The organism is Novosphingobium terrae, from assembly GCF_017163935.1.
Classification (GTDB): Bacteria; Pseudomonadota; Alphaproteobacteria; order Sphingomonadales; family Sphingomonadaceae; genus Novosphingobium; species Novosphingobium terrae.
Window position 1 is genome coordinate 979,796 of record NZ_JABVZR010000002.1, and the last position, 115,343, is coordinate 1,095,138.

Sequence of the window (115,343 nt, forward strand, 5' to 3'; positions counted from 1 at the left end):
CGTTTTGGCCCGTATATTGCTGTCCAGCATCAAGAATTGGAGCGGATTGTATGTGAAGATGGTGTTGTCGACGCCAAGCCGATCTTCAGCCTGCTTATCGGCACGAAAGTTACCATCGATCGATGTATTGTTATTAACGTCATACCGGCCATTCAGGGCTGCGCCGTAAGTCTGGGTATTTTCGCTCGTGAGGCTGAAGTCGTTGCGTGCCTGCCCATAAGCAAGAAGCTCCAGCTTGTGCCGGCTCCAATTGGAAACAAGCTGTATGTCACCTCTTGCAATCGCATAGCCATCGCCCTTCTTGTTACTGGGCGTGCCAAGCGTGTTGTCCGTGTATGCTGTTTCCACGTTTAGCCGCGGATAGAGAAAGAAGCTGCCCAGGCGACCGCCAACAGGAGTGAAGTCTGACTGACTACGGGTCAGAACATCATCGGCGGTCGGATCGGGACTGACAGGTTGGTAAGGCTCGGCAATTTGCGCAAAAGCAGGTGGCGCCAGAGCTATGACAGCTGCAGCACTCACTACGCCCATCGACAGGTGGTACTTAGATCTCTGCAGTGTCACCCCTTGCGCCCCTTTTCCACTTTAGAGGGCAGCCTGCCCTTGTGATCTGCGTTTCGCCCTGATGGACCTCATTCACGCCATCCCAATGACCGCCATATCAGTCTGGTCGATGATAAGGCGCGATGTCAGTTCACGTAATAACCGGCAAACTTCTTGTGATAGCTGTATATATCCTCGGGTCCGGTGCTGGCGAATTTGCTGACATCGACGCGCGACAAGGCAAGGCCCCGCACCCGAGCGCCAGCGTTCAAAAGCAGTTGTATTGCAGCATCGACGGCTTTGCGCGAAGTCGCGCGCCAGCGCGTCACGATCAGCACAGAATCCGCCGTGACCGCCAGGTCACGGGTCTCGGCCAGTGCGAGCACTGGCGCGGTATCGAGCAGGATCACGTCAAAATGAGCCCGCAGATCTTCAAGCATGCGATCAATATTGGCGCGGGTCATGATATCATGACCCGCATCAGCTGCGATCGTGGTACCAAGCACTGACAAGTTCGTGAACCGATCCTGGACGATTGCTTCGGTGATCGACACTTTTCCCGCAAAATAGTCGAGCAAACCACGAGAATCTGGGGGAAGAAGCGCGTCGCTTGCGGAGCGGCGCCGAATGTCGCAATCAACCAGAACCGTACGGATTTCTGAACCCACAAAGGTTCGCGCAAGACAGATCGACGTCGTCGATTTGCCCTCGCGTGGCAGCGCAGAGGTAATCGCAACAACACGCGGGCCTGAGTTGCTGCGAAGCATCAGGATAGCACGCAAGCTCCGGAATGCTTCGGCAAACGCCGAATTGGGATGGTCGATGATGTAGTCCTGCGGCGACTGAGGCACGCGCACATTGCCCAGGGTCGACTTGAGTTCAGGCACAGAGCCGGCGTAGCGGACCCGCAGCCGACGCTCGACATCGGCTTTGGTGCTCACCCCGCTATCAAGATATTCGGCAAAGAATACACCCGCGATGCCCAAACCTACCCCTGCAAGGAGTGCGCTCAACACCGCGAGCGGAATATTTGGCGAAGTCGGCACAGTGGGGACAGGAGACAGAGCGCTGATGCGAGCATCAGGAGAGTTGAGCCCTTTGCGCGAAATGATCTCATTCGAACGATTGAGATAGGCTGCGTAAATCGCACTGGCGCCTTCGGCCTTGCGCTGAAGCTCGAGCAATTCGATCTGCGAAACGCTGTTGGATGCGAGCTTGCCACTGGCAGCCGCCTGGCTCTGTGTCAGCGAAGCCAGACGCGATTCAGCGATCTGGGCTTCACCGTTCAGGCTTGAAACGATGCGCTGCAGTTCACGGCTGATCTGCGTCCGGATATCAGCCAATTCCTTTTGGGTGCGAATAACTTCCGGATAGAGTTCGCCATAATGCGCTGAAAGGTCGGCGAGGCGACGGCTCGCTTCCGCTTCTTTGCTTCGCAGTTCAGAAATCGTCGGCGATTGCAGTGCAGTCTGCAGATTTTGGCCATCACTTTGCCCGGCCAATGCGCGCGCGGAATTGAGGCGGCCCCGCTTCTCGGCATAATCTGCCCGTGCCTTGGCGATTTCCTCGTTGAGCGAAGAAACTTCCTGCTCCGCCATGGTCGCGCCTTCAGCGCTCATAAGCCCATGCTCGACTTTGTAGCGCTGTACAGCTGCATCCGCGGACACCGCATCCTTGCGCAGCTCATCAAGCTTGCTCTGCAAGAAAGCCCCCGTGGCATCAGAAGCGTGATTCTTCTCGTCGAGTCCTGCTGCAATATACTGGCGGACATATTCATTCGCGATCCGCGAAGCGAGCACCGGATCCTTGGATTTTGCCGCGACGGTAATCACGAAGGTCAAGCCGGTCCGCTGGATCAGCATGTGCTTGAGCAGCGTCTCCGCGAGCGGATTTTTGCTCGGGATCGCGTGATTGTAATCCATTGATTGGGTGGTGCGATATTCCGGATACTGCTCGAGATGCAGCGCTTGAGCAACGCGGCCGGCCATCGTCGTCGAAGTGAGGATCTGGACCTCGGTGTCCACCTCGTCATTGGCAGGCCGTGCATCTGGAGCCGCTGCGATATTGCGGTTGCTGGTAATCACATCTGTCTTGCGCGGCTCGATGACGATCGAGGCTTCAGCGGTATAACGCGGATGCACCAACACCAGATAAAGGCCAAGCAGGATTGCCGCAGCGCACAATGGGGCTATGAACCACCACAGGCGTCGCTGGAAGATCGCGACAATCGCTGTAGGATCCGGAAAGGTCGACCCGCTGCCAGAATCATGCTGGGAAGATTGCTCGGCACCGTCAATCGATTGTGAAACCACAATATTAACCTTTTCTAGCGCCATGTAGCTGGCTGTAGATGGGCCGTGATGACACCACCCAACCCCACTAAAGGTCTTTGCAGTCCGCTGCCGTTAAGGCAATTGATTTATGAGTTTCTCAAAGGCGCATTGTTCAAAAACGGTACAACGAGGACTGCGATGCAACATCTCAATGAGAGCAATAAAATTACTTTTGACGGCACAGTCGGCTATCTCGTCCACGACCTGAACGATGCTGCCGTAGCACGCAGAGTCGATCTCCTTACCCAGGGAGGCGCAAAAGTCCGGATCGGCGGCTTCAGGCGCCGCCCAGCTCCAGACAAAATCGGTGCCGCAAATCCCATCGTAGATCTCGGCGTCACAAAAGACATGCGTCTTGGCCAGCGCATACTCGCGATCATCCGAAACATCGCACGCTCAAAACAAGCACGACACGTCACCCAAAACGCCGACGTCATTATCGCGCGCATTGGCCTCCTGACCAATTCAACGAGAGAGCCAAACCTCCTCGAAGGAAACCTCGGCTCGGTTCATTGACCAACATCCCCCCCTGCCCCGCAGGCAAACTTCGCTTGACCGTTACGACGATTAAACTTTGCATATAACAGGAGTTGGATTTTCCCGGCTCAGTGAATTTGCAGCATCAACTGCCCGAGAGAAAGTCTCGGTACAAACTACGAACCGCCTCTGCCGGCCATCAGTGGCACCTCCACGTTCCCCAACTCTTGGCGCGCCTGACCCAAGCTCTCACCGACAAGGAGGTAGGCCAACAAAGGCTCAATCGCGACCAGCAGCAAATCATCGACATCCCAATACGGCAGATGCCCGAAACCCGGGAAAGTCGCATTGTCAGAGAGAAGAGGTCGGCCCAACGTTCAAGGTAAACGCGCGATCGTAGAAAACAACGGCCAGCGCATGCTCAATCTACTTCAGAACTCTTCCTGAAAACCGGCCTGGAATTTCGCTTGAGCAGCGCCAGAGACGGCGTCAAAAAGAAAAGAATTTCAACAGTATCTGGCTGCCAAATTCCCAACGCGACACTCTCCGTCAAAATACGAGAGACATAATACACGAAGATCGCAACCCCCAAAGCCTCAATTTCATCTCCCGTTGCCAAGGCCCGAACGACGCGCTTTCCAATGAGTGTCGCCATTGTCGTAGCGACCACAAAGAGCCCGACCATTCCCCCCTCAACGCGAATTTCACGCATAGTGTTATGGAAGTTAATCCCCGACTTGCCGGGAATATCATACATTTCCCACAGTCCTTCAGCTGTCGGATTGCCAACAGTCCAGAATGCGTCATAACCTATGCCAAAAATCGGATTGTCCTTGATAATCTTGTCGGCCGTCGCCCAGAAATAGAGACGGCCACTGAGCGCAGGAGTTTTATGAAAGGTCTGCAAAATGAGACCCGTTACACTGTCCTGTATTTCCTTCCCAAAAAAAAGGAAGATAATTGCCATACTCACAAAGACAAAAAACATTAAAAATTGAACGGAACGCCCAGACCTCCCTGCTATCAGGACAATAAAAAATACTGCCGTGGCAAATCCCAGCGCAATTATTGATCCGCTAGCCCGCGCAATAACAACAGCGTATGCACTCACCAGATAGAGGCCCGCGAAGCTTGCAAACGCCAACAAGCGTATATTAATTGACTGCTTCCGATCCCACCCCCAAATGAGCAAGCAAAGAGCAGTAATTCCGGTCAGCGCCGAGGTGTGGCCGAATATATTTTTCCCACCCCCGAGTCCGGCAAATGCCGTCTCACCCTGAGCCTCCCAAAAGACACGACCGCCAAAAATAAGGGAAAAAATTGTGTATGTGGCATAGGCTAACGCCAATCCCGTCACTGCTGCTCGACGATCTGGAGCAGCAACGATTGAAATCACCAGAACAAACGTACAAAACAGTTCAGCATCAGAGTACAAGGTTTTCCAAGGATATATCGACCACGTTGAAGACAGGAGATAATATAACGGAAGAGCGAAAATCAGCGCATTGCGTCGGAGAGCTGTAACACTCTTGCCAATATGTGCAATCACCCAAGAACTAGAGACCAAAAGAAAACCAACAATCCAAAGTCGGCTACCCATCGAGGCAAATAAGAGTTGAACCTGACATAGGTAGATCAAAAAAAACGACTGCCAAGCCTGCGACACATTAAATCGAGCAGCAGGCTCAGGCAACCTGGAGGTGTAATCACCCACCTCACTTACCGTTGAATAATGCTGATTATCCACGCTCAATTCGCACCTTCAACGTTAAGCATTTCATCGCAGATTGACGCAACATAATTGTCGAGACTGCAATGAGCAACGATCCATTCGCGGTTGGCCCTCCCCCAAGCGGAAAGAACAATCGCGTCACTGTCGTTGACCGCTTCGATTGCGCGCACCATCCCATCTGCATCGCCGGGCGGGACACGTAAACGCGGATCGATTTGCATCATATATTCAGCTATTCCGACTGTTTCAGTCGCAATCACCGGGCAGCCACAAGCCATAGCCTCGATCGCTCCGGTCACCCCGGCAGCATAATCGACTTCATTTAACGGAACGATTACAGCTTTCGCGCTGCCATAATAATTTCTGAGCGCATCATAGCTAACGCGCGGCATTGCCACAACGTTAGGCAATTGCCCCCTAGCATCGTTCGCGCTAGTTATGCCTGTTCCAAAAAACCCATGCCCAAAAATGCGCATGACGTGATTTGGCAAGCTAAAGAATGCCTCTTTCACGACATCATAGTCACGATTTTCTGCGCCGCATGCAACAAAATCGACGTCATCTAACCGCACGACAAGCTCAGGATTGAAAAAACGGTCATCAACCCAATTATAAAGTGCTCGAACACGTTCGTGCGGAAAGCCCGACAGAGCCACCATCAAGCTGGCCTGCGCCTCCGAAACAGTTATGACCCGATGAAAAACGCCGGCCCCTATCAGGCGAAAGATCTTTGCGCGCCGCCGCGTTATACGGTGCGCAAGGCAAACGAGGCGGCCTTTCCAACCGCGCAACCGGAGCAGCAGCGCCAGCGGCAGGCCGACGTCTTCACCTGTAACGTAAATCGCTTCATATCGGTGAGCAATGAGCGCTGCGTGAACAGCGGCTCCTAGATTTGGACGGCCTGCAAATAGCCAGTTGAACCACGCTCCATGGATTTGGGCACCCGTGGTGAAAGAGATGCAATCTCCCTCTGTAGCCCGGGCTATTTCCACAAACTCAATGCGTGGCTCGTCCTTTCCGATCGTGCCAGCCATATAGCCGCTGAAATCGCCGCGCCCGACCACGACTGCACATTTGATCTGTCTTTTCGTCGTCATAGATCACACGTAGCCATTGGCATCAGAACCTTTGATCGATCCGCTAACCACGGGGATAACTTGCACTATCGGAAGTCATCGGAGCTTCAGCTGCGAGGCGCCGCCAACAGCGGGATGATAGAGCACCATTTTCCGCATTGCAACGTAAACACGGGCGTACCAAGTGCCGAGATGGCACAGGGTCCGCCCGGAGATTGTGAAAAAAATCCCGTGGCAGGCGCAAAATGATGCTAACTACCCTCGAATTTGACGCAATGCACAAATGTGCTGAGCAACTGCAGCACAGGAGGAGCAACGATGCCAGCCAACTCCGTTCATAACGAAGTTTATGCTTCGACTGCAAAAAATGCACGGCTTGCTGGGGCGCCTTTCCTTCGCCGCGCGAGCGGCAGAAGTGGTGGCCTCCTCACCTCTGACAACAATGCGCAACAGGGAATTTGCGCGCAGGGTATGGTAAATTGGTGACTATGGAAACTGCCCTCCCTCCTCGCGTATCGATAGTTATCGCTAACTATAACGGCGAGCGGTATCTTGCTGCAGCAGTTAAATCGGCGCTGCAACAGTCGATATCGGACATAGAAATCCTGATTGCCGACGACCTTTCAAACGACGGCAGTCCAGCCATCGCTTTGGCATTGGCGGCCAATGATCCACGCGTTCACTTCATCGCATCAACCCGCAACAGTGGCCCTGCAGGAGCACGAAACCGTGCAATCGCCCAGGCCCGAGGCGATTGGATTGCCATTTTTGACAATGACGATTTGATGCACCCCCTGCGGATCGAGACCCTGATTGAAGCCGCAGATCGGTATTGCGCGGATATTGTAAGCGACGACCTGCTGGTGTTTGACAATCAGCTTGGATCTGAAGCCAAACGCTTTTTAGAACATCCTGAGGCCGATGGCCCGTTCGAACTCACACCACTTCGCTATTTTTCTCAAACTGTAATGTACGGGAAAAAGCCAAATCTGGGCTTTCTCAAACCGATCATTCGCCACAGCGCACTAAAAGCCGCCCGCCTTCGCTATGACGAGCGATTGCGTATCGCCGAGGATGACGACTTGATCATTCGCGCACTGGCTGCCGGGTTGCGGTACTGGGTTATTCCAACACTTACTTATTTTTATCGTAAGCATGCCCAATCGATATCACATCGAACTTCTATTGCCGATTTGGAGGCCATGGTAGCAGCTTCGAGCCGAATTGACCGACTATTCCCGAGCGCAGATGCCGCTACCCGGCGAGCGATTGCGCAACGCAGCGCCGCCACTCAAGATGCCGCAGCCTTCGAGCATTTTCTCGATGCGGCGAGGAAGCGTGATGCGCTGACCGCGGTTCGTGTTCTATGGACTCGCAAATCAGCAGCACAACTTCTGCGCTTGCCACTTGCGGCAAGGTTCAGGCGCCTCAAACCTCGCCCTCAACTGTCAACCAAGCAATTTGGACGACATGTACTGATAGTCAGCCGGCAGCGCATTGTAGGAAGAACCAACGGAAGTTCAACCTATCTTCTTGATATTGCTAGTGCAATCCGTGAAGCTGGAATGTTACCCCACCTATTGCAACCTTCCCCCTCGATCACGGGTCGACGCCCGATATTACGACTTGGCAATGATCTCTCCATCTTCGAGACTCACCGAATACGCGGTGTCTGGAAGTGGGGTTCATTTGTCGTGTCGCGTGACTTTCGTGTTTGGAAAGATGCCTCACAAGCTATTATTGCGCGCATCGCCAAACGGTTTGGCATCCGACTGTCACTTCCGGACACCCCCTATCCTCACACGATAACTGTCCCCTGGAATGACGACGATAGATTGTTCGTTGCACAGCAAGGCCGTCAACACGCCGATGCCATTCTAATCGACTATGTCTTCCAAGCCGAAGCAATTCCTATGCTGATGCGGCCCGAAGCACAGAGTGCGATCGTCATGCATGATCTGTTCGTCCAGCGCGCCAACAGCTTTGGTAGCGCTGCAAATCGCGATTCCGTCGATATTATCGATGAAAATCAGGAAGCCAGGCTTATGAGCCGAGCCGACGCGGTGGTCGCGATCCAATCCCAGGAGGCCGAGTGGGTTGCAAGGCACGTGCCGACAGTCAGTGTTTTTACCGCTCCGATGGCTGCTCATCCAGTACCCGTTGCGCAGCCTGGTGACGATCGCACGGTTTTGTTTGTAGGAAGCAACACTTCACCGAACGTGATTGCAATCGAATGGATCCTCGAATCGCTCTGGGAACGTGTACGCTCAGCCATTCCGGATGCTCAGTTGATTATCGCCGGCTCAGTCTCCGCGGCATTCTCAAGCGTGACGACACCGGGAATCAAGTTCTGCGGCGTGGTCCCTGATCTGGAACCTCTCTATCGTCAGGCCGGGGTTGTGATTTCACCTCTGACTGTCGGTTCGGGACTGAAGATCAAGCTAATCGACGCAATCGCACGGGGTAAGGCAATAGTCGCCACGTCCGTGACACTTCAGGGCGTGGAAGCCGAGATTGGTTCGTCGGTGATTTGTACAAATGACGATGCCACCTTTGCCAACGCCATCATAACCTTGCTAAAAGATCCAGCGGAACGTTTAAAGCGTGCCGAATTGGCACTTGAGGTAGCAAGAACTGACTTTTCACCTCAACGCTGTTATGGTGCGGTAACCGACTGGCTCGCGGGCTCACCCAAACTCAATGAGCCGCTTTCGTAGTTAACGGCTTCATGCTAATCTGCCGGGCGGCAGCTATTGGCGATTTGGATGATTGGAAACGAAGATGGCCAAAGACGTCATTGTATTAGAATTCAATGAATTGACCCCTTCTGTGGTCGATCGCCTCATCGCATTGGGCAAGCTGCCCAATTTTGCCAAGCTTCGCAGTCAGTCGATTGTAGCTATAACCGATGCAGAGGAAGCGCCACCTGCGCTGGAGCCCTGGATTCAGTGGGTGACCGTTCACACAGGCCTTTCCTATGCAGAGCATAAGGTGTTTGATCTTGGCGACGGCCCCAGGCTGAAAGAGCCTCGAATTTGGGACATGGTGTCGGACGCTGGTCGGAAGGCTTGGATTTGCGGCAGCATGAATGCAGCGGTCCAAGGCGGCTCGTTCAATGGCATGGTCCTTCCGGATCCGTGGGCCACCGACATCAAGCCGCAACCGGCAGGGCTCTTCGATCCCTATCTCGATGTGGTACGCACTTATGTGCAGGAATACACAACGAACCGCCCAGGCGTCAGCAAAAGCAAGATGCTTCGCTTCATGCGCTTCATGGCAGGAAACGGCTTGTCCTCTCGCACGATGCTTGAGACGATACGCCAGCTTGTTGGCGAACTGAGCAAGCCGATCCATTGGCGCCGCGCAACAATCCTCGATCGTTTGCAGTGGGATATCTTTCGCAGATTCTATCGCACCGAACGCCCTGCACTATCGACATTTTTTCTGAACAGCACCGCGCATTTTCAACATTATTTCTGGCGCAATTTCGAGCCTCAGGCGTTTTCTGTCAATTCGGATGCTGAGACGCAGAAAAAATATGCAGAGGCGATCCCTTACGGCTACCAGAAGATGGATGAGATCATCGGCGAAGCCAGGGCACTTGCAGGGCCTGAGACGAGCATTGTGCTTTGCACAGCATTGAGCCAACAGCCGATGCTTGACCATGAAGATATTGGCGGCAAGCAGATCTTCAAAATGCACAACCAGGATAAGCTCTTCGCTTTTGCCGGGGTCCCCGAAGGCTATACCTATGCCCCTGTCATGGCAGAGCAATTTCATCTCATCTACGACACTGAAGCGGAAGCACAAAAAGCAGTCGAGAGACTTCGTGGCGTCAAGCTGCCCGACGGCACGTCGGTGATGATGGCTCGTTGCGAGGGCTCCAGGGTGTTTTCGGGCTGCGATCTCGTGACCCATCCCGCGGCAAGCGCGAAGATCACATCCACTGCGTCAAATGAAACGCCTGCGTTTGACGCAATGTTTTATCCGGTAGAGGCCGTCAGAAGCGGTATGCATCATGCCGATGGAATGCTTTGGATTTGCACTCCTGAGCATATGCATACCGTCGTAGAGAGGCGCGTGTCACTGCGGGAAATCGCACCAACCCTGCTTACGCTCGCAGATATTCCCGTAGGCAACAGTTTCGCCCTCCCGCCTATGCCTGAGCTCGAATGGGTCAATCCTGCCATCTCCCAAGCAGCCTGAAATCCGGTTTTTTCGGAAGGATTGTCAGTATTTTCTGCCGCCTAGAGATAAACCCGAAGGCATCCGGATGAGCCAAACCATCCCGGATCGCCTTCGGCTCTTGGAAAGAGAGCGAGTGTTTTACGAAACTAGCAAGTAATTGTTATAATGTGAAATCTCTCGCCAACTGTCTTCAGCTAGCTCAGGGCATGAAACGGGGTAATTCGATTGTCAGCTGAACAGCCTTTCACGCCGGAAAGCCACTTGCCAATCAACTGGCGCCTAGCTGCGAACGGGGTTTCGCCTGGCGATGAAATGCAAGCAATCTTCGGCCAGTTCTCATCGAAGGGAGCAATGTCATCGGCAGTTGAACAAGAGGTCGAGATCCCAACCGCGCAAATTGCAGAAAAATTCCAAATTCTTGCAAGTTCACTACAGGTTCGCCGCCCCTCCCCCCGGCCATGGAAAATTGCATTAGCAACGGCTATTCTCACGGCCGCCATGCTTATTTCAGCAATATTCTGGTATAAGCATCAGGAAAACAATATAAAACCTCTAGGAACGCCCCTTGTACATGTTAACAACAATCACAAAATCAGTCATATGTGTCAAACCAATGGTGCCTTAGACGTCAGTTGCACTGCAATTAAAAGCCCGGGCGGCAACCAGGGTCAACACTCTACAAAAAATGAACTCCCTTTCCCAGATTCTCTATCATCACCTCTTGATATGAGGAAGAGAGCGACAACGCCGCTATCCCTGGACATCAATGATAATCTGGCCTCCGGCTCGAAATGCGCTGGCGCAACCAATAGGAACTCTTTCCATTGCAAATCCAATGCAATTCTGGTCGCTGATCATGAATTAAGCGATGCTTACGCAACAGCAATTCACGAGAACGTATCAAGAGAGGTTCTTGCTAGTTACTCTCAGCGCTGGTCGGATCTGCGCGAGCATGCAAGCGAAGATCCTGCGGGCACGATTGAGGCCTACAAAACTATGGCAGCCGAACTCAGAGCACGCACGACGCCAATAGGTCAACATTGAGATGAACATTCAATCAAATTCGCACAGCCTTGATTTTTCAGAAATCGACAAGCCAATTCCGCGCGATGCGAATACCGACGGTCGCTTAATCTATGCGATAGGTGATATACATGGATGCTACAGCCAGTTAAAATCTCTCCTGAAGATTGTTACTAACGATGCCACGCAGCGCGCCAATGGCAGGACCCCTCTTTTAATATTCTGCGGTGATTATATTGATCGAGGCCCCCACTCATCTCAAGTGATCGACTCGCTTTGCTGGTTGAAGCGCCACCGCCCCTTTGATCTGCACTTCCTAAAGGGAAACCATGAGGCGATCCTGCTGCGTTACCTATACAATCCAAGCGATTCCTTATCCTGGATCCGCTTTGGAGGTCGAGAAACCCTGTCTTCTTATGGCGTTCGCCCCCCGGACGTGAACGCCCCGCTTATTGACCACGTCAGAGCGCGAGACGATTTGATGACACAGCTTCCCGTCTCTCACCTGCTATTTCTTGAAAACCTCGAGCTATCTGTAACGATTGGTGACTATACATTTGTGCATGCTGGCATCAAACCGGGGGTCCCGCTTGATAAGCAAGTCGAATCTGACGTTCTCTGGATCAGAGAGGAATTTCTTAATTATAATAGCCAACACGAAAAAATAATTGTTCATGGACATACTTGGTTTGACGAATATCCAGTCATTGAGCCGAATCGGATCGGTATTGACACAGGCACTTATGAAACAGGTGTACTTTCAGCTCTCCGCCTTGAAGACGGAGAGATTGAGGTATTGCATGCACGTTGAGGAAAATGGAAATTCAATTGTTAAATCTCATAAAAATCTCGGATTTTCCATTTCAATTGCACCTTTAGCGGCAGTCGCATAATCCTCTTCGAAGGAATTAAGGATCGCAAATATGTTCCAACGAATAAAGTGCCTGCTGGGATTTCACCTTTCACCACATCCATATTATCGTTGGAAACAGGATGGGCTAGAAGTCGGAAGCTGCCTGGCATGTCGAAAATTGGTGGGCCGGATGGGGCGAGGTGAACGTTGGCGGCGGCTGTAAATGTTGCGGACACCTCATTCGGCTTCAAGGCAGCACCTCGTTTTCTGGCGATTGCCTCCCTTTATTGAATTGGTTATGCTCAGGTGATGCACAAAAAGTTTGATCAGAAGGCCTGGTTGATGGCTCTAGGAGCCCTCCTAACCGTGGCGTCGGCTGGTTCAGCTCTCGCAGATGGCTGCCGCGACAATCGCGGTCGGCTTATTTACTGCCCTGATTCGAACACCGAAAATGAGCCTTGCATTGACAAACGAGGTTTCGAAGTTTCCTGCGGCTTGCCCGGGGCCAATCGCAAAAACTCGATGCCCCACAAAGTTGAGCGCACCTCTACTTTAGAACGAATGTCAACGAATGTTACGAAACGCAACGTAGTAGCAAGCGTTCGCACGCCGATCGAACCTGAAGCACTTCAAAGCACTGCCAAACGCAGAGCATCGGCTAAGAACAAGAACTCAAAATCTGCGGAAACCAATAAATTATCTTCCCAGTAAATGCCAGATCAGGCGTTTTATAAAACGAAGGTAAAGGCCACCCCTTCCGCCTCTAAATATCAAACAGCGCTTCAAAGAAACTTTATAAACTTAGCCTTATATTTTTCTCTTAAATCATATCAAGCAAAGCGCTGTCGCTATACCAATCGCGCTCGACGATGCACCTCTCTCGATCACGCTTCACGTCCTCCAGATAGGCAAAGCAGAAGCGCCGGCCTTTAAGTCACTGAAACATCGGGCACACTAAGACCTGATCCGGCCGCAATGCATAAATCCTCAAGCGTGACCTCAATCAAATCCCGACGCATGGTGACCAAAGCCCATGTGAAAATGGTCCTTATGTTCACTGCCCAAAGGCATGTTTTCAAAGTACCTTGCTGGCACAAAGGGCGGGAATCCGATCAAAAATAATTCCCGCCAAGGATGGCGAAATATGCTAGCCCCTTGTTAACTTTGATATAGGACGCGAGCCCGTTCGACCGCAGTGGTAGCTTGAGGAATAACAATGTCGATCAAAACCATTCCTGAAGATGTTGAAACTGCTGCCGCGGAAATTGATCCGGGCGAATCTGAAAGTTTCTCCCACCGAGCCATGGGCGGTGCCCTTATGCTTGGATCCGCTCAAGCAGTGAAGTTTGCCTGCCAGCTCGCCTCAACAGTGATCCTATCGCGCTTACTTGCCCCGACAGATTTTGGCTTATTTGCAATGTTGATGCCGCTTGTCTGGTTCGTGATGATGATTCAGGATTTTGGATTATCCAATGCCGTTATCACTGTTCCGGATGTATCCAAATCGCATGAGACAACACTTTTTCTGATCAATATCGGCCTATCGGTCTTTCTTGCAGGAACATTAGCTGCTGCATCGCCGCTAATAGGGGTATTTTACGGGACAACAGCTGTTGTAAATCTGGCAGTGGTACTCTCAGGAACCATCGTTCTTTCCGGACTTTCGACTTTGCAATTTGCCATCCTTACGCGCGACCTACGGTTCGGAGCGATGACAATCGCAGAGATCGGTGGCGCAGTTGGAGGCCTCCTAGCCTCGATCATTGTGGCCATCATGCACCCCAGTTCCTGGGCGCTCGTTGCATCAGTGATCGGCAATATGTCAGTAGGGCTCATCTGCGGCTGGGGTGCTACACGTTGGACGCCCGGACGCCCCGCGAGGCTTTCGGAGGTCAAGCATCTACTTGCATTTGGCGGCGGGATAGCGAGCGCAAATATCTCCAATTACATTGCTCGTAATGCTGATAATATCCTGATTGGCAGGTATCTGGGGGCCCAGCCCCTTGGTTTTTACGATCGAGCCTATAAGCTCCTTCTATTCCCGTTGATGCAAATTGTAAGTCCGTTGTCACGTACAGTCGTGCCCATTCTTTCTCGCCTGGCGAACGATGGACCGCGCTATAAGGCAGCATATCGACGAGCCTCCAACCAAATTATGCTCATTGCCATACCCGGAATGGCAGTTCTCGTGGTGATGGCCGATGAGTTAATTCCGCTTGCTATGGGGAGGCAATGGTCAAGTGTCGTCCCTATCTTCCGCTGGCTTGGTCTGGCAGGGATGTATATGCCGCTAAGTCAAACTCTTCCTTGGCTCCTGGTTAGTCAACAACGCACACGCGAACTCTCTACTGTTATGGCAATGCACACGGCGGTATGCGTTATTGCATTCGTTGTCGGATTACAGTTTCAGGTCACCGGCGTCGCAGCATCTTTCGCGCTTACCGATCTTTTTGTTGGATTGCCTTTGATGATCCTATACGTTGGTCGATCTGGTCCAATCTCAGCGTGGGATCTCGTCAAACTGGCCGCTCCACATGTGATTTCCGCCAGTTTGACCGTCATAGGGTTGCTTGTGTTTCGTCATTTCGTTTCGCTTCCCAATCTTCCAAAATTAATCGCAGCCGGGTTCTTTGGTTATGCAATTGCCTGGACTGTATTGGCCCTCCTCCCTGGCGGGCGCGAGACCATCAACCAATTCATAGCACTGGTCAGTCGCGCAACCGGAGGACGCTTGGCTTGGCTGAGCGTTGCATCTTGATCAGAGTCAATTTGACGGGCCGCTTTCGTAGTTAACGGCTTCATGCTAATCTGCCGGGCGGCAGCTATTGGCGATTTGGATGATTGGAAACGAAGATGGCCAAAGACGTCATTGTATTAGAATTCAATGAATTGACCCCTTCTGTGGTCGATCGCCTCATCGCATTGGGCAAGCTGCCCAATTTTGCCAAGCTTCGCAGTCAGTCGATTGTAGCTATAACCGATGCAGAGGAAGCGCCACCTGCGCTGGAGCCCTGGATTCAGTGGGTGACCGTTCACACAGGCCTTTCCTATGCAGAGCATAAGGTGTTTGATCTTGGCGACGGCCCCAGGCTGAAAGAGCCTCGAATTTGGGACATGGTGTCGGACGCTGGTCGGAAGGCTTGGATTTGCGGCAGCATGAATGCAGCGGTCCAAGGCGGCTCGTTCAATGGCATGGTCCTTCCGGATCCGTGGGCCACCGACATCAAGCCGCAACCGGCAGGGCTCTTCGATCCCTATCTCGATGTGGTACGCACTTATGTGCAGGAATACACAACGAACCGCCCAGGCGTCAGCAAAAGCAAGATGCTTCGCTTCATGCGCTTCATGGCAGGAAACGGCTTGTCCTCTCGCACGATGCTTGAGACGATACGCCAGCTTGTTGGCGAACTGAGCAAGCCGATCCATTGGCGCCGCGCAACAATCCTCGATCGTTTGCAGTGGGATATCTTTCGCAGATTCTATCGCACCGAACGCCCTGCACTATCGACATTTTTTCTGAACAGCACCGCGCATTTTCAACATTATTTCTGGCGCAATTTCGAGCCTCAGGCGTTTTCTGTCAATTCGGATGCTGAGACGCAGAAAAAATATGCAGAGGCGATCCCTTACGGCTACCAGAAGATGGATGAGATCATCGGCGAAGCCAGGGCACTTGCAGGGCCTGAGACGAGCATTGTGCTTTGCACAGCATTGAGCCAACAGCCGATGCTTGACCATGAAGATATTGGCGGCAAGCAGATCTTCAAAATGCACAACCAGGATAAGCTCTTCGCTTTTGCCGGGGTCCCCGAAGGCTATACCTATGCCCCTGTCATGGCAGAGCAATTTCATCTCATCTACGACACTGAAGCGGAAGCACAAAAAGCAGTCGAGAGACTTCGTGGCGTCAAGCTGCCCGACGGCACGTCGGTGATGATGGCTCGTTGCGAGGGCTCCAGGGTGTTTTCGGGCTGCGATCTCGTGACCCATCCCGCGGCAAGCGCGAAGATCACATCCACTGCGTCAAATGAAACGCCTGCGTTTGACGCAATGTTTTATCCGGTAGAGGCCGTCAGAAGCGGTATGCATCATGCCGATGGAATGCTTTGGATTTGCACTCCTGAGCATATGCATACCGTCGTAGAGAGGCGCGTGTCACTGCGGGAAATCGCACCAACCCTGCTTACGCTCGCAGATATTCCCGTAGGCAACAGTTTCGCCCTCCCGCCTATGCCTGAGCTCGAATGGGTCAATCCTGCCATCTCCCAAGCAGCCTGAAATCCGGTTTTTTCGGAAACGGCACATAATAAACGCAAGCGATGTTCTGGAGTGATTTTGGAAGCTCTTCCGGTCAAGGCACACTGAGAATCCGCTGTCTGACTGAGGCGTCCCGGCGCTTCACGCGTTGCTGGACCCACGAGCCATTTTGCCAGCCCTCGTAGCCGAGCATTGGGCCTTGGAGACGCTCAGGTTCATCGTCCTGAGGTGCAACCCCGGCAGTCCCTCGATCATAACGAGAAACTTGGGGTTGAATATGACGGCCCGGACGCCTGCACAAGCGCGTCGAGCCTTCGCGCAGGGCGACACCATCCTGCCCCACGCGCTCGTGCAGGCGTCCGGTTTCCCAAAGATGAGTGGGGTCGGAAATTGTTGTAATCGTAGCGCCAGATCGCCAGCTTTCAGCGGGCATCGGACAGCCTGTCGAACAATTTCTCGTTAAGCAGTTCATCGCGCAGCGAGCCGTTGAAGGATTCGATGAACCCGTTCTGCTGCGGCTTGCCGGGGTCGATAAATGCGATTCGACCTTGTGCTTGCCCGCCCATTCCAGGATCGCCCGACTGGTAAATTCGGTGCCATTGTCGCTAACAATGCATACCGGTTTGCCATGGAGGCGCACTAGCGTATCGAGTTCGCGGGCCACGCGAGCGCCCTTGATGCTGGTGTCGCCCACCAGGCCCAGGTTTTCCCGAGAGAAATCATCATTGATCCATCATTGATCGCCAAAATCCTGAACCTGCGTGTGAGTGCTGGTCGTAATCTCCCCAAATGTGCTGGTTGAAAATTCCCCAGTTTGAGGACTGCGCCTGATGGGAATGGGGGCATGCCCCCATTCCCATCAGGCGGCACATTTATCCCTGCTGATGCCGAAGGAAGGGCGCGCAGGTGATAGGACTGAGGGAGGTCGTTTTGATCCAGGAACTCAAGAGGCAGGGGCTGAGTATCAGCGCCATTGCGCGCCAAACCGGGCTTGATCGCAAGACGGTGAAGAAATATCTGGCCAGCGGGCTGGAGGCACCAGCCTATACCCCGCGCAAGCCGGCCATCAGCGCGGTAGAACCCCACCGCCATTATCTGCTGGAGCGGATGACCGCTTATCCTGGCCTGTCGTCACGCAGACTGCATCGCGAGATCCGCGACATGGGCTACAAGGGGGCTTATTCGTCGCTGACGGAATACCTGCGCCAGATCCGTCCGCCAGTGCCCAGGACCTATGAGCGGCGCTTCGAGACAGGCGCCGGCGTCCAGGCTCAGGTCGACTTTGCGGAATTCCAGACGGTCTTCACCAGTGAACCGGGCGTTGTGCGTAAGGTCTGGCTGTTTAGCATGGTGCTGGGACACAGCCGTTGGCTATGGGGGCGGTTCTGCCCGAACCAGGGGCTGGAAACGGTGATGCGCTGTCACATCGCTGCCTTCGAGGCGATGGCGGGCTGCTGCACGGAGATTCTCTATGACCGCATGAAGACTGCCGTCATCGGCGAGGATGGCGCGGGCGTGGTGACCTACAATGCCTCGCTGGTAGCGCTGCTGGCCCATTATGGCAGCGCGCCCAAGGCCTGCCAGCCCTATCGGGCCAAGACCAAGGGCAAAGTCGAGAGGCCCTTCCGCTACATCCGTCAGGATTTCTTCCTCGGCCGCAGTTTCCACGACCTCGATGATCTCAACGCCCAGTTCGATGTCTGGCGCGCGGACATCGCCAACGTCAGGCAGCATGCCACCACAGGACGGATCGTGCGCGAGCATTTCGAGGAGGAGCAGCCTCATCTGCGTGCCCTGCCGACCATGCGTTACGATGCGGTCCTGACCGTCGAACGGCGGATCAGCTGCGAGGGGCTGGTGGCGGTGGCCGGCAATTATTACAGCGTGCCCGACACCGCCCGCCGCCGCGTGGTTGAGGTCCAGCACCATACCCATGAGGTCCGGATCTTCGAGGAGGGGCAACTCATCGCCCGGCATCCCGTGTTGGAAGGCAAAAACCGCAAGCGGATCGAGCCAGGCCATCGCAAGGCCCCGCCGGTGAAACGCGCCGAGATGTTGCCTGCGACACCGGCGATGCCGATGCTCCAGCGCCCTCTGGCCTTTTACGGTGCGGTGGGTGAACGCCTGGCCAGCCTCAATACCAAAGGTGCCGCATGATGTCGGTTACCGAACGCATCCGGCAAAGCCTGCTGGCCCTGCATATGGCTCGCGCGCTCGAAACGCTCGATCACACGCTGGGCAGGCTGGAAAAGGGCGAGATCAGCGCCATCGAGGCCATCGACGATCTGCTGGCCGAGGAGCTGAACCTGCGTGAGGGGCGGCGCATCGGAGTGGCGCTGCGCACCGCCCGCCTCATGCCGATCAAGACCATCGAGAGCTTCGACTTCTCCTTCCAGCCCTCGCTCGATCGGCATCGCATCACCGCGCTGGCCCAGCTCGAGTTCATCAACCGGGCCGAGGTGCTGCATTTTCTCGGGCCACCCGGCACCGGAAAATCCCACCTGGCCACCGCCATCGGCGTGGCCGCCGTCAGGGCCGGGCGCAGCGTTTATCGCTGTTCGCTGGCCGAGCTGATCGAGGCGCTCACCAAGGCCGAGCGCGAGAGCCGCCTGGTCGAGAAAATCCGCTTCTACGCTCGCGCCTCGCTGCTGATCGTCGATGAGATCGGCTACCTTCCCATCACGCCGGGCGGGGCCAACCTCTTCTTCCAGCTCGTCAATGCCCGCTATGAAAAGGGCGCCATGATCCTGACGTCCAACCGCGGCTTTGCCGAATGGGGCGAGGTCTTTGGCGACCCTGTCGTCGCCACCGCGCTGCTCGATCGGCTGCTTCACCATGCCGTCGTCGTTCAGATCGAGGGGGCGAGCTATCGCCTGCGCCAGCATGCCGATCTGATCCCAGAGCACGCACGGGCTCACGCAAATCTGATGCCGCCGCCTGCACCAAGACGCCGTGGCAGGCCGCCAAAACATGGAGCCATCGATCATCTCAATGGCTGATCACCATATCCGCGCTGGGGAATTTTGCGCCAGCACATGTGGGGAAATTTAAAACAGCATTTACACCTGCGTGAGGTACCGAATGTATCGCACACAAAATCCATCGACCAGCGCGCGCCCGGCGTCAGCGGCTCAGGCATCGGCCTGCGGCTGCCACGCGCTCGTTTAGCTTCGCTCGCCTTCGGCTCCGGCCACGACGGCGGCGAACCGACAATCCCTCCTCCCGATACAGCCGGTAGAGCTTCTTGTGGTTCATGATCATCCCTTGCCGTTCCAGCATGATGCCAATCCGTCGACAGCCAAAGCGACGGCGCTGGCCCGCGACCTCACGCATCGCAGTCCGGATGGCTCCGTGGTCCGGCGGGCGTTCGCGTCGGACTGTTTTAGGGTCGACACCGATCAGGACGCAGGCCCAGCGCTGGGAAATGGCACAGCTTTCCAGCACCTTGAGCACCGCGTCTCGCCACTCGCCTGATGTTGTCAGGCTTTTCCCAACAGATCCTTCAGGATCACATTGTCGAGCATGCTGCCGACCAGCAACCGCTTGAGCTTGCCGTTCTCCTCCTCAAGCTGGCGGAGCAGGCGGACATCGGACACTTCCAACCCGCCATACTTACCCTTCAGCTTGCAAAACGTCGCCGTGCTCAGTCCATGCTTCCGATAAATCTCGACCGTCGGCAGCCCGGACTCCTGCTCCTTGATCATCCCGATGATCGGCGCCTCGGTAAAACGGCTCTTCCTCAAGCGCCTGCTCCTTCTCGTGGACAGACTCTCACATCAGAAAGAGAGATCTCTCGGGGGCCACCTCACAAGTACAATCAACCAAACAATTTCCGCTTAAAGCCCCTAAAAAATAGGTACAGTCCTTTAAGCTTCAAATAAACATAAAAAGACGCCTGCCCCACGACACCTTGTCTTACGAGCGGCATTTTTTGGAGAGAATAGTGCGGCGGAAGAAATTTTTGGTAAACTACGCCGCCAAGGGCATTGTAAACCAAAAATATACTTCTCTCATTTTCAACTATTCTATGAGGATATTTATCCAAAATGGATTCAATCGCCAATGTATACGGCACAGGCCCGGTGGTATTTAGAACCGATACCTTTCCGGTTCCATCTCTCCAAGGGTTATATGCATCGATCTTCGCAAGAACCTTCTCAATTACGGCACGTAAAAAGGGGTGCCCCTGAGCACCGATCACATGCCATTGCTGGAATTCTCCATTCTCACGGTGACTGAGTTGCTCATGAAGGCCATATTCTTCAAATTCGGTACCAGGTGTATGGTCCCACGAACTAAGAATAAATCGATCATCGTCAGTTATGATCTCGTCGAGCGGCTTTGTGAAAGTGCTTTTGATATCGATATAGATGCCCCCCATTTTGTAAATGAGGAGGTACCGCCAAAAATCGATCCTCGCGGCGCCATACCGTTCATCGATACGATGGAACTGCCGCAGCATCTCATCACCGAAGTGATCTTGGATGAAATTCGCGATATCACTATGATCGTAAAGCCTATGCTCCCAAGTTGGATTATCATTACGCAGCTTATCGACCAGCATGCGCATCGCCGGCGGCAAATCTTTAGTTGGAAAAGCTTGATGAAGAATACGCGGAATTCGCGGGCTCATCGGAATTATAGGAATGTCTAGCATTGCCAACAAAGCCCCCAATAGCAGTAATATCGGCGAAAACGTTCAAACTAAAAATGAATTCAAAATCCTATCTGAATTAGCGGCAGATATACAGAAAGTCAACAAACCAGCGACGCAAGATGCTCCCCAAGCCTTGAACCGAGATTCAACTTCCAAACCCAACAAATCATAAATTGAGAAATTTCCGAAAATCGCCTACTTAATCCTCATCCAAATTCCCTCAAGACGCTCCGATAATTGCATCTCTAGAAAAACAGTCAAAATATCTAAACACTTTAACCTATTCATCAATCGCAATATATTTAAAATCATTCAGCCGAGGCGAAAAGCTCTAATCCAGCTCTCTTTTTATAGAAGAGTGAGCACCTCATCTTCGCGACTGGCGCATCCACCGGCATATTTAAAGGATTAACTTTTTCCACCCTATCAATTTCCAAAGAAGGCTTCCACGCCACCTTCGCTGCAGAGACATAAAAGAGCCAAAAATCCATCTCGACTCCGTTCCAAGTCTCGTCAAATCTTGCAACGAAACCGCATTTTTCAAATTCCGAAAGACCAATTTCTTCTTTGAGTTCTCGCATGATTGCTTTCCGAGGATGCTCACTTCCCGAGAAATTGCCGCCTGGCAAATGCCAACCTTTTCGATATCTGTGATGCACAATGAATATATTTCCCGCACAATCCACTACGATTGCTTGGACAACTCTTTTTTTAATGCCAAATATCTTTCGAATTTTATCGGACAATAATATATAGCCGTTACCCAATTTGGACACGAATTTTACTATTTCATCTACAATCATAGACCACTCGCCAAATCCACTGCTGATTCACACAAGGGTCCGCTTTGGACGGAAATTACAGATCACCATCCGACACGCTAGGCGGCTAGAATCGTTTCATTGCGAAATATAAATCTGCTTGATCGGTGATTGACCAATGATCTTATATCACACAGTGGGCACGCTCCTCCAAAGCCCCATAGATCAGCAACGCCGCGCAACAAAGCTATCGACGATCACCTGATCCAAAGGATCGCGAAGCTTCCTACTTAATTCGGGCCGCCATCCTATGCATTTATTTAAAAGGCTTTTGGTCGAATAGTGATCCTGAATGCCAAAGATCAGGTCAGGCGCAAAGATCTATCCCCATCATCAGATCATCTTCGTCGCTCCGAGGCAGGCTCAGCCAGAGGAAACCTTCTCCTGCGCCACTCCTTCGATCAACTCACCCCTCGCCCGCATTATATATCTAGCAGGAGTCCTGCGCTTTCAATACAGCTGGAATCGTGCCCAGCACGATCTTGCCGTAAAGGCGCATCGAGCGACGCTGCACATAGGCCACATCGAGTGCAACGCGGCGGCGATAACTCACGCTGCTACGACCCGACACCTGCCACAATCCAGTAATACCCGGACGCACGCTGGAATATGACACAATCCAACGACCATAGCGCGGCACCTCTGCAAGGGTGATTGGACGAGGACCAACAAGGCTCATATCGCCTCGCAAGACATTAAATAGCTGCGGTAACTCATCAAGACTCGACTTACGAAGAAACTTTCCAAGCTTCGTAATCCTGGGGTCATCTTCGAGTTTCTGATTTTGCTCCCATGCCAAACGTTTCACAGGATCGGCGGCCAAAACCGCAATTAGTGCCTGCTCTGCATTACAAATCATGCTTCTAAATTTTATGCAGGGAAATGATTTGCCAAAGCGGCCAACCCGCATGTGAAAGAAAAGCACCGGGCCAGGGTCTATAATATAGACCGCTACAGCGATAAGAATCATGACTGGCGCAATGATCACCAGGAGGATGGACGCAAGAACAATGTCAGCGACGCGTATCCATCGATCGCAATCCATGTCCACGCTGCTGGCGCCGTCCTGACCCGAAGCAGGGATAGCATCCAGATGATGCAACCACGCAGCCTGGTGCTCAAACGCTCCAGCGCCACTTGATCCATGGTTTAAAAACAACATGTTATACCCCTATAGAGTTTGGTGGACAACGCCTTGCCATTCCCGATTCTCATCCTTAATCCGAAATTTAGCATGAATTGATGCATCGCAAAATTAAAACTTCCGCACTTAAATTTTATACAACAGCAATGAAGGCGCCCTGTCCCAAAATGCTACATAGAAAAATCAGGAACTTAAAAATACACTTCGACAGGATTATGATTAAATATTTATATTTTTATGCATGCATTACTAAATTGCAATGACGCATTTAACTTAATGAAGTAATTTTCGGTCAGATTTTTCTAATATTTTTTGATTTTTCGGCTATCTGTGAAATATTATTTACGCGTAAATTTTCTCTATACAGTAAAAACCCTTCCGGAGATTTTTAGGCTTGCTGCATCTGCGAGAAGTAGGAATACTTACTTTCCCTTTGCATCGCAGCATTTGATCTAACAAAGATGAATTGGCAAAGTTCCAGCAAAACAATGCACGGCATTCCTATGAGCGGAAGCACATTTCCGCAGTCATTTGAAATTATTCTTTTGAACGATTAAAAAATCTGTATTGTATGTTAATTAACTTTACACAACTTTCCTGAAGCCTCTTCCTTATGGATACTTACAACGGTTGCAGAGCAGAGCGGCCACGGCAGTAGCAAAAAGGCCACAGTCGCGGTCGCATCCATGTGCGAGCCTCAATGACTGTCTTAATCTACCTCAGACCCTCATATTTATTCGTTTTTGATGGCCTTATGGGAGAAAAAATCAATATGCCTCGCCACCCTGGTTGGCGTGAGCCGGCCCCCCCCTCATTTCATGTAAAACCCAAAGTGAATATGCACCTGGAGCCGCCTAATTTCGCCTACACCGCCCGCAACCCCTCCGCCCTTCACTTCTATTTCCTTAGGACCGAGGTAAAATCACTTGCCTTGCCAGCCCGCATCCGATTTAACACGTAATACACATTCATATGGTAGCAAGGCTCCATGACCAAATCATCATCAGTCAAACCCGTACGCAAAGCCGTTTTCCCCGTCGCAGGTCTGGGCACACGCTTTCTTCCAGCCACCAAAGCTATACCAAAGGAAATGCTCCCCATTATCGACCGGCCTCTCATCCAATATGCGGTGGATGAGGCTCGTGAAGCGGGTATAGATCAGTTGATCTTCGTCACCGGACGAGGCAAGACTGCTATAGTCGAGCACTTTGATACGGCTTTCGAACTCGAAGCCACTATGTCAGGACGCGGCAAGTCCCTGACTCCGCTGGAGCCGTCACGCGTCCAGCCAGGCAATTTGGTTACGGTACGACAGCAAGTTCCCCTCGGCCTAGGTCACGCCATCTGGTGCGCGCGCGCAATAATCGGCAACGATCCTTTTGCGATTTTCCTACCTGACGAACTGATGATCGGAACGCCAGGGTGCATGAAGCAGATGGTGGAGGCGTATAATCAAATCGGCGGTAACGTTGTAAGCGTCCTAGAAGTACCTAAGGAAGAAGTCTCCGCCTACGGCGTGATCTCACCCGGAGCTCGCCCAGATGGCTTCGGCGGTACCCTAACGGAAGTAACAGGGCTGGTAGAAAAACCCAGGGCCGAAGAAGCCCCGTCCAACTTGATCGTGTCTGGTCGCTATATTCTGCAGCCCGAGGTGATCGATATTCTCACCACACAGGAAAAGGGTGCAGGCGGCGAAATTCAATTGACTGATGCCATGGCGAAGTTGATTGGAAATCAACCCTTCCACGCAGTAACTTTTGGTGGCAAGCGTTTTGACTGCGGATCCAAAACCGGGTTTGTCGAAGCAACCCTAGCCTTGGCACTTAATCGACCAGACATGGCGAACGACGTTCGCGCGATGGCACGTCGGCTGCTTGAGTCCTGAACTTGTGATCTGCTGAAGCACAATGGCATCAAAGAAAAATCAGTTTAACAAGGCATCGCTGCTTCTCTTTGAGCGCTCATGGGACGGCTCCACTTCTCTTCTGAATGTTGCTACGCGCTTTTAGGGCACTTTCTTAAAGAAAAAATCTAAAACAACATTACAGTAAGGTACAATCCCAGCTCGCATGAAGCTGGAGCGCGTCCGCGTTCATCTAGCAAACCGAGCATTGGCGCTGCCGCCCCATCAGCATTGAACCGTTAGAATCGGCTGAGCCATGCCATGACCTGATCGTACAGTGGAGCAAGGCGCCATCCCGCTTACAAATATCGGTTAGGCGGAGCGGATTAATCCGAACGAAGCCTCTTCGAATGTGTATCCACTCTTTACGACAGCTGGCAGACAACCCACATATTTAGAGCTGTCAGTCCATTGGATGACGGGTCCTCCCCGTAAATCCGGGTTACCTCTTGAGGTAGGGATGCCTTCGCCATTTGAGCGATAACGTCGAACTCACCAAGAGGATTCCGCAAATTTGCCTGCAAATTCCTGGTAGAACGCACTCGATCTCCAGATCAATCTATAGTGACATTATATCTCTAATCGTGATTCAAAAGCTGGCTCGGTTTAGATATACCCTTAGCGACGGCAATCCCACAGGATCGTACGCTTAAATCAGGTTCGTGCTTATACGCTCTTCATACTTGAGAGCCAGTTTCACTTGCGTGCTTCCTTAATTGTCGCCCACGCATCATCGTCAGCGATATTCCTTTCTGGAAGGGTCGCTCTATCAACGTGTAAAATATCAAACCGACCACCAGAATAACTGGAGTTTCAACAAGGAGGAGGATTCCATAAATTTCCCCCATCGACTGCCCCTTAAAAAATGGCACAAGCTTCATTGTCATAATCTGGACCAAGGGAAGATGGATCAGATAGAACGAATAACAGGCACTACCCAAGAAAGCGATTGTCGGACTCGACAGCATGCGACGGAAAAATTGCCCCCTTATCGCCGCAAAAAAGGTCAAAAATATCATGACCATTCTACTAAATTCGACAAGTGCCACTACATTCCAATGAGAAATGAAATGTGTAATAGTTCCCAGCAGAGCCAGAAGGCTTAGAGAAAGAAAACCAATAACATCTAATAGGGTAAACGATTTAGGCATATTCTCAACGGGATTTGGATGTAGATCCGCAAGCCAAAAACCTATCCAGAAAAAGCTTATGAATTTTGGCAACGTAAAATAATATCGGCTCATTTCTCCAAAAAAGTATTGCCCGAGGAAAATCCAAGCAGTCAGCCCAATCGTTGTCAGGAATCCCGCCAGGATGTTCCGGCCCGGAGGGCGCAACCGGAAATAAGCAAAAAACAGAAATGGCGCGATTAAATAAAATTGCACCTCCAGCTCTAGTGACCATCCCGGCGGGAAACCGCGCGGCAACGCACCGAATATCAGCCCGTGAACATAGAACACACTTGCCACAAAATGGCTCGCCGCCTGATCGTTACCAGCCTTTCCCAGACTAGGGACAACTTGTATCGCGAGATTCCCGGCAATCAGGACAAGAAGATAGGGCGGCGCAATCCGGAAGATCCGTCGTTTGAAATATGTACCATAGTCCAGACGTTCATTTCGTTGCCAACGCCTCTTAAACTGTGCAGCCAAAATGTAACCGCTAATGGCAAAGAAGAGCAGAACGCCGGTCTGTGCAGCAGGAAGGAGACGTGCAGCAAAGATTTCAGTCGACGTCAGGGCGCGTGACCGGCCAACCTCAAGGACGACATGCTCCATCAGGTGCCCTAAAATGACAAATGCGATCGCGAGGAAGCGCAATCCATCGACTTCGGGGCGGTATGCACCGTGAAGTATCACTCGTTGCAGCCCACGGATTGACGTTCGTAGACTCGATTTGAGGTTATGCAATGCAGTCGTCATAATTATTCTCGCCGCGATTTCATACAATGAGTACCACCGTGCGAGAAAATGTTACCCGCCAAGCAATCCTAGAAGCCAAACTGATGTGCCATGCGGCTCTCGATATCCACCCACGTCTTACTTTCGATACGAACGAGCTGCGTCCCGCAGCGTTTGCAAACGCTGCGAACGTGGGCACCGTCAATCCAAGCCATGCTGGCTGAACGCTTATGCCCCTTGAGCCTGCATATCAAAGACATGGCATTCCTTTCAGGCAGACATAACTGCCTATGGCTGGATAGAGGCCACCAGTTTAGCCGATCATGGTAAATGCTTTGTTATACACTGTCGAGTGCCGTCCAAGCAGTTGGCGCTTGACCTGGAGAAAATCCGAATAGGCGCTGATGAATGTAACCGATGGCCCAGGCGCTATGCATGATCATGGCTGCGAGCCCAGCCACAGACGCACACCGACTACGCGCACGTAGGCCAAGATATAGTCCAAAGCCGATCGATAGAGCGGCCCAACCAAGGAATGGTAGCGCAAACAGAAGTGATAACGGAATTAATAGAATTAGAAGCAAAGCGGGCAATACGCTTAACGGAAGCAGTTGTCGTAATTTTATCGGCATTTGGTGCCGCTGTTGGTTACGGGCGCGCCCCTGGCCATATTTTCGGTACTGCCGGAACAAAGCAATCGGATCGCGGCGCGGATAATAAACAATCGATAATGATGGCTCTAACCAAATTTTACCACCATTTAACCGCAGCCGATGATCAAGCTCTGCATCTTCATTATGTGTGAAATGCTCGCAATAACCTCCAACGTTGCGAAATGCATCAATTCGCATCAGCGCATGATGGCCGTGATCGACAAAGCGCCCTGCCCCGCCATGGCGGTGTGCAGACCCTCCGGTTCCCAACACTGAATTTTGTGCAGCGGCAACACCGCATTGAAAGCAACTGAAGCCACGGGTGTGCATCGATACAACCACAGACTCAACACTCAACTCCTTGGCTTTTGATACGAGTGCTGAAACGTATTCTGCAGGATAGTCGGCATGTGCATCGACACGCACCAACCACGTATGTCCATTCCCGAATCTCCTTACGGCTAAATTGACCCCCGCGCCTTGTGCGCGGGCTGGATTGTCCATGAGCCGAAGATTCGCATGCTTCCTGGCAAGTGCCGAGACGATCGCGCGGCTCCCATCAGTGCTGCCGCCATCTGCGACAACAATGGTTGCATCTTTTGCATCCTCCAAAATCTGCGAGAGCAGATCAGGAAGGTGCTCTGCTTCGTCCAGGACGGGAATTACGACCAGAACATCATGCAAGTCTGTCATCATTTTTCCTGCACATTATCAGTTGGTTGGGGGGCCATAATGATAGAAACTATTTCTTTTGATTCATGTGAGTGGAATCGAGTCAATTCCACGGGCAAACTTGCCACAGTCGCACGCATCGTCTCGTAACCTTCCAGGGTTAATGCGAGCATAAATGCAAGCACTTCAACCTTCAGATCTACAAAGGTACGTCCGACATTTTCGCGATCCAGCCATCGGCCGACCTCGACATTGGCGAGCGCCAGGGGCGGCACACCGGCGGATAGACTCTCATATAGCCTATTTGGGAGCAGCCAGCTAGAGTTTAGTCCCTCCTCATAGAAATCAACAGCCCAGGCGAAATCGACAGAGGCATAGAGTGAGGACAATTGGTCGAGCTGATAGGGTCCCACGAAAATCAGCCCTGGCGATGACGCCACCACGGCATAAAAGTCAGGAATTTCTGTCAAATTAGGGCGCCCTGCGATAACTACCTCTACACGCCCGTTCGCCTGAGCACATAAGGTCGCGAGCATTGTTAAACTTTTACGACACCGAATGATTCCAAACCAACCAATACGCCAGCAATGCGGATTATTGATTTCGCCAGAACGGTGATCAGGCGGGAGCGCCATCGGAGCGTCGAAAGGGACTTTGTTTTCGATAAGCAAAATCTGTCCGTCATAATGTTGGCGTTCACGAAAATAGAGATCTGCATAAGCTGGTGAACTTGTTATAATTAAAGAGCTTTTTTCGATCAGCCAGCGCTCCAGCATGCGCAACACCTTGCCACTGTGCCCACCTGACAAGAGCAACCGGTGAATGTCCAAACATTCATAAATAAGCCGTTGGCGGGGGCGGCGCGTCCACGCAGCGATTGCCAGCATTTCGAGGTTGCGCGCGATAATGACGTCGGCGTTTTGGGTGACGTGTCGTGCTTGTTTTGAGCGTGCGATGTTTCGGATGATCGCGAGTATGCGCTGGCCAAGACGCATGTCTTTTGTGACGCCGAGATCTACGATGGGATTTGCGGCACCGATTTTGTCTGGAGCTGGGCGGCGCCTGAAGCCGCCGATCCGGACTTTTGCGCCTCCCTGGGTAAGGAGATCGACTCTGCGTGCTACGGCAGCATCGTTCAGGTCGTGGACGAGATAGCCGACTGTGCCGTCAAAAGTAATTTTATTGCTCTCATTGAGATGTTGCATCGCAGTCCTCGTTGTACCGTTTTTGAACAATGCGCCTTTGAGAAACTCATAAATCAATTGCCTTAACGGCAGCGGACTGCAAAGACCTTTAGTGGGGTTGGGTGGTGTCATCACGGCCCATCTACAGCCAGCTACATGGCGCTAGAAAAGGTTAATATTGTGGTTTCACAATCGATTGACGGTGCCGAGCAATCTTCCCAGCATGATTCTGGCAGCGGGTCGACCTTTCCGGATCCTACAGCGATTGTCGCGATCTTCCAGCGACGCCTGTGGTGGTTCATAGCCCCATTGTGCGCTGCGGCAATCCTGCTTGGCCTTTATCTGGTGTTGGTGCATCCGCGTTATACCGCTGAAGCCTCGATCGTCATCGAGCCGCGCAAGACAGATGTGATTACCAGCAACCGCAATATCGCAGCGGCTCCAGATGCACGGCCTGCCAATGACGAGGTGGACACCGAGGTCCAGATCCTCACTTCGACGACGATGGCCGGCCGCGTTGCTCAAGCGCTGCATCTCGAGCAGTATCCGGAATATCGCACCACCCAATCAATGGATTACAATCACGCGATCCCGAGCAAAAATCCGCTCGCGGAGACGCTGCTCAAGCACATGCTGATCCAGCGGACCGGCTTGACCTTCGTGATTACCGTCGCGGCAAAATCCAAGGATCCGGTGCTCGCTTCGCGGATCGCGAATGAATATGTCCGCCAGTATATTGCAGCAGGACTCGACGAGAAGAATCACGCTTCTGATGCCACGGGGGCTTTCTTGCAGAGCAAGCTTGATGAGCTGCGCAAGGATGCGGTGTCCGCGGATGCAGCTGTACAGCGCTACAAAGTCGAGCATGGGCTTATGAGCGCTGAAGGCGCGACCATGGCGGAGCAGGAAGTTTCTTCGCTCAACGAGGAAATCGCCAAGGCACGGGCAGATTATGCCGAGAAGCGGGGCCGCCTCAATTCCGCGCGCGCATTGGCCGGGCAAAGTGATGGCCAAAATCTGCAGACTGCACTGCAATCGCCGACGATTTCTGAACTGCGAAGCAAAGAAGCGGAAGCGAGCCGTCGCCTCGCCGACCTTTCAGCGCATTATGGCGAACTCTATCCGGAAGTTATTCGCACCCAAAAGGAATTGGCTGATATCCGGACGCAGATCAGCCGTGAACTGCAGCGCATCGTTTCAAGCCTGAACGGTGAAGCCCAGATCGCTGAATCGCGTCTGGCTTCGCTGACACAGAGCCAGGCGGCTGCCAGTGGCAAGCTCGCATCCAACAGCGTTTCGCAGATCGAATTGCTCGAGCTTCAGCGCAAGGCCGAAGGCGCCAGTGCGATTTACGCAGCCTATCTCAATCGTTCGAATGAGATCATTTCGCGCAAAGGGCTCAACTCTCCTGATGCTCGCATCAGCGCTCTGTCTCCTGTCCCCACTGTGCCGACTTCGCCAAATATTCCGCTCGCGGTGTTGAGCGCACTCCTTGCAGGGGTAGGTTTGGGCATCGCGGGTGTATTCTTTGCCGAATATCTTGATAGCGGGGTGAGCACCAAAGCCGATGTCGAGCGTCGGCTGCGGGTCCGCTACGCCGGCTCTGTGCCTGAACTCAAGTCGACCCTGGGCAATGTGCGCGTGCCTCAGTCGCCGCAGGACTACATCATCGACCATCCCAATTCGGCGTTTGCCGAAGCATTCCGGAGCTTGCGTGCTATCCTGATGCTTCGCAGCAACTCAGGCCCGCGTGTTGTTGCGATTACCTCTGCGCTGCCACGCGAGGGCAAATCGACGACGTCGATCTGTCTTGCGCGAACCTTTGTGGGTTCAGAAATCCGTACGGTTCTGGTTGATTGCGACATTCGGCGCCGCTCCGCAAGCGACGCGCTTCTTCCCCCAGATTCTCGTGGTTTGCTCGACTATTTTGCGGGAAAAGTGTCGATCACCGAAGCAATCGTCCAGGATCGGTTCACGAACTTGTCAGTGCTTGGTACCACGATCGCAGCTGATGCGGGTCATGATATCATGACCCGCGCCAATATTGATCGCATGCTTGAAGATCTGCGGGCTCATTTTGACGTGATCCTGCTCGATACCGCGCCAGTGCTCGCACTGGCCGAGACCCGTGACCTGGCGGTCACGGCGGATTCTGTGCTGATCGTGACGCGCTGGCGCGCGACTTCGCGCAAAGCCGTCGATGCTGCAATACAACTGCTTTTGAACGCTGGCGCTCGGGTGCGGGGCCTTGCCTTGTCGCGCGTCGATGTCAGCAAATTCGCCAGCACCGGACCCGAGGATATATACAGCTATCACAAGAAGTTTGCCGGTTATTACGTGAACTGACATCGCGCCTTATCATCGACCAGACTGATATGGCGGTCATTGGGATGGCGTGAATGAGGTCCATCAGGGCGAAACGCAGATCACAAGGGCAGGCTGCCCTCTAAAGTGGAAAAGGGGCGCAAGGGGTGACACTGCAGAGATCTAAGTACCACCTGTCGATGGGCGTAGTGAGTGCTGCAGCTGTCATAGCTCTGGCGCCACCTGCTTTTGCGCAAATTGCCGAGCCTTACCAACCTGTCAGTCCCGATCCGACCGCCGATGATGTTCTGACCCGTAGTCAGTCAGACTTCACTCCTGTTGGCGGTCGCCTGGGCAGCTTCTTTCTCTATCCGCGGCTAAACGTGGAAACAGCATACACGGACAACACGCTTGGCACGCCCAGTAACAAGAAGGGCGATGGCTATGCGATTGCAAGAGGTGACATACAGCTTGTTTCCAATTGGAGCCGGCACAAGCTGGAGCTTCTTGCTTATGGGCAGGCACGCAACGACTTCAGCCTCACGAGCGAAAATACCCAGACTTACGGCGCAGCCCTGAATGGCCGGTATGACGTTAATAACAATACATCGATCGATGGTAACTTTCGTGCCGATAAGCAGGCTGAAGATCGGCTTGGCGTCGACAACACCATCTTCACATACAATCCGCTCCAATTCTTGATGCTGGACAGCAATATACGGGCCAAAACGCGGTTGGGCGCGCTCAATTTACAGGGCGGCGTCCAAATCGTGAAACTGTCCTACGACAACGCGCTCGGGGCGGCAGGAACGATTGATGAGTCAGGTCTCGACAACACGCGCGTACTGTACCAGGGTACCGTGCGCTACGATCTCACGCATAGCACTGCGCTGATCTTTGCCGGACAATATGACACGATCGACTATCGTACCTCGGTCTTCGGCGATCGTAACTCCAGCGGTTATCGTCTTGAGAGTGGTATTGGTTTAAGAATTACTCATTCGCTCGTCGGTGATATCAGAATTGGCTATTTGCATCGCAGCAATGAGAATCCTGTATACCCTGATCTATCCGGGGTTTCTTTTTATGCGAACATGGCCTGGACGCCCACGCGCTTGCTCTCTGTGCGGATGACAGCCAACCGTGACATCGAAAATTCGGTCACGTTAAACAGTCCGGGCAACTTGCGCTCAACAGCACAGATTCGCGCCAGCTACGAGCTGCTGCGCCAATTGATCGTTACCCCAGGCTTCCGCTTTTCCCGGGTTACAGCAATCGGCATTGGCGGATCCAACAACGAAGAGGAAGCCACTCTTCAAGCCATTTACCGGTTCAACCGACAGTTTTCTCTCACCGGGAAATACCGCTACTTCAATCGAAGCGCTGGTCTTTACCAGCCAGTTGAAGGAAGCGTTATCTCGCTTGGCCTGGCGTTGACGCTATGAGGGCAGTCGACAAAACGGCCGGAAGAGTTGCGCACATGGCGAAGGTCGATGTTGTCATCGCTGCCTATAATGCAGCTGCAACAATAGGCGAAACGATCCGCTCTGCGCTCGCGCAACCCGAAGCAGCCAGCGTCGTGGTTGTCGATGATGCATCAAGCGACGAGACCTGTCAGGTGGCAGCAGCCAGCGATGACGGCACAGGGCGACTGAGAATCCTGCGCCAAGAACGCAACGGAGGCCCTTCACGCGCGCGCAATCGCGGCTTGGCAGACGGTTCCGCGGAATGGTTCACCGTTCTTGATGCCGATGACATCATGCTGCCCGGTAGGCTTGCGACGCTGCTGGGCCATAGCGATGATGCCGACCTTATCGCTGACGACCTGCTTGTGCGCGATGAAACGGCGCAAGAACAGCGCCCCATGTTTCTGCCGCCTGTCACACAGGTACAGACACTCAGCGCGGCGGCTTTCATTCAAGGCAACATCAGCCATGGACAGAAATCACGCCGGGATCTTGGTTTTATCAAGCCCTTGATTCGAAGAGATCTACTCACGCGGCACGGGCTTCATTTTGATGAAGCCCTTTGGCTGGGTGAGGACTACGAACTATACACGCGGATGCTCCTGCTCGGTGGGCGCCTGATCCTCGTGCCGGCAGCTGGATATGTTTACACAATACGGCCTACCTCGCTGAGTGGATCTCATACCATTGAGGCATTACGGATGTTGCGCGATTGCGACATTCAACTCGGCCAAATCCCAAAACTGGGCAGCGCCCAGCGAAAGGCACTCGACAATCACTACTCGAGCGTGGATAGTCGGCTACAATGGCGTCTTCTGATTGAAGCGGTCAAGCATCGCAACGTTGCTGCCGCCGCCAAAACTTTCTCACGATCCCTTCCAGTTACGCTATTTTTGATCAAGATGCTGCTTGAAGAAGCGTTTCGACGCATGAAACCGGCACGCTAAGCATCAAGGTCAAAAACCCGAATCGTAGTTCTTTTTTGGAATTTGATATGCCTCGCATGCGCAAATGCATCATTCAAGCCACCCTGGCAATTTTGGCATCCACGGTTTGTGCGCAGGCAGCAATTGGCGCGCCTGCGCCGGCAGCTGAGAAATCGGCTGGCGGGCCTGCCGCATTGGACGATTACAAGCTTTCATCAGGCGATCGCATCCGGATCATCGTCTATGGCGAGGATGGGATCACAGGCGAGTATAGTGTTACCGATGAGGGCGTGATCGATTTCCCTCTCGCCGGTAAGGTCCCTGCCAGCGGCCATCCACTCAAGGACATCACCACCACGATCGAGCAGCGACTGGCGCGGGGCTACATCAAGGACCCGCGCGTCAACGCCGAAATCGTCGATTATCGCCCATTCTACATCTTTGGGGAAGTTCAAAAGCCCGGAAAGTACCCGTTTGCGATCGATCTCACGCTGCAGCAAGCCATCGCTGCTGCCGGAGGATTTACCTATCGCGCCAATCTGAAAAAGGTCTTCCTGCGCCATCAAGGCGAAACCACCGAAAGCATCGTCAACGCCAAGGCCGGGCCTGTCGCACTCATGCCAGGTGATACCATCCGAATTAGCGAACGCTTCTTCTAAACGGAGTGGCAAGGAAAACTCACTTCTCCTGTGTAACCCTCCTTGCCCCCCAAAACCATTCCAAGCTCAAAAAGCGGCTTTACGAAGAAGCTCCATACCTCATCCGCTTCCAGGCCAAAGCTCGGACTATTCGCCGGTCGATTGTCCCAACGTGCGAAGCTAACCGCCGAGCTAGTGAACGAAATTATGGCAAGTACAGTTGCGCAAACAACTCTGCCTAAACGATCACTTAATGCCACGCTGCGAAAAGATTGGTCGCAAGAAGCTCGTATCGACGAAAGAATGCTAACAAAGCATTCTAATTCACTCTAGTTTTCAAAGTTTTGGCTGAACGCATTGATACAAGGCACCATCCCTTATGATGCGCACTAGGGAAACAATGCCAAATAGCGAAATTTTCGATAATCACCCAGTGACCGGGCGAGATACATCTACTATTTTATAGTAAATGTTTAATCGCAACCACGATCATACCCCACAAAAATCCACCAGCAACGACACCGAACAAAATCCCCTTGGCCGGAGAATACGATCCGGTATTATCAAAATCCGGACCTTCCGAAGGGCTTTCTGAAATCAGAAAGTTTCCATCATTGAGCTTAGCTACTGTGAATACTTTGTGATCAATTGGAGCCGACATAGCGCTATCCCGTCAACGGAGAGATAAAGCTATATACAAGGCTATGGTTGACAATGTGTAAACTCCATGGACTAACAACCCGCAATTGGAATTTCGCAAGGTGTCAATTTTCCTAATTTCAGCGGAACTCTGGAAACGCTGTAGGGCACAGCGCCATCGCTGCTGCAGGTCAGATCCATTTATCGCAGCTTCACATATGATGGGTGTTCCGGATTGGCGCTAAAAGCCTAACCGCACAAATTATTGCACCAATCCTGACAAGCGCTTTAAGGACCAGATCGCGATTTAAGCTTCGAGAAAGCTACGAATGGCGATAGCCGTGAATGATCAGTTTCATATTGTCGCTTGGTGCTGTAAAGCCGCTCCAGTGCCCCAGCCAACTATCTTGCGCGATCGCAGCAGGCTGCAAATCGAAGTACGGCTTCATTGGCTCGCTAGGCCAAACTGTCGCGATTTTCCGATCAAACGTGTAACGTTCTATTCCGTTAACCAACATCGAGATGCTTCCCTTGCCCTGATCGGCCTTTATGGAAAGCTTTAAACGCTTTCCGCTAAATTCGGACGCATTGGCAATTTTAACAGATTCAGTTGATCCCTTATCGGTGTGTAAAGTTACCATCAACCCAAATGTACCAAAAAATTCGAAATCTATTTCGTGATGGTTTTTATTTTCATATAGGTAAAAGGCTGCAACATCGACACCTGGCCTAAGCGTAGGAACAGTCACATCTGCCTCCCACAACCCGTCCGAATACGCAGCAGTTCCCCCCTGACCTTGAACCTGTGCGGCGCCGCTACTATCCATAGTCAAGACGACATCAGTTCCAGAAACGCCAACATGGTCAAATTTCCATGGCAAAATCCCAAGCGGGCTAGCCCAATCTGACGCCAGAAAAGGCGCCGCCCAATTCCATGGATGGTTCCCACTCATGTCCAACGCTGGGAGTGCGGATGCCGTTATCGTTGGAGAGCTTACATTTCCTCCAATTGCTGCCGAAGGCGCAGAACCAGCGAAAGCCGATTCACCATCCGAACTTCGCCCATCAGAACACGACATTAACGACAATGCTGGACCGGCACATAACAAAATAACAGAACTTCGAGGTTTCACAGAGTTCCACATTGCTAAATTCCCATCATTTTTGCGTGCGACGAGCTTCCGAAATAAAAATTTCGGTGCATATACAAAGAAGAATTATCCATAATTTTATATCAAACAAAAATCCGATGGTGAAGCATTAAAATTCACGCCAAGGAATTGAAAACACAAGGTTTCACCAGATCATTTTGTGATATGGAAAATCAATGGAAAATGGCCTGGGCCGGCTTTTATTTTCAACGAAAACCGCTCATTTTTAAAAAAATACATATGCGCGCAAAATTTTGGAGAATCGGAACAGAATATCTCTAATTTCAAGATTCATTCAAATATCGCAGAATCTATATTTAAATTTACGCGGAAACGCCTTAGATTATATCGAGCGTATTTTTTTAATGCATTGATTTAATTTACTAATATTCCGCCGTTAATCAGGCCTTTGCGCAAGACGAATTGTAAGATATCGGTACGTGAAATTATCTACAACCAAACGCTGATTAGTCGTAACATCGGAAGGCCATGCCTTGATTTTCCTGGCACTGAAGGCCTCGATCTCATTCGGCAAGCTGAACGAACATACTCAAGTAGGGCTCAATCATGATCACGGCGAAGCCACGGGAAACATTTGAGCTGCTTGACGGTTTGCGGGGAATTTGCGCAATTTGCGTCGTGGCAATGCATATAGCCGATCAGTATGGCTTAATTTACTCAATTCCACACGCCTATATAGCAGTTCCCTTCTTCTTTATGCTTAGTGGCATAGTGATTTCTCACGCTTATGAAAAAGGAATAATGAAAAATAGTAATATTTTATACTTTATGACAGTACGAATTGAAAGGCTATATCCACTACTCGTTATGGGAATAGTAATTTCTTTATCTTTAAATTCGATCACGCACAAATGGAATTATGATGGAAAAATCACACTGATGATTTTAGCATCAATTTTTCTTATTCCCTGGCCGGGGCAATCTTTATTTCCTCTTCTCCCCCCCCAATGGTCCCTTGCCATCGAGCTTTGGGGTAATTTGGCGCATCGCTTAATTGTAAAAAGATTGCACGAGCTAGAACTTGTCTTGATCATTGCATCTGGTGGAATTGCCATGTCCTACTATGCAGTTCGATTTGGAGGACTTAACATTGGCTGGTCACTCCAAAATGGCATTGGTGGAATTGCAATTTTCGCGTTTTGCTATCCCTGTGGAATATTACTGTATCGCTTGCGCGATAGAGGCCGCCTCTGGCAAATTAATGCATCATTATCGCTTTTGATATTTGCATTACTAGCGACCATCGTCACGCCCACACCACTTCGAACATTCGCAAATGGGATGCGTGACCTTATCTGCGTCATCCTCATCTTCCCATTTATATTGATTTGCTCTATAAATCTGAAGGCAACAGGAATAAAAAAAAATATTAGCAAATGGCTCGGGAAAATATCATATCCCATTTACATTACCCACTATCCATTGGTAATATTTCTAACTTCGATAATCATTAAATTGCACCTATCGAAATTATTCCAGTACATTACAGTTCCAGTATTTTTACTAATGTCCATTCTATTGTCATGCCTATGCCTTTTTTTGGACGTTACCATTCGCGTTCGACTTAAGAGCATTCGCGGCAATCGCGCCGTCGCCCAACCAGCAGCCGCGCCATAGGGTTGCTGCTGGTCTGATTGTCCACATCGAGAGCACACGCCTTCAAAAGGAAAGGGCAAAAAGGCGCCAAGGTCAGACAATAAGCCCGCCGCTCTGCCACCAAGAGGTACGGGTTGATTGTTAGAGTATCGCGGACTCCCGCGCCATTGCTATCTGGAGGTTAAGCAACGCGGAACCGGATGATGGCTATGGCGCCGCCGCTGTTTCCGGGGGCTGGCGGTCGGTATCCGCGCGAACTATGCGGATGCTAATTCAATGTCGCCCCCAGACTTCGATCATCGCCTTGGCTCAGCCAGGATTTAAAGATCACTTCGGCGCGCAGTTCATCACCCATCGAGCCGTTCAACGATTCGTAATAGCCATCGCAAAATCGTTCCCATAAGGCTTGATCTGGTGGCGGGGGAAGCGTCGGCTGATGTTGCCCAACCACTCTTCCCAGACAACGAACGGAAATGTGTAGCGGGGGGCGCGCTAGTGCGACTTGCCGTCATTGCCTAACCAGGTGTCATATGCTCCTGATTGCAACATATGGGCCCATGCACCAATATAAGCTGCCTGGCCGCTATGCTCAGAGCCGGAGATCTCGGCCGCCACCGCTACGTTACCCAGCATGTTGGCAAACTCTGCCCTGGAGCAAATACTGCTACGCTCGAGCAATGCACTCAGCACCACCATAACGGCGCCGAAAGCTCTAACGGCATCATCATCCATAGCTTGCCTCCTTGGTGTGAGAGGTCAGAATGGGCTGATCTGGAAGCTTTGCCTATGCAGGAAAAGCGGTATGGACTTTTACGAGATTAGCGCGGTGTGCTCAACGCACGGTCGCCGGAAGATCAGGCCAAAACAAATTGAAAAAGTCGGGTGTTGGCTCATCGGACTGCCGCTTTCTGGTGAGCGGTATCGGAACACCGTACTCGACAGCCGCCTAATTCAGCTTCCCCGCTTATCCCTGCGTTGCGGCCCGCACGCACGAAGCCATCGTAGCCAGATGCTCCGCTCGCCGCCCGAATTCAATTCCATCGCCCTGAGCGGCTTCAGCAGCCTGAGCAACACTGTCGGCGAATTCGGCCATTGAGCAAATCCCGTCCCGTTCGAACAGCACTGCGATGTCTACGAGAATCGCGCCAGCAGCCTTTGGAACATCATTGTACATAGGTTGCCTCCTTCCTAAGGATAGCCCGATAGCTTTCTGAGGTAGGGAGGCCAATACGTCAAAGGGAGTAAAAGTATCTCTAAATCGCAATTCTGCGGTCACTGTGCAGTGACACGTCCCCAAGAGTGCGTCAAAATGGTATCGCACCCATGCACCCAAAAAACCAAGCAACGGACCGAGTACATCTCATATTTTACCAATTAATTAATCTATGATCTCGTTTACATAATTTAAAAAATATTTATAGATTTAGCATTGTTAAAATTCCTTCCGCCTTTCATTCATGAATTTAGCCTTCCGTCCAGATTATGGCCTAATTAAATTTCATTTCTTCAATCAACCTTAATCGACGTGCACTTCTTTTGATCGCTGGTTGAGATTTTCGTCCGCGCTACGCCCCGAAGCCGTTTCGAAAGAAAGTCGCGCAAGATATCCGCCCCGGATCGCGGCGGACCACCTCCTCGCTGTTCTCGCCTGTCATTAGGCCATCGAACAAGCCTCCCGGGGGCGGTAAGGTTACCTCAGGATAGAGACACGAAGGATTCGGAGATGGGTACGGACAGCAGCCAGCCACTTGCGCTTCTGATCGATGGGGACAATGCATCCCCCAGGATCATCGAGGGCCTGCTGGCGGAAATTGCGAATTACGGTACCGCAAGCGTCAAGCGGATCTACGGCGACTGGACCAAGCCCAACCTGGGGGGCTGGAAGCAGTGCCTGCTCGAGCACTCCATACAGCCCATCCAGCAGTTCGCCTATACCACCGGCAAGAATGCGACCGACGGGGCCATGATCATCGATGCGATGGATCTTCTCTATACCGGCAGGTTCGCCAGCTTCTGCATTGTTTCGAGCGACAGCGACTTTGCGCGCCTCGCAGCGCGGATCCGCGAGCAGGGCGTGACGGTCTATGGATTCGGGGAGCGCAAGACCCCTCGCCCGTTCATCACGGCATGTGACAAGTTCGTCTATTTTGACGTGCTCGGCAGTTCCAATGGGCAAGGCGAGGCCGAGCAGGGCCCCTCATCCAAAGCTTCGGCCACGCGTCATGTGCAGGAGGAGGCTCCGCTCGCTCATCCTGCCCTCATTATGCTAGCCAAAGCGATCACCGCATCAGCAGATGAGGATGGTTGGGCCAATCTTGCCCGCGTGGGAGCGCATCTAGCGAAGCAGTCTGCGGATTTTGATGCTCGCAACTATGGCTTTGTGAGGCTTTCGGACCTCGTTGAGGCTTCCGGCATCGCTGAGATCGCACGGGTGGGTGATCATCCCAAGGTGGTGATGGTCCGCCTCAAAAAAAGCGCTGCGGCCTATTTCGCGAATTGGCCAACACAACAATAGGGGCACTATGATTTACCAGTGATGCCTTTTTCCATATTCCTACAATGTTTCGGAACGCCAGCATCTAAAGCTTCTCAAACGAGAGTAATGAAAAAAAGCGCCCCGGTTACGAGGCCTTCCGAAATGGCGCAATGCTCAATGACGAATTTCAGACCACATTCATTTCCAGCAATCCACCTAGAGGCGTGCAATGGCTTTGTTGACCTATCCAATGGCCTTGGTTTGGAAACCGCCGGGCCAGGTTGGCTGCGTCAGATGCGGCAGGTCAACAACCTTATCGTTGAGCGCCACGTCAATCATGTGCCTCCACAAAAGCGCGGCATGATCTCGATCTTTGATCGGCTTGACCTCAAAGCCATCTGAATCATTGGAAGAGCCATGGAATAGGGCCTTATTCGAAAGCATCGCCTCGGTCGGCTCGCGCAACGCGGTAAGCACGGCGCGTGCAATAGCAGTAGGCATAATATCGCCCTCAATCAGCAGCATTTCAGTTGCTTTGGTCTTAGGCTCGTAGTCACTCATGTAAGGCGCGGGATTGCCATCCTCGTCCCGGTCAGCAATCGCCTCAATGATAACCAATGCAAGGCGCTCGATCATGCTATCTACCATATATCCCCCATGTGATTAAGCCGCTCCAAGCACCCGTTCTACCGCTGCCGGGTCAGCAGCAATCAACTTCAACAGCGTGCGGGCTGGTGCGTCAGGCATGCGGCGCCCTTGCTCCCAATCGCGGATTGTACCAACAGGGATTTGATAGGCAGCGGCAAAAGCTGCCTGTGTCATCCCGGCCGCCGCGCGGATGGCCCGCACATCAATCCCCTCTACAACGCGCCTTCGGGTCGCATCGCGCTGCACGTAGGCAATGGCATCCGGTCGGCCAGCCGCGTTCCCAGAAAAGTCTTCTTCGTGCATCGTGCCAACACCTGTTCCAGGATCGTGGCCAAACCCTTGAAAATTATTCCTGGGCATCGCTCAAAGTTGCATCCTCGGACTTGTCGATAGTCAAGTGGGTCGGAGCACAACTCAAAGTTTATATGCGGCAATGCCGCATATTCTTCAAGCATTTCATGCAGCAATGCCGCACTGCTTCAAAGCGGAGCTTTGCCATTTTTCGGCCCAGACAGGCGCGCTTGCGCATCGCGAGAACCGTTGGTTGATGCTAAATTAACTGCGCCAGCCCGACAACTCACGCTGGCTTCGTGCGGGGTCCGGCAACGATGGAAATCGGCGAAATCGATGCGATGGGGATCAGGCGGAGCAGTCGAGTTTGGGCACGGTCGCACCGTGGCAAGCACAAGTTACGACCATGCCCTTGAATTCAGGCCGCGTCGGCAGCAGCAATTTTTTTGCGGCCCCGCTTGAGAGCAGCGGGAGCGGGTTCAGTGGGCAGCGCGGCTTTCGGTTTGCGACCTAGGCCGATTTTCTTTGCGAGTTCGGCCCGCTTGGCAGCGTATTCCGGAGCAACCATCGGATAATCGGAATTGAGATTCCACCTGGTTCGGTAGTCTGCCGGGGTGAGATCGTGATCGGCAGAAAGATGCCGTTTGAGCATCTTCATTTTCATGCCGCATTCTAGGCATGTGAGAGCATCGGGCTTTACAGAAGCGCGGATCGATACTGCGGGCTCTCGCTTTTCTGCGACACCTTCCGGCTCTTTGCCGAGATTTTCCAGCGAGGCGTAGACGGATTGGATCAGTCGCGGCAATTCTTCGATTGCGACATTGTTGTGGCCCACATGAGAAGAAACAATATCGGCAGCGAGGGTCAGCAGCGTTTTATCGGTCAAGGTAGAGCCTTTCCTGGTGCTATCGGAACCCTGACTTTACATCACAAGCTGCGGTTCGCCATGGGAATTTCGTTTGAACGATAGGCAGAGAGAATGATCCTGCGCACGGTGAATGGCCGCATCTCACACCAAATTTGCGGCATCTTTGCCGTTATCAATCGCTAATAGCTGCCATTCCGGAGCCTACGACTGCCTGGTTGTCGAGACATCGCTCTCCGCAGGGTGAGGCTCTGCTAACCGCTGGCAAAGGTGCCCTACAGGGCCTTAGACCAGTCCCTCATAAGCCGCCCCATGCTAATGAGGATGACAATCGCCGGAGAGCATGACGCAGGCGCTTTCAATGGGGCCAGGTCCAAGCCGATCTCTTTTGATTATACCTATAATCCACCGCACGAGAGCTGGCTCAGAAACTCGCGAAATCCAGAGTGGCATAGTAAAAACATGTAGAAATAGGAAAATGAAATCGAAGCCATATCTTTTTAGATTCTAGCAATCTCAGGAGATGGCTGAATGTCTGATGCAATGCACCGGGGTTTTGCAACACCCGACGAAGCTCTGTCTGCTCGGGAAGACCTCGACGCCGACTGCGTGGCGATGCTTGACCTGTTGATCAATCATCTCGCCGATGATGATGATCATCCCGAAGTTTGGGCCATGCTGGGCGATTGGCGCAGAAATTCGGATCTCCCGAAGGTTCTCGATACGCTCCGTAGTGCGCGCACCCACATCTCGCACCTTGGCATAAGGCGAGCCCTCGACATTCTGGAAGGTGTGCTGGTCGGCCTGCTGAAAGACAAATCCGCCGGACTGGCCCTACTCAAGACGATCGCAGCGTCGAACGCCGCCTCGCCGCAGGTGGCTGGCGCCTCCTTCTTTGTTAGCCGCATCGACGATCCTGAGCGGAGCGCCGATCTCTCGGCACGCTTCTGCTCAGCCCCCTTCACCAAGTTTGAAACGTTGGTCGATGGCACGGTTGCGCCATGCTGTTCGATCTGGACCCAAAAACGCCTTGGCCATCTCGACCGCCAGACTTTCGATGAGATCTGGAACAGCGCCGATGCGCAGACAATGCGCGAAAGCATCCTGGATGGATCTTTCCGCTTCTGCCACAAGCAGCGCTGCACATACATTCTGGAAGACACCTTGCCACTGCGCGATGATGTGCAGGAACCGGCCTTGCGCACGATCATTGATGAGGGCCTGACAGACCTGTCTACCACGCCGGACTGGCTGTTTTTGGCGCATGACCCAACTTGCAATCTGGCCTGCCCTTCATGCCGCTCTGGGCTAGAGATCGCCAGCCCGGCACAGCAGGCCCGCTTTGACATCATTCTGGACAAAGTCCTCCGCCCACTGCTGGACAACGGCGATAATCTGATGGTGTCGCTATCTGGCCAAGGGGATCCATGGTCGAGTCCACATTACCGTTCCATCTTGCGGCATATGGCCGACAACGATCTTAATCTCAGGCTAGACCTGAACACCAATGCCCTGCTGATGGGGGAACAGCGTTGGGCCGAATATGTCGAGCTTGAACGCTATGCGCCCAAGGTCAATGTTTCGATCGATGCCGCCACTCCGTGGGTTTTTGAGCATGTTCGCCGACCCGGGAAATGGCCGAGACTGATCGAAAATCTGCGTTTCTTGGCGCATCAGCGCAAAGCCGGTACCTTCTCCAAATATTCCCTGAATGCTACGATCCAGCTCGATAATTTTCAGGATCTTCCGGCGCTCGTGGCTCTGGCCGAAGTACTGGAGGCCGATGAGATCCTGTTTTACATGATCCAGAACACCGGGGCACATCTGCACGCCGGCTATTCCAGACTAAACATCGCTGATCCGGCCCACCCGCTGCATTTGGCCTTCCTGGAAACCCTGCGAGATCCCTGTCTGAATCGCCCTCAGGTGCATATGTACGATCTCGCCGTCTGGCGCTCCATCGCGATGAAACAGCACCTGCCTTCGGATGAACTGGGCGGCGACTGGACCCGCAAGACGGCCATTGAGGCGATCCGCGCACGCGTGATGGACAATGACTTTGTTGCCGCCGCAGCGCTCTGCGCCGCAACGCGGATACGCAACCCTGCCGATACCGATATTCTGCGCGCCGAAGGCGCCGTGCTCGACGCGCTGGGCTTTCAGCAGCAAGGAGACTGGCGCCGCGCCATGGCCAATGCTGCAGATGATAAATCACGCGGAAGGGTGATTGATAGAATTCTTTGTTAATCAGCTCTTACGCTAGCCAGCATGAACTGCTTGGGAAGCCAGGTCCTACAAGTGAATTGAACTGCTCCGAGGGAGAACCGCCTCTGCTCCTTCGGAGGTGTGCTCCCTGAATAAGCCTTTGACGGGCTGGCCAGCTAGTCTAGCTCGATTGGTTCATTCTAGGATTTCAGGATATGGGCCTACGCTCGCCAGCCTATTGCAGCATAGCTTTGAAGTGCGAGAAGGCATTCAGATTTGCTTGAATTTCGGGTTATGGGCAAGCAACCAGCGTAGCTAGGCGCTGCGGCTTCGAAGTTTGCTCTGACAGAGGCGCGTTTGTGATCTGATCGATTGGTTCGGACACGCATTACGTATTTCTATCAAAATAGACTATGCAATCTTTTACCTTGTTTATTTACCACTCGGCGAGCTGAAGTTCTGCCATCCCGGCAGCGTGCTTTCAGCCTGCCGAGAGCGAACATGAACGCGCCCATCACTTTGTCCGCATTCACCGCAACCGCCGCGCCGCGGTTGGATCTGCTGCCGCACGAGCTCCCTGAGGCGCTCGACTGGTTCCCGCAGGCCCGGGTTCTCAGCCTTGATTGTTTCGACACGCTGCTCTGGCGCGACACCCATGTGCCCGGCGACGTGTTTACCACGTTGCCCGGCATCAACCCGGTGCAGCGGCGCTGGGCCGAGGGCATGGCGCGCGAGCTTTCCGGCTTCGCCCACAACCGCAATGAAGTCTCGATCGACGAAATCTACCTGCAGTTGATGCCCCGGGCCCCGCAGGCCGCCCGCGACGCCGCGATTGCCGCCGAATTGCGGGCCGAAACGCAGGCCTGCTTCGCTTTTGCTCCCACCGTGGAACTGATGCGTCGCGCCAAGGCGCGCGGATTGCAGGTCATCATCGTCTCTGACACCTATCTCGACGCCGCCCAGCTGAAAGGCCTTATCGAACGCGCCGCCGGCGCGGATGTCGCTGCGCTGATCGACCGGATCTTCGTCTCCAGCGCCTATGGCCAGCCCAAGGCGCTCGGTCTTTACGCTCAGGTGCTGCGTAAGCTTTCCGCCAAACCGCATCAGATCCTGCACATTGGTGACAATCACGGCGCTGACGTGGTGGGCGTAGGCGCCCATGGCGTTTCCACACTTCATCTCAAGCAGTTCCTTCCCGAACTCGAGCAGCAGTTGCGGCTTGAGGCGGGCCTTGGCGCCATGATCCATCCGATCAACAACGCTGTCACCGCCGTTCAGCCGCACCGGGCCCCGCTGGCCGCAGCCCTGCCCCTGCAGGACAGCGCCGCTGCTCGCCTGGGCATGGCAGTGATGGGGCCGATCCTGACGGGCTTCGACATCTGGCTGCGCCAGGAGGCCGAGAAGCTCTCCGCCGAGCACGGCGGGCGCGTCCATTACCTTTTCCTGATGCGCGACGGCTGGCTGCCCATGCGGATCCACGCCGCGCGCGGCGATGCCTCCAACGAGCGCTTCAGCACCCATCCCATTGAGATCAGCCGCTTCACCTCCACCGCCTCCTGTTTCACCGATGAGCGCGAAGTCTCACGCTATATGGAAGGGCAGAGTGGCACGCCTGCGTGGGTGCTCGGCCGTCAGCTTCTGCTGCCACCCGGCGAAGTCGAGCAGATCAGCGGCAATCTGTCACCCCTGGACGCCTGCATCGCCCTGCATCGCGAGATGCGCAAGACGCCACGTAAGCGCGCCACCGTGGCGGCCTCGCGCGCTTTTGCCAAACGGCTGATCGCCCATGTGCGTGCCGTGGCCGATCCCGCGCCGGGCGACACGCTGATGCTGGTCGATCTGGGCTATAATGGGTCGGTGCAGAACCGCATCGACACGCTGCTGTCTGAGGCGCTCGATGTTCATGTCGCGGGCCGTTATTTGCTGCTGCGCGAGGTCAACAAGCCAGGCTATGACAAGCGCGGCTTCATCGATTCCAGCCATTACGACGATTTCGCGCTCAACGCGCTGACCGCCAGCGCCTCGGTACTGGAACAGCTCTCCACCACCGGCATGGGCTCGGTGATCGACTACACAGATGCTGGTGAACCGATCCGGCGTTCCAGCTCGATCTCCGCCGAACAGTCAGCGGTGCGCGAGGCTGTACAGGAAGGCGCCATCGCCTTCGCCCATGCGCTACCGCAGGCCACGCTGCGCGGCGAACATGGACGTGACCCGGTAGACCTCTGGCGCCCTGCTGTCACCTCAGTGATGGCGCGGCTGATGTTCATGCCGCTTGACCATGAGCTGGCGGTAATCGAGCGCTTCGAACATGACGTCAACATGGGCACCGACGAATATCGCGCCCTGTTCGATCCTGCCCTGGCGCGCACCGGCCTACGTCAGCAGGGCCTATTTTATCTCAACAGCACCGATCGCATGTATCTGCCCGCCGAACTGAAGGGAGAAGGGCTCGCCCCGCGCCTGACGGTGCTGGCAATGCGGCGCTTCGGCCTGCCCTTCACCTTCATGGATTTCACCGGCAAGACGGTGGAACTGCCGGTGATCTTTGCCGACAACCAAACTGGCGGTGTCTTTGAACAGACCATCGCCGCCAGCGCCACGCATGATGGCTTCTATGTGGCTGCAATACCCATGGGTGAGGCGCGCTATGGTATTGCCTTGCGACTGGGTGCCAAGTTCGAATGGGTGGAGTTGGACAGTGTCCGCGTCATGCCTCAGGCCGATTTCCTGAGCGAAAAGCTGTCCGCCACCGAACGCCACATCTCCCCCGAACCTTTGCTGGAAGGGATCGAGCGTGTGACATCGCGTCTGCTGCGCTGCCACAATAAGGCTGGCTTCCTGATGGTCAACGCGCCTGCACAGGTCTCACGGCGCGAGCCCTTGATCCTGCTGGTAGCCTTTCGTCCACTGACGGAAGACTGACCCCTTACAATCTTTCCTTAAAAAGGGGCCCGGTTCGGCGTTACTCGATCCCGGGCCCCTTTTTTTCTGGTGATGCCGCACCGCAAAGAAGCGATGCAGCGTGCCGATCCCGACTGAGGCGCTGCGCTTGATCAATCTGGCCCGCATTCCGGCGAGGATCATGGAGCCTTGCTCGGCAACCAGTTCCCGGATGACTGCACCCTGCGCTTCAATCCTACTAGAGTGCCGATCGTCACCGCACGGCTTGGCCACAGCCTGCCCATGCTAAAGCGCAAATCGCTGCCAGCGGATCGCACGCGATACGCTGACGCCGCAGTAAATGGCCAGAGATGGGCAACTCCAGGCGCTGCCAATCGCAGCAACTACCCTCCCCCGAAGGTCCGGTGAAAAAGATCACGCCATCCATTCAAACTCCTGCAACAGCTTGGATTTTGAATCACTGCCGACCAGTGAAGGGAATCCCCGCCGATTCAATTCGTGTGAAATCGCTGACAAATTTGCCCTTCATGACCGCCGATTGCGGGCCTTCATCCGGCACTCCCGAACTGAAACCTCCGGCAAATCCGGTGCGGTCCACACAGACCAGATCCGCACCCCGTAAGACGTATAACATCCTTCCGAAATTTTCCGCTGAACAGAAATGCATTCACGAGGGGTGATCGCCCTAAGACATGATGCCATTGCCCACCATGGCACTGGCGGTGACTATTAAGGCGAATGGCAAGTGGAATCATCATACTCTGACCACGTGGTGTGCACGCTTACGTGGGTTGAAGCCCTCACGCTGCGGCGGCTACTCTCTCCGACGCGCCGATTGACGGAATAGCAGGAATGAACCATTCGAGTTTCCGCTCGATATGGTCGATACCTCCACCGATACCCCACCTATGTAAAATCGATGCTTCGTCCCAAAATTTACGCGTCTGGCACTAGCAAATCTTCTCAATCAGGATAGACGGGGAACACGGACTGTAACGCTTCCGCATTCGGTCTTTGTTTTGTGTATCCGGGCTTCATGCGACCCGTCCCGGATACACAATTCATCACTGCAGGCGGTTCAAGCAATGAACTCACAAAAATGGTTCATTGTGGAATTTATACTGGTCGGGGCGTTGTTGCTCATGCCGATTGCGATTGGCGTTTGGCCCCTTGGATAATTTTTTGCTACCGTTAATGCTTCAACTTATCCAGCCTAGATGCTAATGCACAATGCCTGAAGGCTTAGATGCGCAGTCAGCCCTTCACGTCGCTCGAGTATGCCATTTTATTTCGACCCTCCGGGAGGAAGATATGAGCGAACCGACGATTGACCCTTACATTGAATGATTGAAATTGATCCAGAAGCACCTGAGACATGCGGGCAAGAAGAAGATCGAGCACCATGTTAAGCTGGCCATTGAAGCGCTATCACGCTCCACGGAAGTACCCGGAAGCGGCAGACCTCCTCCTGATCCGCAATGAAGGAACAACGGCTATGCTCAGTTCCGCCTTCGGCAGCCACGACCGCGCCGCGATCAAGGCATAGCTCTCCACAGCGCGATGCACCTCCCGCTAACATACGCGACATTCAGGGCCCTTTTCGTGATTGTCGAAAGGGTCCTTTCATTCATCCCAAACTCAACGGTTAAGACTTCTGGCAAATTCAGAGCGGTTGAATATTTGCCGCTACAGGTTCCAAGCCCCGACTTTCCACTTAGCCTAATTGGAAAAAATTCCTGCAGACTTCAGATCTGGTTGCAAGCGAAGATCCTGGCGGCCCTAGAAATGCGAGGCCTCCCTTGAGCTTCAGATAAAGCTGTCAGTGTATGGTGCCGGGTCCCTCGGACGCCTTCTTATGTAGCGTGGGTTTATGAAACCCGACCCGGCAGGGACAAAGCTGCATTCATCCCGCGAGTTGGTCAAGCGCAGTTTACAACTAAACTAGGCACTTATGACGTCGACTCCGGCAAATGCCCTTGAAATACGTCAAACATACACCAGATTTTTCAGGGTTCAGATAAAATGAACAATGGAAATCAGGCCAGCCAGGCCCCATTCAAACAAAGAGATTTATAAGATTCGCATGATGTCTGTGAGTGCTGGTCGTAATCTCCCCAAATGTGCTGGTTGAAAATTCCCCAGTTTGAGGACTGCGCCTGATGGGAATGGGGGCATGCCCCCATTCCCATCAGGCGGCACATTTATCCCTGCTGATGCCGAAGGAAGGGCGCGCAGGTGATAGGACTGAGGGAGGTCGTTTTGATCCAGGAACTCAAGAGGCAGGGGCTGAGTATCAGCGCCATTGCGCGCCAAACCGGGCTTGATCGCAAGACGGTGAAGAAATATCTGGCCAGCGGGCTGGAGGCACCAGCCTATACCCCGCGCAAGCCGGCCATCAGCGCGGTAGAACCCCACCGCCATTATCTGCTGGAGCGGATGACCGCTTATCCTGGCCTGTCGTCACGCAGACTGCATCGCGAGATCCGCGACATGGGCTACAAGGGGGCTTATTCGTCGCTGACGGAATACCTGCGCCAGATCCGTCCGCCAGTGCCCAGGACCTATGAGCGGCGCTTCGAGACAGGCGCCGGCGTCCAGGCTCAGGTCGACTTTGCGGAATTCCAGACGGTCTTCACCAGTGAACCGGGCGTTGTGCGTAAGGTCTGGCTGTTTAGCATGGTGCTGGGACACAGCCGTTGGCTATGGGGGCGGTTCTGCCCGAACCAGGGGCTGGAAACGGTGATGCGCTGTCACATCGCTGCCTTCGAGGCGATGGCGGGCTGCTGCACGGAGATTCTCTATGACCGCATGAAGACTGCCGTCATCGGCGAGGATGGCGCGGGCGTGGTGACCTACAATGCCTCGCTGGTAGCGCTGCTGGCCCATTATGGCAGCGCGCCCAAGGCCTGCCAGCCCTATCGGGCCAAGACCAAGGGCAAAGTCGAGAGGCCCTTCCGCTACATCCGTCAGGATTTCTTCCTCGGCCGCAGTTTCCACGACCTCGATGATCTCAACGCCCAGTTCGATGTCTGGCGCGCGGACATCGCCAACGTCAGGCAGCATGCCACCACAGGACGGATCGTGCGCGAGCATTTCGAGGAGGAGCAGCCTCATCTGCGTGCCCTGCCGACCATGCGTTACGATGCGGTCCTGACCGTCGAACGGCGGATCAGCTGCGAGGGGCTGGTGGCGGTGGCCGGCAATTATTACAGCGTGCCCGACACCGCCCGCCGCCGCGTGGTTGAGGTCCAGCACCATACCCATGAGGTCCGGATCTTCGAGGAGGGGCAACTCATCGCCCGGCATCCCGTGTTGGAAGGCAAAAACCGCAAGCGGATCGAGCCAGGCCATCGCAAGGCCCCGCCGGTGAAACGCGCCGAGATGTTGCCTGCGACACCGGCGATGCCGATGCTCCAGCGCCCTCTGGCCTTTTACGGTGCGGTGGGTGAACGCCTGGCCAGCCTCAATACCAAAGGTGCCGCATGATGTCGGTTACCGAACGCATCCGGCAAAGCCTGCTGGCCCTGCATATGGCTCGCGCGCTCGAAACGCTCGATCACACGCTGGGCAGGCTGGAAAAGGGCGAGATCAGCGCCATCGAGGCCATCGACGATCTGCTGGCCGAGGAGCTGAACCTGCGTGAGGGGCGGCGCATCGGAGTGGCGCTGCGCACCGCCCGCCTCATGCCGATCAAGACCATCGAGAGCTTCGACTTCTCCTTCCAGCCCTCGCTCGATCGGCATCGCATCACCGCGCTGGCCCAGCTCGAGTTCATCAACCGGGCCGAGGTGCTGCATTTTCTCGGGCCACCCGGCACCGGAAAATCCCACCTGGCCACCGCCATCGGCGTGGCCGCCGTCAGGGCCGGGCGCAGCGTTTATCGCTGTTCGCTGGCCGAGCTGATCGAGGCGCTCACCAAGGCCGAGCGCGAGAGCCGCCTGGTCGAGAAAATCCGCTTCTACGCTCGCGCCTCGCTGCTGATCGTCGATGAGATCGGCTACCTTCCCATCACGCCGGGCGGGGCCAACCTCTTCTTCCAGCTCGTCAATGCCCGCTATGAAAAGGGCGCCATGATCCTGACGTCCAACCGCGGCTTTGCCGAATGGGGCGAGGTCTTTGGCGACCCTGTCGTCGCCACCGCGCTGCTCGATCGGCTGCTTCACCATGCCGTCGTCGTTCAGATCGAGGGGGCGAGCTATCGCCTGCGCCAGCATGCCGATCTGATCCCAGAGCACGCACGGGCTCACGCAAATCTGATGCCGCCGCCTGCACCAAGACGCCGTGGCAGGCCGCCAAAACATGGAGCCATCGATCATCTCAATGGCTGATCACCATATCCGCGCTGGGGAATTTTGCGCCAGCACATGTGGGGAAATTTAAAACAGCATTTACAGATGTCGAAAGACACACTCCATGCGTAAGTTACCCTACGCAGCATTAATGGCTACCGCCCTCACCGGGTCGCCGGGCGTAGTTTCGTCTGCCAGCGCCCAGGACTGGGGTGCGCGCTACGGCTATGACCGTCATTACGATGACCGTCGCCGTGATGACCATTGGCGCGATCACCGCAACCACGAATGGCAGCATCGCGATTCGTACGCCTACAACGATCAACGTTATTGGGATCGCAACCGTGAAGACCGTTGCCGCCGGGATCGTTGTAGGTAATAGCCCGCGCAATCAGATTTGATGGCGGTTGGAGCTTCCCGCTATCAAAAGAGGGGCCGGTGCCGGGGGGCACTGGCCTCTCGCCGTATCAAGATCGGATCGGAGAACCCAGATCTCGGTGTCATCTTGCAAGGTTTGTTGCCCCCATCACAGATCGCCGCCATGAGCTCCCGCTCCAGCCTCTCGATGCCGTTCGTGCTGGCATCGACTCTCGAAACATCGATGGTTTCCTCATTGCCGTTCATCAGATCCTCGTATCTCAAGATTTAAGCGACCCGAGACTCCGCAGGGGGATTTCAAGTGGGCGCTGTTTCACGACAGTGATTGCCACAGCAAGGGTGATGCGCTTTCATCCCTCACAGGTTCAGTGCCGACGCCGAAAGGCCCACACGAGCTTAGCGAGACTTGCGATCACTCCAGCGAGCGCGGTCAGGTAGGTGGCGGTCGATATGTCCATCGTTCGACTCCAATGGTTGAGACGGCAATTGTTCCACATATGTTCCATGTAGGACAGATGACGCTGCCTCGAACTCTTGGCTGAACGATCGCTGATGGCGGGCGACGCTGACATAGCTGTCGTTCCCGGGTCCGATTGACCACGTCAAAAGCTGACGGTCATACAACTTCCTTGCAGAGACCCTGACTGTCAGGCCTTGGGACATTGCTGCCTAACGGAGGTCGGTGCCCAACATCCAGCGCGTCTGATCGCCCTCTCTCGGCGGGAACCATAAGCTACGCCCCGATCAGCTGCTCCCCCAGCCGCCGCCCGTGGTGGTGAAATAGTCGCGCTCCCGCAGCTCCATTCCCAGATCGAGCACATCATTGAGATGAGACATTTCTCGCCCGATCAGATCATCAAACAGGCGCAAACCTGCCGATCGCAATCCTCTAGAACGCTTTTCGAGATGCGCGAGCATGGATTTGACTTTCCCCTGGACAAAACGCTCCGCTCGCCCCCCAGCAAGGCCGAAGAGTTCCAAAAAGGCAGAGATATCGTCTCCGGAGATTGCCTCAAGCGTTTGGGCTCTGCCGATATCGAAGGCCAGCTGATCGGTATATCGCTTGTTCAGTTGGATCGGGAGCAGATCATAAAAAGGAGCAAGGCGGGGCGTGCCATCCGGCCCATAAAGGATCGAATGGTTCTTGGCATGATTATCGTTGTTCCCGATCGCCAGGTTGAAAAAGGTGATGAGCAGAAAATTCTGGATCGCCTGCGCGGGGTGATCCAGTCCCTGCAACACACTGTAGATCGCCTTGGCATCGAAAATACGCTCTGCAGAAGCGGCGCGCTGATATTTGAGACCCGACGGGAGAGCCAGAGCCTGGGCGAAGTCCTCCTGATGCAAGCGGTAGACCACCCCGTCCTGCACAACGCGATCGTATCGCTCGATCAACAGAGCCTGGATACCCTCGATCACCACATGATCGGAACGTGACGTGTCGAAGCCGCAGCCGCGCGCCAATTGGATCGCGGCCGCCTCCTGCAAGGCTTCGCTCGCCTCATCGAGTCGAGGCACCTTGAGAATATGGGTCGCCGGGACCTTGCGGCCAGGGGCTGGCAAAGCAAATTGCCCATCAGGCAGGAGCGTCAACGAGATCTTGCTTTGGACACCTGCGACGGCCGACGGATCGATGTCGCCGACAGCTTCGCGATTAGCCAGCCGTCGCACAATCGTCTCAATTTCATCCTTGGGGAGCGGCCGATAGTCTTCGCCGAGATTGCCAGGGACCTTGATGGGCGGCGAGCCGGTCGGCAGGCAGGAAATCGCGCCCGAGCAATCCGCGCCAATGTGGTACAGGATGCCGACGATTTCGGATCGCTGAAGGCCTTCGCGATCCATCACCTGCTGGATGAGATTGCTCTCGGGGAGGAGGTTGTCGAAAAAGGGCCGTGCAACAAGGTCACCGACCGGGGCGTCATCAAGTGGAAGTGACAGCGACAGAGGCCTCCCCGCCCTGAGAAACTCCGGCCTGTACCGGAATTCGACATCGCCATTGTCCAGCGCATCGAGCTTTCCAGCCGGCGCATCATAACCATCCAGCCAGATGTCGAGCGAGAGACGAACGCTCATCCTAGAAAGCCCAGTTTAATTCCAGCCGCCTGACAGACCGCAAGCACGCGTCCCATTTCAAGGCTCGCCTTGCCATGTTCGAGCTCACTCAAGAAGCGTCGGCCGACACCTGCTAAATCCGCAAAGCTCTGCTGCGTCATCCCCATTGCGCGGCGTGCTTCGCGAATGCGCTGGCCGACATCGGCAACCGAGAGGATCGGCGCCTGTTCTTGCAGCCGAACCGCTGGCGCGCCAGCAGGACGGTTATCTGCACTCTCAACGACATCGCTCTTGCCTGGCAATCTCGAGGCGACGCGGTCCGCGTGGGATGTATGCTCCCGGCGGCGGGGCGCCTCGATCAAGAGGTGCGATGGCTTGGGAACGGACGGCTGCAAATACGCGAGCTGGGCAGGTTCGGAGCCATAATACTGCGCAGCCTCGTGCTGTTCGGTTGCTCTGCGCAGCTCTTTGAGTGGTCCTGCCCCTAAGGCCGTCAGGGCATCTTGCACGGGGGAGGTGTAAAGGTGCGCGCGCGATGCAGAAGCGATCTGCTCTCCGATCGAGCTCGCAACGGCGCTTGGCAAGTCCGAAGCCAGATTGGATGCGGCGTATTGCTGACCAATCGTGGGCATCATTACGGGTGTCGCCATGGATTTCTTCACCAGATCCGTAGCCTTGGCAGCCTGGCCAGCCACTTCGCGTCCTATCCCCGATGCAGCCACGCTGACGGGCGGCTTGAGGGCTTTGGTGATCGACTCCAGAACTGTCGGCTGCAAAAGCTGGCTGTCGACAGCACTAGCAAGACTCGAAGGGAAGATCGGTGCAGCAAGCGCTTTGGATACCGCGTCCGAAATGCTCACGGTGACAGGCTTGAACAGTAGGGCCTGATGAGCAGCTGTGCCTGCATCTGACACGCCCAGCTTGTGAAGCGGCGTGAGCTCCGACAGGGACTTCGGCTCATTCGGCACAACGTCACCACTTGGAGCCGGACCTGAAACTTTACGTGATTTCGACATAGCCTCGTTCCCGTTCGGGGCGATTCTATAGCTCAATAAGGCCATGAACGCAATATGCTCCCGAACGGTAGCAGTGCTATAAACGAGCAATGATCCCGTTCGGGAAAATTATCGCGAAGCCCGTTTTGAAATGCACGCTCGGCTCCTGTTCGGGAACGAGAAACTTTGTCATGGCCGCAAGCGTCGTCCCCGCGCGATGCGCCTGCCGGGTGACGGTTGGCCGCGTCAGGCGCCCTTCGCCGATGCCCAGCGCGCGATGCGGCTGATCCGCGTGCAGACCAGGAGCTTCGGGATTGATCCGAACAGAATCGGCGTGATGGGCTTCTCGGCGGGCGGACACCTTGCAGCCATGACCGCGGCGGCGCCGGACGCGGAGCGCTATCAAAAACTTGACGCCATCGATGGCGAGACTGCCAGGCCATCTTTCGCGGCTCTCCTTTACCCCGTCATCACACTCAAGCCGCCGTTCGATACAACCCAGACGAAGCGCTGGCTCGTGGGCAAGGAGGCCACTGCCGAGGACACCCGCGATTGGTCGGTGGAGACCCATGTGAGCGCGGGCATGCCGCCGGTTTTCCTCACGCAGAACGCCGACGATCCGATTGCGGCGATCGACAACAGCCTGCTCATGTTCTCGGCCTGCCGACAGGCCAAGGTGCCCTGCGAGATGCATGTGTTCGAGAAGGGTGGCCATGGTTTTGGCATGGGGGAGGTCGGCTCCACCGACGTCGCTTGGCCGGCACTCCTCCTTGCATGGCTGAGATCCAACAGCTTTGCCTGAAGGTGACCGCGTTGAGACTATTGCGAACTGCGTAAAGGCAGTGATCGCGCTAGGCTTGGTCATTTCGACGGGATGGGAGATTGGGTTGGGGCCCGCGCGAAATAGCCGCTTGAGAGACCCATATCAGTCCATGCGATGATGATCGACGACTGATTTGCCTGCTAGCAAGGCACTGGGCATGGCCAGCTGCATGATCGGGCTGGAAACATGGCGGGAGGCTAGCGTGTTCGGCATCGAATGAGGCTCTCTGACGCGCCTTGCGCGCCTCTGACTTTTAGCAGCAGCAGGCTCCGCCAACAAACCCACCATTCTGAGCCTTGGACAGCTCCGTCGAAAACCGTGCTACATTAATAAAAATTGACTGCCGCAAGCCAACTTCAGAAGGAGGCATTCGGCTGATGAAGACACTTTATCCTGGTGTCCGTCCAAAAAATGACGACGGAATGTTCCGCTACTTATATGAAAATACCCGTTGCAAATTCGGAAGATAACGCCAAAATTCATTTGAGAGCAATGGAAAGTGACGATGGGAACGTTGGCGACGGAAGATAAACCGCTCTTCGGATCTGTGCCGCCGGGGCTTTTTAGGGTATTTTCCAGCGGCGCGAAGCATTTCTACGCCGATCTCCTCACCAGCCTCGCGGAGGATCCTTTCGGCCAGGCAGGTGAAATTGCCACGCGGAAGCGAGTTTTCGAGGCTATCGCGGAATTCATCGACCGCCGTGGCCGGGCTGAAGTGGTCAGTACCCTGCAGTCAGATGGAGTGCCGCTCGTTGCCGGCCAGTCCTACATCGCCGTCTATGGCCGGTTAAAGGAGACTGGCTGGCTCGCTGAGTACCGTGACAGATATCGCAGAGTGGTCGATTTTGACCCGGCAGCAAGGCTCGTCCTGCACACTTTGCTTGACATCCAGAAGGGCCGTGTTCGATCCTACGGTGGCGCAGTCCTCAATGTTCTCACGCTCCTACAATCGGTAGAGAGCGATCCGGATAGCAAGGCCCTGAATGTACGCGAAGCCGCAATATCGGCTCGCGGTTTCATGAACCACCTGCGCACAGTCGCCGGAACCATGCGGCGTGTTGAAGCGCTTATTATGGAACAGCCCACCGCTGCAGCCCTGGTCCGCCGCTTTGTAACGGACTTCATTGAAGCTTTGGTCGTGCAGGACTATCGCAATCTGCATGCCCGTGAAAGCCCTTACCGGTTCCGCGGCCAGATCCTCGAGACCGGTGACAAGCTCCTCGACAATGATGAGGTCATCGGCAGAATCGCGGCAGGTTGGGTTGCCGGCGGCATCGCTGCAGATCATGGTGCTGCCAGGCAGCCGATAATCGATGATCTGCGGGAAATTGTCCGGGTATTTGCCGGGATAGATGACCATGTTCAAGATATCGAAACCACCACCTTCCGCATCGAACGGCGGATGACGAACGTCGTACGGTTCAGTGATCGAATGGCTACCGTGAGCACGGATCGAATTTTGTACGCCATGGAAATGCTGCGATCCAGCGAGCTGGCCGACCATGAGAACATTGAGGTGAAGGCGCGCCTGCAGCTCGAGACATTACCGATGACCGCTGCCCATCTCTACAGCCTGCCGAGGCGACGCGCCGAGGCCCCAGAGAGTATGCTTGCTCTACAACCGCCTGATCCCGCACTGCTGCGTTATCTGGAGGCGATCGACGCATTCGAGGATCGAATCGCGATTACGCCCGAACGGCTTGAGCGATATGTGGAAGCTGCGCTGGCAGGTTCCTCGCAGCTGGAGGCGAGTGCCTTTCCAGTCAACAATATCGAGGATTTCTTGTTGTTCGAACGACTTCACGAGGCTGAGCTTGGCCCACTCGCAGATCGCTATGAAATAGAATATGGCGACGGCAGGGTCATCAATCAATGGGTGGAGCGTCGCTCCTTCCTGCTCCGTCGGCGCGAGACTGTCCATGGTTGAGCTTAAGCAGGTTTCCGACATTCTGGATGGAGGGAAGGTCGAAGAGGAAGCGCTGCAATCGGCTCTTCAGGCGCTACTCTTTCACCAGTGCCTGTATGAGGACTGGCCGCATATTCAGGCCTATCGCATTCTCTCCCGGCATCTTGCCCATGTGCAGCCGATTATGGGCGCCTTCGGTTACAAGGTCAGGCATCACCCCGTCTCTGGCATGCTGGTGCTCGAGCCAGCCGGTGCGGTCTACGGCACCCAGATGGCGCGACTTAAGAAAGACGAGACCATCGTCCTTCTCGTCCTTCGTCTCCTATATGCCGAAGGGGTAAGTTCGCTCGACGAAAACGGGCGTGTCGAGATCACGACCGATGACGTGCACGACAGGCTTCGTGCTGCTGGCGATGAGCCGCCGACGATGATCCGTTTGATGGAGATCCTCAAGGTCTTCCAGCGCAAGGGACTCGTCCGGATAGGTGAGCGGGATCCCTCGGAGCAACTTGTTGTGCTTAGCATTATGCCAGGTATCACTGTGCTGGTACCCGATGTCTATGTTGAGGCGTTGGTCCAATGGCTTGAGTCCCGTCCGGATGGCAAGCCGATGCATGCAGGCATACTGAACATCGTGGCTGGTCGCATTGACCTACCTGCCAACTCGGCTGAACCCGCAGGCAGTGACGTTCTTTCGTTTGGAGATGATCTGGGAGGCGTCGACGATGCATCAGCTTGAACGCCTTGTTTTATGCAACTGGGGGCGACTTGCCCCGCAGGACATCCCCGTAAGGGGAATGACGGCTATCCTTGGGCCGACGGGTGCGGGAAAAAGCACTCTGGTCGATGCCATCCAGCTGATCGTGACAGGGTCCAACAGCCGCTATTACGATCTCAACAAATCAACAGGTGGAAAGAACGCCCGTTCGATCCGTGACTACTGTCTCGGGGCTGACGATCATGTCGACCCTGAGGCACCGGCGCGGCAATCCGCAGACTCACTGCTCGCGATGTCCTTTCGCGATCGGCTGTCGGGTAAGGCGATCTCAATCGGGCTGATCTATAGCGCAGATCGGGCTGAAAGTGGAGAGACGGTTCGAGCCCGTTTCGTCGCAAGAGACTATGCGATCACGATTGATGACTTCGTCGAGCTGCGCGCCACAGAGCACGAAGAGCACCGGGTTATTCCACGCGCGGCGCGCCTGATCGAACGTTTGAAGGAACTTTGCCCCGGCGTGAGGCTCCATGCCAGTGGCATTTCCTATGTCGATGACTACCTACATGCCATGCGCCCCCGAGGATCGGCGCCACATAGCACCCAGGTTCTCAGAAACTTCAAGGAGTCGATTGCTTTCCAGCCAATTGACGATCCCACAAAATTTGTTCGTCGGCACATCCTCGAAGAGGATGATATCGAGGTCGAAGCGTTAAAAGGCTCGATCGCGCGATATCGCTTTCTGGAAGCGGAAGTAAAACGGCGCGAAGAACAGCTGACGCAGATTGCCGAAGCCCGCCGTAGAATGCAGGTCTGGGCGCAATATCAGATACGCCACAACCTGCAGCTGTTCACCGCCGCCAGTGCAGAAAGGCGCCGTCTTGAGATCGAGATCGAGCGGATCGAAGCTCAGCGCGTGTCTTTGGCAGAGGACCTCGCCAAAGAGGTCCATGTCAAACGCTATCATGAGCAGGCCATCCAACAGATAGGCGAAGATATTTTGCGCCTTAAAGCGCTGCTCGCTGAAGCGCCGATTGCTTCGCAAATCCGCGGACTGGATGCGGAGTTACAAGCAGCCACCGTCATGCGCAATGCCGCCGGCACGGTTGCCACGCGGCGCATTGCGCTGCTCGGGAAACTTGCGTTGCTGGCGGAACATTCTGAGCGCGTTCCTCTTACCGTGATCGATGGCGTGCGAGCCGTTGTCGAGCTTATCGAATTGGCCCGTGGGCGCCCCCAGGATGCGCTGCTTTCGATCGATGATCGCCTCGCTGAACTCGAACGGCGGATCTTTCGCGTGACGGAAGCTGACGCTCACTTCGGGCGTCAGATTGAAGTGCTTGATCGGCAAATTGACGAGGAGCGCAAGCGCCTTGACGACCTTGAAGGGCGATTGCAGGGTGAAAGTACTGGTCAGATGCTTTCCGGCCCAGTCGACAGATTTCGCAAATTGCTCGCAGCCCGCGGGATCGAGGCTCGCCCGCTGCCAGACCTCGTCGATGTCTCGGACGCAGCGTGGGCCATGGCTCTCGAAATGTTGCTCGGTGCCCATAGAGAGGCGCTTCTGGTCCCGGCTGGACATCTCGTTGAGGCCTTTGGGATTCTCTATGAGAACCGCCGCGAACTCAGCCAGTGTCGTCTGATCGATGTGCGCAAAACGGCGCGCTGGCAATCGCGCTTGCCGGAAAATTCAATCGCAAGCCTGATCGTGACCGAAGACGAGGATGCGCGTGTTTACATCGAGAGGCAGGTCGGACGCTTCCTCATGGCCGAAACGGAAGCCGATCTGGAGAGGCTGGATCAGGCAGTGACCCGTCGCGGCAAGATGACCGCCGGAATGTCTTTGCGTGTTTATCGAGACATAGTCCCCATTCTTGGCAAGACGGCTCAGCTCCGGGCACTCGAAACCGCGCGCACAGAGTATCAGGATCTTTCGTCGGTTCACCGGCGTACACGCGCCGCGCGCGATGCCTTGAACACTGCGCGCGGGGCTATTGCGGACATTCTTGAGGCCCCAAAGGATGAGCTTGCCGACGCCTTGGGGCGGCTGGCGGAGGCAGCCGCGCAGCTACGTGGAACACAGCAGGCCAAGGCGCAGTTGTCGTCTCCGGAATCGATGAAGCTCAACGCAGAGATTTCAAATCTTCAGAATGACATCACCAGATACAGGAAAGAGATACAGGAAGAGGTCGAGGTCGAGATCAATCGCATACAAAAACTGGATGTTGACCTGCAGGTCAAGTTGGGCCGCGCCAGGCAGGACGAGGCCAAGAATGCTACCGAAGTGACAGTCGCACAAGAACGCGAAAAGACCGATCCCATCGCAAGGCTACTGGAGCTCCTTACAGATGAAGAGCGTCTCGAAGCGGCAAGCGGCCGGATCGCCGTCGTTGCCCAGTTTCAGCCGGAGGCGCGCGATCCTGCTGCGTTGCTCGCTGACCTGGCGGCTAAGGCGAGGCGGGAGGCCGAGCCCATGCAGAAGTTGGCAGAGGACAGTGTTCGCCGAGGGCGCAGTGGATACCAATCCTTCATTCAGGAATATGTCGGACAGGCGCCACTGGCGGACCCCGACGATGTGGCCATACTGCAATGGTGTATGTTCAAGGAGCGTCAACTTGAGCAGGACGAACTCAGACAATATCGTGAGCAGTTCGAACAGGCTCGCCTCCAGATGGAGGCCGATCTAACCGAAGGTTTGATCAACCGCCTTTCCGACAAGTTCCAGAAAGCAAAAGCCCAGATTGACCGCCTGAACCGAAGTCTCGCAGGTCGGACATTTACGGGCCAGACATATGTATTCCATTATCGCCTGAATGAGGCGCTCAAGTCGATCCATGCGCTTGCCGAGGCCATCGCCAATGACCCGCGCCGCGGACTCGCTGTCCTTCAGGATGACACACTCGATCCAAAAGTCAGGGCAGGATTTCGCGATCTTGAACGCCGGTTGTCGGATGATGAGCGCGTCAAAGAGCTCCGTGACTACCGGCAGTTTTTCGATTTCGATGTGCTTATGCGCAACGAACGCGGTGGAGAGACAACCCTGAGCAAACGAGCAGTGACCGGATCAGGGGGACAGAAGCAGGCGCCTTATTACGTTGCTGTCGGCGCAGCAATGGCTGCAGCCTATTATCCCAAATCAGCTCATGAAGAACCGGACGGTTTCGGACTAGTGGTTTTCGACGAGGCTTTCAACAATCTTGACGCCCCCAATACCCGTGCCTTGCTCAACTTCTTCAGAGACATGCATCTACAGGTGCTTGTTGCGGCCCCGGACAAGGTGCGAGCAATGTTCCTTGAAAATGCAGATACAATCGTCTCGGTGAACCGACGCCCAGACAATCAGGAGCCAATCGTGGTTGTGACCCATCCATCCGTGCGGGCACGAGAGGCGCTGGCCGCCCTCAACCCGGTCAACCTCGGGGTCAATCACTTTCGCGAGATCGAGCTGGCTGTAGCGCCATGAAAAGGTTAGCCAGCGCCCTTCTCATCCTGAGGCGGCTCTTGGATCGTCACGAGCGTGCTACCTCAGCGCGCAAGATCATCGAGCGGCCCTCCCAGACATTCGAAAACCCTTCAGATCTGAAGGCTATGGTGGAACTGTTGATCGAGGCGGAACAGGCGGGGGCCATTGCACTGGGTTGGGATCGCGATGCTCCACATCTCATCGACCGCGTCACCCTCGTCGATCCCGAGCCTCTTTATCGCTTCACTGGACGAAGCGCGAGAAGCGAGATTCTGGCGACGGCCGTCCGGCGGCTGAACGAAGCCGAAGCGGTCACACAATCCGCACAAGCAATGGCACAGGATTTTGTCGCAGCCTGGTCAGAAGGACGACGTTTTATCGGGCTCGACGTTGAAGATCTCGACCAAGTCCTTGGTCTGCTGCGCGCCACAGATGCCGCTTTCACCGAACTTCCGCCAGACATTCCCTTGCGTACCCGGTCATCCCGCCTTCTAGGGGATAGCAAGGCGCTAGAAAAATCGCTTCCGATGCTGATCGCCTATCTTCGGCACAGTGGGATGATCGATGGGGAATGGCCCCGAGACAAGGTTCTGGAGCACCTAGGCCTTGGCAAATATGCACTTCCTGTCTTCGTAGCGGGGTCAGTGCTGATCGCAGGCACGGATGTCGGATGCTGGCCATATGCTGGCGTCCCGCCGGAACTTGTCGTGGAAGTCATTCCTTCAACTTCGATCCGTTCGATCCTGACAATCGAAAATCTGGAAAGCTTCAACCGGCACGTGCGGCTTTGCCGTGAGCCTGGCGATGTGGTTGTCTACACTGGTGGCTTTCCATCATCAGCCGTCCTCACACTCCTTCAAGCACTGCTAGGGCAGGTTGACGTGCCGCTGCACCACTGGGGCGACATTGACCCCGGGGGCATAAGGATTGGGCGCCATCTCGAAACTACGCTTGGCAGCCACGTCATTCCTCATCTTATGCATGCAAAATTGGCTCGAGACCGAGGAACGGTCCCGGAGAATGCACAGGGCGTGCCGCAATTGCCGAAGGCCTCGGCATTCAGTGAATTGGCGGACTACCTTAGAGAGCCTGATGCTCGATGGCTTGAGCAAGAGGTTATCGACCCTCAAAAAACTGCATGTGTGTTGATTGCCACTGAGATGTGACCCGGGGTTTCCATTGAGAATTGACCCGGGTGGGTATGGGTCATGTGCTGCCGCTGGCGGGCAGGTTCAAGATGCTGGCTTCTCCTTTTTGACTCTGGGTGCAGCAGTGCTGGCGCGGAAGCGGAAGCTGTCGTTCCCGGTTTCCAGGATGTGGCAGTGATGAGTAAGTCGATCGAGCAGCGCGGTGGTCATCTTGGCGTCGCCGAACACGCCGGACCATTCGCTGAAGCTCAGGTTGGTAGTGATGATGACGCTGGTGCGCGCGTACAGCTTACTGAGCAGATGGAAGCCCGCCCGATCCGCCTCTTCAGAGCAGGCCCTTGGCCTTGAGGTCCGCGGCAAACATGGCGAGGGGCATCACCAAGGTGAGAGGCCTGCTCTGCAGGGGTTCTGCGCCATAGCTCGCATACCAGTCGGCCGCGCGCTCATTCTTGGCATCGATGATGAGCAGCACGCCGCCGGCCTCGTCCGAAATCCTGAGACAGCGCAGAGCGACCGCCGCAAGAAGCTGCCCACCCAGCCCCTCGCCGGCGACGCTCTGGTCAACCGCGATCCGCGCGAGTTTGAAGCCCGCCACCTCATGCTGGGCGAGACCCTTTGTCATCGCGGACGGAACTTCCTCGTGCGCGACGGCACAGGGCGTGATCGTATAGAAGCCGAGCACCCGATTGGCCGTAGACTCGTCGATCGCGCAGAACGTCTTGGAGGCGTTCTGCTCATGGCTCTGCCGAGCGTAGCGACGAAGGAACTCGTTCATCGCCTCGTCGCCGCAATCGAACGCCTGTCGATCGTGAGACTTCGCGATGGCTTCTTCACGCCATTGAGGAAGGCTCATAGCGTCTTAGGCAAAGCCGCGATTGCCGCCAGCAGCCGGGCATTGGGCTTGGGCGGATTTTCGAGCAACTTCAGCACGCGCGTATGATCACGCGCCGACAGACGCACGACCTCAGCCGCTTCGATCACCGCCTCCGCTTCGCGCAGCGCTGTCTGCGTCACGAAGTTCGTCAGATCTGTGTTGCGCAGCGCAGCCGCGCGCACCAGCACGGCCTTGATCTCGGCCGACACCCGCAGGTTCATCCGGTTGTTGTTTTCGACGGCCGCTCGGGGCATCTCACGATTCCTTAATCTGTACGCTTTCAAAATGTACGCCTTCAGAGGGGAGATTTCAACCCCGTGCAGATTGAAGGCGTACATATGGTATCGGCGTCATGCGCGCCCGACTATGGCACAGGCGGAGCAATACGCAGAGAGGTTGCCCGTCGTGGCTTTGCCCAGCGGTCAGGCTCAGTCGGATCGGGAGGCCTTGCCCGTCGACGATCGCGTGGCTTTTGGTCGTGAGCCCGCCTCGGGAACGACCGAGACAATGATCTCGATCCCCCTCACATGGGGACAATTGAGTCAATCGTTGTGTGGCTATGGCATTTGCAGTCTCCTGGTATCGGATCTATCCCTTGATGCCCTGTCACGATGCCTCGGTGAACGGCTGGCCTAGGTGTTGACCTTTTCACGCAGTCCATCAAGCCAATCGCGGGACACCGCCTCTACAGTGTCGCGAAGCGAGCGAACCGCTCCCGTGATCGCATCGAGATCGTCGCTGCCAACCTCGAAGCTGGCTGAGTATCTGGCCTCGACGTAAGCCCGCTTTGTAAGCTCAAAGCGACGCCTGTCGAGTTTGGTCGCCCGCGGCCAGGCATCGATCAGCCGTGGCTCCTTGTCCTCGGCCAGTGACCGCAGGAACTTCAGATTATGCGAGCGCGGCACGTAGTGCGTGCGGACGAGCAGGAAGCAATTGTAAGCCCGCTCCGCTGCTTGATGTAGCGTAAACGCTGCATCCTTTCGCCACCCGAGATCATTCTCACCGTTAGACGTTTGGGTAGACGCGGTTGCTAATGCCCGATCAACCGAGGGCAACCATTCAAGAAAATAGCTAGAAGCCATCTCATAAGCGTCTGCCGCTGTCAGCGGCCGGGGCGTCGCTAGTGATGAACCAGCCAGTTCGTAGAGCGTGATGCCGTCCCGGGCGATATCAACCCAGAAATACTCGCCACGCGTGAGCCCCTCATTCACCTCGTCCAAGGTATGGACGATTATGTTCACCGGGCGCGCGATCCCGGCATCACGTTGGATCTTGTCCTCTGCGACGTACCAATATTCCGCGACGTCAGTGAGATTCTTGTGGCCCACAACGACGAGGATGTCGAAGTCAGACTGATAGCCGTTGGCGGCCTCATCGACCCAATCATCGCGGGCGTAGCTTCCAAACAGGATGATCTTGAGGATCTTGCCGTTTTTCTTCCACGGCTGCGTCGCCCGCGAGATAGCGATCTCAAATTCTTCCATCAGAACACGGCGCACGCGCGCCAGCTCTGCTTGCTGGATCAAGGGAAGATGGTCGATATCGTGACGCATGCGCTGATTGTCGCGCTCGGGGGTCCTTGTGGCAAGCTTTTCTACGCCCAAAGCCCCAAATATGTCAAACCAAAGACCGATAAGGCTCTCAGGCTGCCAGGAAGCGGAACCCGGGCGGCATAGTCACCTCAATTTCCCGATCGTACTTCGTTCGAGCTGGCGGCAGTCGATCGGTACTGTCCGGTGGGCATTGTTCAGCGACACGCTGCATGAAATTTTGCGTAACAACGGCTTGGCCGACGGCGCAGCGAAGGTCTATCTCGCCAGCATCCCGGCCCGCACCGAGGGGTCGGTGTTCTGGCGCTTGCGGTGACGCGACCTGTTCGCCACAGCCTTCGATCTGGCGGAGCAGCCGCCAGACCGGATGAATTACATTCAGGCCGGCAACGATGTGGATGTATTGGCCCCCATGAAGGACTCCTGCACTCTCCAGATCTGGACGGTTTGGTTGGTGCGATCCAAGCCTTCTCCACCACCGCGCGCAGGCGCCTTCAGCTCGATGAATTCTCGAACGGTATGCGAACCGCCCCCACTCGGACGAAAAATTCTATTGAACGCAGTCTCGCTCCGGGCCCCTTGGCGCAATCTACTGATGTTCTGCCAAAAGGTAGGCGCCAACCAAACCGGGCGGCTCGTTGCAAACCGGCGGCACGATCAGGCGCTCCATGGTTTCCATGTCGCTTCGGCCATGGACATAGCCCCCCAGCAGTTCAAGCGTGCGGGCCCGGATCAGGGGAAACAACGCCTCCTGCTGCATCACACCGCCGCCCAGCACGATGCGCTCGGGTGAGCTGGTCAGGATCAGCGTCATGCAAAGCTGGGCGATATAATCGCTCTCCACCGCCCAGAAAGGGTGATCCGGAGCAAAGGACTGCCCACTGGAGGGCCATGCCGCCGCCACGGCGGGTCCAGCGGCCAGACCTTCCAGACAATCGCCATGAAAGCGGCAGGTCCCGGGGAAATCGCCATGAGCCGGATGGCGGCGCACCAGAGCATGCCCGACCTCGGGATGGCCAAAGCCCTTGACCGTCCGCCCATCCACCACCAGACCAACGCCGATACCGGTGCCGATCGTGACATAGGCCAGATTGCGGATCGCCTCTGCCGAGCGTTCCACCTCTGCCAGAGCGGCGGCGTTCACATCGGTGTCGAGCGCCACCGGCACATCGACCAGATCGCGAAGCCGCGCGACCATGTTCGTTCCTTCCCAGCCGGGCTTGGTCGTCGCCAGAATATGCCCATAGGTCGGGGCTGCCGGATCGAGGCCGATCGGCCCGAAACTCGCCAGGCCGACGCCCGCCAGCGGGCCAAGCTCGCCAGCCTGCCGGAAGAAGCCCGCGATGTCGGCAAAGGTGGTGTCCGGGTCGCGCGTGGGAATGGCGGTGGTGCGCAAAGACCCTCCGCTCGCGCTGCCCACCGCACAGACGAATTTTGTTCCACCCGCCTCAACCGCACCGAACATAGTCATCGCAAACCCTTTCAACTCATCACAATCGCGCGCGAAGTCATGTCTTCGGCGGGCTGTTTTCAAAACTCGGCCGGGATCAGCAGATCGACCTTATCGGGCCCGACCTCCGCAATATGGCGGACACCGTGCCTCAGGAGCGCCGCATGATCGACCCGCGCCTGATCCCTCAAGGTCACCCGGATACGGCCATGAAAGCGCTGCAGGGTCAGGGCATTGCCGCCCCCCAGCGCCTCGACCACCGGCTGAGGTACAGGCTGGATCGCGGTCTGCGCAGCGGACGCATCAGCCTCTGGCGCCGGAGCGTCGCTGCCCTGAGCCGCCGCCGCGCGCATCTCGACCGCGACCTGATCCGCCATCGGCCCCAGCACAATCTGCACCGCCGTGGCCGAGGGCCTGATCACCCCGCGCGCGCCCAGCGCCTTAAGCGCGGCCTCATCGAGCCGGGTGTTGTCACGGACCGTGAGGCGCAACCGTGTTGTGCAGGCACCAATCGAGGTCAGATTGCCCGCCCCGCCGAGCGCCGCCACAAAGGAGGCCCCGCGCCCGCCCGCCGTCAAGGCAGAGGCAGAGGCAAAGCCATCCCCAGCCTCATCCTCGGGTTCGCGTCCCGGCGTGGCCAGATCCAGCTTGAGGATCACGAAGCGGAAGCTGGTGTAATAGATCGCGGCATAGGCCAGACCGACCGGGATCAGCAGCAGCGGATTGGTCGCCTTGCCGATGTTGAGCAGATAGTCGAGCAAGCCTGCCGAAAAACCGAAGCCCAGATGGACATTGAGCAGGTTCATCAGGGCCATGGACAGGCCTGTCAGTACCGCATGCACCGCAAACAGCACGGGGGCCAGAAACATGAAGCTGAATTCGATCGGCTCGGTCACACCGGTCAGCATCGAGGTCAGCGCAAGGCTGAGCAGCATGCCGCCCACGGCCTTGCGGCGCTCGGGCCGCGCGGTGTGGTACATCGCCAGACAGGCGGCTGGCAGGCCGAACATCATCACCGGGAAAAAGCCCGACATGAAGGCGCCCGCCGTGGGATCTCCGGCAAAGAAGCGGCGCAGATCGCCGGTGGCGCCGTGATAATCGCCCAGCACAAACCACACCACATTGTTGAGAATGTGATGCAGGCCGGTCACCAGCAACAGCCGGTTGGCCAGGCCGAACAGGAACAGGCCGAAGGGCCCGGCGCGCACGATGGCATCGCTCAAGTGATCCACGCCCGCGCCGATCGCGGCATAGCCGGTGCCCACCACGCCAGCCAGCACCAGCCCGACCAGCCCGCAGACGATCGGCACAAAGCGTCGCCCGCCGAAAAAGGCCAGATAATCAGGCAGACGAATGGCCGAGAAGCGGTTGTAAAGCAGCCCCGCCGCCAGCCCGGAGAGAATGCCCAGCGGCACATCAAGCCGCGCGATGGCCTTCTGCTTCCAGGCCGCCTGGACGATCTCGGTCAGGGACGCGGGCACGCCCGAGAGCGCATCGCCCGGCACCTGCATCAGCGCTTCGGCACCGCTGCGCGACACCAGAAAACAGACCACACCGGCAAGGCAGGCCGCGCCATTGCCATCCGCCGCAAAGCCGGTGGCCACGCCGATGGCAAAGAGCAGGCCCAGATTGGCGAAGATCGCATCGCCCGCCGCGCTGACGAAGGGAATGTTGAGCAGATCGGGCTGGCCAAGGCGCAGCAGCAGCCCCGCGATGGGCAGCACCGCAATCGGCAGCATCAGCGCCCGCCCCAAAGGCTGAAGACCGTTCATCAGAGACTTCATGCCAGCTTCTCCTGAAATGCCAGCTTTTCCTGAAACGAGCGCGCCAGCGCACGCACCTGCGCGGCATCAGGCAGGGCCAGCGCCTGATCGGCCAGCGCGCGGCAAGCCTCCAGCGTGACCGAGCGGATCACCGCCTTGATCGCCGGCACCTGTGCCGGTGTGGAGGAGAGTTCGGTGATCCCCAGCCCCAGCAGGATCGGCACCGCCAGCGGATCGGAGGCGAGGCCGCCGCAGACACCCACCCAGCGCCCATGGCGCCCGGCGCCCTGACAGGTCTGGCCGATCAGGCGCAGCACGGCGGGATGCAGCCCGTCGATGCCGGGGGCGACCGCAGGATTGCCGCGATCCATCGCCAGCACATATTGCGTGAGATCATTGCTGCCGACCGACAGGAAATCCGCCTCCGCCGCCAGCAGATCGGCGGTGACCGCAGCGGCTGGCGTCTCGACCATGATGCCGAGCGGCACCTTTTCACTCACGCCCATTTCAGCGCGCACGGCATCGAGATGGCCGCGCACCGCGCGCAATTCGGCAAGGCTGGCCACCATTGGCACCATGATGCGACACTGGCCCGAAGGCTGCACCGCAAGGATCGCCCGCAGCTGGCTGCGCAGCAGATCGGGGCGGTCCAGCCCCACGCGGATGCCGCGCAGGCCCAGCGCCGGGTTTTCCTCGGGCGCCATGGGCAGGAAGGGCGCAGGCTTGTCACCACCGATGTCCATCAGCCGCACGATCACCGGGCGGCCCTGCATGGCATCGGCAATCGCCTGATAATGCGCCGCCTGCTCCGCCTCATCGGGGGCGGTGGCGCTTTCAAGGAACAGGAATTCGGTGCGCAGCAGGCCGCTGCCCTCGGCGCCATGGGCCATCGCCACCTCGGCATCCTGCTTCGAGCCGAGATTGGCGAAAGCCTCGATGCGGGTGCCGCAGGCGGTCCGCGCCTGCTCTGCTGCCGCCGCCAGAGCGTCAGCGCGCCGCGCCGCTTCGGCAGCGATCGCGTCGCGCGCCTGCGCCAGAGCCGCCGCATCGGGCGCGGAATCAATGGCGCCCCGCCCGGCATCGAGAATGACCAGCGCACCATCCTCCAGCGCCGCCAGCCCCTCGCCCACCGCGACCAGCGCGGGCAGGCCCATGCCGCCAGCCAGAATCGCGACATGCGAGGTCGGCCCGCCGCGCATGGTGGCAAAGCCGCGCACCTTCGCCAGATCGAGTGCCATCACATGCGAAGGCAGCAGATCCTCGGCCAGCAGCAGCGTGTCCTCGGGCAGGTCGAGGCTGGTTTCGGGCTCTTCCCCGGCCAGCAGGGCCAGAATCTGGCGTTCGAGATCGAGGAAATCATCGGCGCGTTCGGCCAGGCGGCGGTCGCCGGTGGCGCGCATCGCCTCGGCCTGAGCGCGCATGGCCGAGCGCCAGGCGTAATCGGCGCTATGGCCCTTGGCGATACATCCAGCGGTGGCTTCCGCAACATCCGGGTCGCCCAGCAGCGCCAGATGCGCCTGAGCGATGCTGGCCTGCTCGCCCTGCGTGCGCGCGTTCAGACGCTGGCCCAGATCGGCCAGCGCCGCCTCCAGCCGCTGCGTCTCGCGGGCGGGATCGTCGCTGAAAGAGGGGATCTCGCGCTCGACATGGCGCAGCCAGCGCACCCTGCCAATCGCCAGCCCCGGCGCCGCCGTCACGCCGCCCAGCCAGCCTTCGGGCAGCGGGAGTGCTTCAGCGATGATCGGCGCGGCGGGCGCCGGGGGTGTTTCCGCCCCGGCGCTTTCACCCATCCCGCTGGAGATCAGATCGACCAGCGCGCGCAAGGCCTCGGGCGCATCGGGTCCACGGGTCTGCACCGTCACCACATCGTTGCAACGCACACCCAGCGCCAACAGCGCCACCGGGCTACGGGCAGATCCCTGCTTGTCTCCCTTGGCCAGCGTGGCCTCTGCCACAAAACCGCGCGCGCATTCGGCGATGCGCGCCGCCGGGCGGGCATGGATGCCATGCGTCATCGGCACCAGCACATCGACCGAGCAGACCTCACCCTGAGCCTGCGCCGCCCCCGCCATCACCGCATCGAGCGGTTCGACGAAGAACAGCGCCTCGCCCACCCCGACCGGTTTCCCGGTCTCGCGGCGGGAAATGCGGAACTGTTCGGGATTGGTCAGCAGCACCGGCGTGACCACCGCCCGGGCCTGAGGCAGCAATGCGTCGAGATCGAAGGACACCAGCGGATCGCCGCGCAGCACCCGCTGCCCTTCGCTGACATGGGCGCGAAAACCCTCGCCGCCCAGCGCCACCGTATCGATGCCGATATGCATCAGGATTTCGGCGCCCTCATCGGCGCGCAGCGTCACCGCATGGCGGCTGGCATGCACCGAGATGACCAGCCCGTCGCAGGGCGCATGCATGCAATCGCCGGTGGGGTCCACCGCCACGCCGTCGCCCAGCATGTTCTGGGCGAAGACGGGATCGGGCACCTCGGCCAGATCGAGCGCATAGCCGCGCAGGGGGGAACTGAGAATAAGACTGGTCACGTTACAGGAGCCCCCCGCCACAATGGCATGCCCGATTGGAATTAGGCGCCGCGCTTCAACCCGCGACCAGCTGCCCGTCCTGCCAGACGCCGCGCGGCTGGAGGTCGGCATCGAGCCAGACGAGATCGGCGCGCTGCCCCGGCGCGATGGCGCCCCGGTCGCTCAGGCCAAGCCAGCCCGCCGGGCTGGCCGAGGCCATCACGCTGGCATCGGCCAGATCGGCACCGGCCATGCGCACAAGATTGCGCACCGCCCCCGCCATATCGAGGTCCGAGCCCGCCAGCGTGCCCGCATCATCAAGGCAGATGCCGTTTTCGACATGGATCGCCTTGCCCTGAAGCACGAAATTCTTGTCCTTCGCGCCCACGCTGGGCATGGCATCGGTCACCAGCACGACACGCTCTTTGTCGCGTGCGCGCAGCACCAGCCGCAACGCGGCGGGATGGACATGAGCGCCATCGGCGATCAGGCCGGTGTAGGTCTGCGGCGCATCGAAAGCCGCGCCGACCATGCCGGGATTGCGATGATGCAGCGGCGACATGGCGTTGAACAGATGGGTGAAGCCCGACAGGCCCGCCTCCACCGCCGCCATTGTCGTCTCGTAATCGGCATCGCTATGCCCGGCCGAGACGATCACGCCGCCCGCCACCAGTTGCGCGATATCCTGAGGCGCGCAGAGTTCGGGTGCCAGTGTCAGCAGCACCTTGCCCTTGCGCGGGCGGGTGAGCAACGCGATGGCATCCTCATCGATGCGGCGGAAAAAGGCCTGATCGTGAATGCCCCGGCGGCGCTCATTGAGGAAGGGGCCTTCGATATGGACGCCCAGAATGCCCGGCACGCCAGCCTCGATCGCCGCCTCGCAAGCGTCCAGCGCCGCCGCGACATGGGTCAGGCTGTCGCTGATCAGCGTGGGCAGCAGGCCGGTCGTGCCAAAAGGGCGATGCGCATCGGCGATGGCGCGGATGCCCTCGACCGTGATCGCATCGTTGAACAGCACGCCGCCGCCGCCATTGACCTGCACGTCGATAAAGCCCGGCACCAGCCAGCCACCTTGCAGATCGAGCGCATCCTCACTCTCACGCAGGGTGTCGACAGCGGCGATGCAGCCTTGCGCGATGTGCAAAGACCCTTCCTCGCGCGCACCTTGAGCCGTCAGCAGTTGACCGCTACGGAAAGACAGAATGCTCATACGGTACAGGTCACCTTGGCGAGATGGGGCGGGCTGTCGGGATCAAGGCCCCGGCGCAGCGACAGATCATTGGCGAAGCGGTAGAAGCTCAGCAGTTGAAGCAGCGGCTCGACAGCCGGATGGGCGGCCTGCGCGGGAAGGCCCGAGATGCCCTGCGCCACCGGATCGGCCAGATGGACATGGGCGCCGCGCGCAGCAAAGTCAGCAGCGGCGGCGCGCACACTGTCGCCTGCCGCATCGCTGGTGGCCAGCGCGAGAATGGGAAAGCCTGCGCCCACGATGGTCATCGGACCGTGACGCACTTCGGCGGCGCTGAAGGCTTCGGCATGCAATGCGCAGGTTTCCTTGAGCTTGAGCGCAGCCTCCTGCGCCACGCCGAAGCCGAAACCGCGCCCGACGACGAAAAGATTGGTCGCCTCGGCCAGATCGGGAAGCGCGCCGCTCCAATCCTGCTCGAAGGCGCGATCGAGGGCGGCGGGCAGCGTGTCGAGCGCAGCGTCGAGCTCATCGTCCTGCGCCCAGCAGGCCACCAGCGCGGTAATGCCCGCCATCGAGACCAGACAGGATTTGGTGGCCGCGACCGACAGCTCCGGTCCGACGCTGAGCGGCAGCACCACATCGGCCATGTCCGCCAAGGGCGACGCCTCATCATTCACCAGCGCCACGACCAGCGCGCCGCTTGCCTGATGACGGCTGACCGCAGTGAGCAAATCAGGGCTGCGGCCCGATTGCGATATGGCCAGACACAAGGCGCGGCTCTTGCTGAGCGGTGCCTCGAACACGGAGGATACCGACAGCGCCGCCGAGGAGACGGGAAGACCCAGCCGCGTCTCGATCAGATATTTGCCATAGGTGGCTGCATTGTCGGAAGAGCCGCGTGCGCAGGTGACCACCATGGAGGGCGACCAGTCCCGCAACCGCGCGCCCAGATCCTTCAGCACAGTGCGATTGCGCTCCAGAAAGGAAGCCAGCCCCTGTCCGCATTGCGCGGCTTCACGGAACATCAGCGTCGAACGGGCCTCTCCATCAGGCCCAGTCATCGAGAGCGTATCAAGGCCAGAAGCCACCGCATTTCCTTCCTTCGTCAAACGCCACGACCCTGCGGCGCCCGGAGCCACGCATAGCCATCGAACACTGATCATATTTTGGTATTATAAAATAGGCAATATGACTGATAATTGTATTTTCTTATCGTTCAGGAAAGCGCCTGACGAAGGGCCAGCACCGTCTTTTCCGAGGTTACCCGACGGTCACTTGTGACAAATCCGAGATTTCGTAGCCTGTGATCGACCTCAACGGGCTCTCGCGCTGAGGCGTGAATTTCATGCACACCCGTATCCGATACCAATGCCGACACATTATCAGGTCGGATGCCGCCACCTACCATGATGGCCACCCGCCCGCTTGCGCGATTCACCATGCGGCGCAAGGTGTCGCGCCCCTCAACCGCGCCAGAATGTCCGCCGGAGGTGAGGATTCTCTGAAATCCCAAAGACACAGCAAGAGGCACGGCATCCTCGGGCTTTTCAAGCATATCCACCACCCGATGCAGCGTCAGAAGCGGTGAACGGGGCGCAAATGCGGCATGCGTCAAGGCGACCATCTCGGCCAGAAAATCGAGATCGAGCTGCTGAGGCCCGCTCATCGCCCCCAGAACGACTCCTGCCATCCCGCAGGCCGCGGCAGCCTTGATATCATCAGCAATCATCGCCTTTTCGCTCACCGTGTAGCGGAAATCGCCGGAGCGCGGCCGAATCAACGCCACAACTGGTATTGCCGTTCCAGCCAGAGCACGCATCAAACCGAAGGATGGCGTCAGACCACCACAGTCCAGCGCGCAGCACAGTTCGAGCCTCTCCGCACCACCCTGGACAGCGGCCCGCGCGCCCGCCTCATCTTCGACACATATCTCCAGGCATCTGATTTTATCGGATATTTGACGCATTGACGCCCTCATATTGATGCCGGCCAGCCGGCTCATTCACTGAAATTGCCGCAAAAACGCAACACTGTCGCCGCCTTGAAAGAAAAATCAATTTCGTTATTGGCATGGTAGCGGAACCATGCTCTACGTAACGCATCCGATAATGGTAACATACCAAAACAATGCAGGCATGAGCCTCATGTCTGGACACGGGATTTAGGGACACGGCTGCTTCGGCAGGTATTGAGGGGGTTTTCGAGCATGGCACATAGCAAATCTGCACTGATGTACGGCAGCGCGCTACTGGGTTTGATGGTTTCCACGGGCACCGTGCAAGCCCAGGACCAGGCCGCAGCAACGACATCGGACAATCCGATCGTCGTCAGCGGCATCCGCGCCAGCCTCAAGTCTTCGATCGGGGTGAAGCGCGCCGCAAACGCCGTGATCGACGTGATCACGGCCGAGGGCATCGGCAAATTCCCTGACCGCAACGTGGCGGAATCGCTGGCCCATATTCCGGGCGTCAGCGTCGACCACCAGTTCGGCGCGGGTGAGAAGGTCGCCATTCAGGGCACCGATCCGGCGCTCAACCGCATCCTGATCGACGATCACTCGATCGCCTCGACCGATTGGGGCGGCGCCCCCGGCGACGTTTCGGGCCGTACCTTCAACTACACGTTGCTGGCGCCCGAAATCGTCTCGCGCATCGAAGTCTACAAGTCGCCCGAAGCCCGTATTGACGAAGGCAGCCTGGGCGGCACGGTGATCGTGCGCACCCGTCAGCCGCTTGATCTCAAGCCCAACACCATCAATGGCTCAGTAGGCGGCACGTACAATGACCGTTCGAAGAAGGGCAATCCGCGCGCCTCTCTGATGTACAGCTGGCACAACAAGGACGCCACCTTCGGCGTTCTGGTCGCCGGAACCTATGACAAGCAGACGCTGACCCGCGCGGGCATCGAATACTTCGGCTATTCCACCGGCGCCGATTTCTTCAACACCAATGCCGACGGCACCTACACGCTGAAGAACCCGAACACCAAGGTCACCGGCGGTTCGCTGTCCGACCTTTACAATGCGCGCTATCCGGTGGGCATCAACCATGCCTATTTCGTGCAGACGCGTGAGCGTATCGGCGCTCAGGGCGGCCTGCAGTGGAAGCCCAGCGACCGGCTGGAACTGTCGCTGACCGGCATGCATATCCAGGCCAATTACAACAACTTCAGCCAGTCCGAATTCATCTATCCGGGCTGGGCCACCGGTCAGCTGCAGTCGGCCAATGTGTCGAACGGTCTGATCACCTCGGCCAGCTTCGGTTCGACCACCCTGCCCTCGACCAGCTCCGAGCTGGACATGAACTATCGCAAGACCACCGTCACCAATGACAGTGCCAACCTTGCGTGGAAGTGGAAGGTCGGCAAGGCCACGATCAGCGGCAATGGCGGCTGGAGCAAGGCTTCGGGCGGCACCGATCCCGAATATCTGTTCAACATGCAAAGCAATGTCCCCTACAGCTTCAGCTATTCGGGCACGCAGACCAATGTGAACTATTCCAGCGATCCGTCCAACCCTGCCACCTTCTTCCGCGGTGACACGGCCAAGCCGGTCACGCTGGCTGACGGCACCACGATCAACGGCTATCAGATCGGCGGCATCAGCCGCTCGCTGACCACCGATGCCGAAGGTTACGGCCAGCTCGACGCGGAAATCCCGGTCGATGATTCCTTCTTCAGCAAGGTTCGCCTTGGGGCCAAATACACCAGCCACGTCAACCGCCTCGATGCCTATGGTTCGCAGGTCTATTACACCTCGCAGGTCGGCCTCTCGAACTTCAGCACCATCCTGACCCCGGCGGGCGTGTTCTCGGGTCTGGGCGCCAGCGGCAACGCCAACCAGTTCGCCACCATGACCGCGCAGAATGTGATCAATGCGCTGAACAACGGCTATATTCTGGACACCGGCAAGGATCTGGGTTCCTCGTTCCGCGTGCTGGAAAAGAACGCTGCCGCTTACGTCCAGCTCGATTTCGAGCGCGACAAGTGGCGCGGCAACCTCGGCTACCGCATGGTCTACACCAAGGACATCTCGGACTATGCCGAATTTCCCAATGGCGCTTCCGTGGGCACGCCGACCCGCAGCAGCACCGATTATCTGAAGTTCCTGCCGGGCTTCAACGTGTCCTATCAGGCCACGCCTGACCTGCTGCTGCGCGGATCGATCGCCGAAGTGATCGCCCGCCCGCGCTATGCCCAGCTGGCCGGTTCCTTCAGCCGCAACGACACGCAGTTCACCGCCAGCGGCGGCAATCCCGATCTGAAGCCTTACCAGTCGTGGAATTTCGAGGCTTCGGCGGAGTGGTATTTCCGCCCCGGCGCGCTGTTCTCGCTTGAATATTTCCGCCGTCAGATCCAGTCCTACATCGTGACGACCACCAACAACCAGTCGCTGCTCAACACGCTGACCGGCCAGTATGCGACCTATTCGGTCAGCTCGCCGATCAACGCGTCGAATGCGGTGGTGAACGGTGTGTCGGCCTCGTTCCAGGCGCCGATCTGGGGTGGCTTCGGCATCCAGACCAACTATACTTTCGCCGTCGATCAGAAGGGCACCGATGCAGCGGGCGACCAGCTGAACCTGCCCTACCTCTCGCGCCACACGATCAATGTGATCCCCTATTACGAAAAGGGGAAATTCCAGGCGCGTGTCAGCTGGAACTACCGCACCCATTATTTCACGGGTATCGGTCGCCTGAACTCGGTGGACAGCACCGATGGCTATCATCAGCTTGACTTCTCGGCAGGCTACAAGATCAACGAGCACTTTACCGTCAACTTCAACGCCCAGAACCTTCTGGACTCGACCTACTACTCCTACAGCGGCACGAAGGACGCGCCGACAGCCCTCTACAAGAATGGCCGTACCTTCTCGGGTTCGGCATCCTTCACCTTCTGACGACAGCAGGGCGTCCGGTTTACGCCGGGCGCCCTGTTTTTATACAAGACCAATTGAAACGGGGCGTCATGAAAACTCTGGGTCTGGCCAAATTCCCTCTGGCCAATCCTCGTTTGCTCGGTCTGCTGCTGGCGGCGGGCTGGCCTTTGGCCAGTGCCCAGGCCGAAAGCATCGATCTGGATGCGGGCTGGCATTTCCGTTTCGCCGGGCAGAATACCTCGCTGGCGCCCGCCCAAACAGAATCCCCCGGCACCGAGCGTGTCGATCTGCCCCACAGCTGGAATCTATCGCGCGGCGCCGAGGCCGATGGCATCGGCTGGTACGCGCGCGAACTGGTGCTGCCTCAGGCGCTGGCCGGGCAGCATATGGAGCTGCATTTCGGCGCCGTGTTCTACAAGGCGCGGATCTGGGTCAATGGCGTGGAGGCTGGCGCCCATGAAGGCGGCCATACCGCCTTCGATCTCGACGTGTCGAAACTGCTGCATCCCGGCGCCAACCGCATCGCGGTGATGGTCGACAACCGGCCCGGCTTTGCCACCATTCCCGGCTATGCCATGCGCCTCAAGGCCTCGGGCAATGTCTGGTATGACTGGTGGCGCGGCGGCGGGATCACCCGCGACGTTTCGCTGCGCATCTCGGACGGCGGGCTGATCCGGGGGCAAAAGCTGAGCCAGACCCTGTCGGCGGAAAAGGGCAGCGTCAGCGCCCATATCAGCCTCGACAATGTGGATGGCAAAAACCGCAACTTCACCGTGACCACCCTGCTGACCGATCCTGATGGTCGGCCTGCCGGGGAAGCCCATCGGCAGATCACGCTGCCCGCACATCAGTCCGGCAGCGTGGATGCCGCGCTGACCGTACCGCATCCGCAGCTGTGGAACATCGGCGACGGGCGCCTTTACGAGGTCACCACGAAGCTCAGTGACGAGCAGGGCCGCCTGCTGGACGAAAAGCGCGACACGCTGGGCTTCCGCACCATCGCCCTGCGTGACCGCAAGCTTTATGTAAACGGCCAGCCGGTCCGCCTCTCGGGCGTCTCGCGCCATGAGGATTCGCCTTGGGAAGGCGCCGCCGAAACGCGCGGCACGATCCTGAAGGATTACCGCGATCTGGCTGAGCTGCACACCACGCTGACCCGCCCGATCCATTACCCCCAGCCCGAAACGGTGTTCGATATCGCCGATCGCGCGGGAATGCTGCTGATCCCGGAGATCCCGGTCTGGCAGATGAAGGCCGAGCAGCTTGGCGATCCGCGCCTGCTGGAACTGGCGAAGCGCATGACCGCCGAGGTGGTGGCGCAATCAGGCAATCATCCCAGCATTCTGGCCTGGAGCGTGATGAATGAATGCGATTCCTCCTCGCCGCAGGGGGCCGCCTATGTCGCGGCGATGAAGGCGCATCTCAATCGCATCGATCCGGGCCGTTTCGTCACTTTCGCCGATTCCGATGTCTCGACCCATCCCGCGCCCCGCACAACGGCGCTGGCGGCGGCGGATTTCATCATGGCCAATGCCTATTTCGGCACATGGAGCGGCGCGGCCAGCGGCGTGGGCCCATGGCTGGCGGCGATGGACAAGACCTGGCCCGACAAGATGCTGGTCATCTCAGAATTCGGCTGGCCCGGCCCCTTCTCGGCAGACAGCACCAGCGCCGATCGCGACCGCACGCAGAACCTGCGCGAGCAGATGGCGGCCTTTGCCGCACGGCCTTTTGTCGGCGGCACGATTTTCTGGGATTATCAGGATTATCGCTCCAACAAGAACCTCTTCGCGCCGCAGGAGGATGGCTATGTCGATCACGGTCTGGTCGACAAGGACCGCCAGCGCCGCCCCAGCTTTGCCGCCTGGGAAGAGGTGAACCGCCCCCTGCATGCCAGCGTGCAATGGAGCTATGCCAATGGCGCGCCCGCAGGCTTCACCGTGACGCTGGTGGCCAATGCGGCGGGCAGCCTGCCCTCCTATCCGCTCAGCCATCTGCGCCTGCACTGGCAGGCCATCGGCAAGGATCGCAGCCTGCTGGCGCAGGGCGATCAGGCGCTGCCCCTGATGGGCCCCGGCGCACTGGACCACCTCGATCTGACCGGCGCATGGCCGCGCGTCGATGGCCCGGTGCAGCTGCAGGTCGAGGTCCGCAATGCGCAGGGCCTACCGGCCATGGCGCAGAATTTCGATTACCTTCCCTTCAAGGCGGGCAGCGCGCCCTTCCCGCCCGATCCTTCCCAAATTCCAGCTGAGGCGGTGTCCCGATGAAAGCTCTGCATGTCCTGTCGCTCGCTCTGGCGGCCACGATCAGCGCCCCGGCCATGGCATCGAGCCTGCCGCCGCTGATCCCGATGCCCGCGAAGATCACCCCTCAGCCGGGCACGCTGACGATTGCCAACAACGCCGCCATCACCCTGCCCGAGGGCGACAAAGGCGCCCGGATCGCCGCCAGCCTGCTGATCGAGAAGGTGGCAAAGGATCGCGGGCTGACGCTCTCGACCGGCACCAAGGGCGTGATCCATATCACCCGCGATGCCAGCCTGCCCGGCGATGAAGCCTATCGGCTGGAGGTCAGCGCCAAGGGCGTCACGCTCGCCGCCAAGGGCGATGCCGGGCTGGTCTATGCCGCGATGACGCTGGCACAGCTGCTGAGCCCCGACGCGCATGTCGGCGCCCCGGTACGCCTCTCTGCCATGCAGATCGCCGACGCGCCGCGCTTCAAATGGCGCGGGGTGATGCTGGATACGGCGCGCCACTTCCTGCCCACCAGCGCAATCTATGCCACCATCGACCAGATGGCTGCCCACAAGCTCAACACGCTGCATCTGCATCTCACCGACGATCAGGGCTGGCGCATCGAGATCAAGCGCTATCCCGATCTCACCCGCATCGGCGCCTGGCGTACCCCGCCCTCGGCCGGCGGCGCCCCGGGCGAGAAGGTCGGCGGCTTCTACACGCAGGATGAGCTGAAGGCACTGGTCGCCTATGCCGCCCAGCGCGGCATCACCATCGTGCCCGAAATCGACCTGCCCGGCCATGCGCAGGCCGCCGTGGCCGCCTATCCCGAGATCGGCGTGCTGGGCGCCCGGCCCGATGTCAGTCATGACTGGGGCATCAACCCCTATCTTTTCAATGTGAACGATCACTCGGTGGGCTTTATCAAGAATGTGCTTGATGAGCTGATGGCGATCTTCCCCTCGCAATACATCCATCTGGGCGGCGACGAAGCCATCAAGGATCAGTGGCAGCGCTCGCCCGAGGTGCAGGCGAAGATGAAGGCGCTGGGCATCACCAGCGAAAACGCCATGCAAAGCTGGCTGATCGACCAGCTGGGCACCTATCTGGCGCAGCATGGCCGCCGCCTGATCGGCTGGGATGAAATCCTTGAGGGCGGTCTGCCGCCTTCAGCCTCGGTGATGTCATGGCGCGGCGACAAGGGCGCGGTGGATGCCGCCAACCAGAACCATGATGTGGTGCTGGCCCCGGCCCCCACGCTTTATATGGACAGCGTGCAGAGCCGCCGCGCCGATGAATCCGCCGGGCGCCTCTTCACCGTGACACTGGCCGATCTCTACAATTACGATCCCTTCCCCAAGGGCCTGCCCGCCGACAAGGCCGGGCATATTCTGGGCGCGGAAATCACGGCCTTCTCCGAATATCTCACCACGCCGCGCGCGGTGCAGCATGTGCTGTTCCCGCGCCTGGACGCATTGTCAGAAGTGGTCTGGTCGGCGCCGGCGCAGCATGACTGGCAGGGTTTCCTCACCCGCCTTCAGCCCCAGCGCCTGCGCTACACCCGCGAGGGGATCAACGATGCCGACAGCGCCTTTGCCGTGGATTTCGCGCTTCAGGGCCCACGCAGCCAGCTGTTGACCCGCAAGGAAGGCACGGTGGCCATCGCCACCCAGACCGGCTTCGGCCAGATCCGCTACACCACCGATGGCCGCGAACCGACGGCCCGTTCTCCGCTCTACAAGCAGCCGGTGGCGGTGAAGCTGGGTCAGGTGCTGAAGGCCGCTGCCTTTGACGGCACCCTGCCCACCGCCCAAAGCCGCAGCTTCGACCTTTCTACCACCAGCCTGCTGCGCTGGAACAACCCCGATCTGGTCGCCTGCCCCAAGGGTGCGCTGGGCCACCGCGTGCCGCTGACCTCCGAGGCGCCAGACGGCAGCCCGGTGTTCAACGTCAACCTCTTCGACGATTGCATCATGGCCCCCGCCGTGCCCACCGATGCCCCGCGCAAATTCACGGTGGATGTCGCGCGTCTGGCCCGCCATTACGGTCTGGCCTATGAGGCGACCAAGCAGATCTGGCATTACAGCACCAGCCCTCATGGCGAGCTGGTGATGCGGGTTGGCGGCTGCGAGGGCGATATCCCGGGGGGGGGCCCCAAGGGTCAGGTGATCGCCACCTTCCCGCTGCCCGATCCCGCCACCGCACCCAACCGCTTCCAGCTGACGGGCACGGTTCCAGCGGGCACCGGCGACCAGAACGTCTGCATGCTCTTCACCGCGCCGATCAGCGGGGCCTTCTACACGGTCGCCTCGCTCCAGCTGGAACCCGCTTCGTGAGGCATGGTCTGAAGGTCCTCGCCGTCCTGCTGCTGGGCGCCAGCAGCGCGGCGATGGCGCAGCTGCCCGGCGATACCGCGCTCGACAGCGGCTGGAGCGTGCGGATCGATCCGGCTGATGCCGCGGCGGCCAAGGCCCATCCCGGGGCGGCGGGCTGGTTTCCCGCCCATGTGCCCGGCAGCGTCCAGCAGGATCTGATTGCCAGCGGGCAGGTGCCCGATCCCTTCCTCGGCCAGAATGAGGGCGCCATCCAATGGGCGGGCCTGACGGACTGGCAATACCGGACCGCCATCGCCGCCACGCCCGAGATGCTGGCGCGCGGCCATGTCGATCTGGTGCTGGACGGGCTGGACACCTTCGCGCAGGTCACCCTCAACGGCGTGAAACTGCTCGCCACCGACAATGCGCATCGCCAGTGGCGTGTGCCGGTGAAAGACGTGCTGCATCCCGGCGAAAACACGCTGGAGATCCATTTCGCCTCGCCGATCAGGACCCTGCAACCGATGGTGCTGAAAGAGGCCCATCCGCTGCCCGGCGAATATGATTCCATCTATGGCGACGAGCCCGAGGGCAAGCAGACCTCGCCCTATATCCGCAAGCCCAAATACCATTACGGCTGGGACTGGGGCCCGCGCATCGTCAACATCGGCCCCTGGCGCAAGGTCCATCTTCAGGCTTGGGACAGCGCGCGGATCGAGACGATGCGCGTCACGCAGGAAGCGCTGGGCGATGCCTCGGCGCGGCTGACAGCCAGCTTCGACATTCAGGCAGACCATGACGGTCCCTTCGCCCTGCGCGCCACCATCGCCGCGCCGGATGGCAGCCCGGCCGTGCCCTTCGAGCGCCATGTCGATCTGGTGGCGGGGCTGAACCATGTTTCGCTGCCGCTGGACATCGCTCACCCTCAGCGCTGGTGGCCTGCAGGCTGTGGCGCGCAGCCGCTCTATACGGTGGCGGGCACGCTGAGCGACACCAGCGGCGCGCTGGGCAGCGTCACCCACAGGATCGGCCTGCGCAAGGTGGACCTGCTGCGCGAGAAGGACGATCACGGGCGCGGCTTCGCCTTTCGCGTCAATGGCGTGCCGATCTTCGCCAAGGGCGCCAATGTCATCCCCTTCGACAGCTTTCCGGCCCGCGTTACCCCCGCCAAGATCCGCTCTCTGCTGAGCGCCGCACGCGATGCCAATATGAACATGCTGCGCGTCTGGGGCGGCGGCATCTATCCCGACGATGCCTTCTACGACGCCGCCGACGAGCTGGGCCTGATGGTCTGGCAGGATTTCATGTTCGGCGGCGCGGTCACCCCGCCCGATCCGGCCTATCGCGAGAATGTGCGGATCGAGGCCGAGCAGCAGGTGGCCCGCCTGCAAGCGCATCCCTCGCTGGTGCTGTGGTCGGGCAACAATGAGGTGCTCTCCGGCTGGGACAGCTGGGACGATCGCAAGAGCTTCAAGAAAGCCATTGGCGCCGATGAGCAGGAGAAGGTCGGCGTCGGCATGGCGATCCTGTTCGACGGCGTGCTGCGCAAGGCCGCCGAAGAAGGCGATCCCGATGCCGTCTACTGGCCCGGCTCGCCCAGCGCCAATTACGAGGACAAGGCCGATCAGGACCACAATGGCGACCGCCATTACTGGGATGTGTGGGGCGGCAAGAAGCCGGTCGAGAGCTATCTGGATGCCTGCCCGCGCTTCATGTCGGAATATGGTCTGGAAGCCATGCCCGATATGAAGACGATCCGCGCCTTTGCCGGAAAGGGCCCGCTTGCCATCGGCAGCCCGGTGCTGCGCGCCCATCAGAAATTCCTGAAGGGCGAGGGCAACGATCGCCTGCTCGATTACATCGGCCAGCGCTATGGCAAGCCGCGCGATGTGGCGGAGATGGTCTATCTCAGCCAGGTGATGCAGGCCGAGGGGATCGAACTGGCCGCGCTCCACCACCGCGCCTGCCGCCCGGTCACCATGGGCAGCCTCTATTGGCAGCTCAACGATGTGTGGCCCTCGATCTCATGGTCCAGCATCGATTCCGCCGGTCGCCCGAAAGCGCTGCAGTACCATGCGAAACGTTTCTACGCGCCGCTGGCCGTGGCCGCCGCCCATGCCGGGGGCAAGACCAGCCTCAGCCTGATTTCCGATGCCACCACGCCGACCGGTGCGACATGGCGCCTGACGGTGATGGGCATGGATGGCAGCAACCCGCAGCGGCAGGAGCATGACGTCACGCTGCCCCCGCTCTCCAGCACGCCGGTTGCCACGCTGACCGACGCGCAGCTGTTCGGCCAGAGCGATCCCAAAACCCATATCGCGCTGGCCGAACTGGTGATGGACGGCAAGACCGTCTCGCGCGCCCTGATCGAGCCCGTACTGCCCAGGGACGCCACCCTGCCCGATCCCGCCTTGCGCGCCACATGGGGCAAGGATGGCCATCTCACTCTGCATGCCACCCGCCTTGCCCGCGCGGTCTGGGTGGATTTCGGCATGCTGGATGCCACCCTGTCGGACAATGCCTTCGATCTGATGCCGGGCGAAAGCCGCGAGATCGCCGTGACCTCCTCGGCCAGCCTCGCGCTGCTCAAGCGCAACCTCCATATCCGCACCCTTGCCGGAGAGATCCGCCCGTGACCCCCAGCCTGCTTCTGGCCCTGCTCAGCCCGCAAGCGCAGGCCAATGTCGAACAGACCATCGCCGCCATGACGGTCGAGGACAAGGCCGCCCAGTTGCAGAGCGGCGCCACCGCCCTGCCCAAGGCGAAACTGCCCGCTTACGACTATTGGAACGAGGGCCTGCATGGGCTGGCGCGCAACGGCGTGGCCACCGTCTTCCCGCAAGCCATCGGTCTGGCCGCGACATGGGATCAGCCGCTGATGCAAAAGGTGGGCGATGTGATCTCCACCGAGGCGCGCGCGCGTTACAACGCCCTGCCCAAGGGCAGCGACCGCCTGCGCTATCAGGGGCTGACGATCTGGTCGCCCAACATCAACATTTACCGCGATCCGCGCTGGGGTCGGGGCCAGGAAACCTATGGCGAGGACCCCTTCCTCACCGGCCATATGGCAATTGGCTTTATCGCGGGCCTTCAGGGGCCGGACCTTGCCCATCCCAAGGTGATCGCCACGCCCAAGCATCTGGCCGTTCATTCCGGGCCGGAAGCCGGGCGCGACAGTTTCGATGTCGATGTTTCCCCGCGTGACATGGCCGAGACCTATTCCGCCGCCTTCCGCACCGCGCTGGTCGATGGCAAGGCGCTTTCGGTGATGTGCGCCTACAATGCGCTGCATGGCGTGCCGGTCTGTGCCTCGCCCGATCTGATGGGCAAGCGGCTGAGGCAATATTGGAATTTCGGCGGGCTGACGGTGTCGGATTGCGACGCCATCGGCAACATCACCCATTATCATTTCTACACACCCGACGATGCCGCGGGCTCTGCCGCGGCGCTCCAGGCGGGCACCGATCTCGATTGCGGGCGCACCTATGCCGCCCTGCCCGATGCCGTGAAGCGCGGGTTGGTGGGCGAGGATGTGCTGGACAGCGCTCTCTCCCGCGTGTTCGCCGCGCGGGCCCTGCTGGGCGATGCCTTCGGCCAGACCAGCCCATGGGACCGCATCGCGCCGACGCAGGTGGATACGGCCGAGCATCGCGCTCTGGCGCTGGAGGCCGCGCGCAAGAGCATCGTGCTGCTGCAAAACAAGGGCAACCGCCTGCCGCTGGCCATAGGCGCGAAGATCGCGGTGATCGGTCCCAATGCCGATGCGCTCGATGTGCTGGAAGCCAATTACCACGGCACCGCCTCGCACCCCGTCACCCCGCTGGAGGGGCTGCGCGCCAGCTTCGGGGCGGACAAGATCCTCTATGCCCAGGGCTCGGTCGTGGCCGAGGGCGTGCCCGTCACCATCCCCGAGGATGCGCTGTCCGCCGATGGCAAGCCCGGCCTGAAAGGCGACTATTTCGCCACGCCCGACCTCACCGGCACACCGCGCCTGACCCGTCAGGACCGCCATGTCGATTTCGACTGGGACCGCGCTGCCCCTGCTCCCGCTCTGCCCGCCAAGGGATTTTCGGTGCGCTGGACGGGGCAGATCACCCCGCCCGCCGCCGGAGACTACCGGCTCCATCTGGAAATCCCGCGCTGCTTCGATTGCGCGGGGCATGATCCGGTGCGCCTGTGGGTCGATGGCGAGGAACGCATCACGGATAGCGGCGATGGCAAAAGCATCGCCACCGAGCTGAGCTTCACCGACACCAAGCCCCATGCCCTGCGCATCGAATACCGCCACACCGGCGAGGATGGCGGCATCGGGTTGCGCTGGATCGCCCCGGCGCAGACCCAGCGCGATCAGGCCGTGGCAGCGGCCCAAAAGGTCGATGCGGTGGTGGCCTTTATCGGCCTCTCCCCCAGCGTCGAGGGTGAGGCGCTCCAGATCGAGGTGCCCGGTTTCGCCGGAGGCGACCGCACCGCCATCGAATTGCCCGAACCCCAGCGCCGCCTGCTCGATGCTGTCGCCGCCACCGGCAAGCCGCTGGTGCTGGTGCTGATGTCGGGCGGGGCGGTGGCCATGCCCTGGGCACGCGAGCATGCCGATGCCGTGCTGGCCGCCTGGTATCCGGGCGAGGCTGGCGGCACCGCGCTGGGCGACATCCTGTCGGGCGCGGCCAATCCCTCGGGCCGCCTGCCGCTCACCTTCTATGCCTCCACCCGCGATCTGCCCGCCTTTGCCGATTACAACATGCGCGAGCGGACCTATCGCTATTACACCGGCAAGCCCGTCTGGGGCTTCGGCCATGGGCTGAGCTACACCAGCTTCACCTATGGCAAGCCCGTGCTGTCCGCCCCTGCCGCCGACCGCTCGATCAGCGCCACCATCGCGGTGACCAACAGCGGCACGCGTGAAGGCGATGAGGTGGTGCAGGCCTATCTCTCGGCCCCGCAGGTCAGCGATGGCTCGTTCAACGATCCGGTGCTCCAGCGCAGTCTGGTGGGCTTCCAGCGGGTGCATCTGAAGCCCGGCGAGACGCGGCAGGTGCGCTTCACCATCGATGCGCGAGGGCAAGGCACGGTGGACCGCACAGGCCTTCGCAAGCTCCGTCAGGGCGCGTATCATCTCTGGCTCGGCGCAGGCCAGCCGGGCGACGGCCCGGGAGCCGAGGCCGACTATACCGTCCAGACCGAGGCCGAGATCGCCCCATGATGACACCCCGCCGCTCCGTCCTGAAATCGGGCGCCACCTTGCTGGCCGGGGCCATGGCCTCGGGCGCGACGCGGGCGCTGGCCGCGCCGCCCACCCCGCAGCCGACGCCGATCCCCACCACCCCCGCGCCGGGGCGGACGACCGATCTCAACTCGCGCCGCCCCGCGCCGGGCGACCGCAAGTTCACCAGCCCGGCTGTCGAGGAGCGTATCCGCCAAGTCTCGGCGCAGGTTGCCGATCCTGAACTCGCGTGGATGTTTGCCAATTGCTATCCCAACACGCTGGACACCACGGTGTGGATGGGCACGGTCGAGGGCAAGCCGGACGCCTTCGTCATCACCGGAGACATTCCCTGCCTGTGGCTGCGGGACAGCAGCGCTCAGGTATGGCCCTATCTGCCGCTGGCCAAGGACGATCCGCAGCTTCAGGCGCTGTTCAACGGGCTCATCGCCCGTCAGGCCCGCTGCCTGCTCATCGACCCCTACGCCAATGCCTTTATGCAGGACCCGCAGGCGCGCACCAACCTGTCCTGGGCGCTCCATGACCAGACCGACATGAAACCCGGCGTGGCCGAGCGCAAATGGGAGCTGGACTCGCTGTGCTGGACGCTGCGTCTGGCAGCGGGTTATTGGCAGGCCACGCAGGACAAGCGCCCTTTCGACGAGCTGTGGGCCAATGGCGCCCGCGCCGCCTTGCGCACCATACGCGAGCAGCAGCGCCTGCATGATCATGGCCCCTATGCCTTCCGCCGCCCGGACGGCAATGCCACCGAGACACTGATGCTCTTCGGCTATGGCGCGGCCAGCCGCAAGGTGGGGCTGATCCATTCGATGTTCCGCCCTTCGGACGATGCCTGCACCTTCCCTTTCCTGATCCCCGCCAACCTTTTTGCCGCCAGCGCTCTGAAAGGGCTGGCCAAAGTGGCTGCCGAGGCGCGGGGCGACACCGCACTCGCCCGCGATGCCATGGCCCTGTCGCTCGAACTGGACCGCGCGCTGCTCGACTATGGGCAGATGGCCGGACCGGACGGCAACCCTGTCTGGGCCTATGAGGTCGATGGTTTCGGCAATGGCTTCTTTATGGACGACGCCAATGTGCCGGGCCTGTCGTCGCTGGCCTATCTCGGCGCGGTGCCCCGCAACGATCCGCTCTTCCGCCGGACCGAGGCGCTGGCCTGGTCCTCGCGCGATCCCTATTTCTTCAAGGGCGCCGCCTATGAGGGGATCGGCGGGCCCCATGCCGGGCTGGGCATGATCTGGCCGATGTCCATGATCATCCGCGCCCTCTCCAGCGACAGCCCTGCCGAAATTCTCGGCCTGCTGCGCAGCCTGAAAGCCACCCATGCGGGCACGGGCTTTATCCATGAGAGCTTCCAGCAGGACAATCCGGGCGAGTTTACCCGTTCATGGTTCGCTTGGGCCAACAGCCTGTTTGGCGAACTCATCATCGATGTGAACCGCCGCTTTCCCACTCTCCTGTCCCAGAAACTGTAAGGACCAGCATGACGATGTCCCTGCGCCGTCGCGATCTGTTGGGCGCCGCCGCCGGCGCCGCCATGACCTCAGGCCTCAGCCCGCTGCATGCCGCTGCCCTTTCACTTCCGGCAGGCGGCGGGGCGCTTCAGCCCGATCTGTTCATCGGCACCGGCGGCCATGGCCATACCTATCCCGGTGCCACCCTGCCCTTCGGCATGGTCCAGCTCAGCCCCGACACCGACAATGCGCGCTGGGATGCCTGTTCGGGCTATCACCGTGATGATACGTCGATCATGGGCTTTTCGCACACCCATCTCTCGGGCACCGGCATCGGCGATATGCTCGATGTGCTGGTGGTGCCCACGCGCGGCGCGCTGGAGCTGGAACCCGGCCCGCTCGACAATCCCGACGCCGGTTACCGCCAGCGCTTCTCGGACGAACATGCGGAAGCCGGCTATTACCGCGTGCGGCTGGAAAGCGGCGTGCTGGCCGAACTGACCGCCACCGAGCGCACCGGCCTGCACCGCTACACCTTCCCCAAGGGGCCAGGCCATGTGCTGATCGACTTTGCCCATTGCAAACAGGAAGCCCCCGGCGAGCCGGTGATCATCGATGAGGCCTCGCTGGAATGGGGTGCGAACAACACGCTGACCGGCAGCCGCCGCGTGTTCCGCTGGGCCAAGGGGCGGCGCATCCATTTCGCGCTGCAACTCTCACGCAAACCCGACCGCATCGCCTTCTTCGGCGATGACAATCACCCGGCAGGCGACAAGCAGGTCAGCGGACGCCGCCTGAAGGTCGCCCTGTTCTTCGACGATGCCGGGGCGCAGCCGCTGCTGATCCGCACGGGCATTTCGGGTGTCGATGTGGCAGGCGCGCGGGCCAATCTGGCCTCCGAGGTTCAGGATTGGGATTTCGACCGCCACCGCCGCGCCGCTGTCGCGCGCTGGCATGACCATCTCGACACCATGCGTGTGGAGGGCGGCACGCCCGACCAGCGCGCGATCCTGGCCAGCGCGCTCTATCACAGCCTGCTGGCCCCCACCCAGTTCACCGACAGCGACGGGCGCTATATGGGCATGGACGGAGAGATCCATACCACGCCCGCCGATCAGCCCGCCTTCAGCTCCTATTCGCTGTGGGACACCTATCGCGCGCTCCATCCGCTGATCACGCTGATCCGCCCGGACAAGGCGCGCCAGTTCACGCAGGATCTGATCCGTCAGGCCACGCAGAGCCGTTTCGGCCCCTCGGTCTGGCCGCTGCAAGGGGTGGAGACCGGCTGCATGATCGGCTGGCACGCGGTGGTGGTGATGGCCGAGGCGATCACCAAGGGCATCCCCGGCGATTATGCCGCCGCCTGGCCCGCGATCCGCAAACGCGCCTTCGACCCCGCCGCGCCCGATCAGGACAACAGCCTGGGCCGCCACTATTACGACAGCCGCGGCTGGATTCCGGCGGACAAGATCTTCGAATCCGTCAGCCGCACGCTGGAATATGCCTATGACGATCATGCCATGGCCGTCATCGCGGAGAAGGTCGGCGCGCATGAGGATGCCGCCACCTTGCGCAAGCGTTGCCTCAACTATGCCCATCTCTTCGATGCGCAGCGCGGCTTTATGCGCCCGCGCCTCGACAATGGACAGTTTGCCGAGCCCTATGATCCGGTGGAGCTGGGCCATTCCTCGCAGTGGCGCGATTACACCGAGAGCAACGGCTGGCAGGCCACCTTCCTCAACCAGCATGATGTCTATGGGCTGATCGCCCTGTTCGGCGGCGAGGCGCGTTTCGCCGCGCAACTCGATGCGCTGTTCAACGCGCCCTCCACCCTGCCCGCCAATGCCCCGCCAGACATCAGCGGGCTGGTCGGCCAGTACGCCCATGGCAATGAGCCGAGCCACCATGTGGCCTATCTCTATGCCTATGCGGGCCAGCCGTGGAAGACGCAGGCCATGGTCCGCCGCCTGTGCAACGAGATGTACAAGGCCGATCCGGATGGCGTGATCGGCAATGATGATTGCGGGCAGATGAGCGCTTGGCTGGTGCTGAGCGCACTGGGCTTCTATCCGGTCGATCCGGTCAGCGGGGTCTATGTCTTCGGCTCGCCGCTGTTCGACCGGATTGAGGTGCAACTGGGCGAAGGCAGTACGCGGCTGGTGGTCGAGGCGCAGGGCAATGCGGCCGATGCGCCCTATATCCAGTCGGTGGAATGGCGCGGCCAGCCCTGGAGCAAGGGCTGGATCAGCCATGCCGAGCTGCAAAAGGGCGGCAGACTGGTGTTCCGCATGGGAACGCAGCCCAACAAGGGCTTTGCCAGCGCGGCGCAGCACCGCCCGCCATCCTTCGGCCGCACGCCCGCGTGATCCTCGCGCGGCAGGGGATTGTGGCCACGGGCGTCGCGCTGGCCTTCGGGCTGGGTGCCGCGCCGGTGGCAGCGCAGGATCTGGGGCAGGCCTGCGTGGTCAGCGATGAGGCGGGGCAGGTGGCCGCGCGCATTCTGGCCGAGCGCCTTGCCGAACGCATCGGTCACCCCCTGCCCACCCAAAACTGCCAGAACCGGATCGTGCTGGCGCTGGAGGACGATGTCGGGCCCCTGCTGCCGCCCGCACTGCGCGCCCGCTGGTTGCAGGCAAAGGCGAAGGGCGAAGGCTTTTCCATCCGCAGCCTTGGCCCCAAGGCCCATCCCGTCCTTGTGCTCAGCGCCCCGGACAAGCGCGGGCTGGTCTATGCGGCGGGCTGGTTGCTTCGCTCAGCGGATGCCCGCGCCCGGCTGGCGGTCCCTGCCGCCTTCAGCACCGCGCCGCACTACCCCACGCGCATGACCCAGATCGGCTATCGGGCGAAGAACAACACTTACGACGCCTGGGATCTGAAGCGTTTCCGCCGCCGTATTGAGGATTTCGCCCTGTGGGGCAGCAGCGGTGTGCAGGTCATCGCGCCCGTCTCCGACGATGCGGCAACCAGCCCGCTCTATCCGGCGCCTCCACTCGAGACGCTGGCGGGGATCGGGCGGATCGCTCATGAACTGGGCATTGATTTCGCGCTTTATTACCCCAATCTGGGCGATTACGCCGCCGCTGCCGCGCGGCAGGCCGAGGCGGAGAAGCTCGATGCCCTGCTGAAGCAGCTGCCCATGGTGGATGCGCTCTACATCCCCGGCGGCGACCCCGGCCATACGCCGCCCGACCAACTGATCCCGCTGATGGAGCATGAGGCCGCAATCCTCCATGCCCGCAACCCGGCCGCCACGGTCTGGCTTTCGGCGCAGGGGTTCGATGCCAAAGACAGCGCGGGTTTCTATGCCGCCTTGCCGCGCCGCCCCTCCGGTCTCACCGGCGTTTTCTATGGTCCGCAGACGCGCGATCCGCTCGACCGGCAACGCGCCAGCCTGCCGCGCGATGTGCCGCTGCTGCTCTACCCCGACATCGGCCATGCGATGCATGCGCAATTTCCCGTGGCGCGCTGGTCCCCCGCTTTCGCCCTGACCGAGGGGCGCGAGCCTATCGACCCGCGCCCGCTGGATTTCACCCGGATCTTCAAGGCACAGGCCCCGCTTTCCAAAGGCTTCATCACCTATTCCGAGGGTGTGAACGACGATTTCAACCAGTTTCTGTGGTTCGCGCTGGGCTGGAACCCGGCGACCCGGCCCGAGACTGTCGCGCGCGACTATGCCCGCATGTTCATCGGCGATCCGCGCGCCGCGCGCCTGCCCTTCGCGCTGGAGCGCAACTGGCAAGGCGATCCCGCCCGCAACCGGACCATCCCCGCCACCCTACGCCTTGCCGATGCGATCCGCCCCACAGCCTATGCCGACTGGCGGCTGGATACGCTGCGCTATCGCGCGGTCTATGATGCGCTGGTGCAAAAGCGCCTGATCGCCGCGTGGCAGCGTCAGGATCAGGCGCTGCATCTGCTGGCTCGGGCCCGCCCCGGGCAGGCTGCCCAAGCCGTTGCCAGCGCTCGCGCACAATTGGAACAGCCCGATGGCCCCGCCATCGCCGCCCTGCACCAGCGCCTGTCGGGTCTGGCCGATGATCTGTGGCGCAAGGCCCGGTTGCAGCTCAGCGTCAGGCTCTATGGGGCCTCCAACATCGAGCGGGGCGCCAATCTGGATCGCGCCGGGGTCGATCTGAACGATCGGGTGGCGATCGAAAAGGAAATGGCACAGGCGCTCCAACGGCCCGATGAGCCTGCCCGTATTGCCGCACTCCACGCTCTGGCCGATCCGCAGCGCAAGGCCGATCACGCGCTTTACGACGATCTGGGCAATCCGCAGGCCGAGCCTCATCTGGTCCGCGCCAAAGACACACAGGCCGCGCCAGACCTGCGCGACACCGCCATCGACGGCATCGCCGACCGCACGCCCGAAGACGGCTGGCGCATGGCGGACATCACCTATGCCGAAACGCTTTATGATCGGCCAATCCGCCTGCATTACACCGGGTTGAACCCGCGCCGCCGCTACCGCCTGATCGCGCGCTATGCGGGCGAGGATTATCAGTTGCCCATGCGTCTTGTCGCCAATGGCACGCTGGAATTGCACGGCGCCCTCAACCGCACGCAGAACCCGATGACCGTCAGCATCGACATTCCCCCCGCAGCGACAAGCCATGGCGTGCTCGATCTGGCCTGGACGCGGCCTGCGGGCCTTGGCGGCTCGGGCCGGGGCCATCAGATCGCCCAGAGCTGGCTTATCCCCCTTCCCCTCTCCAACGGAGATACCCCATGAAAGCCCATCTGACCCGTCGCCGCATTCTGGCCTCGGGCCTTGCCGCCGCCGGTGCCTCTGCCGGGGCCGCCAACCCCGCGCTGGCGCGCCTCGCCACAGGCCCTGCCGCTTCGGCGCCCGCGCCCTATGGCGCCACGCCCTCGACGCGCCAGTGGGCCTGGCATGGCCGGGAGTATTACGGCTTCGTCCATTTCTCGATGAACACCTTCACCGACAAGGAATGGGGCTATGGCGATGAGGACACCAAACTCTTCAACCCCACGGACTTCAACCCTGACCAGATCGTTGCGGCGGCCAGGGCGGGCGGCATGCATGGCCTGATCCTGACGGCCAAGCATCATGACGGCTTCTGCCTGTGGCCCACGCCGCTGACCGAACATTGCATCCGCAACACGCCCTATAAGAACGGCAAGGGCGATATCGTGCGCGAGATGGCCGACGCCTGCCACCGCGCGGGCATGCCTTTCGGCCTCTATCTCTCGCCCTGGGACCGCAATCACGCCGAATACGGCCGCCCGGCCTATATCGACTATTACCGCGCCCAGTTGACCGACCTCTGCACCAATTACGGCACGCTCTTTGAAGTGTGGTTCGACGGCGCCAATGGCGGTGACGGCTATTACGGGGGAGCACGCGAAACCCGCAAGATCGACGCCCCGAAGTATTACAACTGGCCCTCGATCATCGCGCTGGTTCACCAGTTGCAACCGATGGCCTGCACCTTCGATCCGCTGGGCGCCGATATCCGCTGGGTGGGCAATGAGGATGGCAAGGCGGGCGATCCCTGCTGGCCCACCATGCCCAATGCTCCCTATGAGCAGGCGGCGGGCAATTCGGGCGTGCGCGGCGGCGAGATCTGGTGGCCCGCCGAAACCGATGTCTCGATCCGGCCCGGCTGGTTCTATCACGAGGATGAGGACACCGCCGTCAAATCCCCCGCGCGGCTGATGGAGCTTTACGACCAGTCGGTGGGCCGGGGCACCAATCTGCTGCTCAACATCCCGCCCGACCGACGCGGGCAGATCGCCGAACCCGATGTCGCCGCGCTCTCGGCCTTTGGCGATGCCCTGCGCGCCAGCTTTGCCAGTGATGTGGCGCGCAAGGCGGTCGCTCATGCCAGCGCCAGCCGGGGCCCTGCGTTTGCCCCCGCCAAGGTGCTGGACGGCAACCGCGACACCTACTGGAGCACGCCCGATGGGGTGACCACGCCCGAGATCACCCTCGATCTGGCACCCGGTGCGCCCTTCGACACGATCCGCCTGCGCGAATATCTGCCGCTGGGCGTGCGCGTCACACGCTTTGCGGTCGATTTGGCCGGGACCGATGGCGTCTGGCGCGAGGTGGCCCGGCATGAGGGGATCGGCGCCCAGCGCATCATCCGCCTGCCCGCCGTGCAGAATGCCCGCCGCCTGCGTCTGCGCATCCTTGAGGCGCCCGCCGCACCCGCGATCAGCGAGATCGCGCTGTTCCGCTCGGTGACGCCGCGTCAGATCGCTCCCAGCCTGTCCAAGACCAACCGCACGCTGGACCGCAAAGGCTGGCGCGTGACCCAGGCCAGCGCACCGGGCGCCGAGGCCGTGCTGGACGGCAATGCCAACTCGGCCTGGCACGCTCCGGTTCCTGCCATGCTGACGCTGGATCTGGGCCGCAGCGAGGATCTCGCGGGCTTTGCCTTGACCCCAACCCGCCATGCCGAAGAGGGTAACAGTCCGCCCGCGCGCTACAGTGTGGAATGGAGCGCGGACGGCCAGAACTGGCAAACCGCTGCCTCGGGCGAGTTTTCCAACATCGCCTATGCAAGGGCGACCCAACGCATCCATTTCGCACAGCCGATTGCCGCGCGCTTTCTTCGGCTGAGTTTTCCGGCCTCGGCGCTGGGGGATGCCGTGCTGTCCATCGCGGAAATTTCGGCTTTCGCTCCAGATCGGGGCTGAAGCCGGGTATGGGGCCGGTCTTCGGATCGGCCCCAATCTATCGACAGCGCTTGGCCTGTATGCCGCCCCAACCGGTGGCGATCAGCCTTAAACGTCGCTCAATTCGGCAACCAGATCATAGGCGTCGCCACGATACCAGCTATGAGTCATCTCGATCGCCCTGCCATCGGTCAGAAAGGCCCGGCGCTCGATAAACAGGCAGGGATCGCCCACCGCGACCTCCAGCAGTCCGGCCTGCTCCTCACCAAAACCGATGGCGCGAACCCGCTGGAGCGCACGCACCGGACGGTTGCCGGCATGGTCGAGCGCGTCATAAAGCGAGGTATCGACGGCATCGATCGAGGACAGCCCCCAACCGGGAACCGTGGCCTGCTCCAGAGCCATGGGCTGCCCGTCGGCATAGCGAATGCGCTGAAAGCGATAAACGCGCGAACGGGGCGATAGCCCCAGTGCCAGCGCTTCCTCCGGATTGACGGCACCTTCCGCCCGGTCGATCCAGGCATTGCCCGGCTTGCGCCCCCGTGACAGCATATCCTCCGAAAAAGAAGACAACATCGAGAAATTCTTCTCGACCCGCCCGGGCATTGCCGGCGTTTTCATCGATACAAACGTACCGGCGCCCTGCCGACGCTCCAGCAGGCCATCCTCGACCAGCCCGTCGATCGCTTTGCGGATCGTGACACGCGAAAGGTTGTAGCTTTCACAAAGGTCCCGCTCGCTCGGCAAAGCTTCACCGACAGCCAGACGATGGTCGTCCACAGCCTGTCGGATCAAGTTTTGCAGGCGGATGTAGCGTGGGCCGGCTACATTTTCATCCAATGCCCCAATGTGATCAACGAAGGCCATAGTTCCCCTTTGCCCCCGCAGCGCTAGATCAAACCGCTGAACCGGGCAACATCGGATTGTTGTGAGATGCGCCGGCGCGACCACAACATTATCTTTACTCGCATGCGCAGACAGCAAGGTGTGCAAATCAGCTCCACAAGATCGTATCGATAACTGGCGACCCATGCCCAGCGCTTCTTGCTGTTTTAGACAGAAGGTTGAAAGCACATCCCAGCTAAGCACAAAGAAGACACGCTAGCACGGTTCCCTAGCCTTTCATCCTCTCATGTCGCACCGGCCTGCTGCCGGCTTAATAAAACAACATATCTCAGTGTCCATCAAACCAACAGCAGGCCAGATCGGGTTGAGCCTATTGAGAGAGGTCGCCGATTGAACTTTGGTGATTGAGCTCGCACCAAAAGGTGATTGTTCAGTACCAGCGCGCCTTGCACAGACATGATCCCTTGTTTTCTTTATAGATTTTCTATCGAAGCCTCTGATTGACAACGGAGATCGATATGCATCTACTCAAACCCCCTTTTATATCAGGTGGAAGCTTGAGTTCCGCTTTACTTGACCTGGTGCTGCCAAGCTGCGTGGTTAGGTAACAGGGGAATCATACTCCTCCATGCTGACCTTGCTGGCCAGCATGGCTTCTGAATCAAAGATCTTACTAAAATCTTACGAAGAACTCTACTTCCAAAACCGCTTCAGCCACCCTTTTCGTGGCGTAGTATTTTGGATTTCAAAAAATTTATCGGATTCTAAAGATGCATCAGAGGACCTTCGATGAATCTCTACAAAATCCACCATAACAACATCGTAAGATTCTGAATTAATTACAATTTCAACCTCTTCAGTTTCAGTATCCTCAAGAGAAAATAAAAAATAAATTAACCCATTTTCTACTTCTTTAAATTCATGATGCGCAACCTCTTTTTCACCAAATGCGCAAGTAATCCTTACATGGAGACAGCCTTCCCCAAATATATTCGAAACGCTGACGCAACCCAGATAGAACCCAGGCGGCAGTTCAGCATACGGGCCATAGGAGAGCAGCCCCGAACGACCGATCAGTGCAATCTTTTCACCGATTCTCTCTCCATCGCCAACATGGAGTTCCCCTGCAGACCAACGCCATGATGACGTCGCCGTTGGTTGAGAATTGGCATGGGATTCCAGATTATGCTGGTCAAACAAAGCTTCCCGTTCGGCAATCAGAATCTGCCGCTCGGCGAGTAACGCTTCTTGCGCGGCAAGAAGCGCATCTCGTTCATCTCTGATACTATCTCTCTCTGCTATTAGGACATTTTTCTGAAAATCAAGTTCATTACTTTCAGCAAGGATAATTTCTCGCTGAGTGACTAGATCATTTCGTTCAGAAGAAAGCGCCTCACAGTCCAATTCGAGAGTCCGAATTTTCTTGCGCCGTTCAGCTTCCCAATTTGCTCTGACGAAGGCTTGAGACATAAGATGTCGACCACCATTTAGCCTCCCCCCCCATAATACTTTGATTGACACCATCAACAATCAGCGCATACGTCTCATCGATATAGTGAGTATTATTCGGCCCTCCCCAAGCCATCAATCCATCTTCATCACTAAGAAAATACTTCTCATCCACATCAATGCTATCGACCCCCAGACTATCTGAGAATTCGTACATTTTTCTTAGAACATTATTTATCGCAAACTCCCTCAGTCCATCTGAGAAGAGAATATCATTTTCCCCAACCAACCTATTTGTGAAATAGAATTTAATTAGCCGAAAGGTTGGATATTTCTGACGGATGAGTTCGATGAATCTTGAATAGTGATTTTTCCACAAATCCATGAAGGCATCGTGATTTTCATGCCATGAGAAAAACCCATCCCCTCCGTAACCGAATATGTTTCGGACTTTCTCATCATCGAAATCCATATCTACAGGGAGGCCATCGACAATGCCCCGAGCATCCCATGGGTTGGAGATAAATCTATCAACCGCAATCTTCATTACGCCCATATGAATGTCACGCGTCAGATCAAATAGTAGAATATCACCATCAAGACTCACAATTTCTCGAAGGTGATCTCCAGTAATTTCACGCGTAATATATTTAACGTATTCACCACTAAGGCCCGAGCAATTAAACTTTACTGATTTTCCGCTTTGAGACATTAGAGCAATTGTCGGACGGCGCCACATATGTCGAACATGCTTAAAATAGTGAGGCGGAAGTCGTGCCCCAACTTCGCGCACGCTGAGCCCCCCAAAGTTACGACTCGCAGTGAATTGGTCACACGTTGAGCATGACCAGCAGGGCTGCCCTGAAGTGATAGGGAGAACTCTTCTTCAATCACCTGAGGAAAGGTTGTAGGGCTCATGGGGGCAAAGGTCCGATGTAAAATATTCATTTAATTGCTAATTTATATGACATAATTAATACTGTTACAAGTGGCATGCGCAATTCCACCTAGATTTGCCTTGAAGTTCGGCATCGAATCCTCGAAAACGCCATAGCTCTGTGTATGATTGACCGAATGAGATGACCCCATTGCGAACGCGGTGGATGGCAGCCCTTCGATTGCGGATGGGAGCAGGCAGGCGGTTGCCCAATGGGTATCTGGGTGATCAAGCCCCTCCCACGAACAAAACTAAGCGCATTGTAAACCACGATCCTAGGCCACCTCACCCCCAGACCGAGTAGCCACCGCTATTTCCCGGGCGCGTCCGGAGATTCCAGACACTCAAAGGCTAAATGGGTGGGGAGGCCGTTCACAACAAAAGGGCCCTGAGACCAACTGCAATTTGGCGCTCCGATAACGCTTGCGGTATGCAAGCTATATTGGCAGATACGCCCGCATGTTTTCCAAGCACCTGAGCGCTCCCACCATGCCCTTTGCTCGTCGCGAGGGCCGCACCGCCACATCCATGCATGCCATTGCGCTGTTCAGCGCTCTGAGCCTTCTTGGTGGTTGTGCCTCCTTGCCGTCAAACGGGCCTACGGTACCAACCGTTAAAAAGAGCGCAACAGGGGCTGATAACACGCTTGGCTTCAAGATTGTCGATATCGATGCCCAAAACGTCAATACGCCGCCGGTACGCAATGAGCTGGGCCTAATTCAGTTAGGGGCCATGTCAGCCAACCCCTTACCAGCCCGCACTGATCAGATCCAGAAGGGTGATACACTGGGCATCTCAGTCTATGAGGTCGGAGTCAGTTTGTTCGGCGCCGCGTCCAGCGCAGCCGATGCGCGCACGCCGGCAGCTGAGACGCACCTCATCTCGGCTCAAGTCCGTGACGACGGCACGATCACTTTACCCTATATTGGCACTTTGCGTGCCGATGATGCTGATCCAGACACTCTGGCCAGCCGAATTCGACAGCGCCTAATGCCATTGTCACAAAGCCCACAGGTGCAGGTGGCCATCACACAGAGCGTTCAGAACGTTGCCTATGTATCAGGCGCCATCAGCAAACCAGGCCGCATCCCCCTAACCGCGGCACGTGAACGGTTGCTCGATGTGCTGGCCATCGCCGGGGGCGCTACATCCACGACTGCCGGTGCTGACGGGCTTGATCTGGATGTACACTTGGTGCGGGGCGACAAGGCGGCATCTGTACGCTTAGGTGACTTGCGAGCTGAAGATGTTGCCAATCTGGTGATTTTGCCCGGCGATCGCATCGAATTGCGCCGTGCAGCTCGAACATACACGGCTTTTGGCGCGACCGAGAAGGTCTCGCAAATCCCGTTCAGCGCGGAGAAGGTTTCTTTAGCTGAAGCGATCGCCCGCGCCACGGGGCCCGCCGACGCCCGTGCCAACGCGCGCGGAGTCTATCTGTTTCGGTTGGAGAGCGACAGTGCCGGCAAGATGGCACAGCCGGTCATCTACCACATCGATATGATGAAGCCGCAGAGCTACTTCCTGGCTCAGATGTTCGAGATGCAGGATAAGGATGTGATCCTTTTCGCCAATTCGAAGGCCAGCTTGGCTCAGAAGATGGCAGCTTTGCTCGGCAATCTGTTCAGCCCGGCTGCTGCCGTCGTCTATGCGGCCAAGTAACTTCATGCGCATCGGCATAGATGGTTACAATTTGGCCATTCCAAATGGAACGGGTGTAGCGACTTATGGTGCGTCGCTGGCGCATGTCGCTGCGGAAATGGGCCATGGGGTCGAGGCTGTGTTCGGCATCGATCCAGGCCGCAAGCCAAGCTTGCGCGAAACATTGTTCTTTGAGCAGTTCGGCCATGGCCACCAGGGCAATGTCGGCAAAAAGGTCCGGAATTCGGTCATCTGGTGGCACCTAGCTCGCCGCCTGACCGAAATTCCGTTGACTGACAATGTCGACAAGCGCGGCTTCGGCGCCCGTTGGCCTGCTTTTGATCGGCTGTGGACTAGCCCGCTCTTATTCGAGGTTGCTTGGGCCCGCTTTACCTATCTGAAGCAGTTCACCACCGTCACCATGCCGAATCCGCCTGATGTAATGCACTGGACCTACCCTGTGCCAATCCGCATGGCAGGAAGCCGCAATGTCTACACATTGCACGATCTGGTGCCACTGAAGCTCCCTCATACAACGCGAGACAACAAGCACTATTACCATCGCCTTATCGAGGCATGCCTGTTTCATGGCGACCATATCGCCACCGTTTCAGAGGCGAGTCGCAGCGATATTCTGGCCATGTTCCGCGCAGATCCGGACAAAGTGACCAACACATACCAATCCAGTCCTCTGCCAGAAAGCGTGGTGCAAAGCAGCGCCGAGCAAGACCGCGCCATGATTGAGAGCGTCTTTGGCCTACCGGCCAAGGGCTTTTATCTGTTTTTCGGCGCGACCGATCCCAAGAAGAACATTGGCCGGGTGGTCGATGCCTATCTGGCCTCGCAGAGCGAACGGCCACTGGTGGTAATCTCCTCTCGGGACTGGGGGATGAGCGAAGCTAGTGGCGGTTTGGGTGCGGGTGGCACAGTCTATGGGCGCAAAGTGGATCGGCCGATCGTGCAGTTGCAATATCTGCCGCGCGACATGCTCTTCCGCTTGATTCGCTCGGCACGGGCAGTGCTGTTTCCCTCACTTTATGAAGGCTTTGGCCTGCCCGCGCTGGAAGCTTTACAACTGGGCACGCCGGTTATTTCTTCTAACACAGCCTCGTTACCCGAGGTGGTTGGCGCGGGTGGACTGTTGGTCGATCCCTATGAAACCATACAGATCGCCGATGCTATCCGTGCGTTGGATCATGATGATGCGCTGTATGATAGACTGAGCCAAGCCGGGCTAGCCCACGCGAAAGGCTTTACTAACGAGGCTTTCGCAGAACGGCTACAGGGTATGTATATGCGAATGGGGCTGGAGCGGTAACTAAAGAACAATAAACAGCAGCATGCGACCTAGGGTACATCGCATTGGATGCGACTATGCCTAACCGCAGGGGTTCTTAACCGCCCACGAGGCTCATTTAGCAATAACATCGCACCATCCACACAGACAAGAAATGAGGCGTCGATTCAGGTTCTCTTCCCATTATATGTAAAGTAAGAAGACGTGGCGAGCCCGTACAATAAGAAATCTCAGCGACCAGCGTCAACATCTGTTCAAGCCTCATTACGCTGCCGATCCGACCGTACTGCGTGGCACCGCAACCCGCCTAGGCAATTCCTCTGCAACGCATACCGTTGGATTAGCCTTATCGTCGGCGCGATCCTAGTACATCGATACACTGCCGGTCACTCGGCTTAGATATCCCTCACACCGACTACAGGCGGCCTCATACATTAGCCCTCACCCGAGATAAGTATTTCTGCATATTGGGCAATTGCAGCAATGATTGGACTATCTTACATAACTCACTAAGGTATCTTTTATTTGTTTGAAAATGGGGCTGAAAGAATGCTGGCGAAAGATATACTGGCCTTGCCATCGGTCTGGGTGGGGCATGGTTTTCGTCATTATAAGCGCGATGATATCGCACTAAAATTTTTCCGCTGGGCAGATCGGGTGGCTCCAGGAAGCGCCAATATTCAAGGTCACGTCGGTGCTTCTTTTGAGGCAATTGGTCAGCGTGGCCATGCCCTTGAATGGTTTCGCCGTTCTGCCGTCGGCCGCGTCGTGCAAGCGAAGGATTTGCTCTGCGCAGCGCACGGTTTACAGCGCAACCTCGAAAAGGACCTGGCAACAAAGGCCTTCGAAAGAGCCGTAACCTTGGAGCCTGGTAACATCCGGCTGTTGAAGGAAGCAGCAGCCAATTACCGCGCCAATCACCGTATCGAAGACGCCAACCGCTTATTCGAGAAGGCGCTGGCGCTTGCACCGGCGGATGCCGAGATCGAACGTCTGGCCAAAGCTACCCGCTGGAATGAAGGCGCCCATGCGCAACGGCTGAACTTCGTTATCATCGGGACCACGGGTACTTGCAATGCGTCTTGTATCCACTGTCCTACCGGCAAGGCAGAAACGGCGCATGTTCCCCGTAAGCCTATGGATATGGGGCTATTCCGAAGCTTGATTGATCAATTAGCGGAGGGCGACATCCCGATCACCGGGCAAATCGCTTTCGGTCTTTTCGGAGACGGCCTTGTCGATCCCTTCGTCGTTGAGAGAGCTGCCTATGTCCGTCAGATGCTGCCTGGGGTCGCAATTTCGGTCAATACCAATGGGGCTGCTTATGATCCCAAAAAGCATGCTAAGCTCAGGGACTATATTTCCCTGATCACCTTGCATTGTGAATCAATCAATCCCGCTGTTTATGATCGCATGATGGCACCATTGCGCGCCGAACGAGTGCACGCCAAATTCCCGGGTCTATTCCGTGACTTTCCCCAGATGGTGCGAGTTTCCGTCCCGGTGAGCCGTGCAAATCATGGCGAAATGGAGGCTATGTTCAGCCATTTCAAAGCTATGGGAGCAGAACACGTTGCTTTCCATCCACTTTCGGCTCGTTGCTCACGCGATCAGACACTGTTCGATTCGCTGTCCTTCGACCCACATATTATTCGCTGCGAGGGGAAGATTTTCAATGATCTGATCATAGACAGTGATGGTGCGGTGGTCGCTTGCTGCAACGATTTTGAACGGGAAGTGCCTGTCGGCAATCTGAAGGACAACACACTGGCTGAACTTCTGGTCGATCCAAGACGTCATGAAATGATCCGACTGCTAGAAGAAAATCGGCATGATGAAATTTCAACCTGCGCTCGTTGTCGAGCCGATATCAGACTGCCTGCAGAAGAAGCAGTCATCGCCTGAACGTTTTTCTACCGCTTCTTCACCGTAAATCGCAGATCACCATTGAACAATCGCAGCATCCCCTCCGGGATCAACAGCGAGAACAAAGCCATAGGCCACAGCGGTGCCGGGAACCCGAACAACCGCTTGTTGGCCAGTGCGTTCTTCACGATCCGCCGTGCCGCATCTTCATCGGTAATCTCATGCGGGCGGTTGCCCAGATGCTCGCCGCCCATAGGGGTCGCCACATAACCCGGGCAACATACCGACACACCCACGCCCGAGCCCTGCAAGGCTTCTCTTAACGAGAGGCCATACATAACGAGTCCCGCCTTGCTGGCTGAATAAGCCGGTGCATCGGGCAAAGGGGACAGCCCTGCCAGCGAGGACACCAAGGCAATCTGTCCCTTACGTCGCGCCTGCATCCCAGGCAGCACAACATGCAGCGCAGCAACCGCTGAGGTCAGATTGATCGCCAGCACATCCCCTGCAACATCGCCGGATTCTACGACCTCCCCATCGCGCCGCCCGTCGAGAATCCCATGGTTCGACACATAGAGATCGACCCCACCGAACCTCTCGACAAACCCTGCAAAGGCCGAAGTATCACGCATATCGCAGGCCACAGTGCTCACGTCGCCACCACAGCTGCGAGCCACGTCCGCCAGTCGAGCTTCATCACGACCAACCAGCCCCAGGCGCCATCCAGCCTTCGCCAGTTCGAGCGCTACGGCCCGGCCGATTCCGCTGGAGGCCCCAGTGACGATCGCCGAACGGCCTGAGGCGTTGCTCATTCCTCTTCTTCCAGCGCTTGCAAGCGCTGAAGAATGGTATTTTTTGCGATGCTGGCCAGTGTCACGCCCGAGCGCGACAAGGCCTTCTTCTCTCCGACAAGTGTATCGATCACGCCATCAATCTGCGCCTGCGTGTGGCCAGACGAGATAAAGAAGCGAATCCGTGCCGCCTTTTCCGGCACTCCTGGCGGCAGCACAGGCACGGTAGCATAACCACGCTCCATCAGGCGTTCCGACAGCATCACCGTCTGCAGACTGTCGCCGAGCACCACCGGCGTTACAGCCAGACCCCAGCTGTCTCCAACGTCCAAGCCCGCGGCGCGCGCTTTGCTGAGGAAATAGCCGCCGCTGGCGTGCAAAGAGGTCACACGCTCCGGTTCAGACAGCATCAGGTCCAGCGCCGTCAGCGAAGCCACGGTTGCCGTGGCCGGAATACCCACCGAGTAAACCATGCCAGGTGCGCGATATTTCAGAAAATCAATCAGGGCTCGCGGACCCGCGATATAACCGCCGCAGGAGACCAGCGTCTTGGACAGCGTGCCCATCCAGATATCGACTTCGGAGGGATTCACTCCGGCATGCTCAAACAAACCGCGCCCGGTTTTGCCCAGCACACCCAGCGAATGGGCTTCATCCACCATCAGCCAGGCCGAATGACGGTTCTTCACCTCGATCAGGCGGGCAAGATCAGGCCCGTCGCCATCCATCGAGAACAGGCCCTCCGTAACGATCAGGCAGTGGCGGAACTGGCCGCGCAACTGACCCAACAAACGGTCCAGAGCCTCGATGTCATTGTGCGGGAAGTTGACGCGGTGCGCGCCAGAAAGCTGTGCCCCGACCACGATACTGTTATGCGACAGAGAGTCATGAATGATCAGGTCCCCCTCTCCCATCATGGTGCCAATGGTCGTTACATTGGTGGCATGGCCGGACACAAAGAGCAGCGCATCTTCGGCCCCGTAAAGGCTGGCGAGTTCACCCTCCAACTGCCGATGCACACCGCGCTCGCCTGAAGTCAGACGACTTGCCGAAACACTGGTGCCCCATTGCGCCGCAGCCTCGGACACGGCAGCCACGATACGCGGATGCCCGTTCAGCCCGAGATAGTCATAGGAGGTGAAATTGACGGCAGGCTGCCCCCCAATCACCGTCTCCGTGCCCGCGCGCGCTTCATGCAGGCGATAGAAGGGTACCGGAATGCCGATCTTGCCCGCTAGGCTCTGCTGCAGGCGGATCGCTTCGAAACCGGGCAGATCCTCAAAGCTGGGCGCCTTTTTGCGCCCACCGCTCAGAATCCCTCCAAGCAGGCCAGACGGCGAGTTAGTGGCCTTCTTCACCCCCGCGATCAACGCAGAGCGCATGTCACGGCTTAGACGGCGGGGCGAATGGTCTTCAGCCACGCGATGATGCTCCTTCCTTGACGGGGGCTGCTTCGGCCTTGCCCGTCAGACTTTCCTGCGTGATTTCGCCGCCGCCATGGATAGCAATCAGCGCGCTTTCGGCGTCCGACAGACCCGTCGGAGCCGCAGCTTCGCCGGAACCACGCGCAATCACCAGCACGCGCTGGCCCAGTTCGCGCAGATTGCCGACAGCGCTGATGGCCATCATTGGCAGTTCGATCTTGTAGCGGTTCTCGATGCTCATGCGCAACTCGAGCGCCATCAACGAATCCATGCCCAGCGAGTCGATCGAAGCATCAAGATCCACATCGGCTACGGCCAGACGCATGATCCCCGCCGCTTCCTCCGCCAGCATGGTGACAACGATCTTGAGCGCCGCTGCTTCATCAAGCCCGGCGATCATCTCGGACAGGCTCTGCCCACCGTTCGACACCGACGAACTGCGCACGGCAAAATGGCGGGCGAAGGCAGGTGATGCCGGCACCGGCAGCGAGAACAGCGCTCCCGCTTCGGCAAAGTCCGAGATCGTCACCACCGGATCGGTCAGTCGCTCGACCAGGCTCAGCACCTTGTCGAGGCGTGCCAGAGCATCCGAGGACTGCATGCCAGTAACGCCCGCGATACGGCTCAGGCTCTCCAGCGTGTCGCCACGCGCGGCCAGCAGACCGACGTCGGCGATTGCGCCCCATTGCACAGCAAGGGCGGGCAATCCTTCGGCTCGACGGCGACGCGCCAAACCTTCCAGCCAACCATTGGCCGCCGCATAGGCGCCCTGGCCCGGATTGCCGATCAACGCGGAAGCCGAAGAGAACATCACGAAATGCTTCAGCGGCTGTCCCAGCGTGGCGCGGTGCAGATTGTCTGCCCCCTCCACCTTGGGTGCCAGCACCTTGGCCAGCGTCGCTTGATCCAGTCCGTCGAGCATGCCGTCTGACAGGGTCACAGCCGTATGCCATACACCGCCGATCGGTCCGTGCTTGGCCGTGATCGTCTTGACCAAAGCCTTTGTTGCAGCGGCGTCGGTCACGTCCAGCGCGGCGACCTCAAAGACCATGCCTTGAGCCCGCAGGCGCTCAACCACCGGCAACGAAGCAGCGTCGATGGTCCCGGCGCGGCTCGCCACGACGATCTTATCGGCACCCTTGCCTGCCAGCCACAGTGCAGTAGCCAGACCAAAACCACGCGTGCCGCCAACGATCAGTTGCACGCCGGCACCCGGCTTGAAAGGCCCGGCCAGCAGCGATGGTACGCCGTCACGTTGAGGCGCGCTGACCACAATCTTGCCGACATGCCCTGCCGACTGCATCAAGCGGAAGGCTTCAGAGATTTGTCCGGCGCGATAGGTCGTGACCGGTAGCGGCATATAGGTGCCATCGGCAAAACCTTCGGCAATGGCCCTCAGTCCAACCTCGGTCAATTCGGGATCAAGCGCCAGAATCTGGTCAACGTCCACGCCGAAATAGCTGAGATTGCGCCGGAAAGGACGCAGTGCCAGCATGCTGTTGGCAACATAGTCTCGCTTACCCAACTCGATGAAACGACCGCGCGAACGCATCGTCTTGATCGAACCGCGCATCGCCTCACCGGACAGGCTGTTAAGCACCACATCGGCGCCGCCATGCAGATCGCGCACCTCATCCACGAAATCGAGGCTGCGGCTGTCATAGATATGATCCGCACCATACAGCCGCGCCAGCGCTGCCTTGTCAGGGCTGGAGACGGTGGCGATCACCGTGGCGCCAATGGCCCGCGCGATCTGGATCGCGGCAAGACCCACACCGCCCGCGCCGCCATGGATCAACACGGTTTCACCTTCGCGCAAGCGCGCCAGTTCGACCAGAGAATACCAGGCGGTGTAGAAGGCAACCGGCAGCCCCGCCGCCGCCTCAGGCGAGACACCCTCAGGCAGCGGCACAAAAGCCTCCTGAGGGCCAATGGCATGGCTGGCGAAGCTGTTCTGGCCAAAGCCCATCACCAGATCGCCCTTGGCGAAGCCAGTGACACCTTGCCCCAGTGCAACCACGCGTCCCGCGCATTCCAGACCATAGACCGCGCCGGCCAACCCTTCATCCAGCACGTCGTCGAACAGCAGGCCCATGGCCAGCATCACGTCGCGGAAATTGAGGCCGGTGGCGATCAGTTCGACTTCGATATGGCCTGCAGGCGGCGTATGTCGCGCCGCTTCAATCCATTGGAAGTTCTCCAACTGGCCCGGGCGAGGGAAATGCAGGCGCATGGCCGCCATCGCCGTTTCCGAAGTCAGCGGCAGACCGGAGAGCAGTCGTGCCGAGGTCACACCTTGAGGTGTGATTCGCCATTCGCGCTCCACGCCGGGATGACGCAGAATTTCGGCAAGAGCTTGTGTCAGCGCATCCTGATCCACATCGCCACCGATGCCGATAAAGCGAATATCGGTCTCGGGCATCTCGTTCATGGCCACGCGGGTAAAAGCACGCAGCGATGCGACACGGGCAAAGCCGTTCTCGCCATGAGCCACAGCCGCAACCCACAGACGAGGACGCGGCTCGATCGCGCGCGCGGCGAACAGTGTGGCGCGCAATGCATCCACTGTGGCGGGCAGGTCAGCAACAGAGCCATCCTCAACCACCAGCAGGTGGCTTGGCGCGGCATCCTCGGCCGCGATCTCCCAGCCTGCTGTCGTGAGCGCAGCGGCGATGGACGGTGTCTGCGAGGCCTGTTGCCCTTCAGCCATCACCGGAATGCAAGCCAACTGGTCCTTGCGTTCTGCCTCAGCCTTGCGCTCGCCAATATGGACGACCAGCCCTTCATCGAAGCTGCCCAGCGTGGTGATCCCGCCCAGCTCGGGCAGATCCTTGAGCATCGGCGCCAGAGTCACGCCATCTTCCTGAGGAGCCTCGACCGGAGCCGTACCGCGTTGGAAGGCAACCAGCGAATCCATCGCAGGCTGCGCGGCCAGCCAGACGCCACCTGCACGGAGCAAGCGCGCCAACGCCGAGGCCTCTTGAGCCGCCATGCGCCTTTCGGCGGGAGCACAGAGCAACAGCACATCAGCGCTGGCCGCAGCGGGCTTGGACAAGTCAATGATTTCCCACTGACCAGCCACCGGCATGGCGCGCGACAGGCGCTCGGCCGCCAGACTGTCTGCCGCTGCGATCGACAGCCGCAGACGGCCCGCCATCGCTCCGCTCATCAGGCCAGAAGCAACCGGATCGGTCAGGGCGGCCATCACCGCCTCGCCATCCTGTTCCGCGACCACCACATGGAGGTGGCGCGGATGGTCGGCGCCGATACGTGCCGCCACGACCGAAAGGCAAGCGGTCAGAGCCTGTACCGCCGGGGCCAAACGCAGCGAGGCACTGTCATAGCGGGCCAGAGTGCGCGCGCGGGGAGGCGCCACATCTTGTCCGCGCAGGATCGCCGGCAGATTCTCCGCACCCAGTGCCGAGAGTGCCAGATCGGCAGCCGCTTCAGGAAATTCTGCGGCACAGCTGGCCAGAATGACAGCCGAATCCGGATGATCGGTTTCGGCCAGAATGACCTGATCACCGACCTGAACCACGTCACCGCCGTCGATCAGATCAATCAGCAGATCGCCGATCCATCCCCGCTGTTCGGGACTGCGGCCTCCCTTGGCTTCCAGCGCCGGGGGATCGAGCAAGGCTTGCAGATCAAGCCGCCCGTCCTGATCCGCCATGGCGCGCAGGGCCTCGACAGCACTGGCACGCATATGGGCATGGAGCAGCAGCCAACCATCAGAACTGGCCGGCAAAGCAGTCGTTTCGAACCAGCCCCGCGCCAATTGCGCCAGCGGCGGATTGCCGGTGAGGCCCGCAGGTGGCGTAGACAGGTGGTAAACACCCTGAAGTTCGGGCTTCTCGATCCGCGCCACGGCGCGCAGCAGCGCACGATCGAGACGGGCCACGGTACGCCCGGCCTCATCACGCATCCAGAGCGTCACAGTCTTGAGCTGCTCGCCGCTCTTGTCGACGACGATGGTGACATCGCGCACCTGTGCACCCGCGACCCAGACGGTCAGGCGCTCAAAGCGGATCGGCAGCCAGGTCTTGGTGGTCTCATCACCCTCGGTGACGAAATCGAACAGGCCATGGAACGCCGCATCGACGCTGGCGGGATGCAGCACCTGCGGCTTGGTATAAGCGCCCGTACCTGCCGAAGGGGTATCCAGCGTGGTCTCGACGATGTCCTCACCCTGACGACGCAGGGTCTGGAGCAAGGCGAAGGAAGGGCCGTAATCGATGTCGCTGAATTCTGCCTTTCGATAGATCGAGGCAGGATCGGCATGGGCCACGGTGACCTCGGCGATCTCTGGCGCAGTGCCGCGCAGTGCCGGAGCCTTCCCGATGCGACCGCGCGCATGCAGGTTCCAGTCATCCGGCGAAAAACGCGGACGGCTCCAGATTTCCACCGTAGCGGGATCTGGGGTGTAGCGCGTGGAAATCTCGCGCTGTTCTTCGGCGCCCAGCACCAGAGGCTGCAGAATGTCGAAATCCTCGACGCAAACGCCGCCCTCGGGCCATAGGTCCCGCGCCACGGCCAGCGTCATTTCCGCCAGCGCCGTGGCGGGCACCACCACTTCGCCACCCACCACATGGTCGGCGAGATAGGGCACCAGATGCGGGTCGAGGACATTGCGCCATTCGGGCACGCCCTGTGCCAGCCGCGCACCGATCAGCGGGTGACGTGGCGCAATGCCATGAACGTCGAGCGCTGCCGAGGTCGGCGTATAGGCATAGGTCTTGCGCTGCCAGGGATAGGTCGGCAGGTCGATCGAGCGATCGACCCCGCCGCCGACGCGCTCAGGCTCCACGCCATTGGCGATGGCGCGTGCAAGAATATCGGTGATCGGATCACCCGACGAGGCTGCTCCGTCGTTCAGGCTGTGCAGAGCACGACCCGTGAAGCCTGCCGTGTCGACTGTGCCCGCCATGGCGGAACACAGGATCATGCGTGGCCCAATCTCGATAAACAGATTTGCGCCGCGCTCCGCCGCAGTGCGCACCGCCCGCGAGAACAGCACTTCATGGCGAATGTTCTGCCACCAATAAACGCTGTCGAAGGCTTCGCCCGCCAGCAGATCGCCGGTTACGGTGGAGATCATCGGCACGCTGCCAGCGGCAGGCACGATCTCGCCCAGCTCGGCAGCGAATGCACCCTCGATCCCGTCAAGCAGGGCCGAGTGATAAGGATAGGTGATGTCGAGCTGGCGACCGGCAACGCGGCTCTTGCGTGCAAAACGCATGAGGGCGGCAACCGCATCATCCCCACCCGAGATGGTCACCGAATTGGGGCCATTGCTGGCAGCGATATCAACACCCTTGATGCCGCTGTTCGCGATCAGATCAGCGACGGCACCGCGATTGGCAGCCAGCGTGGCCATCGTGCCGACCCCATGCACCGCTTCCTGGCTGTGAGCGCGGGCCATCAGGATGCGTGCGGCCTGCTCCAGCGTCAGAATCCCAGCGGTATAGGCGGCTGTGATCTCGCCGACGCTGTGACCCAGCACCATGGCAGGGACCAGACCCTTTTCGGCCAACGCCGCAGTGATGCCAACCTGAATGGCGAAGATCAGCGGCTGCGCCCATTCGGCCAGTTCCAGCTTTTCGGCCAGATCATCGGCATGAATTGCTTCGGCCAAGCCTTCATGGCCCAGCGCCATAAAGGCACGGTCAGCTTCGTCAAAGGCGCGACGGAAGGTGGCGTTGGCCCCATAGGCTTCGCGGCCCATGCCCACCCATTGCGAGCCATTGCCATTATAAGCAAAGCACAGCTTCGCCGGGCTTGAAAGCGCGGTGCCAGTAGCCAGACGCGAGCCCTTGGGCTTGCCGCCTTCAGCAAAACTGCGAAGCTGGCTGGCCATCTCGGTGGCGTCGCCCAGCGGCAACACTGCGCGCTGACGCATCAGGGCGCGTCCATCGGCCACCGCCTGTGCCAGCGCTTCGGGGGCAACGCCCTGTTCCAGGCGTTCGGCATAGGCCGTGGCCAGTTCTGCCAGCGATTCCTTGCAATGGCTGGAAAGGACGAGCGCGTCTGGGGCGGCGGCAGGCGCCTGAGCCGCAACTGGCGGTGCACTGGCCAGCACCACATGCGCATTGGTGCCACCGAAGCCGAAAGAGGAAACGCCGCAATAGAGCTGCCCCTCGCCCAGCGGCACGGCCTTCGTGGCGGGCTGGAGATTGAGCGCGTCGAAATCGACATGCGGGCTGAGGGCATCGAGATGCAGCGTGGCAGGATAGCTCCGCTGCTCCAGCGCGATCAGCGCCTTCATCATGCCCGCCACGCCCGAAGCGGGCTCCAGATGGCCGATGTTCGATTTCACCGAGCCCATGGGCAGCGGTTTGCTGCGCGGCTTGCCCAACACGGTGCCAATGGCGGTCGCTTCGATCGGATCGCCTGCGGCGGTGCCGGTACCATGCGCCTCGACGAAAGCGAGATCCTCGGGCGAGACACCTGCTTCGGCATAGGCACGTTCGAGCAGGCTGCTCTGCCCCCCGAGACCAGGCAGGGCGATGCCTGAAGTGCGACCGTCAGAGTTGATCGAGGCGCCCTTGATCAGCGCGCGGATTGAGCCCGGTGCGGCCACATCGCTGCGCTGAAGAACAAAAACCACGCCACCCTCGGAGCGGACATACCCATCGCCATGCGCCGAGAAGGGGCGGCAGGCCCCGGTGGGCGAGAGCATCTGTGCCCGGCTGAAACCGACAAAGGCAGCTGGCGACAACAGCATGTTCACGCCGCCGACGATGGCGGTGTCGATGCGACCGCTGCGCAGATCAGCTAGAGCCCGCTCCACCGCGACGAGCGAGGAGGAACAGGCGGTGTCGACGATAAAGCTCGGCCCCTTGAGGTCGAAGAGATAGGAGATGCGGTTCGCCACGATCGACAGCGTGTTGCCGGTCATGAAGTGGCTTTCGATCGCCCCGGGATCGCCACCGAACAGATTTGCGTGATCCAGCGCCGAAACGCCGATGTAGACGCCCACTTCCTTACCCGCGATCGATGCGGGCGCGATTCGCGCATTTTCCAGCGCTTCCCATACCAGTTCGGCCAGCAGGCGCTGCTGCGGATCGACCTGCACAGCTTCACGCGGCGACATACCGAAGACGCCAATGTCAAAATCATAAGGCGTGGGCAGGAAGCCGCCCGCAAACGTATAGGCTGATCCGGCAGCCTTCTGCCCCGGATGGAAGGCCAACTCGCCATGCCAGCGCCCAGGCGGAACCTGACCGACTGTGAAAGTACCGTTGTTCAGAACGTCGCGAAACGCTGCTTCGTCGGGAGCTCCTGGCAAGCGACAGGCGGCGCCCACAATGGCCGTATCAACGGCCGTATCAAGCCTAAATGTCACGCAGTTCGATCTCTCATGGCAAATGCTCTGGGGAACGGAATATTGTCCTTCCAATATACCTATCCCTTCAGCCCTTCCATATCCTTATGCTGCGTTGCGTCAACCCGTCACTCGGGTCAGCTAAAGGGCTTGTATGTAAATCTTCGGAGAAGAAATCGTTACGCCCTCGTTCATCTTGTGCTTCGCACAATCATTGCTAGAGACGCAGGCATCAAAGCGCAGATTTACCCGACTGCGCCCGCTCAGGAGCCATTCGTTCATCATGTCTCGCGCGATCGCTTATGATCTGACGCGCCTGTTTCTCGGGCCACTCAGCCTGTCGCCGCGCGGTATAGACCGGGTGGATGTGGCATTGGCCAATCATTTCTTTCCTGACGGAAATTCCAGCAACCTCGGCATTCTGCCTACTCCTTGGGGGATACGGTGCTTCAACGCCGGCATGGTGAGGCGCGGATTAGATCAGCTGCACCGCATTTGGGCCGAACGGATCGATGAGGGTGAAGATCCGCGTTGGGAGGGGTTGGTTGCAGCACTGCGAGGCGAAGTCGTTAACCATCCCGCACCACTGCGGCGCAAGCAATTGTCCACCGCCGGCAAGGCCCGACGCATGTGGGCCCACCTTCGACATACCGGCGTCGCTTTTGGCCAGCCTGTTGCTGCGCTGCCACACGGCTCGATCTATCTGAACATCGGCCAGATCGGATTGGCTGTTCCAGCCTTCCATAGCTGGCTCTCCCGACGCTCGGATGTCACGGCAGCTTTCATGCTTCACGACACGATTCCGCTGGAATACCCACAATTTGTGTCACCATCCGCTGTACAGCATCATGCCCGCATGGTCCGCACGGCGGTTGAACGCGCCGATCTGGTCATCACAACCACCCAGCATGCGCGAGCAAGCATTCTTGGGTCTATGGCGCAAATGGGGCGAGCGGACGTGCCGGTCTATGTGCGCGGGCTACCCTTGCCCGAAGCACTGAGCCAACCGCGTTCTGCCGATCCAGCCTTGGCAGGCCGGCATTATTTCCTGACCTGCTCGACGGTTGAGCCACGCAAAAACCATAGCCTGCTGATTGAAGTGTGGCGGCGGATCTTAAGGCGCCTAGGGAGCCGCGCGCCGCATCTGGTGATCGTCGGGTCATCGGGGCGAAATGCCGAAATGATTCTAGGTGAAATCGCCGCAGACCCAGCCTTATCGCGCCATATCCACCATGTGTCTGGTCTGTCGAGCCCGGCGCTGGGACGGCTGACACTGGGCGCGGCCGCAATGCTGTGCCCCAGTCATGCCGAAGGTTTTGGGCTGTCGGTACTGGAGGGCAACGCATTGGGCGTGCCAACCATCGCATCAGATATTGCCGCCCATCGGGAAATCGCCGATGAGGCAACGCGCTTGCTGCCCGTTAATGATCACGATGCTTGGGAAAGCGCAATTCTGGCCCATGAAACCGGCGAGCTGCGTTGCACGCCCGCAATTCCGCACGCAGTCGGCGAAGCTGCTTATTGCCGGGATATCTCAACTTTCCTCAACCATTTCGCCGAAAGCAAGAGTCAGGCTTCCATGACCGCTTCACCCCATATCGAGATCATGTCATGACAGCTGAGACCCCCGCGCCCAAAACCGCCGACAAGCGCTTTAATGAAAGTTTCGTAGCTGGCTATGAGCGGCGAGCGCTATTAGCTATTGCTCCCCGCCTACCCAAATGGGTCACTCCGGATCAACTGACCGGTTTTGGCGTATTTGGCGCCTTTGTAGTCATGCTCGGTTACATTTTCAGCCGGTGGGACATGGCATGGCTGTGGCTCTCAAATTTTGGACTTGTACTGCATTGGTTCGGAGATTCTCTGGACGGCACCTTGGCCCGTGTGCGCAAAATCGAACGACCTCGTTACGGCTTTTATCTTGATCAGGTGATAGATACGATCGGCAGTCTGACGATTTCCCTTGGAATCGGCTTTTGCCCAGCAGTGCGCATGGACCTTTCCCTGCTGGTTCTGGCAGTGTTCTTCATGTTGTCGATACAGGTCTATGTGCGCAACATCGTCGATCGCGAATTCCATGTTGCGGTGGGCGGTTTGGGGCCCACGGAAATGCGGCTTGGCATTTTCGCTATGAACATCGGCCTTCTGCTGTTCGGACGGTGGATGATCCCGGGCCTGCCCTTTGAGGCGAGCTGGCTCGATGTGACCATGGTGCTGACATGCGTCGGATTGCTAATTTTGTTGATCGTGCAAATGCGCGAGCATTTGAAAAGGCTGGCTGCGGAAGAAGCGCGCGGTTAGTGACGTCTCTGTGACATGGATTTGTCTTGAGCAGCCGATAGGGGTGCATTGCCCATCA

The 115,343-nt window shown here is 58.0% G+C and carries 76 protein-coding genes and 4 pseudogenes (1 of these 80 cut by a window edge); 41 read left to right on the forward strand and 39 right to left on the reverse strand.

All coding sequences use genetic code 11. The annotated features are described in order from the left end of the window. Together HGK27_RS22735 and HGK27_RS22740 are read right to left on the reverse strand one after the other, a co-directional pair. On the reverse strand, positions 1-564 hold the beginning of the coding sequence (locus HGK27_RS22735) for an outer membrane beta-barrel protein (protein ID WP_206245180.1). The gene continues 714 nt to the left of window position 1, outside the view; 564 of the gene's 1,278 nt are visible here — the first part of the coding sequence; its start codon is at positions 562-564; its stop codon lies beyond the left edge, outside the window. Positions 565-689: 125 nt separating this feature from the next. Next, positions 690-2,879: a GumC family protein gene (locus HGK27_RS22740; protein ID WP_206245181.1), complete on the reverse strand. Its 2,190-nt coding sequence runs from the start codon at positions 2,877-2,879 to the stop codon at positions 690-692. 24 nt (positions 2,880-2,903) lie between these two features. On the opposite strand from HGK27_RS22740, the gene HGK27_RS22745 reads away from it, so the two are divergent. Then, complete coding sequence (locus tag HGK27_RS22745) at positions 2,904-3,392, forward strand: hypothetical protein (RefSeq protein ID WP_206245182.1); 489 nt, start codon at positions 2,904-2,906, stop codon at positions 3,390-3,392. Positions 3,393-3,774: 382 nt separating this feature from the next. On the opposite strand, the gene HGK27_RS22750 is transcribed toward HGK27_RS22745, so the two are convergent. Next, on the reverse strand, positions 3,775-5,100 hold the full coding sequence (locus HGK27_RS22750) for an O-antigen ligase family protein (RefSeq protein WP_206245183.1): 1,326 nt from the start codon (positions 5,098-5,100) through the stop codon (positions 3,775-3,777). 2 nt (positions 5,101-5,102) lie between these two features. Further along, entirely contained in the window at positions 5,103-6,182 is a 1,080-nt protein-coding gene (locus tag HGK27_RS22755; protein WP_206245184.1) for a glycosyltransferase family 4 protein, read from the reverse strand. 467 nt (positions 6,183-6,649) lie between these two features. Here HGK27_RS22755 and HGK27_RS22760 point away from each other — a divergent pair, with 467 nt between their 5' ends. The 6 genes from HGK27_RS22760 (at position 6,650) to HGK27_RS22785 (ending at position 16,503) form a co-directional block, all read left to right on the forward strand. Further along, positions 6,650-8,878, forward strand: a complete 2,229-nt coding sequence (locus tag HGK27_RS22760; RefSeq protein WP_206245185.1) for a glycosyltransferase — start codon at positions 6,650-6,652, stop codon at positions 8,876-8,878. A gap of 64 nt (positions 8,879-8,942) precedes the next feature. Next, positions 8,943-10,367 carry an alkaline phosphatase family protein gene (locus HGK27_RS22765; RefSeq protein WP_206245186.1) on the forward strand — a complete coding sequence of 475 codons (1,425 nt, stop codon included), beginning with the start codon at positions 8,943-8,945 and terminating at the stop codon, positions 10,365-10,367. Between the two features lie 207 nt (positions 10,368-10,574). Continuing rightward, positions 10,575-11,393 (forward strand): hypothetical protein, encoded by an 819-nt coding sequence (locus HGK27_RS22770; RefSeq protein ID WP_206245187.1) that lies wholly within the window; start codon positions 10,575-10,577, stop codon positions 11,391-11,393. 1 nt (position 11,394) lies between these two features. Further along, positions 11,395-12,183, forward strand: a complete 789-nt coding sequence (locus tag HGK27_RS22775) for a metallophosphoesterase family protein (RefSeq protein WP_206245188.1) — start codon at positions 11,395-11,397, stop codon at positions 12,181-12,183. Between the two features lie 1,258 nt (positions 12,184-13,441). Then, on the forward strand, positions 13,442-14,983 hold the full coding sequence (locus tag HGK27_RS22780; RefSeq protein ID WP_206245189.1) for a lipopolysaccharide biosynthesis protein: 1,542 nt from the start codon (positions 13,442-13,444) through the stop codon (positions 14,981-14,983). 95 nt (positions 14,984-15,078) lie between these two features. Beyond that, the gene (locus HGK27_RS22785; protein WP_206245186.1) at positions 15,079-16,503 is read left to right on the forward strand and encodes an alkaline phosphatase family protein; all 1,425 of its coding nucleotides are present in this window, start codon (positions 15,079-15,081) and stop codon (positions 16,501-16,503) included. A gap of 230 nt (positions 16,504-16,733) precedes the next feature. Here the strand turns inward: HGK27_RS22785 and HGK27_RS22790 are convergent. Further along, positions 16,734-17,212, reverse strand: a pseudogene (locus tag HGK27_RS22790) (integrase core domain-containing protein); the annotation flags it as partial. Between the two features lie 176 nt (positions 17,213-17,388). On the opposite strand from HGK27_RS22790, the gene istA (HGK27_RS22795) reads away from it, so the two are divergent. Both istA (HGK27_RS22795) and istB (HGK27_RS22800) read left to right on the forward strand, forming a co-directional pair. After that, complete coding sequence (gene istA / locus HGK27_RS22795) at positions 17,389-18,639, forward strand: IS21 family transposase (RefSeq protein WP_206245190.1); 1,251 nt, start codon at positions 17,389-17,391, stop codon at positions 18,637-18,639. Continuing rightward, entirely contained in the window at positions 18,636-19,481 is an 846-nt protein-coding gene (istB, locus tag HGK27_RS22800; RefSeq protein ID WP_206245191.1) for an IS21-like element helper ATPase IstB, read from the forward strand. Before istA (HGK27_RS22795) ends, istB (HGK27_RS22800) begins: the two co-directional genes overlap by 4 nt. A gap of 65 nt (positions 19,482-19,546) precedes the next feature. On the opposite strand, the pseudogene HGK27_RS22805 reads toward istB (HGK27_RS22800), so the two are convergent. The 4 genes and pseudogenes from HGK27_RS22805 to HGK27_RS22820 form a co-directional block, all read right to left on the reverse strand. Next, positions 19,547-20,225 (reverse strand): annotated as a pseudogene (locus tag HGK27_RS22805) (transposase); the annotation flags it as partial. Between the two features lie 74 nt (positions 20,226-20,299). Next, positions 20,300-21,139: a glycosyltransferase family 32 protein gene (locus tag HGK27_RS22810; RefSeq protein WP_241127842.1), complete on the reverse strand. Its 840-nt coding sequence runs from the start codon at positions 21,137-21,139 to the stop codon at positions 20,300-20,302. Positions 21,140-21,447: 308 nt separating this feature from the next. Next, the gene (locus tag HGK27_RS22815) at positions 21,448-21,942 is read right to left on the reverse strand and encodes an NUDIX domain-containing protein (RefSeq protein ID WP_206245193.1); all 495 of its coding nucleotides are present in this window, start codon (positions 21,940-21,942) and stop codon (positions 21,448-21,450) included. A gap of 448 nt (positions 21,943-22,390) precedes the next feature. Then, entirely contained in the window at positions 22,391-23,122 is a 732-nt protein-coding gene (locus HGK27_RS22820) for a sugar transferase (protein ID WP_241127763.1), read from the reverse strand. Positions 23,123-24,092: 970 nt separating this feature from the next. Between HGK27_RS22820 and HGK27_RS22825 the strand changes: the two genes are divergently transcribed. Continuing rightward, a complete protein-coding gene (locus HGK27_RS22825) occupies positions 24,093-24,989 on the forward strand; it encodes a UTP--glucose-1-phosphate uridylyltransferase (protein ID WP_206245194.1) in 897 nt (298 codons plus the stop codon). Positions 24,990-25,684: 695 nt separating this feature from the next. On the opposite strand, the gene HGK27_RS22830 is transcribed toward HGK27_RS22825, so the two are convergent. The 3 genes from HGK27_RS22830 to HGK27_RS22840 form a co-directional block, all read right to left on the reverse strand. Beyond that, the gene (locus tag HGK27_RS22830) at positions 25,685-26,929 is read right to left on the reverse strand and encodes an acyltransferase family protein (protein WP_206245195.1); all 1,245 of its coding nucleotides are present in this window, start codon (positions 26,927-26,929) and stop codon (positions 25,685-25,687) included. A gap of 317 nt (positions 26,930-27,246) precedes the next feature. Then, positions 27,247-28,245 (reverse strand): glycosyltransferase family 2 protein, encoded by a 999-nt coding sequence (locus HGK27_RS22835; RefSeq protein WP_241127765.1) that lies wholly within the window; start codon positions 28,243-28,245, stop codon positions 27,247-27,249. Between the two features lie 8 nt (positions 28,246-28,253). Beyond that, the gene (locus tag HGK27_RS22840; protein ID WP_206245197.1) at positions 28,254-29,549 is read right to left on the reverse strand and encodes a glycosyltransferase family protein; all 1,296 of its coding nucleotides are present in this window, start codon (positions 29,547-29,549) and stop codon (positions 28,254-28,256) included. A gap of 24 nt (positions 29,550-29,573) precedes the next feature. Between HGK27_RS22840 and HGK27_RS22845 the strand changes: the two genes are divergently transcribed. The 4 genes from HGK27_RS22845 to HGK27_RS22860 all read left to right on the forward strand — a co-directional run bounded on the left by HGK27_RS22845 (position 29,574) and on the right by HGK27_RS22860 (position 34,772). Beyond that, positions 29,574-31,763 (forward strand): GumC family protein, encoded by a 2,190-nt coding sequence (locus HGK27_RS22845; RefSeq protein WP_206245181.1) that lies wholly within the window; start codon positions 29,574-29,576, stop codon positions 31,761-31,763. 125 nt (positions 31,764-31,888) lie between these two features. Further along, positions 31,889-33,166 carry an outer membrane beta-barrel protein gene (locus tag HGK27_RS22850; protein WP_206245180.1) on the forward strand — a complete coding sequence of 426 codons (1,278 nt, stop codon included), beginning with the start codon at positions 31,889-31,891 and terminating at the stop codon, positions 33,164-33,166. A 35-nt stretch (positions 33,167-33,201) separates the two neighbouring features. Then, a complete protein-coding gene (locus HGK27_RS22855) occupies positions 33,202-34,134 on the forward strand; it encodes a glycosyltransferase family 2 protein (protein WP_206245179.1) in 933 nt (310 codons plus the stop codon). Between the two features lie 47 nt (positions 34,135-34,181). Next, the gene (locus HGK27_RS22860) at positions 34,182-34,772 is read left to right on the forward strand and encodes a polysaccharide biosynthesis/export family protein (protein ID WP_206245178.1); all 591 of its coding nucleotides are present in this window, start codon (positions 34,182-34,184) and stop codon (positions 34,770-34,772) included. A 439-nt stretch (positions 34,773-35,211) separates the two neighbouring features. Here HGK27_RS22860 and HGK27_RS22865 read toward each other — a convergent pair whose 3' ends face one another. Further along, on the reverse strand, positions 35,212-35,412 hold the full coding sequence (locus tag HGK27_RS22865) for a hypothetical protein (protein WP_206245198.1): 201 nt from the start codon (positions 35,410-35,412) through the stop codon (positions 35,212-35,214). 301 nt (positions 35,413-35,713) lie between these two features. Beyond that, positions 35,714-36,343: a family 16 glycosylhydrolase gene (locus tag HGK27_RS22870; RefSeq protein ID WP_206245199.1), complete on the reverse strand. Its 630-nt coding sequence runs from the start codon at positions 36,341-36,343 to the stop codon at positions 35,714-35,716. Between HGK27_RS22870 and HGK27_RS22875 the strand changes: the two genes are divergently transcribed. Both HGK27_RS22875 and HGK27_RS22880 read left to right on the forward strand, forming a co-directional pair. Further along, a complete protein-coding gene (locus tag HGK27_RS22875) occupies positions 36,342-36,617 on the forward strand; it encodes a hypothetical protein (protein ID WP_206245200.1) in 276 nt (91 codons plus the stop codon). The two genes, HGK27_RS22870 and HGK27_RS22875, sit on opposite strands and share 2 nt — an antisense overlap. Positions 36,618-37,108: 491 nt before the next feature. Continuing rightward, a complete protein-coding gene (locus HGK27_RS22880) occupies positions 37,109-38,179 on the forward strand; it encodes an acyltransferase family protein (RefSeq protein WP_206245201.1) in 1,071 nt (356 codons plus the stop codon). Between the two features lie 471 nt (positions 38,180-38,650). On the opposite strand, the gene HGK27_RS22885 is transcribed toward HGK27_RS22880, so the two are convergent. Together HGK27_RS22885 and HGK27_RS22890 are read right to left on the reverse strand one after the other, a co-directional pair. Next, positions 38,651-38,890, reverse strand: coding sequence for a hypothetical protein (locus HGK27_RS22885; protein WP_206245202.1), 240 nt, complete (start codon positions 38,888-38,890; stop codon positions 38,651-38,653). 232 nt (positions 38,891-39,122) lie between these two features. Further along, on the reverse strand, positions 39,123-39,332 hold the full coding sequence (locus HGK27_RS22890; protein ID WP_206245203.1) for a hypothetical protein: 210 nt from the start codon (positions 39,330-39,332) through the stop codon (positions 39,123-39,125). Between the two features lie 549 nt (positions 39,333-39,881). Between HGK27_RS22890 and HGK27_RS22895 the strand changes: the two genes are divergently transcribed. Then, the gene (locus HGK27_RS22895) at positions 39,882-40,673 is read left to right on the forward strand and encodes an NYN domain-containing protein (protein ID WP_206245204.1); all 792 of its coding nucleotides are present in this window, start codon (positions 39,882-39,884) and stop codon (positions 40,671-40,673) included. 204 nt (positions 40,674-40,877) lie between these two features. Here the strand turns inward: HGK27_RS22895 and HGK27_RS22900 are convergent, their stop codons facing one another. The 3 genes from HGK27_RS22900 to HGK27_RS22910 form a co-directional block, all read right to left on the reverse strand. Continuing rightward, positions 40,878-41,270, reverse strand: a complete 393-nt coding sequence (locus HGK27_RS22900) for a hypothetical protein (RefSeq protein ID WP_206245205.1) — start codon at positions 41,268-41,270, stop codon at positions 40,878-40,880. 27 nt (positions 41,271-41,297) lie between these two features. Continuing rightward, positions 41,298-41,642 (reverse strand): helix-turn-helix domain-containing protein, encoded by a 345-nt coding sequence (locus HGK27_RS22905; protein ID WP_241127767.1) that lies wholly within the window; start codon positions 41,640-41,642, stop codon positions 41,298-41,300. A 349-nt stretch (positions 41,643-41,991) separates the two neighbouring features. Then, positions 41,992-42,459, reverse strand: coding sequence for a MucR family transcriptional regulator (locus HGK27_RS22910; protein ID WP_206245206.1), 468 nt, complete (start codon positions 42,457-42,459; stop codon positions 41,992-41,994). A gap of 510 nt (positions 42,460-42,969) precedes the next feature. Between HGK27_RS22910 and HGK27_RS22915 the strand changes: the two genes are divergently transcribed. From HGK27_RS22915 to HGK27_RS22935, 5 genes are all read left to right on the forward strand, one after another. Then, positions 42,970-44,685 carry an SPASM domain-containing protein gene (locus tag HGK27_RS22915; RefSeq protein ID WP_206245207.1) on the forward strand — a complete coding sequence of 572 codons (1,716 nt, stop codon included), beginning with the start codon at positions 42,970-42,972 and terminating at the stop codon, positions 44,683-44,685. 459 nt (positions 44,686-45,144) lie between these two features. Beyond that, entirely contained in the window at positions 45,145-47,568 is a 2,424-nt protein-coding gene (locus HGK27_RS22920) for an HAD family hydrolase (RefSeq protein ID WP_206245208.1), read from the forward strand. 2,214 nt (positions 47,569-49,782) lie between these two features. Then, the gene (gene istA, locus HGK27_RS22925) at positions 49,783-51,033 is read left to right on the forward strand and encodes an IS21 family transposase (protein WP_206245190.1); all 1,251 of its coding nucleotides are present in this window, start codon (positions 49,783-49,785) and stop codon (positions 51,031-51,033) included. After that, a complete protein-coding gene (gene istB / locus HGK27_RS22930; RefSeq protein WP_206245191.1) occupies positions 51,030-51,875 on the forward strand; it encodes an IS21-like element helper ATPase IstB in 846 nt (281 codons plus the stop codon). Before istA (HGK27_RS22925) ends, istB (HGK27_RS22930) begins: the two co-directional genes overlap by 4 nt. 188 nt (positions 51,876-52,063) lie before the next feature. Further along, positions 52,064-52,237 (forward strand): hypothetical protein, encoded by a 174-nt coding sequence (locus HGK27_RS22935; RefSeq protein WP_206245209.1) that lies wholly within the window; start codon positions 52,064-52,066, stop codon positions 52,235-52,237. Between the two features lie 22 nt (positions 52,238-52,259). Here HGK27_RS22935 and HGK27_RS31470 read toward each other — a convergent pair whose 3' ends face one another. From HGK27_RS31470 to HGK27_RS31155, 3 genes are all read right to left on the reverse strand, one after another. After that, positions 52,260-52,460: a hypothetical protein gene (locus HGK27_RS31470; protein ID WP_407674699.1), complete on the reverse strand. Its 201-nt coding sequence runs from the start codon at positions 52,458-52,460 to the stop codon at positions 52,260-52,262. A gap of 498 nt (positions 52,461-52,958) precedes the next feature. Continuing rightward, the gene (locus HGK27_RS22940) at positions 52,959-54,287 is read right to left on the reverse strand and encodes a HipA domain-containing protein (RefSeq protein ID WP_206245210.1); all 1,329 of its coding nucleotides are present in this window, start codon (positions 54,285-54,287) and stop codon (positions 52,959-52,961) included. Further along, positions 54,284-55,282: a helix-turn-helix transcriptional regulator gene (locus tag HGK27_RS31155; RefSeq protein WP_241127770.1), complete on the reverse strand. Its 999-nt coding sequence runs from the start codon at positions 55,280-55,282 to the stop codon at positions 54,284-54,286. Before HGK27_RS31155 ends, HGK27_RS22940 begins: the two co-directional genes overlap by 4 nt. A 196-nt stretch (positions 55,283-55,478) precedes the next feature. Here HGK27_RS31155 and HGK27_RS22950 point away from each other — a divergent pair, with 196 nt between their 5' ends. The 5 genes from HGK27_RS22950 (at position 55,479) to HGK27_RS22970 (ending at position 63,334) form a co-directional block, all read left to right on the forward strand. After that, complete coding sequence (locus HGK27_RS22950) at positions 55,479-56,063, forward strand: alpha/beta hydrolase (protein ID WP_206245211.1); 585 nt, start codon at positions 55,479-55,481, stop codon at positions 56,061-56,063. A gap of 526 nt (positions 56,064-56,589) precedes the next feature. Continuing rightward, positions 56,590-58,011, forward strand: coding sequence for a Wadjet anti-phage system protein JetA family protein (locus HGK27_RS22955; RefSeq protein ID WP_206245212.1), 1,422 nt, complete (start codon positions 56,590-56,592; stop codon positions 58,009-58,011). After that, a complete protein-coding gene (locus tag HGK27_RS22960; RefSeq protein ID WP_206245213.1) occupies positions 58,004-58,729 on the forward strand; it encodes a DUF4194 domain-containing protein in 726 nt (241 codons plus the stop codon). Before HGK27_RS22955 ends, HGK27_RS22960 begins: the two co-directional genes overlap by 8 nt. Continuing rightward, positions 58,716-62,168, forward strand: a complete 3,453-nt coding sequence (locus HGK27_RS22965) for an SbcC/MukB-like Walker B domain-containing protein (protein WP_206245214.1) — start codon at positions 58,716-58,718, stop codon at positions 62,166-62,168. Before HGK27_RS22960 ends, HGK27_RS22965 begins: the two co-directional genes overlap by 14 nt. Further along, a complete protein-coding gene (locus HGK27_RS22970) occupies positions 62,165-63,334 on the forward strand; it encodes a Wadjet anti-phage system protein JetD domain-containing protein (protein WP_206245215.1) in 1,170 nt (389 codons plus the stop codon). Before HGK27_RS22965 ends, HGK27_RS22970 begins: the two co-directional genes overlap by 4 nt. Positions 63,335-63,400: 66 nt before the next feature. Here the strand turns inward: HGK27_RS22970 and HGK27_RS22975 are convergent. The 11 genes and pseudogenes from HGK27_RS22975 to HGK27_RS23025 form a co-directional block, all read right to left on the reverse strand. Further along, positions 63,401-63,622 (reverse strand): annotated as a pseudogene (locus HGK27_RS22975) (ATP-binding protein); the annotation flags it as partial. Positions 63,623-63,641: 19 nt separating this feature from the next. Beyond that, complete coding sequence (locus tag HGK27_RS22980) at positions 63,642-64,169, reverse strand: GNAT family N-acetyltransferase (protein ID WP_206245216.1); 528 nt, start codon at positions 64,167-64,169, stop codon at positions 63,642-63,644. Continuing rightward, on the reverse strand, positions 64,166-64,444 hold the full coding sequence (locus HGK27_RS22985; protein ID WP_206245217.1) for a type II toxin-antitoxin system TacA family antitoxin: 279 nt from the start codon (positions 64,442-64,444) through the stop codon (positions 64,166-64,168). The genes HGK27_RS22980 and HGK27_RS22985 overlap by 4 nt, the downstream gene beginning before the upstream one ends. A gap of 147 nt (positions 64,445-64,591) precedes the next feature. Beyond that, positions 64,592-64,694 (reverse strand): annotated as a pseudogene (locus HGK27_RS22990) (IS5/IS1182 family transposase); the annotation flags it as partial. A gap of 128 nt (positions 64,695-64,822) precedes the next feature. Next, positions 64,823-65,743: a HEPN domain-containing protein gene (locus HGK27_RS22995; RefSeq protein ID WP_206245218.1), complete on the reverse strand. Its 921-nt coding sequence runs from the start codon at positions 65,741-65,743 to the stop codon at positions 64,823-64,825. A gap of 586 nt (positions 65,744-66,329) precedes the next feature. Then, positions 66,330-67,211, reverse strand: a complete 882-nt coding sequence (locus tag HGK27_RS23000) for an ROK family protein (protein WP_206245219.1) — start codon at positions 67,209-67,211, stop codon at positions 66,330-66,332. A gap of 59 nt (positions 67,212-67,270) precedes the next feature. Beyond that, positions 67,271-68,974, reverse strand: a complete 1,704-nt coding sequence (gene nagE / locus HGK27_RS23005; RefSeq protein ID WP_206245220.1) for an N-acetylglucosamine-specific PTS transporter subunit IIBC — start codon at positions 68,972-68,974, stop codon at positions 67,271-67,273. After that, entirely contained in the window at positions 68,971-71,493 is a 2,523-nt protein-coding gene (gene ptsP, locus HGK27_RS23010; protein WP_206245221.1) for a phosphoenolpyruvate--protein phosphotransferase, read from the reverse strand. The genes nagE and ptsP overlap by 4 nt, the downstream gene beginning before the upstream one ends. Before the next feature lie 55 nt (positions 71,494-71,548). Continuing rightward, a complete protein-coding gene (gene nagA, locus HGK27_RS23015; RefSeq protein WP_206245222.1) occupies positions 71,549-72,682 on the reverse strand; it encodes an N-acetylglucosamine-6-phosphate deacetylase in 1,134 nt (377 codons plus the stop codon). Continuing rightward, the gene (locus HGK27_RS23020; RefSeq protein WP_206245503.1) at positions 72,679-73,722 is read right to left on the reverse strand and encodes an SIS domain-containing protein; all 1,044 of its coding nucleotides are present in this window, start codon (positions 73,720-73,722) and stop codon (positions 72,679-72,681) included. The genes nagA and HGK27_RS23020 overlap by 4 nt, the downstream gene beginning before the upstream one ends. A 155-nt stretch (positions 73,723-73,877) precedes the next feature. Further along, positions 73,878-74,663: a copper homeostasis protein CutC gene (locus tag HGK27_RS23025; protein WP_206245223.1), complete on the reverse strand. Its 786-nt coding sequence runs from the start codon at positions 74,661-74,663 to the stop codon at positions 73,878-73,880. A gap of 204 nt (positions 74,664-74,867) precedes the next feature. On the opposite strand from HGK27_RS23025, the gene HGK27_RS23030 reads away from it, so the two are divergent. The 9 genes from HGK27_RS23030 to HGK27_RS23070 all read left to right on the forward strand — a co-directional run bounded on the left by HGK27_RS23030 (position 74,868) and on the right by HGK27_RS23070 (position 95,430). Beyond that, positions 74,868-77,558: a TonB-dependent receptor gene (locus tag HGK27_RS23030; protein WP_206245224.1), complete on the forward strand. Its 2,691-nt coding sequence runs from the start codon at positions 74,868-74,870 to the stop codon at positions 77,556-77,558. Between the two features lie 68 nt (positions 77,559-77,626). Further along, the gene (locus HGK27_RS23035) at positions 77,627-79,807 is read left to right on the forward strand and encodes a glycoside hydrolase family 2 protein (RefSeq protein WP_206245225.1); all 2,181 of its coding nucleotides are present in this window, start codon (positions 77,627-77,629) and stop codon (positions 79,805-79,807) included. After that, positions 79,804-82,110: a beta-N-acetylhexosaminidase gene (locus HGK27_RS23040; protein ID WP_206245226.1), complete on the forward strand. Its 2,307-nt coding sequence runs from the start codon at positions 79,804-79,806 to the stop codon at positions 82,108-82,110. The genes HGK27_RS23035 and HGK27_RS23040 overlap by 4 nt, the downstream gene beginning before the upstream one ends. 53 nt (positions 82,111-82,163) lie before the next feature. Further along, a complete protein-coding gene (locus tag HGK27_RS23045) occupies positions 82,164-84,728 on the forward strand; it encodes a beta-mannosidase (protein WP_206245504.1) in 2,565 nt (854 codons plus the stop codon). A 68-nt stretch (positions 84,729-84,796) separates the two neighbouring features. Continuing rightward, the gene (locus tag HGK27_RS23050) at positions 84,797-87,292 is read left to right on the forward strand and encodes a glycoside hydrolase family 3 C-terminal domain-containing protein (RefSeq protein ID WP_206245505.1); all 2,496 of its coding nucleotides are present in this window, start codon (positions 84,797-84,799) and stop codon (positions 87,290-87,292) included. Further along, on the forward strand, positions 87,289-88,785 hold the full coding sequence (locus HGK27_RS23055) for a glycoside hydrolase family 125 protein (RefSeq protein ID WP_206245227.1): 1,497 nt from the start codon (positions 87,289-87,291) through the stop codon (positions 88,783-88,785). Before HGK27_RS23050 ends, HGK27_RS23055 begins: the two co-directional genes overlap by 4 nt. 14 nt (positions 88,786-88,799) lie before the next feature. Continuing rightward, a complete protein-coding gene (locus tag HGK27_RS23060; RefSeq protein ID WP_206245506.1) occupies positions 88,800-91,130 on the forward strand; it encodes a GH92 family glycosyl hydrolase in 2,331 nt (776 codons plus the stop codon). 20 nt (positions 91,131-91,150) lie between these two features. Beyond that, positions 91,151-93,496 (forward strand): hypothetical protein, encoded by a 2,346-nt coding sequence (locus tag HGK27_RS23065; protein ID WP_241127777.1) that lies wholly within the window; start codon positions 91,151-91,153, stop codon positions 93,494-93,496. Then, entirely contained in the window at positions 93,493-95,430 is a 1,938-nt protein-coding gene (locus HGK27_RS23070; RefSeq protein WP_206245228.1) for an alpha-L-fucosidase, read from the forward strand. Before HGK27_RS23065 ends, HGK27_RS23070 begins: the two co-directional genes overlap by 4 nt. A gap of 87 nt (positions 95,431-95,517) precedes the next feature. On the opposite strand, the gene HGK27_RS23075 is transcribed toward HGK27_RS23070, so the two are convergent. From HGK27_RS23075 to HGK27_RS23085, 3 genes are all read right to left on the reverse strand, one after another. Further along, complete coding sequence (locus tag HGK27_RS23075) at positions 95,518-96,276, reverse strand: GntR family transcriptional regulator (protein WP_206245508.1); 759 nt, start codon at positions 96,274-96,276, stop codon at positions 95,518-95,520. Positions 96,277-96,948: 672 nt separating this feature from the next. Further along, positions 96,949-97,725 carry a hypothetical protein gene (locus HGK27_RS23080; protein WP_206245229.1) on the reverse strand — a complete coding sequence of 259 codons (777 nt, stop codon included), beginning with the start codon at positions 97,723-97,725 and terminating at the stop codon, positions 96,949-96,951. Next, positions 97,688-98,443 (reverse strand): hypothetical protein, encoded by a 756-nt coding sequence (locus HGK27_RS23085; RefSeq protein WP_206245230.1) that lies wholly within the window; start codon positions 98,441-98,443, stop codon positions 97,688-97,690. The genes HGK27_RS23080 and HGK27_RS23085 overlap by 38 nt, the downstream gene beginning before the upstream one ends. A gap of 657 nt (positions 98,444-99,100) precedes the next feature. On the opposite strand from HGK27_RS23085, the gene HGK27_RS23090 reads away from it, so the two are divergent. From HGK27_RS23090 to HGK27_RS23100, 3 genes are all read left to right on the forward strand, one after another. Further along, on the forward strand, positions 99,101-100,303 hold the full coding sequence (locus tag HGK27_RS23090; protein ID WP_206245231.1) for a polysaccharide biosynthesis/export family protein: 1,203 nt from the start codon (positions 99,101-99,103) through the stop codon (positions 100,301-100,303). A gap of 4 nt (positions 100,304-100,307) precedes the next feature. Further along, positions 100,308-101,600 (forward strand): glycosyltransferase family 4 protein, encoded by a 1,293-nt coding sequence (locus HGK27_RS23095; RefSeq protein ID WP_206245232.1) that lies wholly within the window; start codon positions 100,308-100,310, stop codon positions 101,598-101,600. Positions 101,601-102,128: 528 nt separating this feature from the next. Continuing rightward, positions 102,129-103,484, forward strand: coding sequence for a radical SAM protein (locus tag HGK27_RS23100; protein WP_206245233.1), 1,356 nt, complete (start codon positions 102,129-102,131; stop codon positions 103,482-103,484). Positions 103,485-103,492: 8 nt separating this feature from the next. Here the strand turns inward: HGK27_RS23100 and HGK27_RS23105 are convergent, their stop codons facing one another. The 3 genes from HGK27_RS23105 to HGK27_RS23115 are packed head-to-tail and all read right to left on the reverse strand — an operon-like array spanning position 103,493 to position 113,005. Further along, complete coding sequence (locus tag HGK27_RS23105) at positions 103,493-104,257, reverse strand: SDR family NAD(P)-dependent oxidoreductase (protein ID WP_206245234.1); 765 nt, start codon at positions 104,255-104,257, stop codon at positions 103,493-103,495. Beyond that, positions 104,254-105,657 carry an aminotransferase class I/II-fold pyridoxal phosphate-dependent enzyme gene (locus HGK27_RS23110; RefSeq protein WP_206245235.1) on the reverse strand — a complete coding sequence of 468 codons (1,404 nt, stop codon included), beginning with the start codon at positions 105,655-105,657 and terminating at the stop codon, positions 104,254-104,256. Before HGK27_RS23110 ends, HGK27_RS23105 begins: the two co-directional genes overlap by 4 nt. Next, on the reverse strand, positions 105,650-113,005 hold the full coding sequence (locus HGK27_RS23115; RefSeq protein WP_206245236.1) for a type I polyketide synthase: 7,356 nt from the start codon (positions 113,003-113,005) through the stop codon (positions 105,650-105,652). Before HGK27_RS23115 ends, HGK27_RS23110 begins: the two co-directional genes overlap by 8 nt. 262 nt (positions 113,006-113,267) lie before the next feature. Between HGK27_RS23115 and HGK27_RS23120 the strand changes: the two genes are divergently transcribed. Both HGK27_RS23120 and HGK27_RS23125 read left to right on the forward strand, forming a co-directional pair. Then, positions 113,268-114,599 carry a glycosyltransferase gene (locus tag HGK27_RS23120; protein WP_206245237.1) on the forward strand — a complete coding sequence of 444 codons (1,332 nt, stop codon included), beginning with the start codon at positions 113,268-113,270 and terminating at the stop codon, positions 114,597-114,599. After that, positions 114,596-115,285 carry a CDP-alcohol phosphatidyltransferase family protein gene (locus HGK27_RS23125; protein ID WP_206245238.1) on the forward strand — a complete coding sequence of 230 codons (690 nt, stop codon included), beginning with the start codon at positions 114,596-114,598 and terminating at the stop codon, positions 115,283-115,285. Before HGK27_RS23120 ends, HGK27_RS23125 begins: the two co-directional genes overlap by 4 nt. Positions 115,286-115,343: the final 58 nt, after the last annotated feature.

Excerpts from the sequence above, each read along its gene's own strand:
- HGK27_RS22740 (WP_206245181.1), bottom strand. The coding sequence starts at position 2,879 with ATGGCGCTAGAAAAGGTTAATATTGTGGTTTCACAATCGATTGACGGT.
- HGK27_RS22745 (WP_206245182.1), top strand. The coding sequence starts at position 2,904 with ATGACACCACCCAACCCCACTAAAGGTCTTTGCAGTCCGCTGCCGTTA.
- HGK27_RS22755 (WP_206245184.1), bottom strand. The coding sequence starts at position 6,182 with ATGACGACGAAAAGACAGATCAAATGTGCAGTCGTGGTCGGGCGCGGC.
- HGK27_RS22760 (WP_206245185.1), top strand. The coding sequence starts at position 6,650 with ATGGAAACTGCCCTCCCTCCTCGCGTATCGATAGTTATCGCTAACTAT.
- HGK27_RS22765 (WP_206245186.1), top strand. The coding sequence starts at position 8,943 with ATGGCCAAAGACGTCATTGTATTAGAATTCAATGAATTGACCCCTTCT.
- HGK27_RS22775 (WP_206245188.1), top strand. The coding sequence starts at position 11,395 with ATGAACATTCAATCAAATTCGCACAGCCTTGATTTTTCAGAAATCGAC.
- HGK27_RS22780 (WP_206245189.1), top strand. The coding sequence starts at position 13,442 with ATGTCGATCAAAACCATTCCTGAAGATGTTGAAACTGCTGCCGCGGAA.
- HGK27_RS22785 (WP_206245186.1), top strand. The coding sequence starts at position 15,079 with ATGGCCAAAGACGTCATTGTATTAGAATTCAATGAATTGACCCCTTCT.
- istB (WP_206245191.1), top strand. The coding sequence starts at position 18,636 with ATGATGTCGGTTACCGAACGCATCCGGCAAAGCCTGCTGGCCCTGCAT.
- HGK27_RS22810 (WP_241127842.1), bottom strand. The coding sequence starts at position 21,139 with ATGCTAGACATTCCTATAATTCCGATGAGCCCGCGAATTCCGCGTATT.
- HGK27_RS22815 (WP_206245193.1), bottom strand. The coding sequence starts at position 21,942 with ATGATTGTAGATGAAATAGTAAAATTCGTGTCCAAATTGGGTAACGGC.
- HGK27_RS22820 (WP_241127763.1), bottom strand. The coding sequence starts at position 23,122 with ATGTTGTTTTTAAACCATGGATCAAGTGGCGCTGGAGCGTTTGAGCAC.
- HGK27_RS22825 (WP_206245194.1), top strand. The coding sequence starts at position 24,093 with ATGACCAAATCATCATCAGTCAAACCCGTACGCAAAGCCGTTTTCCCC.
- HGK27_RS22830 (WP_206245195.1), bottom strand. The coding sequence starts at position 26,929 with ATGACGACTGCATTGCATAACCTCAAATCGAGTCTACGAACGTCAATC.
- HGK27_RS22840 (WP_206245197.1), bottom strand. The coding sequence starts at position 29,549 with ATGACACCACCCAACCCCACTAAAGGTCTTTGCAGTCCGCTGCCGTTA.
- HGK27_RS22845 (WP_206245181.1), top strand. The coding sequence starts at position 29,574 with ATGGCGCTAGAAAAGGTTAATATTGTGGTTTCACAATCGATTGACGGT.
- HGK27_RS22855 (WP_206245179.1), top strand. The coding sequence starts at position 33,202 with ATGGCGAAGGTCGATGTTGTCATCGCTGCCTATAATGCAGCTGCAACA.
- HGK27_RS22860 (WP_206245178.1), top strand. The coding sequence starts at position 34,182 with ATGCCTCGCATGCGCAAATGCATCATTCAAGCCACCCTGGCAATTTTG.
- HGK27_RS22865 (WP_206245198.1), bottom strand. The coding sequence starts at position 35,412 with ATGTCGGCTCCAATTGATCACAAAGTATTCACAGTAGCTAAGCTCAAT.
- HGK27_RS22875 (WP_206245200.1), top strand. The coding sequence starts at position 36,342 with ATGTCCAACGCTGGGAGTGCGGATGCCGTTATCGTTGGAGAGCTTACA.
- HGK27_RS22870 (WP_206245199.1), bottom strand. The coding sequence starts at position 36,343 with ATGAGTGGGAACCATCCATGGAATTGGGCGGCGCCTTTTCTGGCGTCA.
- HGK27_RS22880 (WP_206245201.1), top strand. The coding sequence starts at position 37,109 with ATGATCACGGCGAAGCCACGGGAAACATTTGAGCTGCTTGACGGTTTG.
- HGK27_RS22885 (WP_206245202.1), bottom strand. The coding sequence starts at position 38,890 with ATGGATGATGATGCCGTTAGAGCTTTCGGCGCCGTTATGGTGGTGCTG.
- HGK27_RS22890 (WP_206245203.1), bottom strand. The coding sequence starts at position 39,332 with ATGTACAATGATGTTCCAAAGGCTGCTGGCGCGATTCTCGTAGACATC.
- HGK27_RS22895 (WP_206245204.1), top strand. The coding sequence starts at position 39,882 with ATGGGTACGGACAGCAGCCAGCCACTTGCGCTTCTGATCGATGGGGAC.
- HGK27_RS22900 (WP_206245205.1), bottom strand. The coding sequence starts at position 41,270 with ATGATCGAGCGCCTTGCATTGGTTATCATTGAGGCGATTGCTGACCGG.
- HGK27_RS22905 (WP_241127767.1), bottom strand. The coding sequence starts at position 41,642 with ATGCCCAGGAATAATTTTCAAGGGTTTGGCCACGATCCTGGAACAGGT.
- HGK27_RS22915 (WP_206245207.1), top strand. The coding sequence starts at position 42,970 with ATGTCTGATGCAATGCACCGGGGTTTTGCAACACCCGACGAAGCTCTG.
- HGK27_RS22920 (WP_206245208.1), top strand. The coding sequence starts at position 45,145 with ATGAACGCGCCCATCACTTTGTCCGCATTCACCGCAACCGCCGCGCCG.
- istB (WP_206245191.1), top strand. The coding sequence starts at position 51,030 with ATGATGTCGGTTACCGAACGCATCCGGCAAAGCCTGCTGGCCCTGCAT.
- HGK27_RS22935 (WP_206245209.1), top strand. The coding sequence starts at position 52,064 with ATGACCGTCATTACGATGACCGTCGCCGTGATGACCATTGGCGCGATC.
- HGK27_RS31470 (WP_407674699.1), bottom strand. The coding sequence starts at position 52,460 with ATGAACGGCAATGAGGAAACCATCGATGTTTCGAGAGTCGATGCCAGC.
- HGK27_RS22940 (WP_206245210.1), bottom strand. The coding sequence starts at position 54,287 with ATGAGCGTTCGTCTCTCGCTCGACATCTGGCTGGATGGTTATGATGCG.
- HGK27_RS31155 (WP_241127770.1), bottom strand. The coding sequence starts at position 55,282 with ATGTCGAAATCACGTAAAGTTTCAGGTCCGGCTCCAAGTGGTGACGTT.
- HGK27_RS22950 (WP_206245211.1), top strand. The coding sequence starts at position 55,479 with ATGCGCCTGCCGGGTGACGGTTGGCCGCGTCAGGCGCCCTTCGCCGAT.
- HGK27_RS22955 (WP_206245212.1), top strand. The coding sequence starts at position 56,590 with ATGGGAACGTTGGCGACGGAAGATAAACCGCTCTTCGGATCTGTGCCG.
- HGK27_RS22960 (WP_206245213.1), top strand. The coding sequence starts at position 58,004 with ATGGTTGAGCTTAAGCAGGTTTCCGACATTCTGGATGGAGGGAAGGTC.
- HGK27_RS22965 (WP_206245214.1), top strand. The coding sequence starts at position 58,716 with ATGCATCAGCTTGAACGCCTTGTTTTATGCAACTGGGGGCGACTTGCC.
- HGK27_RS22970 (WP_206245215.1), top strand. The coding sequence starts at position 62,165 with ATGAAAAGGTTAGCCAGCGCCCTTCTCATCCTGAGGCGGCTCTTGGAT.
- HGK27_RS22980 (WP_206245216.1), bottom strand. The coding sequence starts at position 64,169 with ATGAGCCTTCCTCAATGGCGTGAAGAAGCCATCGCGAAGTCTCACGAT.
- HGK27_RS22985 (WP_206245217.1), bottom strand. The coding sequence starts at position 64,444 with ATGCCCCGAGCGGCCGTCGAAAACAACAACCGGATGAACCTGCGGGTG.
- HGK27_RS22995 (WP_206245218.1), bottom strand. The coding sequence starts at position 65,743 with ATGCGTCACGATATCGACCATCTTCCCTTGATCCAGCAAGCAGAGCTG.
- HGK27_RS23000 (WP_206245219.1), bottom strand. The coding sequence starts at position 67,211 with ATGACTATGTTCGGTGCGGTTGAGGCGGGTGGAACAAAATTCGTCTGT.
- nagE (WP_206245220.1), bottom strand. The coding sequence starts at position 68,974 with ATGAAGTCTCTGATGAACGGTCTTCAGCCTTTGGGGCGGGCGCTGATG.
- nagA (WP_206245222.1), bottom strand. The coding sequence starts at position 72,682 with ATGAGCATTCTGTCTTTCCGTAGCGGTCAACTGCTGACGGCTCAAGGT.
- HGK27_RS23020 (WP_206245503.1), bottom strand. The coding sequence starts at position 73,722 with ATGACTGGGCCTGATGGAGAGGCCCGTTCGACGCTGATGTTCCGTGAA.
- HGK27_RS23025 (WP_206245223.1), bottom strand. The coding sequence starts at position 74,663 with ATGAGCCGGCTGGCCGGCATCAATATGAGGGCGTCAATGCGTCAAATA.
- HGK27_RS23030 (WP_206245224.1), top strand. The coding sequence starts at position 74,868 with ATGGCACATAGCAAATCTGCACTGATGTACGGCAGCGCGCTACTGGGT.
- HGK27_RS23035 (WP_206245225.1), top strand. The coding sequence starts at position 77,627 with ATGAAAACTCTGGGTCTGGCCAAATTCCCTCTGGCCAATCCTCGTTTG.
- HGK27_RS23040 (WP_206245226.1), top strand. The coding sequence starts at position 79,804 with ATGAAAGCTCTGCATGTCCTGTCGCTCGCTCTGGCGGCCACGATCAGC.
- HGK27_RS23045 (WP_206245504.1), top strand. The coding sequence starts at position 82,164 with ATGGCGCAGCTGCCCGGCGATACCGCGCTCGACAGCGGCTGGAGCGTG.
- HGK27_RS23050 (WP_206245505.1), top strand. The coding sequence starts at position 84,797 with ATGACGGTCGAGGACAAGGCCGCCCAGTTGCAGAGCGGCGCCACCGCC.
- HGK27_RS23055 (WP_206245227.1), top strand. The coding sequence starts at position 87,289 with ATGATGACACCCCGCCGCTCCGTCCTGAAATCGGGCGCCACCTTGCTG.
- HGK27_RS23060 (WP_206245506.1), top strand. The coding sequence starts at position 88,800 with ATGTCCCTGCGCCGTCGCGATCTGTTGGGCGCCGCCGCCGGCGCCGCC.
- HGK27_RS23070 (WP_206245228.1), top strand. The coding sequence starts at position 93,493 with ATGAAAGCCCATCTGACCCGTCGCCGCATTCTGGCCTCGGGCCTTGCC.
- HGK27_RS23075 (WP_206245508.1), bottom strand. The coding sequence starts at position 96,276 with ATGGCCTTCGTTGATCACATTGGGGCATTGGATGAAAATGTAGCCGGC.
- HGK27_RS23080 (WP_206245229.1), bottom strand. The coding sequence starts at position 97,725 with ATGTCTCAAGCCTTCGTCAGAGCAAATTGGGAAGCTGAACGGCGCAAG.
- HGK27_RS23085 (WP_206245230.1), bottom strand. The coding sequence starts at position 98,443 with ATGTGGCGCCGTCCGACAATTGCTCTAATGTCTCAAAGCGGAAAATCA.
- HGK27_RS23090 (WP_206245231.1), top strand. The coding sequence starts at position 99,101 with ATGTTTTCCAAGCACCTGAGCGCTCCCACCATGCCCTTTGCTCGTCGC.
- HGK27_RS23095 (WP_206245232.1), top strand. The coding sequence starts at position 100,308 with ATGCGCATCGGCATAGATGGTTACAATTTGGCCATTCCAAATGGAACG.
- HGK27_RS23100 (WP_206245233.1), top strand. The coding sequence starts at position 102,129 with ATGCTGGCGAAAGATATACTGGCCTTGCCATCGGTCTGGGTGGGGCAT.
- HGK27_RS23105 (WP_206245234.1), bottom strand. The coding sequence starts at position 104,257 with ATGAGCAACGCCTCAGGCCGTTCGGCGATCGTCACTGGGGCCTCCAGC.
- HGK27_RS23120 (WP_206245237.1), top strand. The coding sequence starts at position 113,268 with ATGTCTCGCGCGATCGCTTATGATCTGACGCGCCTGTTTCTCGGGCCA.
- HGK27_RS23125 (WP_206245238.1), top strand. The coding sequence starts at position 114,596 with ATGACAGCTGAGACCCCCGCGCCCAAAACCGCCGACAAGCGCTTTAAT.